Here is a 115,343-nt window from a genome sequence, read left to right as displayed (position 1 = left end):
GCACCGGGTAACAGGTCGCTGTTCTTCCTAGTATTTCCATCTTCTGATATCATCACCGGCTGCAGCGTTTTTACATCCACCTCATAAAACCCTTCTTCCATAGTGCCATAATATATCTTACCTGCCGGGTCCTGCAGATGACGTGCATTACCTGTATGACGGCCTGCCATGGCCGTATAGGGGATTACTCTTACACCACCTTTGCCGTCAATAGCATATGGCCCGATGAACAGCTGGTTACTTTCTTTATGGATCATCCTGTTGGCAGGTGTGCCGCCAATACTCTCCTCCCGGACTGTTTGTTTCAATGCAGGTGATATTTCATACAACTTGTCAGAGGACCCTTTGGGCAGATGCGGCCCATACGTTATCACCCATAAATTACCAGCCCAGGGTACCACTGCACCGGTACCGCATTCTCCTTCTTTATTATACATAGCCAGGTGCGGGTAGACCCCACTGAAAGCACGTTGCGCTTTCAGTGGGCCTGCCGCAAAACATAAACCTATCAATAGACCGTTGATTCCTTTTCTCATCATCTTAATAGTTAGGATTTTGTGTAAGATGGCTGATCAATACTTCTGTACTTGGTATCGGCCAGAGGTATTGGCGTGTAGCATCAAATTTCCGCACAGCCACCACCTTAATATAACCGGCATTATACATAGCGGAGAGATCTGCCACGCCATCTTCATCCACCGGGGCAGTTTGCGGGAAGAACCACAATCCGGGCTGCACTACTTTTGTACGGAGATCTGCAGGGTCCAGCATGCCATAGTTTGGCATGTTCAATACTTTGTCTGCTATTTTCCAGCGGATGATATCCATATAGCGGATACCTTCCCTTGCAAACTCCATGCGTCTTTCATTCCGCAGGGCTTTGCGCAGCACAGCCTGGTCATTGGATGTTACAGCGGGATATGCGGCAGTATTAGTATATGCTACACCATATGCCCTCGCACGCACCATATTGATGGCATCTCTTACGGACTGGTCTATTTCATTCAATTCAATCTTTGCTTCTGCATACATCAGCAATATATCTGCATAACGGATGATGATCTTATCCGGCTCTGTCTGCCATGAATTCAACAGCCAGTCTCCATCAATTCCTTTTTTCCAGTTCAATCCGTTGAAAGAAGCAAAGATGGCGATGGACCGGGTATCTTTGTTCTCCACATACTTCTGATCTGCATCCTTCCATACTTTTAATGTATCCGGGTGCGGCTGATAGGTATAGCCGAGATGAGAAGTTTGAAATTCTATGATAGTAGCAGCGCAGCGGGGATCACGGTTCAGAAAAGGTTTACGCGGATCGTAGAGCGGCGATTCATCTATTGGCAATCCATCTTTACAAAGGAATGCGCAAAGCAGATCCCAGGAAGGGTTTTTAGCTCCCCAACCACCGGCATTCCTGGGTACAAAATTCTGGCAATCCCCTAATGTAACTTTCAATGCTACCGATCTTGGCAGGCCAAAAATAGTTTCGATTGAATTCTTTGTTTTAGACAGGAATAAGTTCCCAAAATCAGTATGCAGCTTATAAACATTCTGGTCCATACAGGCCTTTGCAGCATCACGGGCTGTAGCCAGATCGCCCATGTGTAAGGCAATGCGGGCTTTCATGGCCAATGCAGCGCCAGAGGTAGCACGTTTCAGATCTGCTGCGCCATATGTTTTTGGTAAGTACAATGCGGCGGAATCAAAATCTGCATAGATGTTTTTTAGTACGGTAGCCGCATCTGTTTGTTTCAGACTCAGCGCCTGTTCTATATCCAGTGCGGATTCCGTGTATACAATATTCCCATAGTGAGAGAGCAGGCGTGAATATTGACAGGCACGTACAAAACGGGCTTCCCCGGAATAACGGCTGATCTGTGCCTGCGATAAATTTTTTGCAGCCCTGCCCACACTTATTATTACGTTATTGGCCCTTGCAATCGCTTTATAGGAATTCGTCCACCAGCTTTTCACAAAGTCCGTTTCACCATTGATAGTAGCACCTGTGATAGGTGTGGTGGCATCACGGTAAAGGAAATCGTCCGTCCACTCATCACTGTCCAGCATCCAGAATGCGTCCTTATACAATCCATTGAGGGACATATCAATTTCCTCCGGCGTAGAATTCCATGTTTCACCCGATCCGTCTGATAATGGATTCAGGTCCAGGCTGCCGCAGGAAGTGATAAAAATGATGCCGATACCGGCCATTAATATGTTGCGTTTCATAATAGTACTTTTTAAAACTTAACGGATGCACCAACTACATAAGATACAGTGATAGGATAACCCAGTCTGCTTGATTCCGGGTCCCAGCCTTTTGGATAATTATGTATAGAGAAAAGGTCTGAAACAGCACCATACACCCGTACATCCTGCAAATGTGCTTTCTCCGTCAGCCAGCGTGGAACCGAATAACTCAGGTTAATATTCTTCAGACGGAAATAACCACCGTTCATAAGCCAGTAATCAGACATGGTGTAATTATTACCTGCGGAAGTATTGGAATAACGGGGATATTTTACCTGTAAATTCTGCTCCGCAGTATTGTATTTACTCCAGCTGTTGCCATCCAGGATAGCAGGGAACGCTCCATAGTTCTCCTGCAAAGGCCGAACGATATCTGATGTTAGTCTTGAATTCTGATGCCCCACTCCCTGCAGCACCACACCCAGGGTCCAGTTCTTATATCCGCCCTGTAAATTGGCGCCATACATGTAACGCGGTAAAGAACCACCTAATAACACACGGTCATATTCCGGAGATATTTTCCCATCCGGCACACCAGCAGGACCACTGATATCACGATAGCGTATATCTCCTGGTTTAACATTGGCATTCAGTTTGGCAGATTTATCCACTTCATCCTGTGTCTGATACAAACCATCAGATATATATCCATACCATTCATCGAATTCACTGCCATATACCTTAATCTGGTCACCAATGAATTCTGTGCCGCCAAGATCTCCCATTTTTGACCGGAAGTCAGATACGTTAACGGTGGCACTGTAGGTAAAATCGCCCAGTTTATCATTCCATCCCAGCTGTAATTCCCAACCTGTTGTATACATTTTACCCGTGTTCTGATCAGGGTTGTCAAATCCTATGAAATCAGGAATTTCAAGTTCAAGCAACATATCCCTGGTTGTCTTTTTGAAATAATCACCAGTAAAGCGGAGCCTGTTATCGAAGAAATTAACATCCAGACCAAGATCGTAAGACTGCGTGGTTTCCCAGGAAATATCACGGATGGCATATTGCCATTGTGCTGCTGACTGCGCAGAAGTAACCGTATTGCCTCTGTAAAAGAGAGAATTGTTTTCGAAGGAAAGGATAGCCTGGTAAGGATAATTATTACCGATCCTTTCATTACCCAGCGATCCCCATGAAGCACGTACTTTCAGGAAGGACAGCCAATTGGAAGTGCTTTGCATGAAAGGCTCCTGGGACATTACCCATCCTGCGGAAACAGAAGGGAAAGCCCCCCAGCGGTAACCACGTGCAAAACGGGAAGAAGCATCGTAACGGATATTGGCCTGTAACAAGTATTTATCTTTGTAGTTATACATGATCCTTCCAAACCAGGAACGATATGCATTTTCAGAAGCGGTACCTGTGTTATCCCGGAATTCCAGCGGACCCAGGTTCAGGTAAGGATAAGAACCTAAGATATACTGGCCACGGTAGGCCATCAGGTCTTCATTAAAAGCATGGAAGTACTCATAACCTGCCAGCAGATTGATATTGTGCTTGCCCAACTGTTTGGAATAATTAGCAAGGAACTGCATGGTATACCGGTAGCTGTCGTCTCTGTTCTCTGTTAACTTAGTTTCTGTAGCCCCCTCTATATAACCTGAGATGGAATTGGGATTATTAAAGGAAGTATAAGGGATCTTCCTGTTGAACAATTTCTTCTTATTGTAATTCAGGAAAGGAGACACAATAGCAGAAAATTTCAATCCTTCAATCGGGGTAAGATCTACACTAACACGACCTCCTATCTGGTTATACCATTCATCTCTGAAACCACCATATTTCATCAGCGCGTAGATATTTGCGCCATCCTTACCGGCACCTACACGTCCGTCTGACCACATGGCTGCATATAGCGGCGGAACGATCCCCATTTTATACATAGGGTCTGTAACAGGCTGCTTCACGATAGAACGGCGGAAATTAATATCCACGCTGGAAGAAAGGTATTTATTGATAGTGATATCATTGTTGATCCTTGCCGTAAGCCTTTCGTAGGTACGGTTATCATACAATGCATCTGTTTTATCATAACCCAGTGAAACCCTCGACCGAACGGCTTTCCCGGCCCCGCTGATACTGAGGATATGGCTTTGCCTTGGTGCACTGTTATGCAGTATCATTCCCCGCCAGTCTGTATTAGGATATTCATCAGGGTTCTGTGCATGAAGGTTCAGGTAATTATCAACTGTAGCTTTGGGGTAAGTGGGATATTCATTGGCATTGTTTCCATTATCATTCCAACGCAATTCATTCGTCATCTGCATGTACCTTACCACATCAACATAACCCGGAAGTTTTGTAGGTTTTTCAATGCCATATTCAAATGCATAATCCATGCTCATGGCGTTTCCCTTGGACCTTTTGGAGGTAACCACAATTACTCCTGCCGCAGCGCGGGAACCATAGATGGAAGCAGAAGCTGCATCTTTCAGTACAGAAACACTTTCTACATCGTTAGGGTTAATGGAGTTGATATCATCCACCGGTACACCATCCAGGATGATCAATGGATCAGCTCCTGCACCTGAAATGGTAGTGATCCCCCTCACCCTGATCCTTGCTGTTGCTCCGGGCGCATTGTTATCACGCGTTACCATCACACCGGGCATGGAACCTTGCAGCGCCTGGGACAGTTGCGTGGTTTTACGTGCAGTGATATCTTCTCCCTGTACGGCAGAAACTGCACCTGTAAGGTCACTTTTCTTCATAGCACCATATCCTACCACTACAATCGCTTCAAGCGCAGTATTATCTGCCAGGGTAAGTTTCACCTGCAGACTGCGCTTCCCTTCCAGGCTAATCTCCTGCTTTTCAAAGCCTATATAGGTAAAAACAAGTGTGGCACGATCATCTACATGTGCAAACTTAAACTCTCCTTTTTCATCCGTTGTTGTTCCCGTCTGCGTACCTTTCACAAGAATGGTTACACCAGGGAGCGGTATCCCTTTATCATCCGTTACCCGCCCTGAAACAGCTGCCGGTGGAGGTTCTGCCGGAGGCTGAACAGGTAGTGGCTCCGGCTGTTTCCTGATGGAGATGGTTTTATCTGTTATGGAAAAGCTGAGGCCCTGACCTTTCAGCGTGGCCGACAGCAGTGTTTCTATGGACACGTGGTCCATGGCTATCGTAACCGGTTGTGCGCTTTTGATAAGGTTGTTATCATAAAATACTACATACCCTGTCTGCTTTCTGATAGCAGAAAAGACCGTTTTCAGTTTAGCATTCTTACCGGAGAAACTCACAGTCTGTGATACTGCAGTGGCACTTACATTCAGGCATATTACGGTTAGAAGCAGTGTTGTTAACTTCATCGCTAACAGAATTTTGGTTGAGCAACGAATCCGGCATCCGATATCCGGATCACCGGTGTGGAATTGTACAGCAAGCGCTATCCGCTTGCAAACAGCAATAAATTTTAATTGCATACATTTGCATTGTTTGGTTGAATAATCAGGCAGTCCTGGTCGATTGTTTTTTATCAACTGAGCGTCTGCCAGAGATGTTCCCGCATTTCTGGCTTTTTTTCAGCTGACCTATTTCATAACGGTTATATTTCTTCCTTCTATTTTAAAACGTACATTATTTTCCTCCAGGATGTCCAACACCTTGGATAAGGGTAAAGAACGCTGGATAGCACCACCAAAGCTCCTTTGCGGCACACGGCCCTCATAGGCCACAGTGATATCGTACCAGTTTTCAAGCTGCCGCATCACGGTAGGCATATCTGCATCATTGAACTGGAAAAACCCATTCTTCCAGGCCATCACTTCATCTGTTTCCACATCATCCTCTAACCGGAATTGACCATTGGTAGCCAGGCTGGCCTGCTGCCCTGGTTTCAGAACGGCATCCTGTATCCGCACAGCCCCTTCCAGCAGCGTGGTTTTGATAACCGGTTCTCCGGGATAGGCATTGATATTAAAATGTGTGCCCAGTACCTCTACTTTCATGTTGCCGGCCTGTACTTTAAAAGGCCTGGCAGCATCCTTCGCCACTTCAAAATAGGCCTCCCCGGTGATCTCTACAGACCGGGTATCTCCTGTGAATATATTAGGGTAGGTGATAGAAGAGGCTGCGTTCAACCATACTTTTGAGCCATCCGGCAATTGCAACCGGTATTCTCCCCCACGCGGTGTACGCATGGTATTGAACATCACCTCTCCGGAACCACTTTCATTCATTTCATAAGCCAGTTGCCCATTCGGCAATTTGACGATCCGGGCATTTCCCTGTTGCGTTAGCAGCCCATTGGCAGCGCTGTCCAGTTCAATAACAGTACCGTCTCCCAATATGAGCATAGCTTTATTCCCACCAGCCGGCACTTCGTTTTTATATCTGGTATGTTCTGCCATCCGGGTTTTTTGCTGAAGCTGGCCGGGCTTTTTAATAAAGAACAAACCTGCGCTCACGATCACCAATAAGGATGCCGCAGCCGCCATCCATTTCCTGGACCAGATAGGTCTTACTTTTCCCTCCACGGGCAATACTGCCGCCTGGATCCGTTCGGATACAGCAGCAGGCATGGTGTCTGTTGGCTGGAACCGTTCCCATGAATTCCCAACCAGCTGTTTTAACAGCTCATCATCTTTTAAGTCATTGATCCCGCGCGCCAGTTCCTGTTTCTCCTCTTCTGTACAGATACCTTGAAAATACCTGTCCAGCAGGTATTGCATTCGTTCTCGCAACATGATGGATAGTTTGTCTGATAAATAGACAATCGGGCGGAAGGATATACCTAGATTATTTTAAAAAAAATTTCAGGAAAGGAAAAGGAAGCAATAAGCCAATATGGTAAAGCTATCCGGTGTGGCCCGTAATTGCCTGCGGATAATGCGGAGGGCTTCTATCAGGTGGTTATTAACCGTGGAAGGGGAAATATTGAGGGATCTGGCTATCTCCTCGTGCCGGAGGCCTTTATCCCGGCTGAGGGTATATACCAGTTTCTGTTTGGGTGTAAGTTTATTCAGTGCAAAATGCAGGCTCCTGTTCGTTTCCTGCAGGGAGATGTGCTCTTCCACATCGGAGCAGGCATTTTCCAGCTTCCGGCTCAGCTCATGGATAATATGTGTTTCCGTGGCCATGCGCTTCAGGGAATTGATCACATGGTTCTGTGACATACGGTAAAGGTAACCGCCGAAATTCTCTATGTTCACCAGGCTGGCACGGTCTTTCCACAGTTTCAGGAATACGTCCTGGATAATGTCTTCCGTCATTTCAGGGGAACCGTTGGCCCGCAGGAGGAAATGATACAACTTATCCTTGTAGTTGGAAAAAAGCGTGGCGAATGCCGTGGAATTACCTTCTGCAGCATACCGTAACAGGTCCTTTTCATTGAATGGAGACTCCATGGAGCGGAATAGTGGAATTATTGTATCGTTTTAACGTAGACCTGATAAAAATAACGAATTACTTTGAAATCCATAATTTCCTATATTTATTTTCTCATGCATAATTATTATACCATCCTGGGAATAGCAGACTTTTCGGGGGCTGAAGAAATAAAAGCAGCCCACCGCAGGCTCTCCAAAAGATACCACCCGGATCTTAATAACGGCAATAAACTGTATGAGGAAAGGTTCAGGGAAATCCAGCATGCCTATGAGCAGCTGCGTGATCCATTAACAAAAGAAAGGCACGACAACCGGTTACGCTACTTTTACGCAGCAAAAAACACTTATACAACGCCCATCCCGGAAGTACCTGTGGTACAACCGGATGATCCTGTTATCTCCTGGCGGAGATCCCGCGGAGCAGTGATCGCTTTTTTTATTCTTGCATTCCTTTTCTCAGGTGTACTGTTTTCAAAACCCTGGGAAACAAATGCAGGCAAACAGGAAACATTCTCAATAGGTTCGGAAAGGGAAACAGTGCTCAATGCGCAAGGCAAACCTCATTGGACAACTAAACAGGGAAGTATTGAAATGTGGGCTTACGGCAAAAGCTTCGTGATCTTCCAGGATGGAACGGTCAGTAATTATCTTAACATTGACAGTAACCTGCACATTACAGCACCATTTTATGAATAAAACCACCCGGGGAATTATTACCATTGTTTTTGTGATGTTCATCTGGGGCAGCTCCTTCACGGTGACCAAAATGGTGGTAACGGAAGCACCGCCACTTATTTCAGCGACCATACGTAATATCATCGCCTGCTTAGTACTCCTTCCTTTTTATTTATCAAGAAGAAGAAAAGTACAGCAAACTTTACCTTACCCTAAACTGGCATTAATGGGCGTAGTAGGCACCACTGTCTATTATTTACTCTTTAATACCGGCATGAAATATATAGCTGCATCTACCGGCGCACTTATAGAAGGCCTTGTACCTGTTGCCATTGCAGTACCTGCTGCGTTTATTCTCAAAGAACAATTAAACAAAAGGATCATTGCCGGCATTTTGCTTTCTGTAACAGGCGTTATATTGGTTGGTTTTGTGGGTACCGCGCAAAAATCACCCAACGCATTATTGGGCAGCACAATGATCGTTGGCGCCGTTTGTTTATGGAGTACTTATACATTATTGTCCAGGAGTCTTAAAAATACGGATACAATACTCGTCACTACGGTTAGTATGTTTATCGGCACCGTTCTCTCTATACCACTTGCGTTGATAGAGATCAGCAATAATGGATGGCCGGATATTTCGCTCAAAGCCTGGCTGGGTATTATCTACCTCGGTGTTTTTGCTTCTGCTGTTGCCTACTTCCTCTATAACAGATCACTGGAAAGTTTGCCCGCAGCCCAGGTAGGCAACTTCCTGAACCTGATCCCTGTAATAGGCGCTGTTATTGCTTTTATCTTTCTGAAGGATACTTTCACCTGGCTGCAGCTGGCAGGTGGCATATTAGTTTTGGCAGGTATCTGGCTGAGCAGTAAACGAACTTAATCCCAGGTTTCGAGGAAAAAGAAAACCCAGTAGGTAATAAGGGCACCGGAAGGATGGTTGGCCAAAGTTTTGCGGAGCGTGGCAATGGCCTGCACGATATAACTTTTAATGGTGATCCGGGAAACCCCCATTGTTATAGCAATATCTTCATGCCGCATACCCTCGAAGCGGCTTAATTTAAAGGCTTTCTGCTGCTGGGGAGGTAATTGCTGTATGGCCTCCAGGATGGTAGACTCCAGTTCTTTAAACTCTGCTCTGCCATTAGCCCATGTTTCATCCTGCTCCCGGAAACAATTCAATATATGCTGCCTGTATGCATCTCCTGAAGCCAGTTTACGAAGACGGGTATAGATCATATTCCGTGCTGCTACAAACAGGAAACCTTCAAACTTCCCCACCGCAGCCATGCCGGAACGTTTTTCCCAAACCATGGTGAATATATCCTGCGCTATATCTTCGGCAAGATCAGGAGATTTGGTGAGCAATAATGCTGTGGAGTAAACAGGGTCCCAGTAATGTTCAAATATAGCCTTGTATGCATGCTGATCGCCGGAAGCGAGCATGCGTAACAATTCACTTTCATTATTTAGAACATGAGGCATATCCTGTGGAACTGGCGCTGGTCTTAACTTAAAAGTAATAAATGTTTCACAAACTTTCCGGCATTATATTAAATCATTAACAAAAAGAGACAGCCAGGTGGGCTGTCTCTTTTTGTTAATGAAATGATCAGATCGTTTATGGATAAGTGATAACTGTTCCCTTATTATCTGTATTTGCCGAATTATTTACGTAGTTATTTGTCCATCCACCCAATGCAGCGCCCTGCGTTGAAATGTATCCATATGCCGGCCCGGAATAGAACCTGTTGTTATCTATATAAATGTGATCACCATAATAGCGGGTAGGGCCTCCCTCAGGCGTATAGTTTCCTGCGGATATAACATATCCACCGCCGCCAAAAAGGTTACCACGCAACAGGATATTGTCAATAAAACCATACGTTGGTTGAATCATGAATGCACCGGTAGCGTTGTTGCCGGCACTACGCACATCAATGTGGCTGTCTATTACATTCAATTGAGCAGTTCCAATACGCCTTGTACCTCCGTCAACGTGATTGCCTTCTCCGCTGGGATCTCCACCATCCCCCGGCAGATTATTAATTAAACAATTTCTCACAATGGAAGCGCCGCCAAATGAAAATCCGCCTCCCTGGATCGATACTACTACTCTTAAAAAGGTCACGTCTTTATCCAGTGGCGTTTGCTGCGGATGTGCAGCATAGCTGCCAAGACCACCAGATCCTTCAATATGCGAATCTTTGATCAGCACTGCACCCTCCGTTGAACCAACAGGCCATCCATTACTGGCTGTAGAAACGATCCAGCATCTGTCAATAATAATATTACCCTCACTCACATCCAGGTCTACTATTTTCTTCATGCTGATGGTTGAACCTCTTGGTATACGCCCGCCGGTATACAGTGGAAGCGTTCCCTTATCTATACCCTTACCCGTTAATCCTGCATTGGTAGAATCGATCTGCCAGCCGCGCAAACCGCTGCTGGTTGATCCTGAAGTAATGTTGATCGCAGTACTTGCAACAGAAAGGTTACCTGCCGCATCTCTGGCTCTTACTTTGATACTATAGGGAGTGGACGGGGTCAATCCATAGATATTAGCCCAGGTACCGTAAACGGAAGCGAGTAATACCGTGTCGTTGTACACATTGTACCCGGTAACAATAACGTTATCCGTAGAAGGTTTCCAGCTCAGATCAAGACCATAGGCATAATTTTCAGTAACGGTAACAGAATCTGGAGTAGTTGGAGCGCTGATATCCGGGAGTACTTCAAAAGTAACATCACGGAAGTAATTGGTGCTATGATATGTGCCGGTAGGAAACGCTCCTAAGGTTGTGCCAAAAACACCATTGGCGCCAACAATCGTACTTAATGGTCCATTGGTCACAACGTTTTCCAACCCATTGCTGGTAGCGCCATATTCCGTGTTGGAGTTAACTGTTACTACATACACTGTGTTCACCGTAGTTTCATAGGGTGTGCTCAGCGTTGCAGTTTGCCAGCCTGAAGCTGTTTCTCCCGTAAAGGTTACACTGGCCAGCACTGTGCCTGCAGCAGACCATATGCGCCCGGTGTGGGTACCGGTTTCTCCGCTGGTCTTGTAATAACGGATCTGCGTGATCTGCCCAAGCTGGGTGGCCTTGAATTTCGTACCTAACTCATAGGGGCCGTCGGTACCTGATACGGCAGGCGTTTGCGTAGTGAATATGTTATAGAACTCATCTTCCTCATCCATGATGGCAAGAAGATCCGGCTTGACCTTTTCGCGGTCTTTCAGCTTGGTACAACTGGTTGTCAGGCAACCAGCCAATAAAAATAAAAACAGGACTCTCATGTTTTAAGGTTTTTTCAGGTTATTATAATTGACATCTGATTATGGATTACTGATGGCAGTTCCTTTATTATCTGCATTAGCAGGATTATTTACATAGTTATTGGTCCATACTCCAAATCCTGGTCCGCTTGGTGTCCCGGCGTAACCATAACCAGGTCCGGTATAGAATCTGTTATTATCCGCATAAAGGTGGGAGCCATATGTGTTACCACTGTGGTTTTCCGCGTATACAGTATATCCGCCGCCGCCAAAGAGGTTACCGCGCAAAAGGATATTGTCGATAAAGCCCCACAGTGGTTGAATAAAGAATGCAGAGGAACCATTGCTGCCGGCAGAACGGATATCAATCTGATTGTCTATTACATTCAATTGCGCAATGCCACTGCGCCTTGTTCCTCCGTCAACATGATTACCGGTATCAGTAGCAGGGTTACCATAACCGGGCAGATCATGAATATAACAGTTCCTGACAAGGCTCGCGCCATTCAGCAGAAATCCTCCTCCCTGGTCTGTTATTTCTGTTCTCAATATGGTCACCGCTTTATTGGTAGGTGCCTGGTACGGCGCCGTAAAATATTTGCCCCGGGTGCCGGTTCCCTCTATCCTCGAATCTTTAATCAATATCGCGCCATTATCAGAACCTACCGCCCAGGAACCACTTCCTGTGGTAACGATCCAGCATCTGTCAATAATAATATTACCCGCACTGAGGTTGGGGTCTACCAGTTTTTTCATGCTGATGGTGGAACCCGCTGCAATAGGACCACTATGCAGGGGCAGACTGTTTTTATTTACACCAACACCTGATAATCCGGAATTGGTGTTATCGATCTGCCAGCCACGCAAACCACTGCTGGCTGCACCTGTAGTGACGCTAAGAGCAGTGCTTGCAGCAGAAAGGTTGCCTGCTGCATCTTTTGCTTTTACTTTGATGCTGTAAGCAGTAGCCGGGGTCAATCCATAAAGATTAGCCCAGGCCCCCGTAACCGAAGCAATCAATACCGTGTCATTGTATACATTGTATCCTGTAACATTAACATTATCGGTGGAAGCCGTCCAGCTAAGGTCAACACCATATCCTGTAATATCTGAGGAAGCAACAGACGTGGGGGTAGTTGGAGCAGTAACATCCCCTGTTCCGGTTCCAACAAAAGTAATATCACGGAAGTAGTTAGAATTATTATATGAACTCGTAGGAAAAGCACCTAATGTTGTACCATAAACACCATTAGAACCAACAATCGTACTCAACGGGCCATTGGTAACAGCTGTTGCCAAACCTCCGGTGGTAGCGCCATATCTTGCATTGGAGTTAACCGTTACTACATAAGTAGTATTGGCAGAAATGGCATAAGGTGTGCTCAGTGTTGCTGTTTGCCAGCCGGAAGCCGTTTCTCCTGTAAAAGTTACACTTGTCAGTTGCGTGCCAGCGGCAGACCATAAACGGCCGGTATGTGCGCCATTTTCTCCGCTATATTTGTAATAACGGATCTGCGTAATGGTGCCGGATTGTGAGGACTGAAACTTCATACCCAGTTCGTAAGGCCCATCGGTATCTGTTGAGGAAGGGGTTTGCGTGGTGAACACGTTATATGGCCCCGTCTCATCATCCAATGTCGCAAGAACACCATCTGCCCTAACGGTATCACGGTCTTTCATTTTTGAACAACCCGCAGCCATGATTGCAGTCAGCAAAATTAAACTTAGGATTTTCATGTTGTAAGGTTTTAAACAATAAATAATCATTACCAGTTTACAAGTACAGGGGTAAATGGCTCATCATTATCATCCCAAACGTTGTTTGTCCATACTGCCGGATAAAACTCCCAATAACTTGCAGGTCCATAATCTCCGCCTAATGGATTCCTTGCACCAGGATCAGGTGGGTTACGTCTTACCCTGTTGCCTGTACAAATACCAGCTCCCAGGCCGGCACCATTATTAGGGAAATTCAGCCTGATGGCATAGGCACCGCCTGTCACTTTATTATTAGTGATCTTAACATTACGGGAAGCAGCTCCCTGCATGAAAATAGAAGCAGTATTGGATTCATCCAGGAGCTCTATGTTATTAGCGTTTACCGTTACATTATTGGAATTGCCCCAGATGAACACACCATCGTGATGTTTTGACTTATCCTGTGTCACCCATATTTCATGAATGAAATTGTTCTCCACCAGGGAATTGCTCATAGCATCAACACCTCTTACCACATCATGAATATTATTATTCCTGATGGTAGTATTCGTTGCGCAGCCCGCTATTCCGCAGTCCACATCATTGGGGTTAAAGCTTCCCACTTCAGGTCCGATATCGCAGTTCTCAATAAGGATAGCGGTTCTGTCGCCATCAACACCCGGCACACTTGGCTGGGCGGTGTTCTGGAACCATACTACTGTGCGGTCAAAACCGATCGTAGCATCTCCGCGAACGCGGCAGCGCCTGATAGTACAACGTTTCACAGACACAGGGATAGATATATACCCGGTAACAAGTACATCACTCAGTACTTCATTGTTACGCATGGTATAGTTAGCATACGTTCTTTTAGGTCTCCATCCTCTTGGGAGCCCGGTGTTGGTTGCATCAGGCCAGCTTCTGTCGCCACACCTGTTTTTTGAATAGGATAAAGCATCCTTAAGGGATACCTTATCCAGTGCCGCCTCTTTGGAGGAACATCCGGCGAATAAGATGCCGATAAAAAATAAGACTAGTTGCTGTTTCATCATTTGGTTGTTTAAATGGTTAAATGTTTATAATACTCTCAAGTAGCGGGGTCCAGTTCCTTTCATAATATGCCTTCATTAACGTGTTGATCCTATCCTTTTGGTTGTTCTTTTCAAAATGAGCCAGCAGATCATTGAAAATGTAGAATTGCAGCCAATACCCGTTGCTGTATTTCTCCCATTTGCTTTTAGGGCTTGTCAGGGAAGCATACCATTTATAATTGATCTTAAGAGCCTTCGCCACCTTAATAGATTGCAATGCATTGTTCCACATTTCATCTGCCAGCTTTTCAAACAGATCATGGTATTCCTTATAGGTAAATTTTCTGATATCGATTATTTCATGCCTGATATTAAAGCGCTTCAGATTAGTCACACGCTCAAAAGTGGTATCCCCGTCCAGATCATGTTTGATAAGATCAAAGAAACCATCCCCATCCATATCTTCATAAGCGATGGTGGGAAACTGTTTTGGCTCATCAGGAATGCGCTTATACCCGCCTTCATATAACCCACCCCAGCCCTGGTAACATGCAGCATTCTGGTCAATCCGCCAGCAACCTTTTTCCGCACCGTATAAATGGATCTTACCATCAAACCCGATATACAGTTTGCCCTTTCCGGAATTATCCTCATCCCATTCTCCCCTGTCTCCCGCAGCATCTGCCTGTGGGTTATGGTCAATTCCATTATTATTCTTTCCTATCCTGAAAAGGTTCTTCGGTTCATAAAATTCAACCCGCTCCCAGCGTTCACAATCATCGTCCTCATCAAAAACCATCCAGCACCGGTTCCATTCTCCTTTATTAAAAACCCTGTCCAATGCAACAGTCCTGGATGTATACACCAGTGAGTTTACTGCTCTCCATCTTTTATCATATAGCAGATCACTGATCCGCGCATCAATACCTGCATGATCATTATTGATCTTATGTACCTGGTCTTTATAAGAAAAACCCTTCCCTTCAAAGTACAGGCTGAAATCATAATCAAATTCATTTGAAGGCGCGTTATCATTATCCAGGTCTACAGATACAAAAGCCCGGTTTACCACTCCATTTAGCGAAACATCACCCGCTGAATCGAAACGGCCTTTATCTTCCAGCCTTACAGACATTTCCGTAAGCCCGTCATGATCCGCATCGTAAAATATAAATGGGTTCTCCCAATTGATCCCAAGGTCTTTGATCCGATAACTGGGAGCATGCGTTTTCAGGAAAAGTGTTTGCCCATGATAGTCTTCAAAGAAATTAGAAGCGCCGGCATGCGTCCAGCATCTTAACACCAGTTCTTTCCAGTTAATAAAATGAAACGCACCATCCTTTTCATCATCAATGATCCACATATAATTGCTGCTCCAATCCCATCCCTCAACGGACTTCAGATCACTGTTCTCTACCACCAGCTGCATATCAGCCTCTCCATCATGATCGTTGTCTATCCAGTCAATACTCAGGTCTCCGGGACCTGCAAATACGCCATCCCCATTCCTGTCAATCAATAAACAATCACTGTCAAGATCACCCTCTGTGTCGCTGTAACTCATATCATCATCATCGTCCAGCCATATAGCATTTGCACCATTGAATAATTTGATCTTTATCAGATCAGGATCATCGTCCCCATCTACATCTACATGCGCAGGTTTATCCATGTATCTGGGCCTGAATTCATTCAATAGTTGGGCAGAAGCACTACTTAAAAGCCCCATGCAAACAACCACCAGGATCAGTACTGCTTTCATTGCTTCCGGGCTTTTATCTGTGCTGTCTCAGAATCCTGTACATGCTGTTCAAATGTTCTGATATTGAATTCCTTTAAAACATCCTTTACCTTCACCTCAGGCGACAAACTTTCTATGATCGCCCATTCTTCCTCATGGAAAATGGTGATACGTATCTTACGGCCATATTTCTCCTTTATCTTTTCAAACTGGAATACATGCGGCCAAACGTGCACGAAAGCTTTCTCCAGGTTAATAGGCGCACATACCAGGTTTTTATTCCAGGTCCCCGTTTTTGCAATTTCCATCCCGGACATATCGCAGATCTTAGACGTGTCTTTCCGTGTACTGGACACTACATGGTATCTGTTCTGCCAGGCCCGGGTGTTCACCATCTGGCCACCGGCGAAAGCTGAGGGCCAAAAAACAATTTCAGCCCCGCTTTCTCTTAGTTTCCGCCAACAGTCTTCCCATAGAATATCAAAGCAGATCTGAATACCAATGATGCCAAAATCAGTTTTAAAAACGGGAGGTGATAGGGTACCGGGAGTAAGGCCAAATGATACCTCGTCTTCTACGATATGTGCTTTCCTGTATTCACCAAGCCTCTTCCCCTGCCTGTCAAATACCACGGCGGAATTATACACGCTCCCTGCTTCTTCCGTATACACCGGGCAGATAACATAACAACTATTTGTTTTAGCAAATGCTGCAAACTGCTTTAAGGTCTCTGCAGAAAAAGCCACTTCTTCTTTAAAAGTGTATTTCCGTTTTATATTGGAAGTATTAAATAGTTCCGGTAGGCAGATGATATCCGGTTTAAAAACAAGCGCCTCACGGAGTACTTCAAATATTTTCTCCACCATTAATGCCGGCGTTTCCGCTGTCATGTCCGTTTGAGAGACAGTGGCAATCCATACTTCCCTTGCAGCACTTTCAGTTACAGCACCTGGCAAAGCATTAGCCAATCCACCCGAAGCGATGGTTACCCCTCCTGCTGCCATAGCCGAAGCCGACAGGAACTTTCTGCGCGAAATCATATTTTTTCTCATCTCTGATATTTGGTTCATTTATGGACGTACAAGGCCACCCTGCAAATACTGCAAGCTTTTGGGGGAACAACCATTATTTTCAGTTTACCATCACCTCACCGATCTTGTACCAGCCGGAAACAGTCTCATGTTCTTTTTTAAGTGGTAATTCAATATTCCTGTTATGAAATCCGCAGTTATCCTGCATGTTTATCAACAGGTCATACTTACCCATGTCTAAGCTTTTGTTTATATCGATCTTATATTGTTCAGCTACTATTTCATCAGGCAGCCAAGTTCTGTTATCAGACTCCCGCAATTCCTGTATGAATGATCTGCCGGTTTTCTTATTGATCAGTTGCACAGAAAGTTTAAACCGGTGATACGCAGGTGCCACACCATGATTCTCCCAGGTCATCCTTAAATAGTTGCGGCTGGAATGAATGCGGAATGTATCCGGCATCATCGCAAACTTCGGGAAATACCAATACCCGCTCAGGTTAGCCAGTCTCCCTGCCAGTGCTGTGTTCTCCAGGAGCCATTCCCTGGGATAATGATGAAAGCCTATATAGGTGGCATGCGTTTCATGGATAGCTTTTTCAAACCCGGAACCATCCCTCCACATGCCATTTTGCACCGCATCACTGTAATGGTCAGATTCCAGTACTACCGGGATCTTCTTATACACTTTACTATACAACTCAGGGCTGCGTATACAGGAAGGCCCAAAGCCCAGCCGTTCGTACCACTTTACGTTACCACTATCATCGCGGAATCCGATCCCCTTTTGCAGGCAGTAATGATATATCTCGTAATCCGCGCCATCGTCTGTATCACGCTGTCCGATAAAGTCATCACTGATCAGCAGCACAGACTTTTTGTAACATCTTTTATACATATCCACATGCCGCTTAACAACTGCCACCGGCACATCTTCCCAACCTGAAAAAGCAGTATGCCCTTCTCCCCATTCGCCGATGCTCCCGATATCAATATATTCCACCCAGGGTTTACCATCATATCTTGCGGCGAAGGCTTTATGAAAATTCTCCAGTTTTTCAAGGAACACCGGATCTCCATAATCCGGTGCCCAGGCCTTACCACCCTGTATCATTTTTCCTTTTGCACCGGCCTTTTCCACCCATGCGGGTGTAGCATAAGGAGGGCCGGTTGTTTCTTTACAGGTGATGCGGAACGAAATAGTATGACCCCATCCTACCCACCTGTTGATAATAGAATCTATCAGTGTCCAATTGTACACACCTTCCTCCGGTTCCAGATAAGACCATGCCAGCCGCAGATAGATATCATTCAATCCGGGGAAATCCGGCAGGGAATCATTTACCGCCAGGCGGTCGCCATAATTGGAGATGCTGTTATCATAATAATGGATGAACCAGCCTTTATGTGGGTTGCTGCATACTTTTGCACTATCCCAGTAACGTTCCAGGTGAAAAAAAGTACGGTTCTTATAAACGCCCTTCCCATCCTGTGCCTGTGAACACAAACTAAAAAAGGTGAATAGCACAACTATCAAAAAACGCATCATTAATATCCGGGGTTTTGTACCATCTTTTTATTTGCATCCATTTCCGCTTGTGGTATGGGGAACAGGTACTTCCTTACAGGATTGAACGTGCGTGTTTCCAGTTTGATGTAGTTAACATCGTTCACATCATTTCCATTTCCTACCCAGGCGATACTGCCGTCTGCAAAGTTCATAGTACCTCTGCGGCTGCCGTATAAAGGTCCGTTCAATACCTGCGGGCCAAGGTCCCAGCGCATGATATCCAGGTACCTGAGTCCTTCGAAAGCCAGTTCCACCCTGCGTTCATTCCTCACCAATGCCTTTGTTAAAGTGGGAGCTGTTATATGCCCGCTCCTTGTTCTGATAGCATTGATATAATCCAGTGCGGCAGCAGTGTTTGTATTTGTTTCCACCGCAGCTTCTGCATAGGTGAGATACATTTCCGCCAGACGGATCACCATAATATCTCCGCCGAAGTTAGGAGGCCAGCCGCCGGGGCTATCAGCCAGACTGTTGATGTATTTGATAATGTTCATGCCAGACCGGGCAGCAGGTTCGTTCCTGTTGTAATCCGGATTAGGGCTGCCGTCTGCAAGGAACTGGTCCAGCGTATTATAGTAACGTCCTTTCCATAATTGCCCCGGATGCAGCATAGACATTTCCATCCTGGGATCGCGGTTTTTGAAAGGATTATTGATATCGTAACCAGAAGTAGGATCAGTGATGGCTTTACCGTTACTGCACTCATAAGCATCTGCCATGCTTTTGGTAGCATTCAAAGCAGACCAGCCGCCATCTCCGGCAGGGAGGCTTATCTGTGTAAGTGATTGCTCATAATCATTCACAATGTATTGCACATTTAAGATTGCCTCTTTATTGATCCCTTCACTTTTCTCCAGGAACAGGTCCCGGTAATTCGGGAACAGTTCATAACAAGGCATATCGATCACGGCTTTTGCATCGGCCATGGCAGCCGGATAGTTTCCCATCATCAAATGCAACCTTGCTCTCAATGCCAGTGCAGCACCTTTTGTAACATGCCCTTTTGAATCAATGGTATTCTGAACCGGCAATGCACCTTCTGTGATAACGGCAGTGAGCTCATCCAGTACAAACTGTTTTACTTTGGCAGCAGGGTCCCTTGGAAGTTCATCCGTTGCATTAAGCACTTTGGTAACCAACGGCACATCACCATGTAACATTACTTTCCAGAAGTAATCATACGCTCTGAGAAACCTTACTTCACTTTTGTACAGCGCCTTCTTAGCTTCACCCATCGGCACGCGGTCTATATTCGCAAGGAAATTATTGTACTTGCGGATACGTGTATAAGGATACCAGTTCGCTGATGCGGAAAAGTCGTTACCATTTTCAGTGCTAAAATGCATCCAATCGATCCAGCTGCCGAGCACATGGTAGTTCGCCGGTGTCAGCGTTCCATTACCCAGCACCTGGAAACCGAAATTGGATTTCTCATAAGCATTATCAGAGGCGCCGTCAAAAAGCGCAATATTGGCATAGGTTTCCCATAAACGGTAGCAACCGTTCAATGCTAATGTGGCATCCTGCTCTGTTTTCCAGAAGGAGGCATCTGTTAGTTCGTTACGGGGCTTCACATCAAGGAACTTATCCCCGCATGAATATATTACAACGATGTTAAGTGCAAGTATTGTAAGTAATAGTATCTTTTTCATCCCTGTACGTTTTAGAATGTTACATCAATTCCTACTGTATAAAATTTAACCTGTGGGTATGTACCGTTACCCGAGCCGGATAGAAGCTCCGGATCAAAACTGGAAGGGAATTTTGTAAATGTCAGCAGGTTCTGTCCGCTGGCATATACCCTGGCCCTGGTAATGGCCGCCTTCTTCAGCAAAGCCGTTGGGATGGTATATCCTATCTGTGCTGTTTTTAACCGCAGGTAGGAAGCATTCAGTACACTAAAAGAACTCAGATTCTCCTTGTTATGTTTTTCCGTGATCAGGATCCTTGGATAATATCCGTTCTTCACCACTTTCCCGTTTTCAACAATGGTCCTGTCCAGGTGCATACGCAATGCATTGTTGGGATCGAATGCCCAGAATGATTCAGCGCCTATCACACGGTTCACTTTGCTGGCTCCCTGGAAGAAGGCAGACAGGTCAAACCCTTTATATCCCAGATTGATATTAGCACCATAAGTGAACTTAGGTATGGTATTACCCAGCACAATCCTGTCGTCTCCATTGACCTTGCCATCTTTATTCTGGTCTTTAAAGATCAGGTCACCAGCCTTTACAGCTGCGCCTTCCACATGCGGGGAAGCAGCAGCTTCGGCATCTGTCTGATAAATACCTATCGCCTCAAAGCCATAATAAGAACCCCATGCTTCTCCTTCTGCATAGATCATGTCTCCTTTGGACGGGTTTTTATATCGCTCCACTTTATTCTCATTAAATGCACCATTCAGTGCCACGGAATACTGAAAAGCTCCTATTGCATGATTATGCTCAAGTAACAGTTCAACACCTTTATTCCTCATGGCACCGGCGTTTGTAATCGGAGCAGGCAATCCAAAGATCATGGAAACAGGAACAGAGGAAAGGATATCGTCTGTATAACGATCATAATAATCAGCAGATATGGAGAACAGTTTGTTCCGGAAAAGGTCCAGGTCAAAACCCAGGTCCAGTTCTGTGGTTTTCTCCCAGCTGATGATCGCGTTGCTGGCAAAGGCAGTAGCGGCGCCATCTGCAACAGCACCACCGAAATTATAGTTCTGCCCTAATTTTATTCTTTGGAAATAACTGTAGTCGCCAATATTATTGTTTCCCAGCTGGCCCCAGGAACCTCTCAGCTTCAGGTTATCGATCCAGCTAACACCCTGCATGAAATTCTCTTCTGTTACTCTCCAGCCTGCAGATAATGATGGGAACCATCCTACCCTGTAGCCACGGCTAAACCTGGAAGATGCATCCCTCCGCAGGTTCAGTTCCAATAAATACCTGTTATCAAATTCGTAATTAGCCCTTCCGAATATAGAACCCAGCCTGGATTCAATAGCATACCCTCCGTTTGTCATACCCTCTGTTGATCCGCCATTTAGCTGGTCCAGGTCGTTAGAGGGAAAGCCTTTCCTGAATGCTTCGTTCGTGAAAAACTGGTAGGCTTCACGGGAAGCACCCAGTAACCCTTTCACGGCATGTTTGCCAAACTTCCGGTTATAGTTCAGCAAACTTTGCAAAGTGATGGTTTGCTGACGGGTGATATTATCTGTTACGCTATTGGGGCCCTGCTCGGTATACACACCATTACTGTAGTAGTCGATCTTTTTCACATGCCTTTTGTTGTCGCCCAGGTCGTAGTTAACACCTGCAACACCTTTCAGGGTTAAACCTTTCAACAGCGTCAATTCTCCGAAAACACTTCCCAGCAAATGGGAGTTGGTACCATTCCTGAATCCGCCTGCATCTACCCAGGCAATAGGGTTCCCGTCTGTATAGCGGTTCCAGGTACCGTCCGCATTTTTATTGGATACCGTGGGCGGTATAAAGTTAATCTGTCTGAAAAACTCTTCTCCTCCGCTAAATGGGGAGATAGGATAGATCACGTTATTCCTCGACAGCGATATATTCGTACCCACGGTCAGCCACTCCTTTACCCGGCTATCCAGGTTGATCCTTGCATTGTAACGTTTGTGGGTGGAGCCTTTGATCAACCCTTTCTGATTGAAATACTCAAATGAAACCCTGTAGCTGGTGATATTATTACCACCGGAAAAAGAAAGGTTATGGTCCTGGGTAGCGCCTGATTCTGTTATCAGCAGGTCCTGCCAGTCTGTATTGGGAAAGTTATAAGGATCAACGCCGGATTTATACTTAGCAATATCGTCATTGCTATACCGTGGAGGTAATCCCTGGTTCCTGTTACCTTCATTGTATAATTCAGCATACTCATGGGATGGAAGATGATCCGGAAGATTAGTGGTTGCCTGCCATCCGGCAAAGCCCCTGTAATTAATTTCAGACACACCGTTTTTTCCGCGTTTGGTGGTGACCAGTATCACTCCATTAGCAGCCCTTGATCCATAGATAGCAGCAGAAGATGCATCCTTCAATACACTCACACTTTCAATATCGCCGGGCGAAACATTGTCCATTCTTGATTCCAGCCCGTCCACAAGGATCATGGGGCCGGCATAGTTCATAGTACCTATCCCCCTGATCAATATACTGACACCTTCATCACCCGGCTGGCCGGAAGGCTGTGTGATGGTAACACCAGGTAAACGGCCCTGCAATGCAGCTACAGTATTGGTTGGCACATTGGCGATAAGGTCTTTCCCGGAAACCGTTCCAACAGCGCCTGTGAGGTTCACTTTCTTTTGCGTGCCATAACCAATGGCCACTACTTCATCCAACCCAACTGTTGATCGCTGAAGTTTTATGTTCATCACGGCATTACCGCCTGCAACAAATTCCTGCGGCATCATCCCCACAAAAGTGAACAGGATCGTTCCGTTCCGGGGAACACCTGAAAGCTGATAATTACCACCGGCATCCGTAACAGTCCTTACAGTAGTGCCTTTTACTACAATAGATGCTCCAGGTAATGGCTCTCCGTTATCATCTGTTACTTTTCCACTGATCCGCCCTGCACTATCCTGATCCAATGATCTTGCCGGCAGATATACGGGAACTTCTTCCTTTTGTTTGATCACAATGTTTTTCCCTACGATGGAATAAGAAAGTGGCTGGTTCTTCAGAATAGATTCCAACGCTTTTTCCAGCGGAACATTTTTGAGGTCCACTGATAAACGGGGTGTTTTGTCGATCATCTTATGATCAAAGAAAAACACATACCCTGTTTGTTTTTCAATGTACCGGAACAGCTTCTCCATGGTAGTGTTTTTCTCAGAAATAGTTACATTCTGAGCGGAAACACCCGTGCTCACCAGAAGGCATAAGAATAAAAAAATACTAGCGAAAAGCTTCATAACATGTCGTTTAAAAATAGACCTACATTGCATTCGTAATTCTGGTTGTCGGGGCAAAACTATCCCCTTCGGCGTCTGGCCGTAATTTTTAAGTACTCGTAAAAACATTTGATTTGCCTGCGTGTATTAACTATGGTGTTACAACTATCTTTTTCCCTTCGATCCTGAAATGCACATTGCTCAGTTCAAGTATCTTCAATACATCCTGAATATCACTGCCTCTTGCTATTTTGCCGCCGAACTCCCTGTCAGGTACATTCCCCTCATACGTGATCTCAGCATCATACCAACGCCCTACCTGACGCATCACAGCCTCCAGTGATGCATGGTTAAAATGGAAATAGCCATTTTTCCAGGCAACCACGCCTTCCAAATCCACATCGTCGCTGACAGACATCCTGCCTGCTGTATTTAACGCTGCCTGCTGCCCCGGTTTCAACTGAACTGTCTGTGTGCCTTTATTTACCTTCACCGCACCTTGCAGCAGGGTAGTTTGTATATTCATTTCATCGTCATAGGCCATGATATTGAAATCAGTACCTAATACCTGTACCATCATCCCTTTCACAGCCACTTTAAACGGCTGGCCGGGATTTTGGGCTATTTCAAAATAGGCCTCTCCGGTTAACTGTACTTCTCTTTCCTTACCGATGAAAGCAGTAGGAAATCGCAAAGAAGAAGCTGCATTCAGCCATACTTTGGACCCATCGGGCAAAATAATCCTGAACTGCCCTCCTCTTGGAGTAGCCAGTGTATTATAACGTATCTCTCCTTCAGCTTTTTCCCGTGCAGCATTGTAAGCCAGCTGGCCACTATCCAGCTTAATCACCTGCACATTGCCCTGATGAGCAATGGCACCATTTTCCGTAGTGTCCAGCGTAATTTGCGAACCATCTGCCAGTGTGAGTACCGCTTTATTACCACCAGGCATTACCCGCTCATGTGCAGTTCCACTCAAAAGCTGCCCCCCCGGAGTAGCGGGTTTCAAAAAGTAGATCAGCCCGGTTACAGCAAAAGCAAGGAGTGCTGCCGCTGCTGCATATGGGAGTATCTTTCTGATGCCGGAAGGTTTCTTTGCCTGCTTGCCTGCCATAATAGATTGACGGACAGCTTCCATACGCGCAGGGTCAGAAAGGCCATGAACCGTTTTATTATGCAATAAAGTGCTGAGGGCAGCCTCCCATTGCTGCCGCATAGCATCATCCTGCAGGGAATCCAGCAACCGGGAGACTTCCTCCTGACTGAGGTCCTCGCTGAGGAACTTTTCCAGTAATGCGTTAAATGTTTTTTGGTCCATAACAATATAAAGACGCATAACTATTCCAATAGGAGGTGCCGGAATAAAAAAAATTACCGAATCTTTAGTATTTTACCCGTCAAGCTAAAGTAAATCTGATGGATAAATTAATCAAGAGAAGGGCGGCCATCCGCAATTTATTGATCATAGCGGGAGGGGCGATGGTACTTCCGGCCTGTTACAGGAACTCCGGGAAAGCCAGTATAGCCTTGCAGAACCTCACCATCAGCGAAGACGAGGAAAACCTGCTGGCTGAATTAACAGAAACACTTATTCCTGAAACAACCACCCCCGGTGCGAAGTCGCTCAAACTACACCTCTTTGTATTAAAGATGGTAGACGACTGCTACACGGCAGATAATCAAAAGCTGTTCGTGGAAGGACTGAAAGGATTTAACGACCACTTCTCAAAACAGGCCGGTACTTCCTTTGCCGATGCTTCCCCGGAAAAAAGGCAGGAAGTATTAAAGAGTATCCAGGACATTAAGCAAAAAGACGATCCCGTTAAAAAATTCTACGACATCACGAAAAGCAAAACCATACAGGGATACCTCAGTTCCAAATACGTGATGACCAATATTGTAAAATACGAATTAGTGCCCGGCAGGTATAACGGTTATTTCCCGGCATAAAAACAAATACAGTTATGGCAAACCTTACAATAGATAGTGTAAAAGAACGCACCTTTGATGTGATCGTTATCGGTTCCGGTGCCAGTGGCGGATGGGCAGCCAAAGAGTTTACGGAAAAAGGATTGAAAACACTGGTGCTGGAACGTGGCCGCCCGGTGGAACATGTGAAGGACTATCCCACTACCAACATGTTCCCCTACGAATTTGAACACCGTAATGAGATCCCGCGGAAAGAACAGGAGGAAAATCCTATCGTCAACCGCTGTTATGCTTATCATGAGGACACCCGGCATTTTTTTGTAAAAGATGCGGAACATCCCTACGTACAAGAGAAACCCTTCGACTGGATCAGGGGTTACCAGGTAGGTGGTAAATCACTGCTTTGGGCAAGGCAAACACAACGCTGGAGCGATTTTGATTTTGAAGGCCCTGCCCGCGATGAATTCGCAGTGGACTGGCCTATCCGTTATAAAGACATTGCACCCTGGTACAGTTATGTTGAACGTTTTGCCGGTATTTCCGGGAATAAAGACGGCCTGGCAGAACTACCGGATGGTGAATTCCTTCCCGCTTTTCCCCTCAATGCGGCAGAAGATCATTTCAAAAATGCACTGAAAGCAAAATTCCCCAACCGGTATTTGATCAGTGCCCGCTGTGCGCATCTTTCCAAACCCAACCAGATCCATTTTGATCAGGGACGGGTGCAATGCCAGAACCGGGTCCTTTGCCAGCGCGGCTGCCCCTTCGGTGGATATTTCAGCAGCAATGCCTCTACCCTTCCCTGGGCACAGAAAACAGGCAACCTTACTTTACGGCCTTTTTCTGTGGTACACTCCATTATATATGATGAAGGAAAAGGAAAGGCTACCGGCGTGAAAGTGATAGATACCAATACAAAAGAAGAAATAGACTTTTTTGCCAGAGTTGTTTTCGTGAATGCCTCGGCTCTCAATACCAATCTCATTCTGCTCAACTCTACATCCAACAGGTTCCCGCAGGGACTGGGTAATGATAACGGCTTAATGGGTAAGTATGTGGCCTTCCATAATTACAGCGCTACCATCAGCGCAGAATACAACGGACTGCTGGAATATAAAACTGACGGAAGGAATCCGGCGGGAGGTGGTTACATCCCCCGCTTCCGGAATGTATTCAAACAGGAAACAGATTTCCTGCGTGGTTATGCCGCCGCATTCAGCGCAAGGCGTGCAGAATCCCGCAATTCCAAAGGAGTAGGAGAAGAATTAAAGAACAGCCTCGTGAAACCAGAATTAGGACCATGGCAGGTAGGCTCACATATGATGGGCGAAACCATTCCTAAAGAAAATAATTATGTGCGGCTGGATAAAAGCCAGAAAGATGCATGGGGCGTACCCCTGATCAGTGTGAAGGTTGAGTATGATGAAAACGACCGGCAGATCAGAAAGGATTATTACGAACAGATGCGCGAAATGTTTGAAGCCGCCGGATTCACCAATATAAAAACACGCGATACAGATCGTAACCCCGGATTGGATATCCATGAAATGGGCGGCGTACGCATGGGCCACGATCCCAAAACATCTTTATTGAATGGCTGGCATCAGCTGCATGCCTGTAAGAATGTATTTGTGACAGATGGCGCCTGCATGACCTCAACAGGTACGCAGAACCCAACACTCACTTATATGGCTTTCACTGCCAGGGCTGCAGATTATGCGATGAACGAAATGAAAAAACAAAACCTATAAAACACTATAAAAAAAGCTGCCACCCGGCAGCTTTTTTATTTTTAGCCCTCACCCAACTTTTGCATGATCATGCCCCGTCTTATTGTAAGTATGATCATTGTAAAACTCATGGGCGGATTAGGCAACCAAATGTTCCAATACGCGCTGGGAAAAGCTTTGAGCCTGCATCACGAAACCACGCTCAAACTGGACCTCAGCTGGCTGCTGGATCATTCTGCCAAACGCGAAACCGGCTTTGTACATCGTAATTTTGACCTGGATATATTCCGTATACACGTTCCCGTTGCAGCACCGGAAGAAGTGAAACGGATCCGCAACGAGTGGCTGCCTGTTAAACGGGCAGACCTGCTGGTAAAAAAAATACTCAGCATCCCGCAAACCAATATCCGGGAACCTTATTTTCATTATACGCCGGCCGTATTTAATGCAGGCCCTGATGCTTACCTGGATGGGTTCTGGCAATCGGAAAAATATTTCAGGCAATACGCAGCTGTGATCCGTAAGGATTTCGATTTCGTGCATCCTATCGGCCCGCAAGCCATCCCGCTGATGGAAAGTATCCGGCTAAGTGAAGCAGTATGTGTAAACGTACGGCGAAAAGAATATGTGAACAATCCTTATCATGGTGCTATGGATGTGGATTATTACATGCGTGCAGAAAAATATATTCGGGAGAAAGTAAAAGACCCGCACTTATATATCTTCTCAGATGATATCACCTGGTGCGAAGCCAACCTGCATTTTCAATCTCCCGCCACTTTCGTTCCTTTAACATATGCCGGGGAAAAATACAGGGATATCTTCAGGATGATGATCACCTGCAAACACTTCATTATCCCTAACAGCAGCTTTGGCTGGTGGGCTGCATGGTTATCTCAGAACGAAGGCAAACAGGTAGTGGCGCCCTTACAATGGTTTGCCAGTTTAGGCCCTAAAGACACACAAGACCTGTTGCCCGAAAGCTGGGTACGTTTATGATACGGCGTTCTTTGCAATCACCGTCCAATCACTGTTACCGAAACCTTTTTCTATCCAGCGGTCCATCTCAGCTGCAATAGCAGGTATTACAGCCAATGTTCCATTGCTATTTTCCACCGTGTTCATAAACAGCTGCGTATCCTTCCTCGCCATGTTCAATTCCCAGGAAGCCTTATCATATTCTCCGCTGCTCATACGCTGAAGGCGGGTAGGCAACATTTGTGCAGGATTCCAGATATCAAACAGTGACCCGATATCCTGCGCGGAAATATGCAATGCTTTACCAAGAGATAAAGTATCCGCCAATCCTGCTGCAAAGGTTACGAGGAAACAATTACCAACTAATTTCATCCCTGCAGCCTTTCCTTCTTCGGACCCGAAATTGATCAGCTTCCCCGTCATCTTATCCAGTAATGGTTTTACTTTTTCAATCACTGCCTGATCTCCTGATACCAGCATGTAACCACTCCCTTCTCTTGCATTGGCAGGTCCCATAAATACGGGCGCATGCAGATAGGTAAATCCTTTTTCTTTCCATTCCTTTGTACGCTGTATAGCGCCCTCAGCAGAAGTAGTGGTATGATCAATGATCACTGCACCAGCTTTCAGACCCGGAACAGCTGCTGCCAATACCTGGTTTACACTGGTATCGTCCTTCACAGCAATATGTATATGATCTGCCCCTTTTACAGCATCTGCTGCTGCCGTAAATGCTTTGGCACCTGCTGCTTCCAGCGCTGTTGCTTTCTCCGGGCTCCTGTTCCATACCTGTACCTCCACACCTTTATCCAACAGGGCCTTCACGAAATTTGTTCCTAACAGTCCCATACCTAAAAATGCTCTTACCATATCTTTATTATTAAAGTTTAATTATACGATCACCTTTTGTGAAACGGGTATCCTTCACTGCAGCCGTTCCCTGGAAGCGGTATTGAAGTCCTACTATATCAGTGGGTTCCGCAGAAAAAGTAAGCGAGTACGCCTTTTCTCCATTCACGAAGAAATTCACCTGTTTATTTTTTGCTTCCACTTTAAGCTTTACCCACTGGCTCAGATCACAACCAAATCCGGAGAGGTTGGCATTACTGCTCTTCGCAACTGCCCCGGCAGCTACAAGCACAAGATCTCCTACACAACCTTTTGCACAAAGCGGGATCATGATCATATCATTTTTACAATGGATCAATACCTCTACCCGCTGGCAGGCAGCTGTTCCTCCACGATACGCGCTTTTTAAGCTTGTTTCAAGCGTGAAATTATCATTCTTTATGCCCAGGTCCTGTATGTTATAAATACGCAACGCAGGAGGGGAAGGTTGTAAAGGAAGATGATATGCGGCAAGCAATGCTTCGTCAACCACTATCGCGCTATCTTTTTCGCATTCTTCTTTTTTGAAGTAAACCGGCACACCACTTTCCTGTTCTGCCAATGCAAGCCAGCCATCCGAAGCCACCATCAGATCATGTTCTTTCACGATCTGCTCACCAATGATCAGTTTTGCCCGGAAATATCCGGGTGTATAATAAATAGTAGAATACTCTTTCTGATCAGCCGGTACGGTAACCTTCCGCCTGATGTCCCAGGACTGTGAAATGGATGCCTTTTCATTACCAGCGGCCGTAGCATCATAAGTAAAGATCACGGAGTTAGGCACCCCCTTGGTTACGGTTGTATTACTCCTGAATTGATAGTCCTCTTTATTAATGCGGATGGTAGTATTCGATAAGAATAAGAGATACAGTATAATCACCAATGGCAGCAATACCGCAAGCCCATACTCCCATTTCCGGCGGCGGGGTTTCTTTTTCTCAGATGTTCCGGCTGCTGCCGATGCAGTGCCTTCCGCTATCTCTGCCATTCCAGCTCCCGCTGCAACTTCCGGCCTTTCAGAAACCTCAGGAGCAACTGCTTTCTCCTGCCGCTTAAATTCCCGCCAATCCTCATACCCTGCAAACTGTGCCAGGGTATTCAAAGTTGTAGTAGCCGGGATATTATCATACTTCAGCTTACCCCACAATCTTTTCAATGTAGTCACACTGAGCGTTACACCCGTAGCCTCCCGGATGGTTTCACTGAGTTTTTCAAAATCATAACTTGTCCAGTCATGACTGTCTCCCCAGCCCAAACGAGCCTCGGCCAATGCCAGGCACTTTTTTATATAGTTTATCTCAAGACTGTTATTCATTTTAAATGAAGATGTTATGAGCTTGCAGCTACTTGCACGAACTTGGCGCTCCTTTGAATGACTATCAATTTACTTATTATTCACATTTGCTGTACCTATCCAGTTAAAATTTAAAAACAGGTCATGACAAAAACAGCAATTGTTCTCATCCCGGTTCTTTTTGCCTTTATGGCAACAGCCCAACAGAAAAAGAAACAACAGCAGGAGATCAAAGTTCCCCTCACTGCTGAAAACTGGGCATTCAAACCCGGCGCCGTTGAATTTACCACGCACAGATCAGTACCCGCCATGAAACTCCTGAGCGGCCAGGATTCAGTAATTCTGAAAACCATGGATTTCACGGATGGCACGATTGAATATGATATAGAACTGTTTGAGCAAAAGTTTACGTCTTTTTTCTTCAGGTGGAACAGTGCAAAGGAAACAGAATGTTTTTATTTCCGTCCCGCAAAATCAGGAAAAGGAGATGCTGTTCAATACGCTCCTTTTATAGATGGTGTTAACCTTTGGGATATGCTTTTCCATTACCAGGCGCCGGCCTCTTTTGAAACAGGGAAATGGAATCATGTAAAACTCGTGATCTCCGGCAAGCAGATGCGCGCTTATGTAAATAACGATAAATGGCCCTGCCTTTTAATACCAAGGCTTGAAGGCAACAGCCTGCATGGCACCCTGGCGTTCGATGGCCCGGCCGAGGTGATCATCTCCAACCTGGTCGTAAAACCCGGCCAAACGGAAGATCTTTCACCGGAGGAAGGACCAGACCTCACGGATCATGATACCCGTTATATCCGCAGATGGCAGATCAGCCCACCCGTTGCAGCACCCAAAAGGTTTGAATTCAATGACGAGTATTTTAAAAAGAAAGATGCCAGCAGCTGGGATACGATCTGGGCAGAACGCAGAGGCTTGGTCAATATCACCCGTAAATATGGCGGCCCTCCTTTTCTCTCCCGCAGGCTGGTTTGGCTCAAAACCAATGTACATTCAGCGACCGCACAAACCAGGAAACTGAACCTGGGTATAAGTGATGAGGTCTGGATCTTCGCAAACGGAAAATTCATTGGCACCGACCAGAACATCTATGGCCATCCCCTGATGAAACAACCACAGGGCCGCTGTGCCGTTGAAAATACCTCTATGCCCATCCCTTTGGTTCAGGGAGATAATGAAATAATGATCGCCGTAGCATGTGATTTCTATGGCTGGGGAATTATAGCCCAATGGGACAAAGATGAAGACCTGACCCTGAACAAGTAAAAACTCCTTCCGCCATGCATACACAAGGGCTGCCCGTGGGCAGCCCTTGACTTTATAGTAAGATTCCTGGCCCCATCCATGGGATTTCCTATATCATTCCTATATCCCAGTTCCAGCATTCCTATATCGTTCCTATAGCATTCCTATATCCAAACGATATAGGAATGCAGGTAGAATGATATAGGAATGAGCCTTCAGCGATATAGGGATATAGGAATATAGCGCCATCAAGCCAAAACAGAGGCCGTCTTCACAAGTAAAGGCGGTCTTTTCGTTTTGGTAAACCTGGCTTTCCAAACATTCCATTTTAAAGACTTAACAATTTCTTTTTATTGCATTTAATTACATTTATTATTACTTTTAGTTACGAAAGTGTATCAAATTAATGTTATCATTCCACTGAACAAGACAATTTCACGTTTCCGCTTTCTATTTTGTACCCTTTAATAATCCATTACTTTATGAGATCCTACTTAAAACTCTTGCTATTCCTGCTTTGCTTTGTGGCCCTCCGGTCGCAGGCGCAAACCACACAGGCTTCCATCTATGGGGTTGTTTCAGATGAAAACAAACAGCTCATCCCCGGCGCTTCTGTGATGGTAAAAAATCAATCCACCGGCTTTACTTCCCGCACTGTCACCAATTCAAAAGGGGAATACAATATCCGGGAATTGCCACTGGGTGGCCCTTATATTGTAACGGTAACTTATGTTGGTTATGCAGACCAGCAGGAAAAAGGCAGTTTTCTCAGCCAGGGGGATGCCACCCGTGTAAATGTGGTTATGAAAGTTTCCGCAGTGACCATGAATGAAGTAAAAGTGGTAGGCAATTCGCTCCGCAACAAAACGGAAAACTTTGGGGCCGCAACCACCGTTACTGCCCGAGACATTTCCAAACTGCCGGTAAATGGCCGGAACTTCACTACCCTGATAGACCTCTCCCCGCTTAGCCGTGGCAGCAATTTATCAGGCCAGCTGGCTTCTTCCACCAACTTCACTATTGATGGTACCACAGCCAGGAACCCTACTTCCGGTGGAGGTTCCAACAGCCGCACAGGTGCTCCGTATATCATATCCATGGAAGCCATCCGTGAATTTAAAGTGGTCACCAATCAATACGACGTAACCTATGGCCGCAGTGGCGGAGGTACCGTAAGCACCGTAACAAAAGCTGGTACCAATACTTTCACCGGCTCTGCTTTTATGTTCAGCCGGGCAGACTGGCTCTCCAGTCCTAATGATATCCGTGGGGTTAAAAGAACCAATGATTTCTCTACCAATCAATTTGGCTTCTCCCTGGGAGGCCCTATCATCAAAGATAAAGCGCACTTCTTCCTTACCTGGGACCGCCAGGCAGATGCACGTCCATTGCAATTAGCAGACATCCGCACGCCTGATGACGAAAAGCGCCTGAACATTACACAATCCACACTGGACCAGTTCCAGCAGATAGCCCGCAGTAAATATGGCGTATCTAATGCACCGCAGTTTGGTTCTTTTGACAAGAAAAGAAGTACGGATGCAGTGTTTGCCCGTATCGACTGGCAGCTGAATGAAAAGAACCTCCTCACGATCCGGAATAACTTTATCAATGACCGCAACTTCCAGGGCCGCGATGATAATACTGCCATCAATATGTACGAAGTATATGGCGATGCCAATACCTTTAATAATAGCCTCCTTGCCACCCTGCGTACCGTATTGAATCCCCGGGTGACCAATGAGCTGAAGCTGCAGCACCTTTATACTTTTGAAGAAAGTGTACCCAATAAACAATTGCCCAAACAAAACATCCCGCGTGCTATTGTTGAAAGGGTACAATCTACCATCAACAGCAACAATGTATTTACTTCTATTCAGTTAGGAGGGCAGCGTTATTCGCCGGAACACTTCTACAATAACATCGTGCAACTGGTAGATAACGTATACTTCAATACCAACAAAGCTAATTTCACCTTTGGTACAGACATCATGTACAGCCATTTGAATTCACTGTACGGCAGTGAAATGAATGGCCGTTTTTATTTCACCGGTATGACCAATTTCGATAACAAAACACCTTACCGTTATGCCCGTGAAATAGCTCTTGCTGAAGATCCCAGTCTTAATCAGAATATCCTGAACGCCGGCCTTTATGCGCAGATGCAAACCCGCCTTGGCCGTGGCCTGGAAATGATCCTTGGATTACGTGCGGATTATACCACTTACATGAACAAAGCCAATTTCAATCAAACTGTATATGATCAGTTAGGCGTACGCACAGATAATCCACTGAATACATTCCAGGTGCAACCACGTATACAGTTCAACTGGGATATCAATGAAAAACACACAGATTACCTTCGCCTCGGCGCAGGGATCTTTGGATCTGATATCAACAACTATGCAATGATCAATAACATGTTGTTTGATGGGACCAAAGTACTCTCTGTTGATATCACAGGAAACAATGTACCAGTACCGGATTTTGTTGAATACAGGAAAGATCCTTCTAAAGCTCCCGGTAAGGAATTGTTCGACCAGTTAGGTCTTGCACGCATCGGTACAATAAATACCAATGCAAAGGACGCGCGCATCCCGGTATTATATAAAGCCAACATTTCCTACAATCACCTCTTCTCCGATCGCCTGAAAGCAGGTATCACCTTCTTCACCAGCATTGCCCGGAATAACTATATGTATGTGGACAGAAATATGGTGGATCAGCCATACTTCCGCCTGCCCAATGAAGGAAACCGCGCAGTGTATGTTCCTGCCGCAACAATCAACCCCACCAATGGTGTGGCTGACTGGACGCAGGGAAGAAAAAGCACACAGGTAGGCCGGGTACTGGAATTGAATGCCGGTGGTAAAGTGAACCAGTATGCTTTTGTAGTGGATGCGAACTGGCGTTATTTCAGAGATGGTGAAGTCACCTTCAGCTATACCTGGAATGATGCAAAAGACAACACCTCTTATAATGGAGACGTTGCCAATACCGCCACCCTCTCACTCATGGTAAAAGAAGATCCCCGTAACCTGAGCCTCATGAGTTATTCAGATAACCAGTTCCGTCATAAAGTAGTGTTCTATGGTACACTGCCCAGCTGGAAAGGTTTCAGCGTTGGTGTAAGGTATTCCGGACTGGGTGGTACCCGCTACTCCCTGGCAGTGAATGGTAATGTGAATGGAGACTTTGTAAACTCCAACGATCTGGCTTATATATTTGATGTAAATAATCCGGCCGTAGCTGAAAAATACCGCACCGGTATTAACAACATCCTGAACAATCCCAGTGTAGATAACAGCCTGAAAGATTACATCCGAAAAAGCATGGGCACCGTTGCTGAACGGAATGCTGGTATCAATGGCTTCTATGGTATCTGGGACCTTCGGATCGGTAAAAAATTCAATATTTACAAAAGCCACAACATTGAGATCTCCGGCGATCTCTTTAACATAGCCAACCTCCTGAATAAGGGTTGGGGTACTAACAAATCCCTCGGAAAACAGAATATCTATTCACTCGGTGGATTCGATGCAGCCACCACCGCCTATAATTATAATGTGAATGTGAATACCGGCGTAGTAACGCCATCCGGTAATCCCTGGCAGATACAGTTTGGTATACGTTATGGATTTTAAAAATGAAAAAGGCTCCGCAAACCGGGGCCTTTTTTAATTCACAATTTTATAATATCACTCTGAACGCGGTTCACTGTAGTTTTACCCGCGAAATGGACACGCCATATTTTGGAGAATGTTTATCAGATCAGATCGATCTGAGTGGTTTTGATGCCTTATATCATCAATATCACCAGGCCGTGTATGCCAATATATGGAAGATCGTGAAACAGCGTGAAGCGGCTGAAGATATACTGCAGGAAGTTTTCCTGGCTCTCTGGGAAAACCGTGTAAAGCTGCAGCCCGCCAAAGTTGCCGGCTGGTTGTTTGTTACCAGTTTCAACAAATCCCTCAAATACCTTAAGCAAAAAGAAAGACAACAGGTACCCCTCAACACCACAGACATCTACCCTGAAGAACCCATCAGCGAAGAGTTATACACCTTCCGTTTATCCATCGTGGAAGAAGCAGTGAACCATCTGCCGGACCGGAAAAAAGAAGTGTTCAGGCTCTGCCGCTACGAAGGAAAATCATATGATGAAGTAGCAAACATCCTGGGTATTTCCGTTACTTCCGTAAAGGATTATCTCAAACAATCTACCCGTTTTATTAAAGATTATATCTCTCACCACCAGGCGGAAGTCCTTGCTACCGGCGCATCTCTGCTATTTTTCTATCTCAGCTGACGCACATAACAATTTCGTAACACCAAACGGCATCCCCTTTTCTGCAGTTCAGGGTATTTATCTCGAAACCACAGAACAGCATGGCATTAAAAAAGAACGAACGAAGGGAGAAAGCCCGCTTAAAGCAGGAATTTGAAGACTTCCTTCAATCCGGCGATCCTATGCTTCCTCCGGAAAAGTCAGCACTACTGCTGGAAAAACTGCATAATACTATCACTGAGAGAGAAAATACTTCCAGTCGTGTTTTTAAGATCTCAGCAAAATGGACAGCCGCCGCAGCCATGATACTATGTATTGGTGGTGCCATGTGGCTTCATTATAACACAGGTAAAAAAACCACACCGGTTATCGCCACTGTTGAAAAAAAGAAAGATCCGCTCATCGTTGAATCCAACAAGAGCGATAGTGTCCGGCGTCTTGTATTGTCAGACAGTTCCGTTGTAAAATTAGCACAGGGAAGCTCCATCAGCTATTACGCCTCATTTGATACCGGCAGGCGCGATATAAGGCTTTCAGGAAAGGCCATTTTTGAAGTAAAGAAAAATGCGGCGAGGCCCTTCACCGTATATGCAGGAAATATCAGTACCACTGTATTAGGTACCCGCTTTATGATGAATACATTGCTGCAGAATAAAGTAAGCGTAAGACTATTTGAAGGGAAAGTGGTGATCCGTTCCGCTGTAGGAAATTTCGGTATGAAGGATGTATACCTGAAGCCCGGAGAACAATTTGTGATGGACAACCGCTCCAGGCAGTTCACCGTGAAGTCTTTCAAAGAGATCAAAAATATTCCGTTGCCGGTTCAGGTAACAGACACCACCAGCATATCACTCGAATTCAATCAGGAGCCACTGGAAAAAGTATTGGCTAGCATAGGGAAACAATATAATGTAACATTCAAATTCAGCGATGACAGCGTTAACAACATGCTGATAACAGGTAAACTCCTGCCATCTGATTCATTAGACGTAGTGCTTTCAATGCTGGGGAACATCAATGGGCTGGCATTTAAAAAAGTGGACAACAATAAGATAGAAGTAACCAGGATTCAATAAGAAAAAAAATTAACCCCTTTAAAAAACATGCTCATTCGGAGCATGCGGGGAAACTATTGTCAAAACAGAAAAAACAATATGATGAAATTCAGATCTCTAACAATCAAATGGTGGCTATGCCTGGTAACATTTGCTTTTTCAATTTCATTGAAAGCACAGGAGAAACCACAACTTACCGGTATTGTGACATCCGAAAAAGGAGAAATACTGATAGGTGTTGGTGTAAGTATTGTTGCAACAGGTACTAACGAAAAACAAAATCTCTCTACCAATGAAAAAGGTGTATTTACAGTATCAGGCCTGAAGCCCGGTAATAAATACCAGCTTTCGTTTTCCTTCATGGGATATGAAAAGTATGTGATCAAAGATTTCGCTATCAAAGCCGGAGCTAACAATTCATTGATCGTACGCATGAAGGAAGCACCCGCTGACCTCAATGAAGTAGTAGTGATCGGGTATGGTTCTGTACTTAAAAAGGACCTGACCGGCGCCATCTCTACCATAAAATCAGAGAAAATAACAGAAGTAGCTGTAACCAATGTTACACAAGCCCTCCAGGGACGCGTAGCTGGTGTAATGGCACAAACAACTTCCTGGAAACCAGGTACCACTGCACAGGTAAGGATAAGGGGCGCACGTTCCATCACTGGCTCAAATGAAGTATTATATGTGGTAGATGGCATGCCCCTTACAGATGGTGCAGAGCAGATCAACCCAAACGACATTGAAACCATCAACGTATTAAAAGATGCGTCTGCTACTGCGATATATGGTAACAGGGGTGCAAATGGTGTGATCATCATTACAACAAAAAAAGGCAAACCGGGTATAACCACCGTAGAGTATAACGGTTACTATGGTGTACAAAAGAACCGCCCCATGCCTGAATTAATGAATGCCGCAGAGTTTGTAGAATATTCCCGCGAAGCGCAGCGTAATACACTGGGTGGCGCTTATGATCCTAAACCCAGCCGCGACCTTGACTTTAAGAATGATCAGCTGGTAGCCACTCCCTACATGTTGAAGAACATGGAAAATGCATGGGCAAGCGGCACTTACGATCCCTCCAAACTGGTGAGCACAGACTGGATGAGCTATGGCCTTCGGACCGGCAGCATGCAGGACCACCAGGTAAGCGTACGCGGCGGAACAGATAAAACCAAACTCCTCATATCCGCCGGTTATTTCAACAACGTGGGTGTGGTAAAAGATCAGGATTATACACGCTATAGCATTCGCGCCAATATCGATCACAGTATCAGGGACAACATCAAGGTAGGTACACAATCCCTGTTCACCAGTTCACAACTGAATGCCGGCTGGAATGAGATCTTTGACACGTATGGATTAAAAAGCTTCAATCCGCTCGCCTCTCCTTATGCAGCAGACGGAAAAACGCTGGCATTATACCCCACCAACAACACGCGTACACCTAACCCCATCACCAATTTTGGTAATACCAAACGCCTGGTGAAACAGGATCGTTATATCGGAAATTATTACCTGGATGTTTCTTTCCTGAACGGGTTTAACTTAAGGTCTAATGTGGGTCTTGATTACCGCGGCACACAAAACCTCAATTTCAACAAAGCCAATACTGCTTCCGCGGGTGGAGAAGCGCCATCCAGTACTTCTAATGGTGGTAATAAAAGATTCATGTACACCTGGGAAAACATCCTGAGCTATAATAAATCTATTGGCGACCATAATTTCTACGCAACCGTAGTACAATCCATACAATCTGAAACCACTGAAAGTTATGGTGTTTCCGTAAGAGACCTCCCTTATGATCAGCAGCTGTATTACAATGTGGGCAGTGCTTTAACGATAAGCGGCGTTTCCAGTGGTTACGTACGTTCCACGCTGGCTTCCTTTATGGGAAGGTTGAACTACAACTACAAGAACAAATATCTCGCTACCTTCTCTACCCGTTATGATGGCTCATCCGTATTGGCAGTAGGGCATAAATGGGTAGCATTCCCCTCTGTAGCCCTGGCATGGCGCCTGAAAGGGGAGAACTTCCTGAAAGATGTAAAAGCTGTCAATGATCTGAAACTCCGCTTAGGCTGGGGCAGAACAGGTAACTCCGGTGGTGTAACGCCTTATATTACCTGGGGCAGCCTCTCCACCGTAAGATATGTATATGGCGAAACTTCCAAACTGGGCTTTGCACCTACGGACATGATCAATCCTAATCTTAGCTGGGAAACTACCGGGCAGTATAACATCGGACTTGATTTCTCCCTGCTCAGGGGCCGTATTTCCGGTAGCATCGAAGCATATCAGCAAAACACCAGCGATCTCTTGCTCGATCAGCAATTGCCCACTGTGTCCGGCTTTGATAAGATCCTCGTGAACATTGGTAAAACAACCAATAAAGGATTTGAAGTAACCATCAACACCGTGAACGTGTCCACCAGCAAATTAAAGTGGAGCACAGACTGGATCTTCGCTACCAATAAACAACGGATCGTAGAACTCTACAATGGAAAAAATGATGACCTGGCATCCGGCTGGTTTATCGGCCAGCCTGTTAAAGTGATGTACGACCTGAGACCTAACGGCATCTGGCAGGATACGGATGCAGATAAAGCCGAGATGGCCAAATTTGCTGTTAATGGCGCAGTCTACAAACCAGGAGATATCAGGCCGCTGGACCTGAACAAAGATTATAAGATCGATGCGGCGGACAGGTCCATCTTTGGTCAGCAGGATCCGAAATGGACAGCCAGCCTGGGTAACAACATCCAGTATGGTAATTTTGATGCCTCTGTTTTCATCTATGCCAACGTAGGCCAGACCATTTATCATAATCTTGATATGCGTTTCGATGGCCGCTATAATCAACCTAAACTGGATTACTGGACGCCCACCAATCCAAGCAAAACCTATCCCCGTCCGTTCCTGGGGTCAGCTGGTTTAAACTACCTGGGCATCCTGAACTATTACGATGGTTCTTTCATGCGCGTGAAGAATATTTCCCTCGGTTATACACTCCCTGCACATGTTGTACAAAAAGCCCATTTACAGAAATTCAGGATCTATGGCAGTGTACAGAATCCTTTTGTTGTCACTAAATTCCCCGGCACTGATCCTGAAGGAGCTACCGGCTTTAATGAACCAAGCCTGACCATGTACCTGCTGGGTGTGAATGTGGGTTTCTAATATTTTCTTAATACTATAAACAGAGATAAATGAAAAAGATATATGCGTGCCTTGCGGCTGTTATGGCAATCACTTCTTTCTCCGGCTGTTCAAAATTCCTGGAAGAGAAAGTTATTTCCAAAGTCTCTTATCAGCTCTATGAAACGCCGGAAGGTGTGGAAGGGGCACTGACCGCAGCCTACAATAACTTAAGACTGGCAGTGAATGGCGAACGCGCTCTCACTTTCAGTGATGCCGGAACAGACCTGTTTACAGCAGGATCTGATGGTGACAGGTCTTTTAACCAATACCTCGCTACCCTGAGTTCTTTGAGCGGTGATGTATCTGATTACTGGGATTATCACTATTTCGGCATCTCCCAATGTAACGTAACATTGAATTATTTGCCTAAAGTAGCCATGGATGAAAACAGGAAGAAAATAGTGGAAGCAGAGGCTAAGTTCCTGCGTTCTTTCTATTACTTCGAACTCATCCAGCATTTTGGTAATGTGCCCCTGGTACTCACTGCCATCGATAAAGTGAAAACAGATTTCAAACGTGCGCCGGTGAAAGATATCTATGTTACCATTATTGCAGATATGGTAACGGCTGTTGCACAATTGCCGGTAACACCTGCAGAACAGGGCCGCGCTACAAAAGCTGCTGCTGCACATCTGCTGGCAAAGATCTATCTCGCAAGAGGAAGTGCTGTTTCTGCAGAACAAAAAACCATCCGCGGTTCAAAAGCAACTGATATTGACAGTGTTATTTTCTATGCCGGCCAGGTAGTGCGCCAGGAAATAGGTAAATATTCCCTGGTACCGGATTACACCCAGCTGTTCGATATTGCTAACCAGGTGAACCCTGAGGTGGTATTTGCCGTGCAGTTCACTACCAACACCCTGAACAATGGAAGCGGTAACAACCAGCACCTGTACCACGTTCCGCAGTACGATGCTGTGAACACTAAAATACTAACCCGTACCACAGAATATGGCCGCCCTTACCGCAGGGTCCGTCCTACTCCCTATGTGTACACAGGCCTGTTTGGTGCTACCCGTAAATATGATTCCCGTTTCGCGAAATCATTTGTATGGGCTTACATCGCCAACGTGGCAGCAACAGGTATTACCACTACTGCCGGAAATAAAATAGATGTAAAACCAGGTGATACCGCTATCTGGTTCACGCCAACACTTTATGCCACACAGGCAGAACAGGATGCTGCCACACAGGAAAATAAACGTTTCTCTTATTTCTTCCCCCTGAACTTCTACCTTCCTTTTTCCAGGAACAACATCTTCCCCGGCCTGAAGAAATGGCTGGATAAAACGCGTATCACCGCCAATGATACCAATGGTTCTAAAGACTGGATGGTATTCCGTTATGCGGAAACATTGTTACTACTCGCGGAAGCTTATGGCCGCAAAGGTGAATACGAGAACGCTGCCAAATATATCAATGAAGTAAGAACACGCGCTGCATACAAAGATGGTGAAATGAAAACCACCCAGTACTGGACGTTTGAAGGAGGAAGTTATGCAGACAGAACTGCCAGCACCATCCCGCAAATGCAGGTGACTGCCTTACAGATCAGCAATAATTTTATTGATTTCATACTGGAAGAAAGAGGCCGTGAAATGCTGGGCGAACTGAACAGGTGGGAAGATCTGGACCGTTGTGAAAAGCTGGTAGAGCGCGTGAAATTATATAACCCGGATGCACAGAATATCCGCGACTTCCATGTACTGCGCCCGATCCCGCAAACACATATCGACAGGCTGATCCCGAAAGGCCCGATCCAGGAAGAACAAAACATTGGTTATTACTAAACTAAAAATACACCCGTATGTTCAGAAAAGTTTTATTTGCAGCGTTATTGCAGGTGGCCGGTTCTTCCATAGTATGCGCACAGGAAACCGCGCGTTTTAAAGAGATAAATAAAGCGTTTTTGTCTCCTGACTCAAAGATCGTATTGATCGCATCACACAGGGGTACACATAATGATTTCCCGGAAAACTCCATGGCTTCATTCAAAAGAGGTATAGAATTAGGCATTGATATACTGGAACTGGATGTGCGCCATACCAAGGATGATTCCCTGGTAGTCATGCACGATGCTTCTGTTGACAGAACAACAAACGGTACAGGGAAAGTATCCGATCTTACTTTTGAAGAAGTAAGGAAACTGCGCCTGAAGTTCAATGGCCAGTTAACAGAAGAAAAGGTGCCCACACTGGAAGAAGCACTGAACCTCGCAAAAGGTAAAATACTGGTGGACCTTGATATTAAAACCAACCGTGTTCCCCAGATCATCAAAGTGGTAGACAGAACACAAACTGCCAGCACTACCATGTTCTTCTTAGGCCGTGGCATTTATGCGAAAATGGTGAAAGAGCAAAACCCCGGTTTCAGAACATTAGTGAGAACTCATCAGGCATCAGATATTGATTCACTCTTTGCGATCACTAAAACAGAAGCGGTTCACATTGATCCTTCTCACAACACAGTAGAAGTAACTGCCAAAATAAAGAAGAACGGTGGACGCGTTTGGATCAACGCACTCGGTGAAGTGGACAAAAGAGCTGCCGCCGGAGACCTGGAAGCTTATGGTGAATTGCTGAAAAATGGTGCGAATATGATACAAACAGATTACCCTGCTTTGCTGATGAAGTATCTGAAAAGTAAGAATCGCTATTATAATTAACACAACTGAAACACTGAAAGGCTCCGGAGATACCGGAGCCTTTCATTTATGGCATGGTTTTGAACCCGATATTCAAAAACGTGCATCATGGACAGTATTAACCGGCAACAGCCAGAAGACAATCATGAAGACCTGCAGGGCAACCCGGCTGTCAAAAAGCTGAAAGAACTTGCAGAGAAAGCGGAAAGCTGTTTCTTCTGTACACGTATAAAAACAGGAGAACAATTCTCTACCCGCCCAATGGCTACATTAAAAGTGGATGATAACGGAACCTGTTGGTTCCTGAGTCCTAAAGACAGCCATAAGAACGCTGAAATTGCAGTAGATCCTGCAGTACAACTGTTGTTTAAAGGAAGTACCCATTCAGATTTCATGACGCTGTACGGCAGGGCTTCCATCAATGACGATAAGGAAAAGATAAAAGAACTCTGGAACCCGCTCATCAAAACCTGGTTCACAGAAGGTATAGATGATCCCCGTATCTCCGTGATCCGGTTCATTCCTTTAGAAGGTTATTACTGGGATACCAAACATGGGCAGATTGTGGCATTTGCGAAACAGATCGTAGGAGCGCTCACCGGCAAAACACTGGACGATTCCATTGAAGGAAAAATAAAAGTATAAAAACATGTTGCATATCACGCAACAGCTCAAAGCAAAAGAGACAGCCAAACAGCTGTCTCTTTTTTTATTATCCGGCAGAACGCTACACTTTGTAGTACTGCTCCCAGCCCTTACGTGGCGGAGGCCCAACAAGTAAATCGTTTGCATGTTTATTATTAGTAACAATCTTCTTCTCCCTATCAAATTCAATTTTACTGCCTGTCCATTGCGCCATCACACCGAGGCAGAACATTTGGCTCAAAGGCCCTGCGATGGAGAATGGAGAACGGGTCTGCTCCTGTCCTTTACAAGCCAGCAGGAAGTTGGCAAAGTGATTGGAAGGACTTTTCGGTACTACCGGCAATTTGCTTTCCATCTCTTTTGCTTTCTCTTCAGGAATGATAGACAGTGTGCTGCCATGTGAACCTCCTTTAAAGGTTAGTTCCTTACTGTAAATGATCTTACCCGGATTGAGCTTAGCAGGTTTGATCGCTCCTGTACTTGGCGGCGGAATGTTTGGATCAAGGCCTGATACACCATATCCTGCAGGGATCGGCGGCAGGTTATCTACCCCATCATACCAACTCACTTCCAACGGTGGCATATCACCACGTTTAGGGAATTTGAAGGATAAGGTGGTGGAAGTTGGATAGAAGAAATTATTGTGGCCGGTTAATTTCACCGGGTTCACTTCGTAAGGCAGGCCCAGATCCAGGAACTGATGTACGGTATCCAGGGTGTGTGCACCCCAATCTCCCAAAGCACCCATACCAAAATCAAACCAGCAGCGCCATTGGCCATTCACAAAATCCTTGTTATAAGTATGCCCCTGTGTTTGCATCTGCCATACATTCCAGTCTAAGGTGTCCGGCGTAGGTTCTGTTGCAGGGAAGTTTTTAATATTGGTATCCCATCCATGCCAGCGGCGGGAGGAATTCATGTGTGCAGTAACAGCTGTTACATCTTTGATGATGCCCGCTTCTTTCCATGCTTTGAACTGGAAATAATTGGCTTCGGAATGCCCCTGGTTCCCCATTTGGGTGACCACTTTAGGATATTTCTTCGCCGCTTTCATCATCAGTTCCACCTCATTAAAAGTGCGTGCCATTGGCTTCTCAACATATACATGTATGCCAAGCCCCATGGCCATCATCGTAATAGGAAAGTGGGAAAAGTCGGGAACGCCAATAGATACCGCCTCGATCTTTTTGCCCATTTTATCAAACATCTGCCTGAAATCCTGGAACCTCGGCACGTCAGGGAATTGCTTCAATGTATCCAGTGTATGCGGTGCACCCATGTCCACATCACATAATGCCACAATATTAGCCAGACCGGTTTTATACAAAGCCTGTATAATTTCTGCGCCACGGTTACCAATACCAATGCAGGCCAGGTTCACTTTTTCACCCGCTTTCAGCGGTTTGCCGTTTGCCATCAATATGCCGGGAGCAGCAACTGCCGCAGACGCCAGCATAGCTTGTTTCAAGAACGACCGTCTTGAATATTCATTATTCATACGTGTAATTATTTATAGTATTAACATTCCAAAATACATAAATAATTTACAGAATCATATGAATTTTACTCCACTGTACTCAGCAGCCGGGCAATGTTGGTATAAAATGGTCTTACGGAGAAGAAATAACCGATGCCGATCACATCAAAATGGTCGTACCCGTTATATACACCCACATGGTTCCATACACCCTTTTCCAGTGGAACCGCAGCATCGTAGGGCCTGATAATACTACCCGCCGGGCCGCTCATCCCATAAGTATTGGCAGCACCATCATTGGGCCACCATTTGGAATCTATCACTATTTTACCGGGAACGTTGCGGGTGTAATTACCAATACCCATCAGTATCGGGGTAGGATAAGCAACCGGCATCAATACCGGGTTCATATCCAGGCGGGGATATTCCCAACCTGTGAGCAGCCCATGGAGAGAGGCTTTGGTGGTAATGGAGAAGTAGTACACATTCCTGGAATCCGGTTCTGCGGCTTGTGCTACTACAGCTGCTTCTGGTGTAACATCATGCCCGGAATAATCATCTGTGCTCCAGATGTCACTCTCCTCTACCCTTTGCGCATAGGCATTCCAGCTTTCGCCTGGTTGCTGCTCCAGGCCCCATTGTTCCAGGCTGAAATCGTAGATCTTTTCTATTCCCGGAACAATCCCCGCCAACGCAGCCACCCAGGTAACCATTTTACGTACAAACGGAATATTTCCATCCAGCAACACATAGGAAAGTGTGGCGCCATTATGTGGTGTGCTGATGGTAGTAACAGATCTTACCCAGCCGGTTTTATCTCCATTGAAAATAGCCGCGTGTTCTGGATCCGTTCTTTCTGCTGCATTTCCCTGTTCCAGCAATGCCACCAGTTTACGCACAGTAATGCCACCCATGCTATGCCCCAGCAAATGCACAGGATGTTCCGCATCCCATTCCGGATAAATACCGGGAAAATAACGCAGTCGTTTTTGCGCATGCCCAAAATGACTGCTGTGGAATTTCCCGTAATCCACATACCCTCCTTTAATATAATAATACAATTCTATAGCGCGGTCCCAGTTACTGCTTACAGGGCCTACTTTTGCTTCATATGCCGGATACCCGCTAGCAGTCAGGTATTGCGGAATATTGTCAATCCCTCCCCAATAATGATAAAGCCCGCCCATTTCTCCAGGCCCGAAGCCCCCGAGGCCATGTACCATAATAATAGGAATGTGCCCACCACTGCGATGCGTACCGGAATGGCCTGCTGGTAACGGAATAACCTTATCCAATGGAGTTACCGGCTCCATGGCCACTTCTTCTTTTTGTGTAGTAACAGCTGATTCTTTTTTACAGGCAATAGCTAACAGCAATAACAGGATGATGAGGTGGTTTTTCACAAGCATTTCTTAAAGATTTTTGGAGTAAGGCGGCAATATAGAGCATTTAGCCCCTGTGCCAAAGCTAATCAATTGTTAATGAGTGCAAATAAAAGGGCCGCTCCAAAAGGAACGGCCCTGAAAGATCATTAATGGATAGTTAATTATGCCTTCTTATTCAGGAGCAGGTTGATCATCATTTCCAGCTTATCTTCATTTTTTCCATCGATCCGGAAATCATTAAAGATCAGGCGCCCCTCTCCATCGATCAGGAAATTCACGGGAGCGGCTCTCCTGTTATCCATGTTTCCTTTTGCCCTTCCTTCTTCTTCTTCAAGTGGTGTAAAAGTGTATCCGCTACCTTTCATGAAAGGGATCACATAATCATTCTGTTCAGAAACGATATTGATCCCCACGTAATCAACAGGTTTGCCTTTGAATTTACGCAATGCGTTTTCAAAATGCGGAAACTCACCGCGGCAGGGGCCGCAGCCAGGGAACCAATAAGTGAGCAGCACTACTTTGCCCCTGTAATCAGATAAAGAAGCTTTGCCGGGTGTTAAATAACGTTTTAAAGTAAAAGGGGTAGCAGGTTGGGAAATGGCATCCAGTCTTTTCCAGATATCTGTTTCTACCTGTGCAGCATCTTTACCTAATTTAACGCCATAAACGCCGAGTGTTTCTTTCAATTTCACCTCAGGTGTTTTAGAGAAGTACACGATCAGGCTGTCGTAAGCTGCCTGGTTATTACCTGATACAGCAATACTCTCCGCTTTTAAAATGGCAAGGCTGGTGTTAAATCCAAAGTAACGAGGCAGTTTAATTTTATCGATCAATGCTAAAGCTTCTGCACCTTTTTTCTCCGAGATCAGTTTTTTCACTGCCACTACATTTTGTGCGATCGTCAACTGATTCTCCCATCCTTTCATTTCCTCCCCTTTAAACTTCACCATGTCTTCTGCCAATGTAACTGCTTTTGCCGGATCGGTATCCAGTAACAGATCATAGTAAGAACTCATTCCACTGCGGGACCAGCTGAATTTTGCAGGAGAGTAACTGCTTTTCAGCATTTCATAAATTTTCACTTTGTAGTCAATATCCTTGGAATCCGCTGCCAGCCAATACAACCCCTGTGCACCCCGCTCGTTGTCGGGGAAACGTTTTACCAGGTCAAAGATCATGGCTTCGCGTTTCGTATCATCATCCTTGAAAGAATTGGCATAATAAAAAGCATAGGATGCATTGGAACGATCTGATTCTGCTGCTTTCCGCAAATACTCCTTGCCGCCTTTGAAATCGCCCCAGCGTTGTGCATCCGTCCACAGATTACCCCATGCTTCTGTAAAGGCCGGGTCAATGGCTACTGCTTTCAGCAAATAAGGTTTTGCTTTGGGGTTCTCCCTGTTAACATACGCAAGCCCAATACCATAAGGCACCATAGCGGAACGCGGAAATTTCTTCATCCACTTTTCATATTGCGCCACCACCGCAGGTGTATTCACACCCGCTGCTTTTGTATAAGCTTCGTGTACTTTCAGGCTATCAGGTGTAGCTTCCACCGCCGCGATCAGTTTGGCCAGTTCTGCTTTGTCTGTAACAAGCGCTGGTTCTTTCATCTGTGCTACTGCAAGAAGAGGAAATAAGAGTACGAGAACGATTATTCTTTTCATAACAAATATTTTAATAAGGGTTTTGAGTAAGTTGTCCTTTACTGGCATCTATTTCAACACCATTGATCGGAAGAAGATAACGTTTGCTGTCCAGCGTATATGTTTTAGGTGTATTCACATCTATGCCGGTAATGCTTACATTAAAGAAATCACGTGTTACGGCAATATCATCTGCAGGATGATCATTTACGCTCAGGCGGCGGATATCATACCAGCGCATCGCAAAAGGCATTTCCCTTCTTCTTTCTTCCAATACCTTTTTTATGGCATCATTTTTATCAGCGGCCGTCAAAGCAATATAGGTGCTCATTCTTTTTAACCGCAGCATATTCACTGCATCCATGGCAGGGCCTGCCTCGTTCTTACGTGCCAGTGCTTCTGCCTTATTCAGCAACACTTCTGCTACCGTTGGGCCTGTTGGCGCATTCCTGCCATCGCTGAACATGGTATAACGGAAGGTAGCCGGCTCCACTACGCTAAACCTTCTGCCACCGTTCGGCATCATCAGGTTTTTATACCGCAGATCATTCGCCTGATCATAAGATGCCAGCAAAGCAGCACTGGGTATAAACCACTGTGAACCATTATAGATATACCGCGTATAATAAAACTCGGTCCAGTACAGGAATTTAGCTGCCACCCAATCATTCAGTTCATTGTAGTTTAGCGTAACAGCCGGGTTGGCATAAGTGGTAGCCCTGCCCGGGATCAATGTTTTATAATCCACCAGTTTGGCCGTTGTAGTGGCCAGTGCTTTATTCGCTTCCTCAATACTTTTATCATAATCTCCGGTGAACAGGTAGTACCGGCTCATAAATGCAGCAATCGCTTTTTGGCTGATCCGCCAGGCTCGGCGCGGATCAACATCATCGTATGCAGTTTTCTTTGCTTCTGCAATATTCTCGAGGATGAAATCATAAGTTTCCTTCAACGTGGCCCTTTTAAGGGAACCGGTATAATCAATGCTGTTTTTGATGGGCAATCCCATGCTGTTCATATTCGCTTCAAGATAAGGCGCACAGTAATGATTCACCAGTACCCAGTAAGAATATGCCCGTATAAAATAAGCATCGGCCCTTACCCGATCCCTCGTTGCCTGATCTCCTGTTACATTATCAATATTGGCAAGGATAAGGTTAGCAGTGAAGATCTTCTTGAATTCCGCATTCCATAATGCATCCGCAGCTGCACCTATCAATCCATCCACACTGAAAACATAATATTGCATATTATCAATAGTAAATGCACCAGGGTTCTTTTTATACAGGTCTTTTGTTATTTCATTATCATCAGTAGAGTATACTGAGGTAATATCCGCCTCTTCATAAAAAATTGGTGCATTATCCACCAAAGCTTCCAGCTGGGCTACTGTTTGAATGCTGGCCTGTTTCTTCGGTTCTTCTTCCAGGTATTTTTTACATCCGGCCAGCAGGATGATCCCTGTAATTATATATAGCTTCATAATTCTTAAAATTGAAGGTTTACACCAAATGTATAAGTCTGCACAGGCCTGTTTGTACCCGGCAGCCAATCTGGATTATAGCCTTTGCTATTGGCTGCCCATATCAGGCCCAGGTCCCTGCTTTGTGCAAAGATCTTCAGGTTATCTATCTGCATGGTGTTGATAAGTCTCCTGGGTAAATTGTATTCCAGCGTCAGCTCTTTACATTCTATATAAGAAGAACTTTCAACAAGGCTGCTCAATGCCGGCGCATAACGGTCCCACAGGTAAAGTTTGGTTTCATTGGGATTTGCAAAGCCCGGAATATCAGGGTTACCCGCTAATACATCATTCACATATTTATTCACAAATACTTTACCGCTACCCACAGTGGCCGCATAGTTAAAGCCGGGATTACGGTAAACCCCACCCATTTTGCCAACAAATATGGCGGTCAGCGTAAAGTTGTATGCCTGAATGGTATTCACCCAACCCAATGTATGCGGTGGGGTGGTGGTACCTTCATAATTCAGAAAAGGTAATCCCAGCCCACGGTTGTACAGGGCCACATCATTGAACGATTGTAAACTTCCTTTGGGGCCGGCCACTTGTGGTATACCATCCTTCATCCCTTTATAAGTAAAGGAATATACTGCATTCACCGGGCGGCCTTCCACAAACTCTCCACCTATCAGCTGGTATACATACAGGGAAGGGCTGTAAAGACTATTGATCCTGTTATGATTGTAGGCATAGTTAAAGGAAGTAGTGTAACGAACAGGTGTATTCGGTATATCAAGGTTAGCGCCTATGGTCAGTTCAATTCCTTTATTGGTGATCCCTGCATTATTGAATTTCTGAATAGTGGTACCGGAAGCTGCAGGCAAAGCAATATTACCGATGATGCCCTCTCCTTTTTTATTATAGATATCTATAGATCCAAAGAGTTTGTTCTTCAGCATCGCAAAATCCAATCCCAGGTTGGCACTGGTTGTTTTCTCCCAACGCAGGCCCGGATTACCATTATCTGCTATCGTAGCCGTGATGGTACCGGTATTTGCATTCAGGCTGCCGCCCACATTCAACAAGGCTTTGGTGGAAGTAGACCTTTCCACGTTCCCGTTCTTACCATAAGTAACACGGAGTTCCAGGCGGTCAAACAACTCCACATCCTTCATGAAATTCTCCTCCTTTGCATTCCATTTAAAACCTACAGACCATAATGGCGACCAGCGCAATGCCGGATCATCTGTAATAAAATTGGAAGCATCACTTCTCATGCTACCTGAGAGGGTATATTTGTGATCATAAGTATAAGAGGCATTACCATAAAAAGAAACAAACTTGTTCCGTTCCCAGGTGAATACTGTATTTCCGCCAGGAACGGTAGTAGTGGCACCCGTAAAATTCGTCAGCAGATCTAGCGAGCTGCCATAACCATATGGTGGTGCGGTAGTCTGGAGCTTATCAGAAAAATAACCATATACATAAGGGTTGGCCTGGCTGCTACTGGTAGCCTGAGACAACTCCATCCCGGCAATAACTGAAACGCCGTGTTTTCCCTCGAAGGTCCTGTCAAAACTAAGTTGATTGCGGATCAGGTAACTCTCCAGGTTGACATTACTCATATCAAACTGGCGGCCACTGGCATCTGTAAAAGTCCGTGGTTTTAAAATACCACCTTTGGGCAGGAAGGAACGCCCCACCGTTTTCGTATTATTATTATACTCCGTAAGCGTATTGTTTAAACTCCGGGCATAGAAAGTATTGTCACTATAAAAATCTGCATAATCTGTTTTGCCTCTTTCGTACTGGAATTTAGCATCAAAGCTGAGTCCTTTCATCAGTCTCACATTCAGGCCTGCCTGTATCCTGGCGTTTAGGGCCTCACTGCTTAGCTTTCTGCTGTTCACCTCACGCAGCAGGTTGTAAGACCAGTCTGAATAAGGGAATTTATTAAATGGGATCAGTGCCAGTTGTTCCCTGTTGTACGTTTTCAGGTTAGTACCATAACTACCGTCAGGGTTCAGCAACATTTCATAGGGAGACAGTTCCTGGATCTCTGTAATGGTAGCACCGCTGGTTTCACGTTTTCTGTATTGCAGGTTAGCGCCGATGTTAAAATTCAGGAACTTTGTAAGTTTAAAATCATTATTCAGATTGAGATTGAAACGATTGGAATTATTTCCCTTGTAAGCACCTTTTTCACTTTCATACATCACGGAAGCATATGTTTTAGCACGGTCCGTTCCTGTTTGCAGGCTTACATTATATTGGTTAAGGATGGCTCTTTGCATCAGCAGGTCCCTGATCTGGGAGCGGTTGCTCGTTTTGCTCAAAAGGTCCAGCCCTGCATTCATATCAGCAGTGCTGATCTTTCCATTCTTATTTGCAAATAAAAGTTCCTGCGCCAGTGTCAGTGAATTAGTAACATCCGTGAAACCGCCTGCGTATGGAAAAAAGAACCAGCCATTATCAAAAGCTTTCCGCTCATATGCCACCTGATCTCCTGAGTTGGCCTGTGTAAGTACCTGGTCAAGATCCACCATTTTGGAGATCCTGGTGAAGGCACTGGCGTTCACCTGTAATCTGCCGCCTGTTCTTGCTTTTTTGGAAACGATCACAATCACACCGTTTGCTGCACGCGCGCCCCATATGGAAGCTGCCGCAGCATCTTTTAATACAGTTACAGACTCTACATCGTTAGGATTAATATCAGAAAAGTCACTGCTTGCTATCGGGAAACCATCCACTACAATTAAAGGCCTTCTGTCTGCATACAAAGTGGTATTACCACGAATGAGGAAACTCATGCTGCCATCTTCGTTTTCTTTTGCCTGCATACCTGCCACCAGGCCTTGCAATGCAGTTGAAATATTAGATACCGGCCGCTTGCTCAACATCTCCTTACCTACAGTTGTGAAAGAACCCGTAGCCCTTTCCTTGGAAATGGTTTGATACCCCGTCACCATTACCTGTTGTAATGCTTCTGACGACAGTTCCAGTTGTATGTTCAGGGCACTGCCTTCCTCTGCATACACTTCCTTCGTTTTATAACCTATAAAAGAAACGATCAGTACCGCTTTACCCTGTAACCCTTTTACCTCAAACGTTCCATCCTGATTGGTAGAAACAGTGTTGCTGGTATTTTTAACCCGAACAGTGGCTCCCGGCAATGGTGTTCCTTTATCATCCGTTACCCTTCCACGCACATCTATCAATACCGCGCCTGAAGGTTTCCACAATGCAGGTTTGCGGGAAAGGATAATATCCTTCCCGTCAATCCGGAAATTCAGGGGCTGGTCCTGCAACACGATCTTCAGGAACCCCTCCAGCGGAAGGTCCCTGACCGTCAATGAAACAGGACGGGTATCTTCCAGCAGGTCGCGGTTATAAAAAACCACGTAGCCGGTTTGCTTTTTAATGGTAGCAAAAATGTTCTTCAGGGATACATCTTTCCCGGAAAGTGTAACAGATTGTCCCGATCCTTTAGCGTGTGCACTCAGAAAAACAACCGTAAGTAAAAAAGCGGTCAGTTTCATCACTAACAAGATTTTGGTTAAAGCCCGCGGGCCTGCAGACCGGCATTTCCCGGCCATAGCCCACCCGGGCCTGATAGCAGATTTTTGCATAAATTGCATTGTGTGGTTGATAAATAATTGACTTCTAACATGTGTCGATAGGGATCAGCCAGGCAATCCGGCCGGAGTGGTGCAAACACGCCGGCCTCTTTTTTTAATGGTTGATCTTATACAATAGATGGTTATAGCGGTACTTTAAGTACCACCGGCTCATGTAAATGTTCCATATATGATTAAGTGTATTTTCCCTATTTCCTTACGATCAGCTGCCTGCCTTTGATCTCAAAATGCACCTCGGCATCCCGCAGCGCTTCTATTAAGCCCGCTAAACTTTTATTCCTGCTCAATTCCCCGCCAAAGCGGATATCCGGCACACCACCTGCATACACCACTTCAATATCATACCAGCGCTCCAGCTCCTGCATCACTTCTTTGAAACTGGCACCCTCAAAATTGAAGAGGTCATTCTTCCAGGCCATTATTTTATCAATATCAGGATTGCTCACTACTTTAATACCATCAGATAATTGTGCCTGCTGCCCAGGTTGTAATACCACGTGATCTCCGCGGGACAAACTGCTCACCTTCACAGCGCCTTCCAATAACGTAGTGCTCAATCCATCATAAGCATTAACATTAAAATGCGTGCCCAGCACTTCCACTTTCATAGTCCCTGCCTGCACTGCAAAAGGTCTGGCCGCATCCTTCGCCACTTCAAAATATACTTCCCCCCTTACCTCCACTTTCCTTTCATGACCACTAAATGTAGTGGGATAACGTAATGAGGAAGCGGCATTCATCCATACCCTGGTACCATCGGATAATCTCACCTGGAACTGCCCGCCATTGGGTGTAGTGAGGGTATTAAAACTGATGACATCATCATTGCTCCCCCCATCGTATGTTAGCTGGCCACCGGTTTGCTTTACAGCTGTTCCGCCTTGTTGTATCACCTGGTTGCCCGTACTGTCCAACGTAACCACAGACCCGTCAGCCAGTGTAAGCATGGCTTTGTTACCTCCCGGCGCAACGTCCTGTACCGCCAATGTTTTCACAGCAGGAGATTGCCGGGAAAAACGGTAAAGCCCTCCTGTTACCACTACAACTATAATGGCTGCTGCAGCAGCAAATTTTATCCAGCCCAGGCGTACAGGCCTGCGTTTTGTGATATCGCTGAATATTGCATCCAGGTCATGTGTTGCATCACTGGCAGCATAAGCCCTGTTAGCCAGCGCCTCTCCCCACAAAGCTTCCGCCTCCTGCGCAGGATAATTGTTCCGGATAAATACTTCCAGTTGAGCAAACTCTTCCGGGCTGATGGTTTCATCCAGGTATTTCTGGAACAATGCTTTAAAATCGCTGTCTTGCATTTTGGTGGTATTACATATAATGACGGAGGAGCAGGAAAAAGGAGAACATTCTTTTCAAAAAAAATTATTCTTAATATGAAAGAAGCAGGAAACCAAACAGGAATATCAGTTTGTCCGCATGTTTTTCCAGGTATTTGCGGATGGCCATCAAAGCCCTCACCATATAAACTTTAGAGGAAAGCGGGGTGATCTTCAATTGCAGGGCAATCTCCTCATGTTTAAACCCTTTCAGGCGGCCCAATGTAAACACCTGTTTCAATTGCGGCTGCAAAGTGTCTACCGCCTCCTGCAAAAGCCGACCCAGCTCTTTGTTCTCCAGCAAACGCTGGGGAGTATTTTCGGTATAGGTAAAGTAAGCCTGCAGGAATTCCTGATTCGATTCCCTGAAAACTTTATTATGAAGATGATCGTGAATAAGATTGCGGCTGATGGTATATAAAAAGGCAGGGAAATTACGCACCTCCTCCATCTTCGTGCGGTTCAGCCACACCTTGAGGAAAATGTCCTGTGCCAGGTCCCTGGCCTGTTCCGGAGATTTTGTAAACCGGAGCGCGGCGCCATATACCTGGCTCCAGTAATGCCTGAAGAGTTGCTGAAATGCGTTTTCGTCTCCCTGTGCCAACAGCCGGAGCAAGTCCCTCTCGTTATCTAAATTTTCATACATCAGCCTGTCCCCCTGGCAGTAAATGGTTGATTCAGGCTTAAAAGTAGCAAAAAAAAAAGGTTACTCTATACAGAGTAACCCTTTTATGATGATAGATAGAGAAAATTATTGCTTCAGTACAAAGGCACCTACTCCTTCGATATCAGCGAGTGTGGACGTTTTTTCCAATGTAATATAGTTTTGCGTCCTGGCTTTTGTCCATTTTGCTAATGGTATGCTATACTCACCGCCCAGCAGGTAAAAATAACCCTGGTCTGCTGTAAGATAAGGAACGAACATGGTATTGGTACCTGCTCTGTAATAAGGCTGGTCTTCCAGCGTGATCGGGTTCTTAATATCATACCAGTCACTGTTTGGAATTCTATAACCTTGCGGAGTGGGTGTTGGCGTATATAAACTACCACCTCCATTCACAAACATGGCATCCACCGGTTTGGAATCAACGGTAACATTGATACCTTCAAAGATAGCCACGCCGGTAGCGTTGCCACTGTTGGCAAACAAACCACCCGTTTTAGTACCGAAGCCATCTCCGTCAGTAGTCGTATAATTGAGGCCCCTCACCCATTTAGTAGCAGGAATGGCAGTAGATCCTGAACCATTGATCATTCTGCCGGCGCCGCCTACATAGAAGAAAGCACCTTTAGCAACAGTACCTGTTGTGATATTGATCTTATATGTACGTTGCTGCCCGGTAGCCCATCCCTGGGCAGGATAACCTGTAGGGATAGCTGCATTGGGATTGGTGGTAGCCACCATGGCATAAGGCGTCAGGGCAAAGTTGATATCCTTTGTTGCCATAAACTGTACATACTCATAGTTACCGTCGCCGCCTTTCACATCCGTCATCAGACCTGTGATAACAACAGACGGAATGTCCACAACAGCGCTCAGTATTTTAACATCACCGGACCTGCGTATGCGGAAATCCACGCCAAGTGAGTCAGATTTAGGAGTAGGTTTCACATAAACGATCCCATAATAATTGGCCATGATGGGCAGGGAGGTATTTGCAAATTCGGCATCGGCATCTGATACCAGGGGAATATTAGCAAAACCGTCATTGAGCGTTTTCACACCTGAAAACACATCGCCTGGAACAGGTAAGGGATCAAAACCGCCCTTTACAATAACACCCAAAGTACTTTCATATTTCGCGGGGTTCGCCAATATTAAATGCGCTGGTACCCTTGGTGCAGGAATGGCATTTCCGGAAGATACTTTCCTGATATCTTTGGTTGTAACACCAGTGATCAGCATCCTGCCATCCACTTTCTTCAGCACTTTACCTTCCATTTCAATGATCAGGGAATCACCGGATGTATAATTAGCAGCATCCGCTCCCAACGGTATCGCAATCCCGCGTAATTCATTCAAACGGCGTTTGTCCTGTACTATCAGCAAACCTTCCACCATGTTGCCACCGGCAAAATCAGAAACCACCATGGCAGACAGCTTGGTAGATCCAAGCATATTCTCTTTAGTAAGGGTAAGGTCGGTGCCCTTGTACATACCTCTGATGTCGTAGATAGCTATATAAGGACTGATCTCCCCTCCCGGATAGTTGCCGTATTTCTCACATCCCAGGAACAGGCACAGAGACAGCAAAAAGAAGGAATATATTGTTATATTTTTCATCGTACTTTTTTTGATATTAACAACTATTACGGTTTTTGCCACCACACCTGTGTAGAGATCTGATCTGGCCCCTGTGCGGTTACAGCAAGTTTATAATTAGTAGGATTGGTGGATTGGATCAGCACAGGATAAGTCATCCTTGCCGGCATCACACCATTATTCCTTAAACCGGCGCCTTTAGGTAATACAGGGTGACCTGTACGGCGGTATTCAAACCATTGCTGCAGATCCGCGAGGAAAAGCGCATAGTATTTCTGCAAATGGATCCGCTCCATTTTTAAGTCATCTGTTAATCCCTCTTCCCATTCAATATCAGCCGCTGTCAGGAAGGCCTGGATATCCAGGTTCCAGTTAGGCAACCACATTTTAATGCTCTCACGGGCGCCCGCATTATAGAAGGTAGCAGCAGAACCGTTGATCCATTTCTTTAAAGCGGCCTCAGCAAGAATAAATTTCACCTCAGCTGTATTCATGATCTGCCCTGCCAATGGTTCTGTTTGCATAGAAACGGCAGAGGTATTGGACAAGAAATAGGATTTTTTAGGCGGATTCTCTCCTGCTGCATAACCGCTCGGAATTCCCAGGTATGCTCCGGAAGCCGGGGAAATACCCCATCTGTTAAAAGTTCCGTTACCCCAGGGAAGCGGTATGCTGATCCTTGGATCACTCCAGGCCACCAGGTTATCAATAAAGAAACTGGCCAGGCCTGGCGTTCTGAAATCCTGTTCCCTTACACCACCCACATATGGTGAAACAAGTAATCCTGCACCCGTCCATCTCAGAATAGCAGAATGGCTGCTGTCTGTCATGATAGGATAAGTACTGGCCCTGGTATCTACTATATCCTTGATCTTTGCAATGGCCATCGGAGCTATTTCTGCTTTACCGGAAACCCGCATCAGTAATCTTAATTGCAGGGAGTTGCAGAATCTGCGCCAAAGGCTGATATTCCCATTATAGACCGGGTCGGAGCTTCCATCGATAGCGGTACCGGTTGTCAGCAAAGTATTAGCTGTATCCAGCATCTTAAAGAGTCCCATGTAAATATCCTTCTGCGCATCAAACTTAGGTTCAGTGATACTATCTTCCTTTGCCCTGTTTGATTCGGAAAAAGGTACATCTCCATAAGTATCTGTGAGCATAGAATAGATCCATGCCTGGCAAACAAGGGAAATACCCGAGTAGGACCTGTTGTAATTCAAACCGGAGTCACTGGCAATCCTGTAGATCTCTTTAAAATTGGTCAGTTGGAGATACCAGCCATTATACAGGTAATCTGACCAGTTGGCGCGGTAATCATACCTGAAAACTTTTCCCTCTGCATCACTCGCATCTACTGTTACCTGCATCAACTCGTTATTAAAGTTACGGTTGCGCAACATATTAACGGTAAGGGTCTTTACCAGCGCTGGCCTCAAAAGCTGCGATGGCAATGCTTCCGGAGAAGCATTTGGATTGGTATTGATCTTCGTAAAATCTTTTGTACAAGACGTCACAAACAGACCGAGCATCAACACAACACCTGTGATCTTATATATAATCTTCATTGTTTTTCTGATTAGAAGCCAAGAACTAAGTTAAATCCGAATGAACGGGTAGATGGGAATTGAGCCGTCTCAAAACCTTGTACAATACCCGTATCGCTAATGGTACCGAATTCAGGGTCAAACATCGGCCATGGAGACCAGATGAATAAGTTACGACCATAGAACCCGAGTACTGCCTTTTGCAGACGCAGCTTTTTTATCAGCTTTGGCGAAAAACCATATTCTATACGCGCTTCCCTGAATTTGATAAAGTCTGTAGAGAAAGTACTTCCCTCTGCGTTATCTGCTCCATAATGTGAACGGTAATACTCATCTATATCTGTAGCGAGGGTTGTGTTTTTTACAAACTTCCCGCTTCCATCGTCCATAACACCATTACCGATCATACCACTATATCTGCCCGGAAGTGTGATCTTTGTTTTACCCTGTTCCGCGAGTTTATAGTTCATTAATGAATGTGCAACAGCACCGTACTGTCCATCAAACACGAAGGCAAAGCGGAATTGTTTGTAAGAGAATTCATTTGTCCAGCCCAGCTTCCATTTAGGTGCGGTATTTCCGAGATAAACTATACCTTCAGTGATCTTTGCAAAACCTGTTCTGGCATCGTAGATGATCTGGCCATCCGGAGCACGCTGATATCCTCTTCCATACATATCACCCATACTGCCGCCAACAGTTGCCACAATTGAACCACCGGCGATAGGGCCTGTTCTCAATACAATGAAACTATCCGGCAGGGATTTGATACGGTTCCGGTTAGCAGAGAATACCACATTCGTATTCCACTTAAAGTTTTTAGTTTGAACGGGGGTACCGTTTAAACCTAACTCTATACCCTTGTTATTCACCACACCTGCATTGATAACAGATTCGGCGTAACCGGAAGCCGGGTCCAGCTTACGTTTAATGATCTGGTTATGAGTATTACCTGAATAAACAGCCAGGTCTGCACCTAAACGGCCTTTAAACATTTTCAGCACAGCACCTGCTTCATACGTAACCGTTTTGAGCGGCACCAGGTTACCATTCGCCAATAAGGTGGGATTACTTAATTCTCCATCAGACCCTACTACAGGATCATAATAGTAGGAAGTAAAGTAGGGGGTTGTACCACCGCTACCAACACCTGATGCAGAGAACCGCAGTTTCGCAAAATCCACAGATGCAGGTAATTTTACTACTTCAGACACAATGAAACTCGCGCTGGCAGATGGATAGAAGAACCCTGAATTTTCTGTACGCTCTGGAGTTGCCAGTACGCTATTCCAGTCCTGACGGGCTGTAAGGTCTAAGTAAAGGAAGTTTTTATATCCGCCTGAGATCAAACCATAGAAACTGTTGATCGCATATTTACTTCTGTTGGGGATGGTGATCAACGGCCCGGCACTATTGGCAAATGAGTAGATACCTGGGATCACGAGAGAATCCGCACGCGTTTCATCTTTGTTATAATTATTGCGCAGTGCACTTCCACCTCCTGTAACAGAAAACTCAAAATCACCTACCTTCTTATTATATCTCAACAGGAAGTCTGTACTGCGTTCCATGGAGAAGATATTCTGCGTACGGTAACTACCAAAAGGAAGTTTAGCACCTGCGTCAAATGGACGGCTTTGTGAGCGTTGTTCATATCCAAAATCCACGGAAGTTCTTACCTGGAGGCTTAACTCTTTCGTAAAATTATAGGCTGCCTGCACATTACCAGTTAAACCATTCCGGTCTGAGGCATTGAGGAACTCATAAGAGATAGCATAAGGATTCTCAGGGAAAGTACTGAAAGGATATTTAATGGTTTTGCCTTCCGCTCCCTTTGCCCAATAATTCCTTAACCAATCCGGATCTGCATTGGGTTGCCAGAAGATGTACCAGTACATGATGGACTGGTTACCATATCCTGCTCCCGGCAGGTTATCACTGCTCTTATTGGTATAGTTTATCTTTGAAGAGATCTGGAGCTTATCATTCACTTTGGAATTCACAGACAGGGATACTGTATTACGGTCATAACCTGTATTAGGCAATATCCATTTGTTAGCTACATTGGTGAATGAAAAACGCGCAGTGGTCTTATCCGTACCACCATCTACGCTCACTGTATTGGTCAATGTTCCGGCAGTAGTAAAGAACTTGTTTATTTTATTGGTATAAGGTACCCAGGGTGTTCTTTCCTTACCCACCGTTTGTGTTACCGGATCATACTGGAAGAACTTGCGGTCTTTGTCAAACCTTGGTCCGTATGCAGAACTGGTACCACTGGTGCTGGCACCATCCGCTGTAGTTCCATAGGAATAATAATCCATCCCTTCTGTACCCTGCCCATATTCGTATTGCAGATCTGGCCAGCGGTTCACGGTTTCTAAAGAACCGTTGGAACTGAAGGTAACACCCAGTCCTTTTCTTTTGCTGCTACCTGATTTTGTAGTAATGATCAATGCACCATTTGCACCACGCTGACCATACAATGCAGCAGCACCGGGGCCTTTTAACACGGTGATGGATTCTATATCCTCAGGGTTAATGTCATTCAAACCACTACCATAATCCGCAGGCATGTTATCACTGCTGGTACCATAAGTAGATTCACCACCAATAGCAGTACGGCGACCGCTACCCTGGTTGATCACCACACCATCCACAACAATCAGCGCCTCATCATTACCATCCAGGTTGTTCTCTCCACGGAGCACGATCCTGTTGGAACCGGTAGGACCACTGTTAGACCTGATCAGGTTCACACCCGCGATCTTGCCGGACAATGCATCCGTCCAGTTATTAGATAATGCGTCTGTTAATTGCTCACCTTTTACAACGGTGGCAGAATAACCCAACGCTTTTTCATCACGTTTGATACCTAATGCCGTTACTACTACTTCACCCAATGATTTAGGATCCGGTAGTAATTGCACATTCAATACCTGTGTGGTTTTTACAGTAGCAACATGACTGATATAACCGATAAAAGAAAAAGTGATCTCGGTACCTGTGCCGGAAACAGTGAGGGTATAATTACCCTTTGCATCTGTAACAGTTCCTTTATAGCCGTCCTTTGGTTTAATATTAACGCCGATCAAAGCCTGTCCGTTTTCATCGGTTACCTTACCACGCACTACAATGTCCTCAGCAGGTTTTGCGGAAGACCGGAGTATAGGAGTGGTGGGGTCTTTTACTGTAGACTTGCCAATTGATGTGCCATAGACACACAATTGCAGGCCGGTGATAAGTAGGAAAAATTGTTTCATTCACAATGTGTTTAATGTAATTATAACCTTGCGTTTAGGTTGATATACAGGTTTCAGTTGATTACTTTTTTCTTGCGCAAAAGTAAATAAGCCTTACTTAACCCTATATTAAGCTTATATTATGTTTAAGATGCTTTCAGAGAATTAAGCGGCGCAATTCAAAACATGGAAAATCTGATAAATGATTGGAAAATAATGGTGCATGAACCTGCCGGCATTCATGGTGCTGCATAGCAACATCGTTTACACATGGAATTAATGATTTTGGTTATAGTTTAAAAAAATCCCGGCTGATTAAAATCCGATTCCGTGGAAATAAGGGACAGTGCTAATATAGAGATAAAACGAAATTAAACAAAATTAAATTAGAATTAATTAATCGTAACCATATATGAAACACAATGAAAGTAGCAAGTGAAACAGGCTAGTAGACAAACAAGTAATTGCATGTCAATACATTTATAAATGTAAAAAAGAAGAATTCCTCTCTGCTACCCCCTGAGGAGGGAAGGAAATGAAACTTATCTAATGGTGCAGCGATCAGAATATCCGCACCGTCTGCCACCTGGTATCATTTGTAATAGTCCATAATATATGATTACCGCTCAAGGCACTGATGCATACACAACCGTTCTGCCACTATATAACTCCCCCTTAGCTGGCTTCTTTTTTGTTATTAAAAAATAGTTTTTATACCCCTGACACAGGGCTGTCACAAGCCCCTTTTACCTTTGTTAAAACAATAAAACAAAAACATCATGGCAAACAAAAACCCTTTAAGAGGCTTCGCAACAGCAAATTATTATGCAGCAGACCATGCAGCAGCCATTCAGTGGTACAGTGAATTATTCGGCATGGCACCCTATTTCAATAAACCCGGTTATGCGGAATTCCGTGTAGGAGATTACCAGCATGAATTAGGTATCATAGATGCACAGTACAAACCAAAAGGTTCAGCCACCACACCAGGCGGAGAAGTCATCTACTGGCATGTAGACAATATCGAAGAATCACTGGACAGGTTACTGGAACTGGGTGCCACCGCATATGAACCTATCACCCAACGCGGCGGCGGATTTGTAACAGCTTCCGTACTGGACCCTTTCGGAAATATCCTCGGCATCATGTACAACCCTCATTACCTGGAAGTGCTCAACTCCATTAAAAAATAAAGACATGGAAAAAGTGAACGGCATACCTGCATTCCACGCCAAATCCGCCAGTGACTGGCGGAATTGGCTGGAAAAGCACGGCAGATCTGAAAAAGCAGTATGGCTGATCATCTATCACCAGAAAAGCAAAACACCCAGCGTACATTATGCAGAATCTATAGAGCATTCGCTTTGCTACGGCTGGATAGACAGCAAAGCCCTCAAAAGGGATGAAGAAAGTTTCTACTTAAGCTTCACTCCCCGCAAACCCAAAAGCAACTGGAGCAAAAAAAATCGTGAAAGAGTGGCCCATATGACGGAGCTGGGATTGATGCGGCCAGCCGGCCAGGCCATGATCGATCTGGCCAAAGCAACCGGCACCTGGGATGGATTAGCCGCGGCACAGGATAACATCCTGCCGGATGATCTGAAAAAGTTGTTTAATAAGAACAAGAAAGCCTTTAAAAACTTTGATGCATTTGCCCCTTCTTCCAAACGCGTGATACTGGAATGGATCTCCAAAGCGAAAAAACCGGAAACAAGGCAGCAGCGGGTATTACAAACAGTAGAACTGGCAGCAGAGAACGTGAAAGCGAATCATAAATAAATTACCTTTGCAAAGAGGGCTGCTTCAAAGCAGAGCGCTTTGTATATGCTATCTTCATTCTGCAAATATGCACCTCCACTGCCCCTTCGTATAGCAAAACAAACATCTTCTTAAATAGCTGATAACCAATACACCCAATTCTTCACATAGGCTTGACATAGGCTCAAGATAGGGTCCATGTTGTTCTCAGGTATCAATACCGAAGGAACATATGATGATTAGGATTAGCATGTGCAGGCGATATCTGAAAATCATAACTCCCTATCGGCTCAAACCCCGCCCTCATATAGAAATCAATCGCCCGGTGGTTTTCCTTCCATACAAATAACCACATCCCCGCCTGGTTACTCTTCCGGGACAGATCAACATTGAACTGGTATAATCCATACCCCAGCTTCAGGTTGTAAAAATCCTGCAACAGGTATAACCGCTCCAGTTTGGTGACATTCTTTAATTGAATAGCAGGATGCGAAGCATTGAGGATGATCTTTGAGTAACCCGCCGGCCGCTGATCATGATAAATGAGGTGAAAGATATTATTGGTATCGCTGAGTTCTGTTCTCAAAGTTTCCTCGCTGAACTTCTCCTCCACATACCGCGTTATATCTTCCGGCGGCGCGCTATGCCCATGAGATGCCAGGAACGTTCTTTTACCGATATCGGCTATTAACGCAAGGTCTTCCTTCGTTGCTTTAATGATTGAGGCCATTTGCTGTTAGGTTAAATGTATGCTTAATAAATATATCCCAATTCCCTTAAAAAAACGCCATTTTTCTTCTATCTTGTCCGCCATCATAATCTCCACGTCAGCAGCATTCATTGATCATAAAACTACACACGCATGAAATTGCTGTCTGCAAAGCCAATCTTTTTATTTATTGTATTATGTAATGCACTTCCCGCCAGTGCGCAAGACAGATGGGCCATCCAGGAAGACGGCAGCATCCGCTGGGAAGTGAAAGACCGCCTTCCACATACAGATCATATTGAAATGAGTGGTGAAAAAGTCTCCGTATGGGTAAGGTATGGTTTAGACAGCATCGGCAGATCAGATATTTTCCGCACCGTGGTGTTTCCCACCTTCCGATTATTACCTGACGGCACCCGTACGCACATCAGCTATTCCTTTTCAGACAGCGACCTGCCCAGGATATATGTGAACAACCGCCTTATCAACCTGCAACTGATCAAGAACGGCCCAGGCCGTGCGGGAGAACTTTCTTATAATATCAAAAGCTTCAGCCATAGAGGTATTATGAAGATCAGTGCACAGGCAGGAACACCTGCACTGGCAAATGTAGAACGTACCATATTCCCTTCGGTAGACAAACCCCTGGTGCTGGAAACATTTGTGATCAGGAACATCACAGACCAACCCATGAATGTTTACATGGAGTACCTCAGAAAGGAAGTAAGAACGGATGCAAAAAGAAGCAAAGGCTCGCAGCACAGTATGATGGCAGGCTCCGTAAATGATGGCACGCAAACGATAGCGCCGGGAGAATCCGCCAGCTTCAGTGTATTTTATCTTGCTTCAGACACGCCACAATCTCTCAGCACCATTCACCCGCAGCAGGAAGAAACTGCCCGTGCAGCAAGAGTTGCCAGCCTGGACGATAAACTCCGGCTCGAAACACCGGATAAAATATTAAACACCGCTTTCGCTTTTGCCAAACTGCGCGCCACTGAAAGCATCTTCAAAACCAAAGGCGGCTACATGCATGGCCCCGGTGGTTTAGCTTATTATGCTGCGATCTGGGCAAACGATCAGGCGGAATACATCAATCCTTTCTTTGCCTACCTGGGAGATGAAAGAGGAAATCTCTCTGCCATGAATGCCTATCGGCATTTTGCGGCATACATAAACCCTGCCTACAAACCCATCCCCAGCTCCATTGTTGCAGAAGGAGATGCCAACTGGCATGGTGCAAAAGACCGCGGGGACCAGGCCATGATTGCATATGGCGCATCGCGCTATGCCATGACCTTTGGCAATATTGATTCCGCAAAAGTATTATGGCCTTTGATAGAATGGTGCCTTGAATATAGCCGCCGTAAGATCAACGAACAGGGTGTGGTGAATTCAGATAGTGATGAACTGGAAAACCGTTTCTCCGCAGGCAAGGCAAACCTTTCCACGAATACATTATACTATGATGCCTTACGCTCTGCTGCTATGCTGGGCCGTCTCTTAGGTAAACCTGCTTCGCAAACGGAAGGTTATTTAAAACAAGCCGCAACATTACGCGGAAACATAGAAAAGTATTTCGGCGGCACCATTGAAGGTTTTGCCACCTACCGCTATCATGAAAATCTCGAAGTACTGAGGGCATGGATCTGCCTGCCTTTAACTGTTGGTATTATGGACAGGAAAGAAGGTACCATCAATGCCCTCTTCTCTCCAAGATTATGGACAGCGGATGGTTTAGCCACCGAAGCAGGAAAAGGAACTTTCTGGGACCGCTCTACCCTTTATGCTTTACGTGGCGTACTGCAAGCTGGCGAAACAGAAAAAGCGATGGACTTTATCCGCTACTATTCCCGCCGCCGCTTACTGGGAGAACATGTTCCCTATCCCGTAGAAGCCTATCCTGAAGGTAATCAACGTCACCTCTCTGCAGAAAGCGGATTGTATTGCCGGATCTATATAGAAGGGCTCTTTGGCATCCGCCCGACAGGATTCAATACATTTGAATGCACACCGCGTTTACCCAAAGACTGGAACAATATGGCGCTTCTTAAGATCAATGCTTTCGGAAATGTGTTTGATGTGGAAGTTGCAAGAGCAGGAGCTGGCAAACTTCTGATCACTGCAAAAGGAAAGAAATATACGATCAAAGAAGGAGCTACACAGGTGATAAAACTATAAAGAAAAAAGCCCGGAATATATTCCGGGCTTTTAAAAAATCATTTCCGCAGTACATTCCAGGCCGGCTTCCAACCACTCTTAGGTTCAAAATAATTCCACAGGTAAGCAGCGATCTTACGGATCATCACCACTGCTTCATTATCTGCTTCCCAACGCTGGTCTTTAATATTCTTTGTGCCTACATAGAATACATAATCTCCATGTGGCGCATTCACCAATACCACTTCAGAACGGGATTCATTTACAGAGCCGCTTTTTGCAGCCACCTGTATATAAGGCGGCACTTCTGAGATAGCCTGTTCATCATAATATCCTTTCGTCATTAACCGGTACATTCTTTCACTGGCAGCTTTACTGATCACTTCTCCGCGATGGATCTTTGCTACCAGGGCAGACATTTCCCTGGGTGTGGTTTGCCCCCAGCCATAGATCTTCCTTATTTCTTCCCGCCCCTTTGTGCGGGAATTCACACGGGTATCTTTTAAACCGTATTGTTCCATTAGTTTATTTACCTCTTCTCCGCCACCGGCCAGTTGCTGGTTCCAGAGGGAAGTGGTATTATCACTATAAGCCATCATTAATGCAGCCAGTACACTCACTTCCGTAGCAGCACTGTCTTTAAAAAACTGCATCAGTCCTGAGCCGCCGTATTTAGCAGAATCACGGTACACAAGTGCCTGGTGCCAGCCCAGTTCTCCCTTTTCAATTTTGCTGAACAGGCCTACCAGTAAAGGTACTTTTACAATACTGGCCGTGGGGAAAATGGTATCTCCGTTGAGCGAAGCATATTTGCCGGTTTTGAGATTGAGTACGTATACGCCGGCTGTACCGTTAAACCCTTTGGTTAGTTCCACCAGTGCTTTTTCAAGTTTATGGTCTACTTTACGCTCCTGGGAAAAACCGGCAATAGAAAAGAAGAAAAGGCAGTAAAATATCTTTTGCATACCCTTAAAATAGTAATTATTACTAAGCTATACAAGGAATATACACCTCAAACACAGCACCTTCATTCAGCTCGCCTTTAGCCTGAATAAAGCCCTGGTGGTTCTGGATGATCTTTTTGCAGATGGCCAGTCCAACACCTGAACCGCTGTAATCAGACTGGGTATGCAGCCGTTGAAAGAGATCGAATATTTTTACGCCATAAGAAGGGTCGAAGCCAATGCCATTATCCTCAAAGGATATTTTATAAAAGCAGGAATTTTTGTGTTCAGATGCCGAAAAAGACACTGACTGCAACTGCTCTGCACTGATCTTAATATGAGGAGCACGGTCCGGATGGCGGTACTTTAATGAATTATTGAGGAGGTTATCAAATAGCTGGACAAACTGGAAAGGAACTGCTTGTACAACAGGCAGCGAATCCACTTCTATCACCGCATTACAATTTTCGATGGTTTCCCGGTTGGTGGCAATCACTTCCTTCACAAGTTCATTGAGGTCTACTGCTTCCTGGTTCTGGGAAATGGAAGAAGCTTTTGAATAACTGAGCAGATCTTCTATCAGGCTCTTCATACGGGCAGCCGCCCGTATGGACCTTCCAAGATAATCTTTTATTTTCTCCGGTAACTGCCCGGAATGTTCATAAATATAATCGCTATAGAACTGGATCTTTCTTAAAGGCTCCTTCATATCATGCGCGGCGATATAAGCAAACTGTTCCAGCTCCCTGTTCTGAAACTCCAGTTCCTTTGCATACTGGTTGATCTTGTCTTCTGCACGTTTTTTATCCGTGAGGTCACGGGTTACTTTGGAGAAGCCGATCACATTATTATTTTTATCGTGCAACGCCGTGATCACAATACTTCCCCAGAAACGGGTACCATCTTTTCTTACCCGCCAGCCTTCCTGTAAAGCCTTTCCTGTTTGGTATGCTTCATTGATCAGTTTCTGCGGCAGGCCGCTTTCCCTGTCTTCCGGTAAATAGAACAACTGAAAACTCTTTCCTATTATTTCATAATCTTTATACCCCTTTATTTTTTCCGCACCGCGGTTCCAGTTCTGAATAATGCCGGACTTGTCCATCAGCAGGATGGCATAATCATCTACTTCCTCGATCATTTTATGATACCGCTCTTCACTCCTTTCCAGGTCTATCGCCCTTTTATCAGACTGCGCCTCGGTTACAGACATATACTTTTTCTCGCTTTCACGCAATGCAGTAATATCTATCGTAAAACAACGGGTATGAATAAATTCCCCGTTCACCCTGAAAACATTGGAATGAATATGCACCGTTTTTATCCCACCATCCTTATGCCGAAGCTGCGCTTCATACATATGTAATGTTTCATTCCTCGTCAACCGCTCCAGTACATCATTGATCACCTCCCTGCTCACATGGAACTCTGAAATATGATGGCCGATATATTCTTCCTTTTCATAACCCAACAGGTCCAGTTCCGCCTGGTTGGCCCACAGGATCATCCCGTTGGCATCCACCCAATGCAAACCAATGGCAGCATTCTCCACATAATCCTGTAACTCTTCCTTCCAGGGTATCTCCTGGTAAGAATTTACCATGCCATTAACGGCCCCCTGCTTATCTACGTTAGGGGCTATATTAATCCTGACCATAATCCGTTGTCCGTCAGGTCTTTCCATCACCAGGTCCCAGTCTTTCCTTGGCAATCCATCTATAAGGCACGAGGCCATAGGGGTTTCATCATGGGGATGGTATTTGCCATCCGGATAATAAAACCTATGGGCACCGCAGAACCGTTCCCCAGATTGTGGAATCCTTCCCCACAAACGGGTAGCCTGGCTATTATACTTCTTAATAATACCCTGGGCATCACAAACACAAACCCCCACAGGCAAAAGTTCAAGAAATTGCGTTGGAATGTTCTCTGTATCGGCCACTATGGTATCTAAAGGGACATTATTCGATTCCTGATCCATAAGCAGAAATTATGAAATATTCGGCTTCTACAACATGGTAGGAGCCTCCTTTTCCTTATGGTTGATCAAAGTATATGCCACTCGCCTGTTATTTCTTTTCCAGCGCCTTTACCCGCTCCTTTAAACCTTCTGTTTCTTTCTGTTGCTGGATGATATATAGGGTCAACTCCTCTACTTTCTTAAGCAGTTGTTTGTTCATTTCTCCAAGGTCCTGCCCGTTTTTCTCAATTTCTGCTGCCGAAGGGATCTCTGGTAAATGTTGATGTGTTGCAATATAGGCGGCTACTTCCTGCAGAGAAGGCAATACATATCCCTTGTGAAAAACATAATCCGGCCAGCTGGCAGCCGCTGCTGTTACTTTTACTTTTTGCGCTATCGCAGTACCAGCCACAGCGAGTTTGTAACCATTGGGGGCGCTGGTACCAATGCCCACATTACCATTTTGATCGATCCGCATGGTTTCTATTCCCACGTTTCGTACAAAAACAAGTGGTTTATTCAGGTAAGGGCCCATGTAAGTTGCTGTAGTGTTGGTATACACTTCAAAATCTGAAACGCCGGGATCATCAGCACTGACATAGAAATTAGGGATAGAAGCTGAGGTAACTGTACCCATTGGTGCACTGGACCATACCGGACCTTTCGTAATCAGTTTGTAATTTGGAACTGCCGCAGTACCCATACCCACATTACCTCCTGTAAAAGACACATTACCTCCTGTAAATGCAAAGTTACCTCCTGTAAAAGTATGACCACCTCCATTTGTAAAATACTCTATTGAACTACCTCTTAGCATCAGGGGCAAATAGGTAGCATTTCTGGGATTGAGTGCATCCAGGTATCCTTTATCACCAACGTAATACATACCTATTCCATTTACATCCTGATTGTATTTGGCAAACCCCGTTATCCAAATGGCATTGGAAGTGGTGTTAGCGGAATCGGTCACTGTTTGTAACGATTGACTCCTGGCATTAAAGGTCAACAGAAAAATAAAACCTGTGCTGGCTAAAAATTGTTTCATAGATAAACCGGGTTAAAGTTGATTAAAGCATGAAAATAAGGATTTTTATTTCCCCGCCCTCTCTATCACCCCCAGCAAGGACTTGTCCCCCTTTGCATCCTGTTTCAACTCCCATATCATCACGCCCCCTGCCTTTTGCTGTTTTGCAAACACCACTTTCTCCCGGATGGACGAAACACCATTATAATAGATCTTACCGCCACCATTCACACTTACACTATCTGAATTTTCCGCGCCGGGGTATTGGGCAATGATCTCACTGTAATGCATACTCTCCGGTGCATTACCGCCAAAACCATATCCATAAAATGGAAGGCCTACCAATAAACGCTCCGCAGGAATCCCTCGGGTGCTATGATAATAATTGAAATCGGCAATCGCCATGGAAACAGGGGAATGCGGACCGGGACGGGAAGGATTCCAGGGCCCTGTTTTGTCGTAAGACATAATGTTGATGAAGTCGAACTGCTGCAAGGTGGCATCGTTGATCTTATTGGAATTCCAGGAGGCCAGCGCAGCGGTCATCAGTTTTTTCTTTGGCTTTAGGGCAGCAGCCAGTTCACTGATAAAAGTGGCGTACTGTGCATTGATCAGATCATTTTCGAGGTCTACATCTACCCCATCGAAATTAAAGGTCTCTGCCAGTGTTACTAATTTAACGATCAGCATGGCACGTTTATCATCCTTTAAAAGCTCCCCAATATGCGCCGGGGCACCACCACCGCCAATAGAGAAGAATATGCGTACCTGCTGACTGTGTGCTTTGTCAATAGCCTTGCGCACGTTTTCATTTACGGAGAAATTGCCCGCCGCATCCGGGTTAAAAAAAGCCAGGTTCAGATCTGTGATCTTTGCCAGGTCAATTGTTTCAATAGCCGTATGCCAGTTATTGTTACTGTGCAGATAGCCCAGTACACGGAATTTCGGCTCCTGTGCCACCGCCTTCTTTTTGGTGCAGGACAACAGCATAACAGATAACAACAGGAAACAGTACAGGAATTTAAACCTCTTCATAGATTAAGAATTAAATGTAAATAAAGAGGTTAAGAGAGCAGGATAAAAATAATCTATCCCTCTTTCAATTCCAAATAGATGTATCAGATTCTTATCTGCAATTGTACATATACCAGGTTGCGGGAATAGTTAGTGGTAAGGGGGATATCTTTTTTGAACAGGTCGATGGTAACGCCTGTTTGCAATGCGGCATAGAAATTATCTGCAAAGATAAAGGAGACGTTGGGTACGATGGTCTGGCGGGGATTACTATTTTCATCAAAATATTCATACCGTGCAGAAAACTCCATGGCCCTTACACGCGGCCGGTGATATTCATACCGTAAAGTGGGGAAGAAATAAAAGCCCTTCATCCTGTATTGGCTGATAGCCGGCTTGGGCCTTACCGTATCTGCATTATAGGCAATGAAATCCGTACCCGATTTATACTCTCCCATCAGCAGCAGTTTCCATTTCCGCGATAAACTGATCCGCGTAGTGGCATCTATACCATATGCATTGCCAATGGCACTCTTACCCAGGCTGCCGGTTCCTGCATTCACACCTATCGTCAGATCATCCAGGGGCGAAGTTTCTATACGTGCATATAGATTTTTGGTATCATCATCATCCGTATTTTCATTCCTGTTATTTCCATTATATACGCCTGCATAATACCTTAGATTACCTTGTGCATTTATATCCCCAAAAACAGAAAGCCCTACCTGGAAGCTCTGCCAGCCGTTCTTTCCAAAAGCATAATACTGGTTGGAGAAATCCACCGTGCGGATGATGTCTACCGGCATAATATCTTCTATCCCCATAAAAGGCCGGAACTGCCCGGCCTGTACATTAAAGTGTTTGTTCAGGGAATATTTGATAAAAGCATTCTCCAGTACTTTATTGGCAGGGTTACCGGAAAAGTCTGCAAAGTTGGCCAGGATATTGGCAGAGAAGTGATCATTGATATTTGCTTTTACCATGATCCGGGCACGTTTTACAAGAAAAGAATTGCTGGTGCCTTTATCAACAGCGGGATCATAATGTTTGCCGTTCACATCCACATGCCGGGTAAGGGAAGCCACGTAACGCGTTTGCACTACACCGGCAAAACTCAGGGAACGTTTATAGGCAGAGAAGTTGGTGATGGTATCTCCTTCTGAAAGTGAGGTTTCATCCACCTGCTGTGCATAGGCGGGCAGGGAGCAGGCAATGGCGAGCAAAAGTAATAGCGGCTTCATACAGCAAAAAACAAATCCGGTGTAAATTTTGTTCTTTTGTACTTAGAATTAAATCAACAAACATGGAAAAGAGAACATTGGGTGGTACAGATATTCAGATAGCCCCACTCGTTTTTGGCGGTAATGTTTTTGGATGGACGGCTGATGAACCTACCTCCTTCCGCTTACTCGATGCATTTACGGATGCGGGGTTCAACGGCATCGATACATCAGATAATTACACGGCCTGGATACCCGGTAATACCGGCGGAGATTCTGAAAGAGTGATCGGCAAATGGCTGAAGCAAACCGGCAAGCGGGACAAAGTGGTCATTGCTACCAAAGTGGGTGGTAAGTTCAGCGAAGAAAAGAAAGGTCTGAAAAAAGCATATATCCTTCAATCCATAGAAGATTCCCTCACACGCCTGCAAACAGATCATATCGATCTGTACCAGACACATTACGATGACCTGGAAACACCCATAGAAGAAACCCTGGAAGCATATGCAGAAATCGTAAAGTCCGGGAAGGTGCGCGCCATTGGCACTTCCAATATGACGGTGGAGCGGTTGGCTAAATCCATCAATATCAGCAAACAGAAAGGTTTCCCTGCTTACCAATCTTTACAGCCGGAATACAACCTGATGGAAAGAGAAAAGTATGAAACACAATATGCACCTTTTGTAAAAGAACACAACATTGGCGTGATCCCTTACTTTGCACTCGCCAGTGGTTTTCTGACCGGCAAATACCGCTCAGAGAAAGATCTTGAAGGCAGCAGCCGTACAAAATACGTAGCGCGCTACCTGAATGAAAAAGGATTTAAGATCCTGAAAGCATTAGATGAAGTAGCCGCACAATACAACAGCAAACCTGGCACAATAGCCATTGCATGGGTAATGGCGCAACCGGGTATTACTGCACCTATCGCCAGTGCCAGTAATATGGCGCAGTTTGATCATCTTGTAGCTGCGGCTTCATTGAAGCTGGATGTAAAAGCTTTGGACTTATTGAATGCAGCCAGTGCTTATTAAAACATAAAGCGGTCAGATGATCTATCATCTGACCGCTACTTTTATGCCACTCCGGGCCTATCGTTTAATGTTCAGATTCTTAATCATCCTGTTACCGATAACATCCGTAATCTCCACAAAGTAAATTCCTGCACTCAAGCCGTTTATGTTCATGTCCACTTTGTTTACAGCACCCGGTATCCGATGCTTACGAAGTCTTCCTAACACATCAAATATCTTTATCTCCTTAATAAGATGCTCATTAGTAGTGATCGTTACATTACCCTTCGCAGGGTTAGGAAATAGCTGCACATTATTCGTAGCAGGTTCTCCTTCTTTTTCTTCCCCGGCAACACTAACATCTGATTCACCTGCTCTTCTGTCAAGAATAGGAGGACAAACAAAATTAGCATTGAACTTATGATAAGTAGTAAAACCACCACAGGCATTTGATCTCCTCAAAGTCCATGTAGCAGCGGCACCCTGTGGCTTTATACTCACCTGAACCTGTTGGTTATTAGGGCTTGGTGTTAACCCAACTGCTGAGTTAGCGGGCGTTTTGCTGATAAAGGTCCAGGTATAATTGGTGGCTACGGGATCGCTTACATTCACTGTACCAATATAATAATGAGGCTGACCTGGTTGTAAGAGCACGTTACAATATTCCAGCACCCTGTTAACCGTACTACCGCTGGTAAAGTTTTTATAGAAATGTTCATTCGGTGCACCTACTGTTACCACTCTTTCAATCGTTCTTGTCTGGCCACAGAAATTGGTAAGTACCACGCGTATTGTTTCAACACCCCTGCCAATATTTTTCACTGTGATCCTCGGTGTTCCCTGTCCACTGGTGATCTCAAGATATCCGTTAACGGGTGTCCAGACTATACTGAGTCCAGCGGTATTAAGCCCTGCCAATTCATATTCCGCCGTAGTGCACACCAGGTTTACACTACCGGAAATAGTATTAACAGGCTGGCATATACCCGGGCAAGTGTTCCAGGGCATCGCTTCAAGGATCTTCCGTTCCATGAACCGGGAAGCCTGCCAGGACATCCAGCCATTATGGTATTGATTCCAATTGCCGAAGCGCCGATCCAGGAAACCATTATTATCGATATCGTCATTATCACTTAAACAAAATACAGCAGCGCAATCTGATGTATAGGTCTGTACAAATTGAAAGGGAGAAAGTGAAGGGGTATTTAAATTATTGCCGGTTAAAGTTCCCGGGGCTGCAATATTTGCATCTATGTTAAAGAACATGTTATTGCTCTGCCATTTGTTGGCAGCACTATATCCCTGATTGCGAAGATCCAATGCGCTGGCTGTTGGGATAAAGTTATGGCCATGATGCCCCAGATTACTGGCAGGTGAAGCCAGCCCATTGTTATCACGGTCATTAAACCTCGCTACAAATTGCGATTGGGTAGTTTCATAACTTCCGGGGGCATCGTCATATGGAAAATGGCCGGTGTATTTGAAATTGCGCACCTTAATGCTCGGCAAAACACCTACAGGTATACCAAATATTCTCACCACTTTAAGTCCTACATACCTGTAACGACAGATATAATCATTCACCCCATTCTCCGGTACAGCATAAGCAGCGGCTGTTGCATTTACCAATACAAAAGTGATAGCTCCGTCAAAGATCTTCGAGCCCGGGCCAAAGCTACCGAACTGGGTACCATTCCCTGCATCCCGGGTACCGGATGTATTATTTCCCCTGCCAAAAGCAATACCATAACATACTGCCTGCTGCGGATAACCCAGGTTCTCCAGTTCCTCCGCAAATTTAGCACGTACCGGATCAATGGTAGAGAGGTTCGGGAACCAGTTAAACGCAGCCTCATCGTTAGCCCCTTTGGTAACCAGTAATTGCCTGGTAGCCGGGCTTTTACTTGTTTGCACCAGGTCAAAAAATGACTGGTCAAAACGAGTCCCTCCGCTAAAAGGTTTTTTCCATTTCAGGAATTCAAAGTCGCGGGACATTTCACCGAACAGGTATTGCAGGCCCAATGGAATATTGGCGCCCTGATGTGGTGCATCATAACTGAAATATTTTCCGATCTGATGATTGATACCCCTGTTCTCCATATCCCGGAGGCACCACCTGGCCACCAGCCCTCCCATGCTGAATCCTATAACAGTTCCCGGCGCAGTTCCGGATTTAAGAGCATTTACCCTGCCAATGATGTCCTCCAATACTTTTGCATTGTTCTGTATGAAATCCTGCGGCTTTTTCAAATTCACAAACACCAGATCGTGGCCGTTAGAAAGCATTTCATCAACAAAAGTACTTCCGGAGAACCTGCGTATCATTTCGTCTATGGTAAGACTATTATCCGTATCATACCCTTCCAGTATAATAACCGGTTTATCAAATACCCGGTCGCATCCCGTCATCACACTTACATCTGCTCCCGGATTAATATCACAATTAATGATGTCGAAAATGCTTCCTTCCTGCCCACAGATAGAAAGCATATCAGATGTACCCCTCGTCATACCCAGGTAATCATTGATACTTGTATATACCGGGGCAACAGAAATATTCCATGTAACATCCGGCTGAAAATAATATTGCGGTCTCTCATACCGGATACTTGCCACGGCTGTTCTGCTTCCATTTACCGTACTGATTGTAGCAGTAATGGTCTTAAGCCCCGTGGCACCATAATATACACTTACACTTCCTCCTTTTGCAACTGTTCTCGGACCAGCGCCATCACCAAAATCAATACTTACACTGGTAATGCCAGGCATCAGCCAGAACTCATCCGGCAATGTAAAACTGATAGCATTATATGCATTGATCTTTGTCTGCAAAGGAGCAAAGATGAAAATCTCCTTATTATCATAAGGAGAACTGGTACGCCCCGGCACATCCTGCAGCCGCAGGCTATCCGGAGTAATGGAGAAAAGATTGTTGCTTAAAGCGCTCTGATTAATTTTTTGATAAGCCTGCAACAGAAATAACAGTGGTATGTTACCTGTATTCCTTTTGTAGCGATGTGCATTTACAAAAAGATCCTGGGGAGGTATAAGCGCAGCATTCGTATTTACGCCACTTAAGGTAAGGATGTGATAAAAGCTAAAGAAATCACCACTGCTTTTTATAACAGAATCGGATCCCACACCATCATAGTCCCCGCTTTCAAATGCTGCCATTGAATAATCCAGCAGATAACCGGATGGTATCTGTGAGGCGGACCTGTTGATCAATCCAAAACAGGTATCACGCCATCGTTCAGGCGTAACTAATACGGTATCTTCTAATTGTATCTGTGCAAAAGCAATAGCGATCTGCATAATAGCGATCCAGGTAAGAAGGATTTTTTTCATATAGGTAGGTTTTGGGTTGCGGGTTAAAGGGCTTTCAGCGCATGGGTTCAACAGTTCATATAAGTTAGCAATAATTACCTGATCAGGCAATTATTTAACATAAAACCGGTCAGACAGCTAAGCCATCTGACCGGTTGTTAATAAGATCATCAAAAAATTATTTCTCACCGCGTTCTCTCCGCAGTACGCAACCGCTGTAATGCTGCAGCCATCTCTTTCACCTTCTCCGGATACTGCGCAGCAATATTGTTCTTCTCCCCGATATCTTTTCCGAGATCATACAACTGCGGCATTTCATCATTCCCCGATTCAATATTCACCAGTTCCATCAGCTTCTTTCCTTTAGATGGTGTGATGTATTTAAAATTCCCCTGTACTAAAGACAATGCTCCTCCCTGTAGCACTAACCAGGAACGTCCTTTGGGTGTACGCCCTAATAAAGCATCCAGCATATTGAAACTATCCGGTGCATCATCTTCACCAAGGGTTTGCCCCGTTAATTTTGCAAAAGAAGCAAACAGGTCTACCTGGCATATCAGCGCATCTGAAGTTTGCCCTGCTTTCACCGTACCCGGCCAGGAAACAATCCATGGCACGCGGGTACCTCCTTCAAAAGCACTGTACTTTCCTCCCCGCAATACTCCTGCAGGCTGATGGCCATTTTGCAAGGTCACCGCTTCATCCTGGTAACCATCATCCAGCACAGGACCATTATCACTGGAGAAAATGATCAGGGTATTTTTGTCTATTCCGAGCTCACGTAATTTCTGCGTGATACGGCCTACCGTCCAATCCATCTGCAAAATGGCATCTCCCCTGTAACCCAGCCCGCTCTTGCCTTTGAATACAGTAGCCGGCATACGGGGAACATGGATGTCGCTCAGCGCGAAATAGAGGAAGAAAGGTTTTTTCTGATTTTCTTCAATAAACCGTTCTGCTCTTTCCGTAAATGCATACGCCAGCTCCTCATCCGTCCAGCGGGCTTTGTTACCTCCTTTCATATAACCGATCCTGCCGATGCCGTTCACAATGGTATTGTCATGCCCATGATCGGCGGAAGATCTCATTTTCAGTAATTCAGGATGTTCTTTGCCCGTAGGGTCATCTCCCACTTTCTGTTTATAGTTCACTTCTATGGGATCGTTCTTATCCAGCCCAAGTACCGTATGGTTTTCTACAAAAATAGTGGGTACCCGGTCTGCCGTGGCAGGAAAACAAAAGGAATAATCAAAACCCACTTCATTGGGACCGGGTTTGATGGTGCCATTCCAGTCAATTTCATTTCCGTCTCCCAGGCCCAGGTGCCATTTTCCCACCAACGCGGTCTGGTAGCCGCCTTTTTTCATCACACTGGCCAGGGATGGTTTATCCGTAGGAATGATCATAATAGCATTGCCGGGTAAAACACCCGTTCCCGCTTTCCGCCAGGGATATTTACCAGTCATTAAGGCAAACCGGGAAGGTGTGCAGGTAGCAGAAGTGGTATGTCCATTCGTGAAACGAAGGCCTTCTTTGGCCAGCCGGTCAATGTTGGGGGTCTGTACTTTTGTAGCTCCGTAACAGCCAAGGTCCCCATACCCCAGATCGTCTGCATAAATAATGATCACATTGGGCATCTTTTGCGCAAACAGATACTGGCTGTTGATGGCAACCAGCGTCATAAAGAGTAACTTTTTCATTCGGTGAATATTTACAGCATTACAATCTTACGGCTAAAAAATTTATTTATTCTGCTAAAACTGCCGCAGGCTATTTTTTCTCCGGTTTTTTGTTTAAATTAACAGTAATGCGTTGCCCTCAATAAAAGCCCTTATAGACATATATTTATTTCGTAATGTTTCGCAAATTGAACTTTTCTGGTTTTAAAATTGTAGTTTCACTTGGCGATTGAATGACCTGATTTATGTTAAACACACCCACCATACTACTGATTGATGATGATATTGATGATCAGGAGATCTTCACATCCGCTCTTGCGTTCATCGATAATGCGATTGCTTGTACGATTGCACCCAATGGCTATGAAGGCATTATGCAGTTAAATGATTCTGACGTACTGCCGGACCTGATCTTCCTTGATCTTAATATGCCCGTGATGAACGGCATCCAGTTCCTTCGGGAAATAAAAGCAGCACATAAGGCAAAAGATGTACCCGTTATTATCTTCTCTACCGCTTCAGATATCAAAACAATTGAAGAAGCCAAACAACTGGGTGCACACGATTTTATCACAAAACCGGAAAAGTTTTCAGAACTGGTAGGCCTGTTGCATGGTTTATTATTTCCTGCTACCCGTTAAAGTATCCTGATCATGGCATCAACTCCAACGCAAGCTCCTTTCAAATTTATGGAAGGGGGCGGCGAATTAGGAGCTTTGATCCGTTCCTATAATTGGGCTTCCACTTCCATCGGCACACCAGATCAATGGCCGCAAAGTTTACGTACCACCCTGAGTATTGTACTGAATTCCCGTTTCCCCATGTTCCTCTGGTGGGGAAAAGATCTGATCCAGTTCTATAATGATGCTTACCGCCCCAGCCTTGGAAAAGAAGGAAAACATCCGCTTGCCGTAGGACAAAAGGGAGAAGAATGCTGGCCGGAAATATGGCACATCATCAAACCCCAGATAGACCAGGTATGGGCTGGCGGATCTACCTGGAACGAAGATCTGCTGGTACCCATTCACCGCAATGGTGAACTGGAAGATGTATACTGGACTTTCAGCTACAGCCCTGTGAAAGATGAAACCGGAAAAGTAGGCGGCATCCTGGTGGTTTGCCACGAAACCACGGAAAGAAGAAAAGCAGGGATGCAAATTGAAATTGCCGAATCAAGATACCGCCAGCTGATAGAAAGTTTACCCGTTGCTATTTTCACGATTGATGCCAACGGTTTCATTAACCTGTACAATAAGGCAGCCACAGAATTATGGGGAAGGGAACCGCATATCGGAAAAGATAAGTGGAATGGCGCACACAAAATATTTCTGACGGATGGTACACCTATTGCACATGAAAACGGCCCCATGGCAAAAGCGCTCCATGAAAACCGGGAGATCAGCCTGGAAATGCTGATACAACAGCCGGATGGGAAAATGAAACATGTGATCGCACACCCGGAACCGATGCATGATCACGAAGGGAATGTGACCGGGGCCATGAATGTATTAATAGACATCACCGGCCTGAAAGAAGCAGAACATGCATTACGCGCCAGTGAAGAATTGCTGGAAAAAAGAGTGAATGAAAGAACGGCAGAAATAAAAAGCGCCAACTTTAACCTGCAACGTACCAATGCAGAACTGGAGCAGTTTGCCTATATCACCAGTCATGATCTGCAGGAACCTTTACGTAAGATCAGGACCTTCACGGAAATGCTGGAAGCAAGCCTGGGTTCTATTTCCTCCAAATCAAAAGGTTACCTGGATAAGATCACCGCCTCCTCCACCCGTATGAGGAAACTGATCAAAGACGTGCTGCATTATTCCCGCTTAATCACGCCGGACCAGCTGTTCACAAGGGTAGATCTGCATGCCGTGATCTGGCAGGTGATAGATGATTTTGAACTGACCATCCGCGAAAAGAATGTAAAGATCAATGTAGAACAGCTCCCTGTTATAGAAGCAAATCCGCTGCAGATCAATCAACTCTTCAGTAACTTGCTCGGCAATGCGCTGAAGTTCAATACAAGTAAAGCACCGGAGATCACTATTTCCGCAACTTTATTAGATGCGGGCAACCAATCATTACCGGAAGGATTAAACCCTTCCCTCTCCTACTACCTGCTGGAGTTCAAAGACAATGGTATTGGATTTGACCAACAGTATGCTGAGCAGATCTTTACCATCTTTCAACGCCTGCATACCAAACAGGAATATGCAGGAACAGGTATCGGCCTCGCACTTTGTAAAAAAATAGTACTGAACCATCATGGCAGTATCACCGCTCATTCAGAAAATGGAGAGGGCGCTGTGTTCAGGATCATTCTGCCGGTGAAGCAACTGCAGTTATAGATAAGCATTGGTGAATTTCATACCCCGTTCGCCAACCGTTCCATATTTGGCGTACGGTAACGTTTATTCAGTTCCGTTAGTTGCGTCCAGAAAGGTTCACTCGTATCCTGCCAACCCATGTCATCAATCAGGAACATTACAATATTAGGAGGGTTCTGAGCCTTTGCCTGCAGGCCGAAAAACAGCACCAACAGGCTTACAATCCCTTTTTTTGCTTATCATACCAACAATATTTACAATTACACAATATAGAAATTTTATCCCTATCTGCTAGTAAGCAATCTAAATCACATTAAACATAAAAAGTATGTATCATATTCTTTTATAGGTGCTACCAGCGTATGTGAAGGAATCATACATTTACAATAGAACATCTGACCTAACTACGCTGCCAGAGCAACCGGAACGAGGGTAATTACGTAATATCCCTGGCTCAAATACATCTGCATGAGGCACATTTTGTTGCTTATTTCCCTGGGAGCATCGCTCACCCTGAAAGCCGACCACATTACCGGCGGGGAGATGTATTATACTTTCACCGGCATGTCCGGCAATCTTTATAATTACACCGTTACTTTAAAACAGTTCAGGAGTTGCGGAACGGCTAACCGCCAGTTCGCCAATCCTACTTACATAGGTATTTTCAACAGAGCAACAGGCGAGCGCATACAAGACCGGCAGGAACAGCTCTCCGGTGAAGAACAGATCAGTACTACCAGTAACGATCCCTGCATTACCCGCCCCCCGTTCATCTGTTATTATGTGGGTACCTGGACGTTCAATATTTCTTTACCTGCTTCCCCGGATGGTTATATCCTTACCTCACAGGTAACCAATCGTGTGGATGGCATCAACAATCTCTCTTTTGGTTATGGCAGGATCGGGGCAACTTACACTTGTGAAATTCCCGGTACTGCTTTCGCTAATAATAGCAGCGCTAAATTTGTGGGAGACGACCTGGTGACGATCTGCGCGGAGAACTCTTTCTCGTATAGTTTTGCAGCAACGGATGGAGATAGAGATCAGCTGCGTTATTTCTTCTGCGAAGCTTACCTCACTGCCGGTTACTCTGGCGGCGGAGGAGGCGGTGGTGGTGGTGGTGGACCCATTGGAGGAAATAACAGCCAGCCCCCTGTGCCCCCGCCTTATTACTCCGTTCCTTATGGCGATGGTTTTAGCGGCGGCAGCCCTTTAGGCAATCGTGTTTCTATTAATCCCAATACCGGTTTGATCACTGGTATTGCACCGGGTGTAGGGATCTATGTGGTTACAGTATGCGTGCAGGAAATACGTAATGGTGTGGCCATTGCTACACAGCGGAAAGACCTGCAGATAAATATAACGGGTTGTACGGTAGCTGCTGCATCACTTTTACCGGAATACATGTTATGCGGTAATAGCCAGCAACTAAGTGTTGCCAATCAATCTACCAGCCCGCTGATCGTATCCTGGTTCTGGGAATTTAAGAACAGTGCAGGTGCGGTGGTATATAACTCTACTAACAATATTGCAGATTATACATTTCCTGTTGCAGGTACTTACACTATCAAATTGGCTACCAACAGAGGTTTTCAATGTCCTGATTCCACAGATGCACAGGTATTTGTATACCCTGGATTTGAACCACGTTTTTCTGCAGCCGGCGCCTGCATCAACAAACCGGTTCTGTTCACGGACCAAACCACTTCCAGGTATGGTATCACTAATTTCTGGGATTGGGATTTCGGAGAACCTTCCGCACAAACGGATTTCTCCAACGACCGAAATCCTTCTTATACTTATTCCACTAATGGCCTCAAGAATGTCCGCCTCATTGTACATAATACTGTTGGCTGCAAGGACACACTCTATGATCCGATGGAGATCCTGGATAAACCGCCTATCGCACTTTCTTTCCGTGATACACTTATCTGCCCGCCTGATCAATTGCAATTACAGGCTATGGGTACCGGTGTTTTCACATGGTCGCCCACCACAAATATGACGGGTGCCAATACACCCATACCAAGAGTAAGCCCTGTCAGTGATACAAAATATTATGTAGACCTTGATCAGGACGGTTGCCTTAATCGTGATTCTGTGATGATACGCACAGTGGACCGTGTGAGCCTGAGTTTACCTGCAGACACCGTGATCTGCCAGGGAGACCCGATTGTGTTAAGACCACAATCCAATGGCCTGCGTTACACCTGGACGCCCGCACTGAATCTGAATGATGCCACTATCAAAAACCCTTTGGCTACAACTACCAATAATACCATTTATAGTGTTACCGCTACGATCAGCGGCTGTACAGCCACTGATCAGATATTAGTATCCACAGTACCCTATCCGCGTGCGTTTGCAGGAGCAGATACCATTATCTGCTTTGATACCTTCGCGCAATTGCATGCATCAACGGACGGCACTTTTTATACCTGGCAAACTACAGATGCAGGCGGTGTTCCATTGTCCCTTGATCCAGCTGTAAAGCCTAAATTAACGGCTGCTTATGTTTTCTCTGCATTTGATACCAGGGGCTGTCCTAAACCCACAAAGGATACAGTAGTAGTAACGGTATTACCTAAGATCAATGCATTTGCGGGAAGGGATACCGCAGTTGTATTAGGCCAGCCTTTACAATTAAATGCTTCGGGCGGGGTGCAGTACACCTGGTCTCCGGCAACAGGATTATCTTCCACCACTATCCCCGACCCGCTGGCATTATACAACAGGCCGGTAACAGGATTACGGTATAAAGTACTGGTACAGGATATTGCCGGATGTGCTGACTCTGCTTTCATGAATGTGAAAGTATACAATACCATGCCGCAGGTTTTTGTACCTACTGCTTTCACTCCAAACGGAGATGGCGTGAATGATCAGTTGCGCCCCATTGCAGCTGGTATCAGGAATATTGAATACTTTATGGTCTATACCCGCTGGGGCGAGCTTGTATATCGCGGATCACAAAGTGGCAAAGGATGGGATGGCCGCATCAATGGCAAAATACAATCATCCGGCGTATATGTATGGCAGGTAAAAGCAGTGGATTACCTGGGCCTGGATTTCTTCCTCACCGGTACGGCCACCTTGTTACGATAGCCCTTTTTGCTACCTTTAGCATATGGAAGACCAACAGAAAAGAATGGCATTGAGCCTGCTTGCATATGCTGCACAAAGAGATGTGCAACCGCAGCAACTTTGCAAACTGGCAGGTATTCAGCTGGAAGAATTAAAGAAACCATCAGGAGAAAGTCTTAGTGCCGCACAGATGAATAATCTATGGACCAATGCGGGGCAGCTTACCAATGATCCCCTCTTTGGTTTGCACTTTGGAGAATCTGTACAGATAGCTGCACTTGGTATGGTGGGGGAGATCATCAAAAGCAGCAGCACAGTAGGAGAAGCTATCACACATGCCGCAGCCCTTTCGCATCTTGTTACGGATATTTTCAGAATGGAAGTAACACCTCCCGGCAAAACATTCACTATTACTTATATTCCGCTTACTACTGATACAACCCCTTCTTTTTCATTCCTGCAGCTGATGGATTTTTTCATGGTTTTCACCGTGCATGAACTGGATGGACTCCTGTTGCAAAAGATCCAGCCCAAAGCCGTACGTTTCCCTTATGTGGTATCCAACCTCGCAGAATACGAAAGAGTACTGCGCTGCAGGCCTGTAAAACGAACAGGTGAATATGCACTGGAGTTTGATAAAAAATACTGGGATGAACCCATCCTCTCAGCAAATTATGAACTGCAAAGCCTGTTGCTGAAAAAAGTACAGGCCTTACCGGAACAGGCAACAGCTACACAATCGTTACAGGCAAGGATCTATAATTACCTGCTCACAAATGCTTATCTCGGTATTATTTCACTGGAGCAGATGGCCGCGAATTTCAATATCAGCCCCCGCAGCCTGCAACGTAAGCTAAAAGAAGAAGGCGTGAAGTACCAGGACATTGCAGATGCCGTACGGAAATCCCTCGCCATGCATTACATGGCTTCCGGCAATTACCCGCTGAAAGAGGTTTCGTATATGCTGGGATATAATGAATTGAGTGCATTTACACGTGCCTTTAAAAGATGGACAGGAGACACGCCGGGTAGTTATCAGCACAATTAATGGTTATTGGTAGGTCGGAACAGGGTTTGTATCCGCAGGAACCGTAAGGCGCTGCTTTTTTGTTATATTTGGATACAAACCTGGCTTATATGCGTATCCTGACCCTTTTCAGTGTTTGCCTCCTGTTGGCAACCGCCACTTATGCCCAAAGCTCCTTCCGCCTCAGCCCAAATTTAAATATCAGGGATACCGCCGCAGTCCGGGAAGAATTATACCGCCTGGCAGACAGCGTATTTGCATTCTGCCAGGCTAAAAAATACCCCATAGGTCTTGCTCTCAGTGCTTCACTCGTTAAACATCGTTATGCAGAAGCACAACAATCTTTGAAAACACTTCCTCAATTGCCCAAAGATCCTAAATCATTGTCTGCCCTCAATGTGCTGCAGGAACTGGCAGCCTGGCCGGGTAAAGAAAAAGAGAAATTACAGGAGCGCATCAAAACCGTGCAGAAAGATTTCAGGCCGGATGTGATCAGCAGCCTGAAAGGAGCCTTCCAGCCCGGATATGCCAGCGTGCTCCGGCATAATATTTTCCTCAGCCTGCAAATGGCACAGCAATACAAACAGAACCTCAGCTTCACTAAAGTAACAGACCTGTTGCAATACCAGGCCATCCAGGATTTCCTGGATAAACACCATCCTGTTCTCCAGGAAACTTTACACCAACTGGAACCTACCCAATTTAAAAAGATAGTGGCCCGCATCCCCATGCGCGATGGTGTTCACCTGAATGCTTTCATCTTTCAGAACGCAGATGCCATGGAAAGACAACCTGCTATTATCAGTCTCAGTCCTTACCCATATGGTAGAGAAGCAGAAAGGGGAAATATATGGGCATTACATGGGTATAATTATGTGTATGTAGATAATCGTGGCAGGCGTACTTCCGAAGGAGAAAATTTCCCTTATGAAAAAGATGCACAGGATTATTATGATATTATAGACTGGGTTAGCCAGCAACGCTGGTGTAATGGAAAAGTAGGCACCACAGGTGGCTCTTACCTTGGATTTGCACAATGGCAAAGTATTCGTAAAGCATACCGCCATCCTGCCCTGAAAGCAGTGAACCCTGCAGTAGCCGTAGGTTTTGGTGTTGACTTTCCCCGTAATGCCAATATGTTCACGCCCTATATGCTGCGCTGGGCAGAGTTTGTAAGCGGCACGGAGAGTAACAGCCCAAAGTTCATGGATGAAAATTTCTGGTATGCAAAAGAAATGGAAATGTACCGCCGCCATGTTCCATTTACACAATTTGATTCCCTCGCCGGCCTGCCTAATCCCTTCTTCCGTAAATGGGTGTCTCATCCTGACTATGATGATTACTGGCAGGGTATTATGCCCAATGAAGAAGATTACGCCACACTGGATATTCCCATCCTCACCGTAACAGGTTATTATGACGATGATCAGAATGGCGCCATGTTCTATTACAATAACCATCACCGTTATGGAGGAGCCGCTGCTCAGCAAAACCATCAACTGCTCATTGGCCCTTTTGATCATGCCGGTTCCCAATGGATGGCCAATCCCATGCAATCCGCAAGAGCCATCGAAAAAGAAGCACAGATAGCACCTTACCGGTACATGATATCCTGGTTCAACTGGGTGCTGAAAGGGCAATCCAAACCTTCCTGGATGAAGAACAAGATCACTTATTTTGCCACTGGTACCGGCCAATGGAAAGGCACCAGCTCTTTTGCCGATCTTACAAAAGACAGTCTCCGGTTCTACCTCACCAGCACTAAAAAACTAGAGGCGCAAATACCGGATACCCAACAGGTACTCACTTACCGGCACGACATTACTTCCCTGCTGGATTCCGGTAAAGCGTATCAAAGTATTTTGCCAGACAGAAAAGATCAGAACAATCTCTATTCCCCGCACACCATCCTCTTTGAAACAGCACCTTTTCCACGCGATATCCAGTTAGCAGACAGGATCAGTGCAGAACTATACATCCGCCTGAACGTACCGGATGCTGATTTCTCCATTAATTTTTTTGAGATAACCAAAGATAATATGCGGGTATACCTGGGCACTTCAGCTATCCGCTGCCGCTATCGCTTTGGTGGAGACCAGCCCAAACTGATGCCCCTGAACAGCATTGAAAAACTGGCCTTTAACAATGCTTACATCTATCTGAAAAAGATCCGGAAAGGCAGCAGGGTACGTGTAGAGTTTGGCAGCTCCAACAGCCCCTCTATAGAAAAGAATTACGGGTTTGGCGGAATTGTGGCACAGGAATCCACCCAGGCGCCACGTTTTATTGAAGCCACTATTATTACAGATAAAGACCATCCCAGCAGTATCAAAATCCCCATTGCCGACTAAGAACTTCCACATACATGTTTGCGCATAACATTCTCATTTTGAGGGCATAACCTGATTCCCTATTTTTACGTATATTATATAAGAGTCGCGCCCCGTAGTACACCAAAATATACGTCTATTGAAACTATATCCTCCTATAGCTTACCTCATCCATTTAGGTACTGCAGACCAGGACGAAAGGAAACAGCGCTGGATACGCATTATTAACTCCCTCAGTCTGGTGACTGCTGTACTGGCATTCATTATGGGGATCGTATTCTATTTCCTGGACAGGAAACCACAGATCATCATTCCGGCCATGATAGAAACAGCCGGTTTCATGGGTATCCTCTGGCTGAATAAAAAAGGCCGGTCTGAAACCGCCGGTATTTCCATGATGGTATTGCAGGCCATGGGCTTCGTATACTTCGGTATCCTGTTAGGCACTGCTGTTGAAGCTATCCTGATCCTACTGTTCCTGGTGAATGCAACTTACCTGTTATACGAGAAAGGTACAGAAAGGACCATCTGTTTAATTGCCATAGCAGGCGGCCTGATCACCACAGAATTTTTCTACTATACAGAACTGGTTGAACCCATTACTTTTGCGCATACCACTACTTTCATACTACGCTGGTTATGCATCCTGTTCATTCTTACCATGAATACCCTGGTGATCCGTTTTTATAAAGAAGACAGGAATGTACTTATGAAGGCCCTCGAGGAACAAAAAGAAGAACTGCTAAGGTCCAACAAATCGAGGAAAGTGTTTTTACAGGAAACAAGCCATGAGATCCGCAATCCGCTCAATGCCATTTTCGGGATCGTGCAGTTAATGCGTATGGACATGAAGAAAGCAGCCAATCCTGATACTTTACCGAAACTGGTGGACGACCTATATGTGGCCAGTTTCAATATAAAAGACATCATCAATAATATCCTTGAACTATCCCGCATTGAATCCGGCCACCTGGATGAGGTGAAACGAAAAGAGATCTACATCCGCACAACTATCCGTAATACCGCAAATATTTATGAATATGTGGCCAATACAAAAGGTGTACACATACAGCAGAAATTTGACGAGGCCCTGCCGAACAACATCTTTACGGATGAAACCAAACTTTCGCAGATCATCAATAACCTGCTGACGAATGCCATTAAATTCACCCGTCATAACAGCAACATCACCATCCATACCGGCGTAAAGGAAAAGAGCTGGTTTGTTAGTATCACAGACCAGGGAGGTGGTATTGAAAAGGATAAACTTGAAAAGATCTTTGAACCCTTTGTAACGGAGAAAAGCAGTTTTATTGAAGGTACCGGGCTGGGCTTATATATCTCAAAACATTTTGCGGTATTGCTGAATGGTAATATCACGGTAGAATGTGTACAAGGCACCAGCACTACTTTTACCCTATCTCTTCCATTATCAGACTTCAGGCGCTCAACTGTTCTTTCTGCGAAAGAAGATTCACCGCCGATCCGCTTTGATAATAAAACAATACTGGTCATAGAGGATGACAGAATGAGCCAGGCCCTGCTCAAAAATTACCTGGCGGGTTTAGGTGTCAACGTTATCACAGCCAATAACGGGCTGGAAGGTCTTGCCGCTGCCCGTCAGCAAACGCCTGACCTGATCCTGCTCGATTCTCATATGCCTAAAATGAATGGGAAAGAAACACTGCAGCGTTTAAAAGAAGATCCTGCCCTCCTACACATCCCTGTGGTGGTTGCTTCCGGGGATGCGTTTACAGAAGCCATGGATGTATTCATGAAAGCAGGCGCTAATGATTATGTGATCAAGCCGATTGTATTGGCTACCCTGCCACCCATATTGGAACGTCATCTGCATAAATAAGGAGGGGATGTATCATACTTTTGATACATCCCTTTCTTGTTTTATACTATCGTAAGGGTTCTCTTTCTTCTTTGAAAGGACTATTTTTTTGATGCAGCCTCATTCTTCTTTTCTTCCACCCACCACCTGTTGATGGTATTCTCCTTTCCTTCCAGTACTACTTTATAAATATCTGAAGGCGCATCCCCTACAGGTATACTGATATGCTCTTTACCAACCGGCACTTCGCCGATCAGCTTATAGGTATCTTCTCCTCCTGTTTTATAGTTATTCGTGCTCGCCAGCCATACTTTCACCGTGCCTTGTTCATCCATGGCTTTCCAGGTAACATCCAGTTTATCCTGGATCTTTAACACTGTTGGGTTAGCTACAGATACTTTACCGATCAGGGAAATACCATCCGATTCACGGCTAACAGACAGCGGCAGCGGGAGTTGCAGGAAACGGGCTACAGTAGGCATGATATCTACCACACCGGGGTAATAATACTTAGCATAGTTATTTACCTGTGGCTGGTTAGTAAGGATCCAGCTGGAACGCTGACGTGGAGATTGCCCGCCATGATGTTTACCTGTTTTTTCATCCCGGCCATGATCTGTTGTAATGATCACCAGCCAGTTTTCTTTAAATTGTTTCTGACGGTATTGAATAGCATCGTAGATCTTACCCACTTTTTCATCCATCTTCTGAATACCACGGGTAAACTCAGGGCTGTCTCCGTACATATGCCCCATATCATCTGTATACTCAAGATATACCCAAGAAAGGTCCGGTGCATTTTTGCGGATGCAGTTAGCGGCTTCGTCTGCAACATGTGCATCTATCCTTTCCATAAAATCCCTGCCTTTATCATGCGGGAATTTTACGGTATCCAGTTCATATCCGTCAAACTTATAATCAAGGGTGATATTACCTGCCTCCGGCATACCCTCTGCAACCAGTTTGGTACGGTTATCCAGCCAGCTGCTGAAGATGGCGGTTTTCCGTTGCGGGTATTTCTCTTTAAAGATGCGGAAGATGTTCTGGTAATTGTAGTTCGGCGCTGCAATATCATTGTCCCATACATTGTGTTTATTCACCCAGGTACCGGTTAACACACTGTTGTAACCTACTGCAGAGATGGTAGGTGTTTGGGAGTATCCGCCTTTTTCTCCCCCAACAAATGCACGCATGTATTTACCGTCTTTGGCAATACGTTGCAGGTTGGGTGTGTTCAATGCTTCAATAACATCAGCAGAAATACCGTCTACAATAATAAATACCGCTTTGCGGGTCTGTGCAGAAACGCCTGCACTGGCTGTTAGAAACAATAGGGCTGCGAACCACTTTTTCATACAAAAGTTTAATGTTTTAAAAAGAATGCGGATAGTAATTATTCTCCACAGATCCGTCTGCATATAATTTCAGGATGGCAAAACCCGGAGGTGTTTCTTTGTAGTAACCTTCGCCGATAGAGTCTTTATCTCCCTTGCCCCACCAGAAACCACTCATGGCGCCGTTGCAGCAATACCAGACATTGTTATAGAAAGTTTTGTCGAACAGATGATTATGCCCGCTGAGCATGATCTTCACTTTATCTTTGTGTTTGTAAAAAAGGTCTTTCAGTTTTTTGTTATCTGAATGATTACCACCTTCCAGAACTGGTGTGGCTCCAAATACCGGGAAGTGGCTCATGAGCAATACCGGGGTATTGGGTGCTAATTTCTCCAGGTCATCCACCAGCCATTTGTACTGTATTTCATCCAGGGAGATCTTATCGTTATTTCCGTCCAGGATAATAAAGTGCCAGCCGTTCTTTGAAAAACTATAATACCGGTGCGGGATCTTCAGTCTTTTTACCACGTAATCCTTTCCATACATTTCATCTTCTTTGGAAGGAGCTGCCCACCAGTTATCATGGTTACCGATACAGCTGTGTACTTCATAATCTTTCAGTACACTCATACAATCATCCCATGCAGCCCATTGGCTGGTTACTTTTTCCCGCACCACATCATTGTAAGAAGCATCCATAATGGAATCTCCTCCGTTCAGGAAAAAATCCACCTTATGTGCTTTCACGGCATCCAGGCATTTTTTAAAGCGGGCGGCAACAATGGGATCGGCCGGTAAATGTACATCAGTAATATGCGCTACGGTGAGTATCGCCTTTTTCCCCTTTTCAGGCTGAAGAGCAGCCACTGCGTTACCACCCAATGCGGAGGCGGCTAACAGCAGGCTGCTCTTCTTAATAAGATCTCTTCTATTCATTGTTTTTCTATTGCCAGTTGAATAATTGCGGCGCCAGTTTAGGATTGATCAACACTTCATTGAATGGTACCGGACGGTAATAATACTGCGGTTCTTTGAAATTACGCAATCTGGTTTCTGTAACAATGGGGCCACCTGAATTACCATTTTTAAGATAAACCGTTACGTCTTCACCAATCAGGCCTGCTTTGTAATACACCAGCTTAACGCCAAGGGAATTGGTTTCCTGGGAACCGGAAGGAGGTACGGCAGTACCTTTATCTATCAGGATGATATCTTCAATGCCATCGCCGGTAAGATCATATTTACCAAGGCCGGGGAAATACATGCCTTCAGGTATTTTCTCCAGTTGTTTTCCTGCATGCCAACGGTTGATATCATCAAAACGGAATCCTTCCATGGCAAGCTCTACCCTTCTTTCCCTGCGGATCTCCAGAATTACACCTTTGTTAGCACCACTCACATCAGGATATTTGGCTGCCAGCACCGGATCGATATCCGCATTCGCAGCTGCAAGTGTCATAATGGGCATATTCACTCTTTTGCGTAAGAGATTCACAGAGTTATCCAGGTCTGATTGTGTGAGTGTACCCAGTTCGGCTTTTGCCTCTGCGAGGATCAGTAATACCTCAGCATAACGGTATGCCGGAAAATCCACACCATCCAGTATTTTGGAATCAGTGCTATTGATATAGCCTTTCAGCTGGTGGTATCCGGAAAAGTTCTTATTCAAACGCACAACATAAGGCACTGCTACGTTCGGAGGATTCACCGCCAATTTTAAACCAGGGTAGAACATCGTTTGAGATAATCTCGGGTCCCTGCCGGTGAATTCCTGTACAAACTGCATCGTCTGGTAATTCGGTTTATCCGTAAAACGTGTACCGTCTGCCATCAGGTATGTTTGCACCAGGTCGCGGGAAGGGGATTGCTCGTAATTGATAACGTTGCCGTTATTGTTACCGGTCTTCTTCAGGTCCTGGTCATATATATTCACCAGCATCACTTCTTTATTACCCGTGAGGCTGGCACTACTAAACAGTGCAGCATAGTCCGCTGAGAGATCATATTTTTTGGAAACCCTGATCTCTTCAGAGATCTTTGCGGCTGTATCCAGGAATGCGGTAGCCGTAGCTTTCAGATTTAATTCCGGATGATACAAGCGGTAAGTACCTTCATACAAAGCCACGCGTGCCTGCATCAGTTTCACTACCCATTTACCCGGTGTTCCAACAGGTACATTTTCTCTTACATTGGCACCAGCAAATGCCAGGTCAGCCATCACACTGTCCATAACCAGTTTACGGGGATCACGGGGTTTGTATAAACTTACGCTGTCGCTGGGATTGAGGGCTGTTGAGTACCAGGGCACATCGGAGAAACGCTTCACCTTGTCCATATAAAACATAGCCCTGTAATACCTTGCGAGGCCCGCATAATGATTTTTCACTTCCTGGTTCACATTGGCTCTCGCATAATTATCCATGAAGTAATTGATATTGCGCAAACGCCCCCAGGCCCAGCCAGCTGTAACGTTTTGAGAAGTAGGCGTACCATTCATCATGGTCTTTATTTCCATGGCACCGGTGGTTGCTTTATCATCCGTATCCTGATCACTGATATAACTACCCCGGTCTTTCATTGTTAACAGACCGGTGATATACAGATTAAGGTCTTCTTCTGATTTAAAGAATAATTCAGGTGGAATGGCTGTTTGCGGATAACGTTCCAGGAATCCTTTTTGACAGGATGTACCCATCAGCACAATGGCGGCAACCAGGAATATCGGGAGATGTAATAACTTTTTCAACTGATAATAGTTTTATCTTAAAAATCAAGATTAATACCCATGGCATACTTACGCTGGAAAGGATAAGCCCAGCCATAACCATCTTCGATGGACTCAGGATCGTAGTATTTCTTAATAGAAGAGAACTCAAAGAGATTTTCCCCTGTAGCAAAGATCCTTAAGCGGCTCACTTTATATTTCTTTGTGAGTGTTGCAGGTAAAGTGTAACCGAGTGTCACATTCTTAATCCGCAGGTATGCGCCATTCAACAGGTATTTGGTTTGAGGAATATCCAGTCCGCCCTGTCCGCCACCGTTATAGTTAGCATCTGCCATCCATGATTGCAGTACGGGGAAATAGGACTCGGTATTCTTATCTGCCAGGCCTGCGGCGATATAGGAAGCAGAATGCCTGTCCCTGGCTACGCCGGTTTCAGATGCGCCTCTGTAGAAATCAAGGTTCCAGGGATAAACACCTGCATAAGGTTGTTGATAAGGCCCCCAGAAGAGATAGTGTCTTGGATAGAAATCTCTTTTACCTACGCCTTGTAAGAATACATTAAGATCAATACCATTCCACTGCATATCCAGGGTAAAACCAAAACGGTAACGGGTGCTGTTATTGCCTATTACTTTATAATCACCCGGATCATTAATGGTACCATTTCCTTTATTGATCTTACCATCTTTGTTCTGATCTACATACTTAGGCCAGCCTGGTACTATTTCCAAAGCTCCCCAGGGCACAATGGCAGATTGGTCCAGCGCTTTGATCTCGTCCGCGTTCTTAAAATAACCGTTGCTCTCAAGCCCCCATATTTCACCTGTATAACGGCCGGCAATGTAATTATTCAAAGAGCCCAGTTTATTCTGGTTATACCTGGTGATTTTGGTACGGGAATCAGAAATGATAAATCTTGTGCTGAACGTAAATGTTTTTTTAGCCACTATAAATTCATTGCGGTAACCTGCGGACAGTTCCCATCCTGTAGTGTTCAGGTCAGCAGAGTTTGTTGGAGGTGGCTGCACACCCATTACAGCCGGCGCAGTTGCATCAAAGGTGAGCATCCCTAAAGTTTTACGGGAGTAGGCATCAAACCCGAACAGTATCCTGTCATTGAAGAAACCGATGTCTGTACCTACGTTAAAGGTGTTCACTTTTTCCCAGGTATAAGATTGCGGATCTACCGGCAGCAGTGCAGCTCCGGTTGCAATAGATGGGAAAGTATTATTGATCAGATAACCGGATGTGCCAATTGGTATAGTAGCAACACGGCGGAAATCTGAAGTCCACTGATTACCCAGCGCACCATAAGAAGCTCTGAACTTCAGGGTGGAAAGTGATTTACCCAAAGCTTGCATGAAAGGTTCTTCCGTTGCGATCCATGCGCCGGAAACAGAAGGGAAGAATCCCCAGCGGTTAGAAGGAAGGAAGCGGGATGAACCATCATAACGGCCATTCAACTCCAGGATATAACGGTTTTTATAAGAATAATTCAAACGCCCGAAATATCCGCGTATTGCATATGAAGTATATTCAGCACCTACGGTTTGTGTACCAGTTGCCAGCCCTAGGTAAGGCAGGGAAGAAGTGATCAATCCATCCCTGGCAGCCTGCTCCGAAGACCAGGTGTTTTCTTCCTGGTTAAAACCAACCAGTAATCCAAGCTGATGATTAACCCCTAATTTTTTGTTATAGTTAGCATAGAGATCATACACATCATGCTTCACTATACCATTCCGGACAGATATTGATCCAACCCCACCTTCCTCCCTCACATCATTCGGGCCAAACCCTATGCGGTATTTCCTGGAATCTGTATTGTATTTCCACATTTCCCTTTTAAAGCTGGCATTGGCGGTAAGCTGCAGATCTCCATCCAGGAAAGTAGCCACGCCTCTCACTACATCCTGGAAACCAAATCTTGTTTGCACATTGCGGCCGCCATCCTGTAATTGAGCTGCTAACCTTCCTGCAGCATTATTTGCCCAGGTACCATCAGGATTCTTGGCAACCTGTGTAGGCATGAGGTAATAGAGGTCTGTAATGGGCTTACTCGGAGCGTCTGCTTTGATCTGGTAAATATTCAGGTTATTGTCCACTTTCAGCCAGCTTAAAGGCATAAAGTTCACACGCGCCCTCAATCCATAACGGCTCCAATCATCTTTGGCCAACCTGTTCAAACCATTCTCTTTCGTATAATCACCAGATAAATAATAACCAATTGGCCTGCCTTTACCTGTTTCTGAACTTCCGCTTAATGTAATGCTATGGGTAGAGGAACTGCTGGATTTATTGAAGAAGTAATCATTCCAGTTATTGTTGCCCATATAGATCCATTTGGTAGGATCATTAGGATCCGTACGGATATCTTCTACCGCAGGATTATCCGAACGTTCTTTTGCCCATTGGTAATAATAATCATTGTAGTTCACATAGTCCCATGGCGTATTGTCTGTAGCGGTTTCCAGTACCCTGGAGAAAATATAAGGGTCTGTCACCTGATCAGGCAGTACGGTAGGCCTTGAGGAAGCGAAATAGTTATTATAACTGATCTTTTGCCTGCCACCTGATGTACCTTGTTTGGTAGTGATCAGCACAACACCGAATGCAGCACGCGCACCATAGATAGCAGCGGAAGCTGCATCTCTCAGGATAGTGACACTGCCAATATCATTAGGGTTCAAACGTTGGAAATCTTCTGTTGCAGCCGTGATACCATCAATGATGATCAGGGGTGTAGTATTGGAACCGGATACGATAGAACCCACACCACGGATATTGATACTGGGTGTGGTACCTGGCGCACCTCCCCTGTAGTTAATATTCAAACCGGGGCTTGCACCCTGCAATCCCTGGAAGATATTGGCAATAGGGCGTTCGGCCAGCTGTTTACCGGCTACCTGGTCAACGGCACCGGTGGTATTCATTTTCCGTTGTACACCATATCCCACTACTACTACTTCTTCCATAGAATTAGCAGATGGTTCCAATACAACGTTCATGGTAGCACTGGGATTCACTGCCAGTTCCTGTGTTACATATCCCACGTAAGAAAACACCAGCATCCCTTCTTCAGGCACCTTTAATTCAAACTCTCCTTTCTCATTGGTGAACACACCAATAGTGGTATTCTTTAACCGTACGCTCACCATATGCAACAACTCGCCGGAAGGGCTTACGATCTTCCCTTTTACCACCAGGTCCTTTGTAACCGTAGCCGCAGGCGCAATAACAATGAGGTTATTGGGCATCATGCGGAAGGTAAGGTCCGTATTTGCCAGCATCTGTTCCAGTACCTTTTTTATCGGCCATTCAGTTGCATCGATGCTCACTTTATGCCATCCGGGCAGCTTATCATTATTGTACACAAAACGGTAAGCAGACTGCAATTCAATAAGTGAAAATGCCTTTTCAAGATTAGTACGGGATAGTTTTACTGAGACAGTAGACTGTGATCGCACTTCGGCGCTCACCTGCATACATACAACAAACATTAAAATCGCGGAGAGCTTCATAAAAATTAACAGTTTTTTGAGGCTTCGCCCAGGTGGAAGCCAACTCACCACTGTACTTTTTTTCATACCTTTGAGTGTTGGTTAATTGATAATTGGTTACATGTTTACGCATAGCAATGTCACTAACCGATATTCAGCGGGAAATGGTGCGAACATTTCCCGTTTTTATTTCGGTTCATTGCCAAATATTATATGTCTATTGCTTGTTTATTCGATCCAGATAATTCCCTCTTTATCTGTTTTAAAATGAAATGATCCCCCGGTTAGTTCAAGGGCTTTTAATACTTCTTCCAGGCTCTCGTCCTGGAATACGCCTGTTAGGTATTCCTGTCTTTTGTTACTGTTCTTAAATCGTATTTCCACGCCAAACCACTGTTCCAGCATCACTGCCACCTTTTCCAGCGGCATGCGTTTAAAGGCCAGCTTGTTCTCCACCCAGGCCGTTTCTGTTACCACGCTATCCCTCACTACAGTGAGCGGGGATTTGATCAGCCTGATCACAACGGGCTCCACATGTTCCACAGAATCTTCTTCTATCAGCTGGATAGTGGGGATGGATAATTTTTCATTTGGTTTTAATCTGACCACCTGGTTCTTTTTTTCATCCAGCACTACTTCCACCACACCTGTCACCAAAGAGGTGACTGCACTGTCTTCCTGCGGATAGGCCCTTACGTTGAATTCAGTTCCCAATACACGGATGCTGAAGGTTTTTGTGCGTACCATAAAGGGCCGTTGTGCATCTTTCGTTACCGTAAAGAATGCCTCCCCTTCCAGTATCACTTCCCGGCGTTTGCCTGTGAATTGTTTGGGATAATCCAGCTTACTGCCTGCATTGAGCCATACGGTTGTTCCGTCCGGCAGTTTTACCTGGGAGCGGGAACCTTTATGGGTAACCAGTTGCTGGCGGTTCTCATCCATTTTAGGCTGGCTCCACCATTTACGGCCCATAAAGAATGCCATCAGCAAGGCTGCTGCCACTCCGGCTATGCGTACCGTCATCCTGCGGATGTTGCCACGGCGGTTGGAATAAACAGGGATCTCTTCCACCTCCACAGCCGATTCCAGCCTGCGTTTGTGCTTCTCCAGTGCTATCTCCGTATCCCCGGAGCTAAGCGGCTTTTGCTTATCCTTCCAGCCCTGGGTAAGTATTTCTTTGGTATAAGAAGCATCCGGATGCTGCTGTAACAAGCGCGCCAGCTCCTTTTCTTCCTCGGGGAGCAGCTCGTTTGCCACCTTTTTGGCAAGCAGGTTCCAGATTTGATCATCCATCATATCAGAAGGACAGTTTAAAAGTTAAAAGTTCCCTAAAGAGAAAGAAAAAAATTTATTGACGCAATAAATAGGACTGGGCTAACTCAGCAGACATATCCAGGCGGATAGCCTCTGCTACTTTTTTAACGGCTATAGTGAGCTGTGCATCAACGGTTTTGGGGGAAATTTCCAATAATTCGCCTACCTCTTTATATTTCAATCCGTCCTGTTTTACCAGCCTGAAGATCAGCTGGCAACGGGCAGGCAGGCTGCGGATGGCAGATTCTATTTTCTGGGCCACTTCCGCGGAGATCATATTATGTTCCTGGTCGGGGCTCATGGCAATGGCATCCGTATCCAGGTTCTCAAGGCTGGCATACTGATGTTTGCGCTGTTGCTGAAGGGTATTATAAGAAAGGTTACGGGTGCAGATATATAAATAAACAACGGGGTTTTCTACAGAAATAAGCTGGGAACGTTTCTGCCAGACCATAATGAACACATCTGAAACAATCTCTTCCGCCAGGTGAAATGAGCCGACCACTGCAGCAGAGAAATGGATGAGCCTGCTGTAGAGTGATTTGTATAACTCGTCATAGGCTTGCATATCCCCTGCTTCACATACGCTTCGGAAGTTGCGTCTGATCAGATCATCATTAGTCATGCCCAAAAATATATAAATGTTGTTTCGCGATTATTAACGCAATGTTATATCCTCGATAATTTGAATCCCGGTTGATTAACGTGGATGCCGTGCAATTTAAAAATCCGTTCACTGTATTATAGGCAAAGTACAAAAATTCTTCATCCAGCCAAGATTTATTAAATTTAATACCTAATCTTTCACCAGTTATGAAACCAAAAGCGACTATCCTTTGCCTGCTCATGGCAGCAGTTCCCTTCGTGCGTGTATCCGCCCAGGCCAGTTTAGAGAAAAAATGGACCTCAGACACTACTTTAAAAGTACCTGAATCTGTTTACTTTGATGCCAAAAGGAACACCCTTTACGTCACCAATATTGATGGTGCCCCCTGGGCTAATGATGGCAAGGGGTCCATTTCGAAACTTTCCCCGGACGGAAAGATCACTACCCTCAACTGGGTAGAAGGCCTCAGCGCCCCTAAAGGCATGGCTGTTGTTGGCAACCAGCTCTTTGTAGCAGATATGGGTACGCTCGTTATCATCGACATTGCAAAAGGAGCCATCACCAAACGCGAATCCATTGAAGGTGCCCTCAACCTGAACGATGTAACTGCTTCCCCCAATGGCGTAGTATACGTTTCAGACTCTAAAAAGAAGACGGTTCACACTTATCAGAACGGAAAAGCCACCCTCCTGCTGGACAGTGCCAATAGCGGCCTGAGAGGCCCAAATGGCCTGCTCTATATGCCCGATGGCTTGCTGGTATTGGATAATGGCGCACTTTACAGGGCCGGGAAAGACAATAAACTCACCCAACTGGCTAAAATTGCCGGGGGAACGGATGGAATTGAACACGTAAAAGGCGGGGAATTCGTAGTTTCGTGCTGGGGAGGACAAGTATTTTATGTGGATGCCAAATCCGGCACAGTTACCAAAATGCTGGATACTCAGGCTGAAAAACTGCAAACAGCAGACATTGGATATGATGCCAAAAAGAGAATTGTTTACATCCCTACCTTTTTTGGAAATAAAGTTTCCGCATACCAGTTAAATGTAAAATAATCTAATGACCGGCCCAAGGTCCGGAACCCGGGATTCGGTTTCCGGTTCCGGACCCAGCCAGGTTCATACATCGGGAATTCAGTTTGTCTAAGATTTTCATTTTTGTTGCAGCAATCTTCTTATTACACCTGCCTGCTTTTGCACAGGGGCAGCATAATGCCTATACGTTCCAGCATCTCTGTATCGAAGACGGACTTTCCGGCAACCACGTTTCCGCTATCCTGCAGGACAGGAAAGGGTTTATCTGGATTGCCAGCACCTCACTGCAACGCTACGATGGTAAACACCTCGTCACCATTTCCAATTTCGACCGCCTTCCCGGATCTATCTATTACGAGAACATTGCTTTATATGAAGATCGTGCCAGCCGCATCTGGATGGGCACACCTGATAATATCCGTGTGTATGACCCCCTCACCGCCAAAGTAAAGATCATCCCGCTGGAAGCGGGCCTTGCGGTTCCGGGCAATCTCAGCTGCCATGATATTACGCAGGACCATCATGGTGTTATCTGGGCCACTACTGCACTGGGTTTGTTACAACTGGATGAGCAAAGCAACAAATTCAGAGTCCCCCCGGGTATGCCTGACAGTATCCGCACGCAACTGAGAGGTGCATTACTGGAAGATTCTTTCGGCCGTTTATGGGCCAGCGGGAAATATGGATTGTATATCCTCAGCAACAACCGCAAAGAAATATACAGTACGCATAACAATCCCCTGAAAATTGCCGCATTGTCCATTGGCGCCAGCTCCAAAAGATTATTTGAAGACAGTAAGAAAAGGATGTGGATAGCCACACGCGGCTATAATTACCTGTATGCCTATAATGCAGATTCCAATTCCTTAAAACAATACCAGTTCCCGCTCACTACGAAAGTAGAAGAAGATCCTTTCGACCAGGTATACGATATGGCATCTGATATGATGGGCAATATCTGGGTAGCCCTTGAACATGAGGGGTTGTACCGTTACAACGAAAAGCTGGACAGTTTTAATCTGCATATCGCCGGTAATAAACAGGATGAACTGGGCCTGCATTACAATTATGAAACCAACTGCCTGCTCAATGACCGGGATGGTCATTTGTGGATAGGTACGGACCGCGGGATCAATATCATGAGCCTGCATAAAGAAAATTTCACCCGCTATGATCACCGGAACCAATTTGCCGGCAGCGCTTTGAAACTACCTTATTCAGAAGTGACGGGCACTTTCACAGCCTCCAACGGAGATGTTTACATTGGTTACTGGGGAAAGGGATTCGCATGGCTGGATGATAAATTGCAACTGAAAGCACATTACGATTATGATCCCAAAGGGAATGGCATTTCAGATGATCATGGCCTTGTTTGGGGCTTTTCGGAAATGCCCAACGGCCACATCCTCATAGGGCAGGAAAATGGTTACGTTTCTCAGTTTGATCCTGTCCATAAAAAATTCATCCACCATCATCCCCGGGACTTTCAGGATGAAGCAATACTCACCATGCTGCCGGAAAATGATACAACTATATGGACAGGTTTGTACCTGCATGGCATCGTCCGCTGGAATCCGAAGCAGGATAAAGTGACCCGCTATCCACAACTCTTAAATGTTACCCGCCGTTTTAATGCCGTGATGGCTATTGTACCACAGGGAAAAGAAACGCTCTGGCTAGCCAGCACCTATGGCGGGATCCTGCGCTTTAATAAAAATTCCGGCCTTGTGGAAAAACAGATCATGTTCCGTAATAATGGAGATACCGTGCGCAATATCACTTCTCTCCTGCGTTATAACGACAGTATCCTGCTGGCCGGAACAGATCATGGTCTTTACTTTTATAACCATCTCCGCGATACCTGGACGGCACAAATGCTTAACACCATCCATTTTGATGAATGGATCCTGAGCATGCAACCTGCAGAAGAAGGCAATGTATGGTTCACTACGCCCTATGGTTTTTACCGGCTCAATGCCGCCACTCGCACACTCTCTGCCTTTATTCAGAATGATGATATTATAGATAATCCCCGCCGTGTACGCAGGCATATTACAAAACTGAAGAATGGGCATTTGCTCGTAGGCGCTTCTGATCACTTCGTTTCGTTTTCTGTTGATCACCTGCAGGTAAAATCCCCGCCACCGGATGTAACGATCGTAGATTTCCGCGTGCTGGACAGTCCTATCATTGTAGATTCCGTGGTAGGCACACAATTCCCGCTGGTGCTTACGCACGATCAGAACTTTATTAGTATTGAATTCAAATCCCTTCAATATCACACTTCAAAAACGCGCTACTATTATCTGCTGGAAGGTGTGGACGCAGATTGGGTGCCTGCTGAAAACCTGCTGGTGGCACGTTACACCAAACTTCCTCCCGGCGATTATGTTTTCCATGTAAAAAGTATGGACATGGCCGGCATGTTCTCCCGCAACACCACTTCACTGCGCATCAGTGTATTACCTGCATTCTGGCAAACCTGGTGGTTCAGGGGTTTAGGCATACTTGCAGTGCTGGCAATGATCTACGGATATTTCCGTTTCAGGTTATACCGGGTGAAGAAAGAAGCCAAAAACAAGGCCGCTTTCAGAGAAGAACTGGCACAACTGGAAATGAAAGCATTACGAGCGCAAATGAACCCGCACTTCATCTTTAATTCACTGAATTCTATTCAGACCTTTATGATGAAGAATGAAACGGAGCAGGCGCTCTCTTATCTCAGCCGCTTTGCACGCCTGATCCGTAATGTGCTGGACCACTCGCAACTGAATAATGTAACCATTCTGCGGGAAACGGAAATGCTGGAGAACTACCTGGAACTGGAGCGTTTACGGCTCAATGATCACTTTGATTATAAGATAGTGATAGATCCTTCCCTGGATAAAGACTTCCTGGAAATACCGGCCATGGTGATCCAGCCTTTTGTAGAAAACGCTATCTGGCACGGGCTGCTGCATAAAAAGGAAAAAGGGTTATTGACCATCTCATTCACGCGCAGGGAAGACAGGATCCATTGTATCATTGAAGATAATGGTGTTGGCCGGGAAGCGGCTGGCGTATTCAAACAACAAAGCCATCCCACCCATATTTCACGGGGTGTGCAGATAACAAAAGATCGGCTGCAGATCTACAACAGCCGGTACAATATGGATGCGTTCTTTGATATAGAAGACCTGAAAGATGCAACAGGTCAGGCAACGGGTACCCGGATCAATTTATGGTTCCCCTTGCTGGAAGATTAAAAGAGGGCGTTTATTTATTGTATGAAATCCCAATCTCCGGAAGATTAAAAGAGCAACATTCATCACCCCAGCCCAATTTCCGTATGCCGCTCAGGAATTTCAATATCCAAAAATCCTTTCTTCAGTAACCATTCCTTGAACACCGTTTGCACTTCATACTCTCCATGCACCAGGAATAATTTCTTCACTCCTCCCGGCATCTGGCATGCCAGCCATTGGCTCATATCTTCATAATCTCCGTGTGCACTCATAGAACGGATCACCCCAACAGCTGCACGTACCTCATGTTTATCTCCATAGATATGCACTTCTTTGGCGCCCCGCATCAGTCTTCCGCCAAGGGATTGCGGTTCACAATATCCTACAATGAGGATGGTGTTTTTCGGATCATCAATATTATTAGCAATGTGATGTTTCACACGCCCGCCTTCCGCCATGCCGGATGCAGAGATGATCACACAAGGCTCTTTCCGTAAGTTGAGCGCTTTGGATTCATCTATTGTTTTGATATAATGCAGTCCGGGGAAATCAAACGGATCATCATCTATCTCCAGCATCTTAGCCACCGTTTTATTAAAACATTCCGGATGAGATTTTGTGACCTCTGTGGCTTCCAGTGAAAGCGGGCTGTCTACAAACAGCTCTACACGCGGCAATTTACCGGCTAACTGTGCACGGTTCAATGCATACAATATTTCCTGTGTACGCCCTACGCTGAATGCAGGTATGATCAGTTTTCCTCTTTTACCTACACAGGTTTCCTGGATGTGACGCAGCAAGGCTTCATCTCCAGGCGCAATATCTTCATGCAGCGTACTGCCGTAAGTAGATTCCATGATGATGTAATCTGCCTGTGGAAATACTTCAGGAGATTTGAGGATAGGATCACCATAACGGCCAATGTCTCCGCTGAAAGTGATCTGGCGTACCTGCCCGTCCTCTTTGATACGGAGATGCACACAGGCACTGCCGATGATATGGCCAGCATCTGTGAACAGCACTTCCACATCCGGGTCTATACGGAACCATTCTCCGTAATTAACACCACGGAATTGTTTTACTGCGCGTTTCGCATCATCCAGCGTGTAAAGTGGTTCAATGGCCGGTTTACCTTCCCGTTTGTTCTTTTTGTTCACGTATTTGATATCATCTTCCTGGATCTCTGCAGAATCCAGCAACAATATCTCTGTAAGGTCTTTGGATGCACGCGTGCAAAAGATATCTCCGGTATAACCGAGTTTGTTTAAACGGGGTATTAAACCGGAGTGATCGATGTGTGCATGCGAAAGGATCATGATATCCACTTCCTTCGGGTCAAATCCAAAATCCTGGTTCAGGGCCACTGTTTCTCTGCCCATACCCTGGAACATACCGCAATCCAACAGTATCTTCTTTCCGTTCTTTAGCGTGATCAGGTGCTTGGAACCTGTAACTGTCCTTGCTGCCCCATGAAATGCAATCTTCATAATACTCTCTTTTTATGTCTTGGATGTACTTTTAAAACTCCAGGTAACTTTGAATTGTGCGATCTCCGTGCCATCCGCAGATCTGCCGGTAATACCAATTGTGATAGCAGAAGAATTACCGGATGCTATTGCCTGCATGATAGCATTGCGAATAGCATCTCCCTGCTCACAGGTAAAATAAGTACGGCTTTTGGCTTTCTTGAGAAAGATACCTTCCATCCCTGTAACTAACATGGATACACGGGAAGAGGTTCCGCTTGTATGTGCCATGGCCAGCACACCTGTGCTCATTTCCGCCGCCATAGCCAGGCAGGCGAAGTAGGTAGAGCCGAAAGGGTTTTGTGATAACCAGCGGTAAGGTACTACCGTGGTACAGCTATGTGCATCCATTTTATGGATCCTCACGCCGGACAGCCAGGCGCTGGGTAACTTAAACAGCAGGAACAAAGAAAACTTGAAACGGTTATTCACCAGTTTAACAAAGTGATCAGTCGAAGTTGCATTGACCATACTATTAAGCATTACAGGTGATGCACATAATCATAAATGCCTTTTTGCGCATTTACGTCCGGCTCGCCGGCTACCTTAGGTACCGGTATTGCCTTCATTTCAGCATCCAATATTACGGCATTTGTGTTATCTGCCAGTTGCAAAGCAAGAATATCTTTCAACTGCTGCGCATATACGGGATCATAAATGGGAAAACATACTTCTATCCTGCGATGCAGGTTACGGTTCATCCAGTCTGCAGAACCCATATACACTTCTTCCGCGCCATTGTTATGGAAAACAAATACACGGGCATGCTCCAGGTAACGGTCTACAATACGGTGAATACTGATGCCTTTCCTTGGCACAATACAACAGATACTCCTGATGATCAGCTTCACTTCCACACCAGCCTCTGCAGCAGCGTATAGTTCAGCGATCATTTGTTTTTCCTGCAGGTTGTTCAGTTTAATAGTAATGCGTGCCGGTAACCCTGCACGTGCATGGTCCACCTCGCGCCTGATCATTTCCGTAAAACGGTTCACCAGGTTGAACTGTGCCACCAGTAAATGATTAAACGGCAGGAAATGATATTTGGCAGGTGCAATACCCGTTTGCATATAAATGAACAAGAGTTCCAGTTCCTGCGTCATGCCGGCATGTGCGGTCAGCAGTACATGATCTGTATAGAACCGTGCAGTACTTTCATTGAAATTACCGGTGGCATATAACCCGATGTGGTCCCAGTTGTAGCCACGTTTGCGTTTTACCAATGCCACTTTCGCATGCACTTTCAGGTTAGGGATGCTGTATAATATTTTCACCCCTGCTTCTTTCATGCGTTTAGCCCAGCGCACGTTATTGGCTTCATCAAACCTTGCTTTCAATTCCACCATCACCGTTACCTGTTTGCCATTCCTCGCTGCGCTGATCAAAGCATTTACGATCTGTGAACCGGAGGCTACGCGGTAAAGTGTTACATAGATCTCCTGCACATCAGGGTCTGTAGCTGCTTCATTAAAAAAGCGGAGGATATAATCGTAATTCTGATAAGGCACGTGTAATAACACATCCTTTTGCAGAATGGTGTTCAGTAATGTTTCTTCTGTTTCCAGTGCTTTTACACGGGCGGAAGGTAAACGCGGGTAGTTCAGAGCAGGGTCTTTTACCGGCAGGTCTGCCAGGTCGCGGAGATGATGATATCTTCCGCCGCTGGTCATTTCCTGCGGGGCTATACGAAAATAAGCCGCCAGGTTATGCTGCATGTCTTCCGGCATTTTGCTGTCGTACAGGAAGCGGGTGGGTAAACCCAGCGCTCTTTTCACCAGCATGCTTTCCACCTTTTGCAGTAAATGCCCGCTGAATTCATCCACATCTATTTCAGCATCACGCGTGAGCTTGATGCTGTAACAGCCTTTTACCTGCTGGCCCGGAAAGAGGAAGTGCAGGTGCTCCCGGATCACATCGTCCAGGAAAACAATATGCTGGTCCGGCAGGCTCAGGAAGCGGGGCAGGTGACTGGAGGGAATGTTCACCAATGCATATCCGTTGTTATCAAAACAAACAACGAGATACAAGGCATTATTCTCCAGGAACACTTCTACCGGATGTTCCATCACTATTTTTTGCGGTTGCAGGAAACCCAGCACGGTATTAAAGAAATAATCTTTAATGGCAGGCTGGTGTGCTGCCTGGATCACATCTCCATAATAAAGATGTACCCCATGGCGATGCAGCCCCGGCAATACTTCTGTGGTGAGGATCCTGCCGAATTCCTGTAACTGGCGGCCGGTTACCTGCTGAACAGCAAATAGCAAACCTTCCTGTGATACCTGTAATTGCTGCAGGGCCAGGATGGCCGGCATGCGTACCCGGAAAAATTCATCGAGGTTGGAAGAAAAGATGGATAGGAATCGCACCCGTTCAAAGATCGGCACCTGCTCATTGGCCGCCATTAATAACACCTGGTTATTAAAAGAGAGCCAGCTAAGGTCGCGATCGTATAGTGTAATGTCAGTTTCTGTGTGCAAGACTATCCTTTTACCGGGAAAAACAATGCTGCGATCGTAAATGCCAGAACGGAGGCAATGATCCCATACATAAATATATTATACGCGATCCGTAGCATGCGGTATTTACGACCCAATACAACACCCAGGTTATAGATGTCGTGGATCATATTGCTATAGAGGTAATCGTTCTTCTTCATAATGGTTTCCATACCATCTTCATACTCTTTATAGCTCATCTGGTGGAAGTTCCCGAAGAACAGGAGGTTTGATTTTTTATTTTGTATATCCAGGAGTGTGAACCGGCCGGAGGTAACATTCGGGCGGGTAGCCAGGATAGAAAATACAATAGTGGTAACGCTGGTGGTTAAAAAGATAATGGAAGGGAGGATGAAGTTGGGATAATCTTCCAGTTTGCGCAACAGCACACTGAGTAATACGGAAATAATAATGGCGTTCACAGAGATCATAATGTTGGCCTTCGAATCCGCCATGGAACTTAACCGTATATGGTTGGTGCTGGTGGTACGGAACATGGTTTCCACACCTCTTCCCGGCTTGGGTTCTTTTACTTTTTCAGCACCAGGTTCTCCCGGTTTACCTTCCTCTTCTTCTTTTTTCTTTTCCAGTTTGGCTGCTTTCTTCTCCAGTTTTTTCTGCTCTGCGGCAGCCTCCTGTATAGCTTCTCCCTGTTTCTTTTCCAGTTTGGCTTTCAGGCGCTCCAGGTTCTCTTCTTTCTGTTGCTTTAAAAGCGTTTGGCTGTAGGCTGTATGATATTTATGTGCTTCCAGGAAACTGATGGTGGTAACGGTCCATTCCAGGCCGGAGATATCCTGCTTGCCGGCCAGCTCTGCTTCTGCCCTGAGCAGTTTATTCCGCTTATTGAACTCTTTGGAACCCAGGTGAAAAAGGTCTGCATCACAAACGATCTGCTCCAGCAGGTTATTAGGCATCTGGGGGATCTTTGTAGCCAGGATACAACCTTCCACAGCCTGCGCCACACTCTCCGGCAATTGCTGCAGTCCTATAAATTCCCTTGCTGCATTGGCGCCTGCCTGTTCATGATCCGCACGTACACCCAGCACATAACCGAGATCATGGAACCATGCTGCCAGCAATACCACCAGCTGGTCCGCATCCGTTAAGCGGTAATACGCAGCTATCTGCTCAGCCGCCTGCACTACCTGCTGCGTATGTGCTATGTTGTGATATACCAGTACAGGGTTAGCCCGTTGCTCAAATTGCTGGGTAACATAAACCTTCGCCGCAGCGATCACTGAACTTATTTCCATCGGAACTTGTATTAACAGAGAGAATTCAATTCCAAATTACGGCATTTTTTGCGTTAATTTTACTTCTCAAAGTTAAGGCTTATGAAGATGATCATACTCTATTGCCTGCTCATAGCCATCATATCCTGCCAGGGGAGTCAGCAAAAAGACATCAGTTCTCCTAAAGGATACAAGATGGAGACCCCCGAAAGGTTCAAGGTAAGGGAGTCTTTACAGGAGATCTCAGGTATTGTATATTATAAGGATGAAGAACATTTCATGTCCATCAACGATGAACAGGGCAAGGTGTTCCAGGTGGGCCTTCGTACCAAACAACCCTACCCTTTCTGGAAGTTCGGCAAGAGCGGGGATTATGAAGAGATCCTTACCACCGGTAAGCAGTGGATTGTACTGAAAAGTAACGGCAGCCTGCATTTCGTGAATAACCTGTTCACAGACACTACTTCTTCTTCCATTTATCATTTCCCTAAAACAGGTACTGGTACCAAAGAATTTGAAGCGGCCTATTACGATCCTACCCGCAATAGTACCATCGTTATCTGTAAGAACTGTGAGGAAGATAAAAAGAAGAAAGCCACCAGCGTGTATGCTTTTTCCATGGATTCCCTGCAATTCTCCCCGGTGCCGGTTTTCAGCTATCCGTATGCTGACATTCCAAAGCTCAGCGGATCACCGTCCAAACACTTCAGGCCATCTGCCGCTGCTGTACATCCCATAGAAAACAAGGTATATATCGTGGCTTCTATCAACAGACTGCTGGTAATTACCGATCTTTCCGGTAAAGTACTGGAAGCACACCGCCTGTCGTCCAGGCACTTTAACCAGCCGGAAGGCATCACCTTTGCCCCGAATGGCGATATGTATATCTCTAATGAAGGGGATGAAGAACATACGGCAGACATCCTTAAATATAAATATCATCCACAGCCATAACTATATGCGTTCAAAGTTATACTTACTTGTCATCACCTTATTCATATCGTCTTTTTGTTTTGCACAATCAGACAGTATCAAGCAACGGATCATCCTCATCGGGGATGCCGGGGAAATGCACAATGGCACCAACCCCACCATCGATGCCGTACGCAGAACAATAGACCTGAATAAGGGAAAGAACACGGTACTCTTCCTGGGAGATAACGTATATCCGCTGGGGTTACCTAACGTGAACGCACGTAACTATAACGAAGCGAAAGAAATCCTGGATTACCAGATCAACCTGCTGAAAGGCACCAAAGCGGAAGGAATCTTTATTCCGGGTAATCACGACTGGGCCCGCCATAAACCGGATGGATGGCAAACCATCCGTAACCAGCAGTTATATGTGGATTCATTTGGCCTGGCCAATGTGCAGTTCCTGCCTAAAGGAGGATGCCCCGGCCCTGTTGCAGTGCCTTTAGGAAAAGATGCTGTGCTGATTGTATTTGACAGCGAGTGGTGGTTATACCCCGGCAAAAAACCCGGTCTCGAATCCGGCTGTGACTGCAAAACGGAAGATGAGGTACTGGCTGCCATCAATGATATTGCAGCCCTTAACCCCGGTAAACTAATGGTATTTGCCACCCACCATCCTTTACGCAGTTATGGTATTCATGGGGGTTATTACACCATCAAGCAACACATTTTCCCTTTAACAGATGCCAAACCCGGCCTCTATATTCCGCTGCCTGTAATAGGCTCCATCTATCCTTTGGTAAGAGGGGTATTTGGCACAACGGAAGATCTGCCGCATCCTTTATATAAAAGAATGATCAAAGGCATTGAAGAGGCCCTGCCGGAAGATGCCCAGGTAGTATTTGTTTCCGGGCACGATCACACTCTTCAACTGATCAAAGATAAAGGCAGGAGTTATATTGTCAGTGGCTCCGGCGCAAAAGATAACCGGGTTAAAAAGGGCAAACTCTCTGAATTTGCCAGCCGCCTCAATGGTTTCAGCGTAATAGAGGTAATGAGCAATGGCAATGTGCGGGTGAACTTTTACAACGATGGGGATATCAAACCCATGTTCAGCCAGAACCTCTATAACCTCAGCACTTACCGCGGAAGGGCGGAGAACTATCCCAGCCGCAAAGATGCACCCGCCACGGTTACCCTGGCGCCTGATGCCCAATATGAAAAAGCCGGTGGCTTTCACCGTTTTATACTGGGCGACAATTACCGCAAAGTATGGGCTACCCCGCTTACTTTCCCCGTAGTAAACCTGGATACAGTGAAAGGCGGCCTGAAGATCCTCAAAAGAGGTGGTGGTAAACAAACCCGCTCCCTGCGCCTGGAAGACAAAAATGGCAATGAATGGGTAATGCGCTCCCTGCGCAAATGGCCTACTTCCGCCCTGCCGGAACAATTGCGGGAAACCATTGCAAGGGAAGTAGTGCAGGACCAGATCTCGGCTGCCAACCCTTACGCACCACTGGCTGTAAGGCCTTTGGCTAAAGCTGCCGGTGTGCCTCATACAAACCCTGAATTCGTATACCTCGCAGATGATACCGCACTGGGTATTTACAGGAAAGATTTTGCCAATGGCGTATACCTGCTGGAAGAAAGGGAGCCTGTAAGCACCAATAAAACCTATAACTCTGAAAAGCTGATGGAGAACCTGCTGGAAGATAATGACAACAGCATGAACCAGCCCGCTTACCTGCAGGCCCGTTTGCTGGATATGTTCATTGCTGACTGGGACAGGCATGAAGATCAATGGCGCTGGTATGCAGAAAAAGATAAAAAGAAAAAGGTCTTCTATCCTATTCCGAGAGACCGTGACCAGGCCTTTTTTGTGAACGAAGGTGTACTGCCCAGGCTGGTGAGCCGCCCCTGGTTATTACCAGCCATTCAAGGTTTCAGAAAGAAATTCCCTTATATACAGGGCTTCAACTTCAGCGCCCGTTACCTGGACCGTAATTTTATGAGTGAGCTGGACGAAGCTGCATGGCAGAAACAAAGTACTGCTTTTGCCGGGTTAATGACGGATCAGCTGATAGATGAAGCCGTTACACAATTCCCGGACACTATCAATAAACAGGTGAGTGAAATGATGCGCAGCACGCTGAAAGTAAGGAGGGATAAACTTCCTGTGCAGGCTATGAAATATTATCACTTCCTTGCAAAAGGTGTTGATGTGACGGGTTCATTTAAAAATGAGCAATTCACCGTTACCCGTTTACCGGAAGGAAAAGTACAGGTGCAATCTCAAAAGATCAGCAAAAGCGGAGACCTGGAACAAACACTCTATAACAGAACATTTGATCCTGCACATACCAAAGAGGTAATGCTGTACGGCTTAGGTGGCGAAGATAAATTCATTATTAAAGGAGATGGCAGATCGCCTATCCGCATCCGTATCATAGGAGGCAAAGAGAAAGATACATATATAGACAGCAGCGAAAGCAGTGGCAAACGCATTTTCATTTACGACCTCAAACACCGCAACGACAGCTTTGCCGTAACCCGCAGAGAAAGATTACGCCTCTCTTCTAAACCGGAAGTGATCCGTTACGACAGAAGGGCTTTCCAGTACAATAAGGTAATGCCCTTACTGGCTGCAGGTTATAACCTGGATGATGGTATCTCCCTGGGCCTTGGTATCCAATACATCGGCCATGGTTTCCGTAAAGATTCCTTTGCCGTAAAACATACTTTCACCGGCACCCATGCTGTAGCTACACAGGCTTACCAGTTCCGCTACCAGGGACAGTTCAATGATATCATCGGAAAAACAGATCTCATCGTCAATGCTACTGCCAAAGCACCGCATAACACGGTTAACTTCTTTGGCTTTGGTAACGAAACCGTATATAAAGACACATCAAAACCAAGGATCCGGTATTACCGCAGTCGTTTTAATGTGTATTCCGTATCCGCTGCTTTACGCACTAACCTTACACAGAACGTAACGTTCTTTGCAGGCCCCACCGTTTCTGCCAACACACTGGAAGCAGAAGATAATGAAGGCCGCTTCCTCACTAACTACAAAGAAAATAAACTGGACTCTGCTAACCTGTTCAAAAACAAATACTATGCAGGTTTGAGCACAGGTTTCAACATCGATACCCGTGATAATAACCTGAACCCTACACGCGGATTATTATGGTCTGTTACTTACCAGGCTAATACCGGGCTGAACAAAGAGAGCAACAGTTTTTCCACGCTCCGTACGGACATGAGTATCTACGCCTCCCTTGGATTACCGGCTACCGTTACACTGGTATCCCGCTTTGGTGGAGGTGTTACCTGGGGCCGGCCGGAATTCTTCCAGGCCATGACATTAGGTGGTACTGCTAACCTGCGTGGTTACAGGAATAACCGTTTTTCGGGAAGGGCCATGGTGTATAACAACATGGAGTTGCGGGTGAAATTATTTGACTTCACTTCTTATATCCTGCCCGGATCTGTTGGGCTGCTTGCTTTCAATGATGTGGGAAGAGTATGGGAAGATGGGGAAAAATCACATGTATGGCATGACGGCTTCGGAGGCGGTATTTACTTCTCTCCTATAAATATGCTGATCATTACCGCAGTGGTAGGGCATTCCAAAGAGGAAACCCTACCCTACGTAACGTTTGGATTTAAGTTTTAACAATCCCTTCAAAATTCACACTTAAACGGATGGCTTTTAAACCGCTGATACCTTGCAGTTCTTCCAGGTCAAGCATTTCCACTTCAGGTAAGAGGATGTTCTTGTTCTGTAAGAACTCAATGTATTTGCGGTATTCCTCTGCCTCACGGCCATAAGAATATACAATGGCTATTTTACCAGGCTGTGTAAGCCTTTCCTTTGTAGCCTGTACCCGCACTTTATCGATCCGTTTCTTCATGATCTCATAACGGATATTATAAGCTCCCTCTACATCAAAGCGCCGCTCATCTTTACGGAAACTGATATCGATAGGGTTATTATGTGCCAGGATCAATTGTGTGGTCTGTAACGGAATTTTCAGCTTAGGCTCCAGTTCATGCGTGATGCGTGCAATGGTTGCCATAGACGTAAGCTGCCACAGGCGCAGATTACGGAGGTACATATTATCAAACTTCCTGTCCGGCGCAATGGACTGGCCAATGTAGATATTATATTCCACCCCGTCCGTTCTGTACTTTTCAAAATAGCAGGGATACGATTTCTGCAATTCATCCTTCTCTTTCTCATAGTATTTATTCACCGCAGAATTGATCTTTTGCAGGCTCTCTTCATACTCACGGCGGTGATGATATACATGGCCCGTGTTCTTGTCTATCTTCTCAAAATAATGATGCAGCAAAGGTTTCAACTCGCTTTCACTATCATACAGATGACGGAAGATAGGCGCAATCTCATGGTCCAGGAATTCGTTGATCTTCACTTCATCTTCTGCGAAGAGAGAATCCTGCATGCTGTTGAGCATACGGTTATTCTTGAACTGTAACTCTTCCAGTAAAGGCAGGTTAAGATCTCCGTTGATCTGGCGGAAAGTGTTCTGAATGAGCTGTAATTGTTCCCGGAGGTCGTCCCGGATGGCGGAACCTCTTTCTACAGAGGAGTTGCGGATATCTACCGCGCCATATAAAGGATATACGCCTTCAAACAATATATTGCCAATATCTTTCTGCTGTTCTTTAGGTGTATGCAGGTACTCCCATGCAGCTTCCGTGAACTTCCATTCCACCGCAGGCTGCAAGGCCGTATACTGTTCTTTGATCACTTCATTGATCCTTTCACTGGCCAGCTCCATACTTCTGCGTAACAGTAAGGTGCCTACTGCATAACTCGGTTGCAGGCGGGCCAGCATTTCCCAGTCCAGCACCTCATCTGTAGTAGAAGCAATTTCCAGCATACCCAGCAAAGTATTTTCATGCTGAATAGGGCAAAGGATGAAACTCTTGATACCCTGTAAAGGCAGATACCTTAAGAAAGGATATAACTCTACCGTTTGCCGGTTGACCTCTGTCAACACCAGTGGCTGTGGATTGCTATCGAGGAATTCCAGTAACTGCTCGTTAAGACTGTTACGCTCCGCATCGTTCCGCGCATTAGCGAAGATGATGCTTTGGGCAACATAAGCATTGTCCAGCACGGACTTGTTGTTCACCTTGATGAAAGGGATCATGTGCAAACTGATGTCTGGCCGGCCTACCATGGTTTTCAGGTAGTCACGTGCTTTCACATAAGTTTTCAGCTCATTGTCTTTACCGATGTTCAGCACCAGGTTCTTCATGCCGTTCACCACATGTTCCTGTGTAACATCCTTGATGGTCCAGATGGCGAAGCCCTCCAGGGAGAAACTATCCAATGGTATCAGCCTTTCCAGGTCGCCGAGGTCCTGCAGTTTGAAATCTCCGGTGCAGATACGGTCACAATCCAGTTTCGGAAGCTCACCTTTCACTTTTACATCTATAAAGCGGGGATCAATCACCAGCTTAATATAGCGCTGAACACCAGTTTCCGGATGTATAATGCTGTGGGTAAGTTCGTTATCATAATTGATCGGGAGGCCATACCAGCGTTCCAGGATGAGCTTATACATCCAGGCCTTTTTATCCTTTTTCGCTTTTTCTTCCGAAACACCTTTGGGGATAGCCATCAGTTCATGCCCGTTATCAGTAAAGAGCTGGCGGAACTGTTCAGAATAATAGAAGATGGCAAAACGGAAAGGTGCCCCGATGCCATAAATGTCTTTTGTATCATCTATGGTTACCGGGAAAACGGTAGCGGTAATAAGGTCCAGGTATTCCTGGTATCTGGAAATATCGGTGTCCTTCTCTAATGGTTGCAATAATGCAGGATCACTTTCAAAGTGGCGTACGATCTCTGAGAAGTAGCTGGCACGTGCTCCTGTGGTCCGGGCGGCCTTCTCTTTTATGTAGCGGATGTAAGGACCGAATGAAATGTGACTGTCAATCAATTCATCCTCCTTAAACAGACGCGGGTGTGCAGTTAAAATTTTCATATTCAAACGTCAAAAAATCATCATTTACAGCGCTAAGCCAGTTGACAGTGCAGGATAACAGAATTGTTGCTTGGGGAAGGTGACACAAAGTTACGGGTTTTCTACATCCGAAGTATTATTTGCCGGATAAACCGGGGAATTCGTGTCCTGAATGGCATAAAAATAAGATGTACCGGTATTGGCATCGTCAAAACTGACGGGGTTTTGATGCCTGTATATATAAAAATATCCACATAAGCCAAAATCTCCGGCGCAGCAAAGGGTATGGAAGGTATACAATCCTAAAAGCAGGGCTTTCCCTTCTACGGGTACAAAGAAAAAAGCAACTGCACACAGGCCGGAAATGATCACAAAAGGGGCCATGGCAATGTAACGGAACTGCCGGTAATTGATCACAAAAGCATGGGCTACAGCGTAGAACATCAGGTAACGCCAGATCACACCATAACGTACGTCCCTGGCTCCATACCAGCGAAACATCCAGCCATGGATCATTTCATGCAGGGGAACCAGTAAAAAAGTAGAAGGGATGCCCAGCAGCAGCCATCC

At 45.4% G+C, this 115,343-nt stretch carries 75 protein-coding genes (2 of these 75 running past the window's edge); 27 read left to right on the top strand and 48 right to left on the bottom strand.

All coding sequences use genetic code 11. The features are described 5' to 3' along the window. The 5 genes from AAHN97_RS28320 to AAHN97_RS28300 all read right to left on the bottom strand — a co-directional run. Positions 1-536 carry the 5' end (the start) of a hypothetical protein gene (locus tag AAHN97_RS28320; protein WP_343305428.1) on the bottom strand. Its footprint begins 1,855 nt before the window's first position, so the window shows 536 of its 2,391 coding nt (coding positions 1-536); its start codon is at positions 534-536; its stop codon lies off the left edge, out of view. Positions 537-540: 4 nt separating this feature from the next. After that, positions 541-2,229 carry a RagB/SusD family nutrient uptake outer membrane protein gene (locus AAHN97_RS28315; RefSeq protein ID WP_343305427.1) on the bottom strand — a complete coding sequence of 563 codons (1,689 nt, stop codon included), beginning with the start codon at positions 2,227-2,229 and terminating at the stop codon, positions 541-543. 11 nt (positions 2,230-2,240) lie between these two features. Then, positions 2,241-5,570, bottom strand: coding sequence for a TonB-dependent receptor (locus tag AAHN97_RS28310; protein WP_343305426.1), 3,330 nt, complete (start codon positions 5,568-5,570; stop codon positions 2,241-2,243). Positions 5,571-5,792: 222 nt separating this feature from the next. Continuing rightward, positions 5,793-6,947 carry a FecR family protein gene (locus AAHN97_RS28305; protein WP_343305425.1) on the bottom strand — a complete coding sequence of 385 codons (1,155 nt, stop codon included), beginning with the start codon at positions 6,945-6,947 and terminating at the stop codon, positions 5,793-5,795. A gap of 69 nt (positions 6,948-7,016) precedes the next feature. Then, entirely contained in the window at positions 7,017-7,607 is a 591-nt protein-coding gene (locus AAHN97_RS28300; protein ID WP_343305424.1) for an RNA polymerase sigma factor, read from the bottom strand. Between the two features lie 96 nt (positions 7,608-7,703). On the opposite strand from AAHN97_RS28300, the gene AAHN97_RS28295 reads away from it, so the two are divergent. Continuing rightward, positions 7,704-8,285, top strand: a complete 582-nt coding sequence (locus AAHN97_RS28295) for a J domain-containing protein (RefSeq protein WP_343305423.1) — start codon at positions 7,704-7,706, stop codon at positions 8,283-8,285. Continuing rightward, the gene (locus tag AAHN97_RS28290; protein WP_343305422.1) at positions 8,278-9,147 is read left to right on the top strand and encodes a DMT family transporter; all 870 of its coding nucleotides are present in this window, start codon (positions 8,278-8,280) and stop codon (positions 9,145-9,147) included. The genes AAHN97_RS28295 and AAHN97_RS28290 overlap by 8 nt, the downstream gene beginning before the upstream one ends. Here the strand turns inward: AAHN97_RS28290 and AAHN97_RS28285 are convergent. From AAHN97_RS28285 to AAHN97_RS28240, 10 genes are all read right to left on the bottom strand, one after another. Further along, complete coding sequence (locus AAHN97_RS28285; protein ID WP_343305421.1) at positions 9,144-9,749, bottom strand: RNA polymerase sigma factor; 606 nt, start codon at positions 9,747-9,749, stop codon at positions 9,144-9,146. The two genes, AAHN97_RS28290 and AAHN97_RS28285, sit on opposite strands and share 4 nt — an antisense overlap. A 136-nt stretch (positions 9,750-9,885) precedes the next feature. Further along, positions 9,886-11,568: a DUF4082 domain-containing protein gene (locus AAHN97_RS28280; protein WP_343305420.1), complete on the bottom strand. Its 1,683-nt coding sequence runs from the start codon at positions 11,566-11,568 to the stop codon at positions 9,886-9,888. 39 nt (positions 11,569-11,607) lie between these two features. After that, complete coding sequence (locus AAHN97_RS28275; RefSeq protein WP_343305419.1) at positions 11,608-13,284, bottom strand: DUF4082 domain-containing protein; 1,677 nt, start codon at positions 13,282-13,284, stop codon at positions 11,608-11,610. Between the two features lie 29 nt (positions 13,285-13,313). Next, the gene (locus AAHN97_RS28270) at positions 13,314-14,294 is read right to left on the bottom strand and encodes a hypothetical protein (RefSeq protein WP_343305418.1); all 981 of its coding nucleotides are present in this window, start codon (positions 14,292-14,294) and stop codon (positions 13,314-13,316) included. Positions 14,295-14,313: 19 nt separating this feature from the next. Continuing rightward, a complete protein-coding gene (locus AAHN97_RS28265; protein ID WP_343305417.1) occupies positions 14,314-16,038 on the bottom strand; it encodes a hypothetical protein in 1,725 nt (574 codons plus the stop codon). Continuing rightward, on the bottom strand, positions 16,035-17,069 hold the full coding sequence (locus tag AAHN97_RS28260) for a carbon-nitrogen hydrolase family protein (RefSeq protein WP_343305416.1): 1,035 nt from the start codon (positions 17,067-17,069) through the stop codon (positions 16,035-16,037). Before AAHN97_RS28260 ends, AAHN97_RS28265 begins: the two co-directional genes overlap by 4 nt. A 79-nt stretch (positions 17,070-17,148) precedes the next feature. After that, positions 17,149-18,597 carry a DUF4832 domain-containing protein gene (locus AAHN97_RS28255; protein WP_343305415.1) on the bottom strand — a complete coding sequence of 483 codons (1,449 nt, stop codon included), beginning with the start codon at positions 18,595-18,597 and terminating at the stop codon, positions 17,149-17,151. Beyond that, on the bottom strand, positions 18,597-20,270 hold the full coding sequence (locus AAHN97_RS28250) for a RagB/SusD family nutrient uptake outer membrane protein (RefSeq protein WP_343305414.1): 1,674 nt from the start codon (positions 20,268-20,270) through the stop codon (positions 18,597-18,599). The genes AAHN97_RS28255 and AAHN97_RS28250 overlap by 1 nt, the downstream gene beginning before the upstream one ends. A gap of 11 nt (positions 20,271-20,281) precedes the next feature. Then, positions 20,282-23,551, bottom strand: coding sequence for a TonB-dependent receptor (locus tag AAHN97_RS28245; RefSeq protein WP_343305413.1), 3,270 nt, complete (start codon positions 23,549-23,551; stop codon positions 20,282-20,284). Positions 23,552-23,681: 130 nt separating this feature from the next. Beyond that, entirely contained in the window at positions 23,682-24,848 is a 1,167-nt protein-coding gene (locus AAHN97_RS28240; protein WP_343305412.1) for a FecR family protein, read from the bottom strand. Between the two features lie 98 nt (positions 24,849-24,946). Here AAHN97_RS28240 and AAHN97_RS28235 point away from each other — a divergent pair, with 98 nt between their 5' ends. The 3 genes from AAHN97_RS28235 (at position 24,947) to AAHN97_RS28225 (ending at position 28,188) form a co-directional block, all read left to right on the top strand. Beyond that, positions 24,947-25,480, top strand: coding sequence for a gluconate 2-dehydrogenase subunit 3 family protein (locus tag AAHN97_RS28235; protein ID WP_343305411.1), 534 nt, complete (start codon positions 24,947-24,949; stop codon positions 25,478-25,480). A 14-nt stretch (positions 25,481-25,494) separates the two neighbouring features. After that, positions 25,495-27,210, top strand: coding sequence for a GMC family oxidoreductase (locus AAHN97_RS28230; RefSeq protein WP_343305410.1), 1,716 nt, complete (start codon positions 25,495-25,497; stop codon positions 27,208-27,210). Positions 27,211-27,279: 69 nt separating this feature from the next. Further along, a complete protein-coding gene (locus tag AAHN97_RS28225; protein ID WP_343305409.1) occupies positions 27,280-28,188 on the top strand; it encodes an alpha-1,2-fucosyltransferase in 909 nt (302 codons plus the stop codon). Here AAHN97_RS28225 and AAHN97_RS28220 read toward each other — a convergent pair. Next, complete coding sequence (locus AAHN97_RS28220) at positions 28,183-29,037, bottom strand: NAD(P)-dependent oxidoreductase (protein WP_343305408.1); 855 nt, start codon at positions 29,035-29,037, stop codon at positions 28,183-28,185. The genes AAHN97_RS28225 and AAHN97_RS28220 overlap by 6 nt on opposite strands. A gap of 10 nt (positions 29,038-29,047) precedes the next feature. Continuing rightward, positions 29,048-30,373: a hypothetical protein gene (locus AAHN97_RS28215; protein ID WP_343305407.1), complete on the bottom strand. Its 1,326-nt coding sequence runs from the start codon at positions 30,371-30,373 to the stop codon at positions 29,048-29,050. A gap of 123 nt (positions 30,374-30,496) precedes the next feature. Between AAHN97_RS28215 and AAHN97_RS28210 the strand changes: the two genes are divergently transcribed. The 8 genes from AAHN97_RS28210 (at position 30,497) to AAHN97_RS28175 (ending at position 43,451) form a co-directional block, all read left to right on the top strand. Further along, on the top strand, positions 30,497-31,633 hold the full coding sequence (locus AAHN97_RS28210) for a hypothetical protein (RefSeq protein ID WP_343305406.1): 1,137 nt from the start codon (positions 30,497-30,499) through the stop codon (positions 31,631-31,633). A 461-nt stretch (positions 31,634-32,094) separates the two neighbouring features. Continuing rightward, the gene (locus AAHN97_RS28205; protein ID WP_343305405.1) at positions 32,095-35,256 is read left to right on the top strand and encodes a TonB-dependent receptor; all 3,162 of its coding nucleotides are present in this window, start codon (positions 32,095-32,097) and stop codon (positions 35,254-35,256) included. 92 nt (positions 35,257-35,348) lie between these two features. Then, positions 35,349-35,921, top strand: coding sequence for an RNA polymerase sigma factor (locus AAHN97_RS28200; protein ID WP_343305404.1), 573 nt, complete (start codon positions 35,349-35,351; stop codon positions 35,919-35,921). Between the two features lie 80 nt (positions 35,922-36,001). Continuing rightward, on the top strand, positions 36,002-36,976 hold the full coding sequence (locus AAHN97_RS28195; RefSeq protein WP_343305402.1) for a FecR family protein: 975 nt from the start codon (positions 36,002-36,004) through the stop codon (positions 36,974-36,976). Between the two features lie 78 nt (positions 36,977-37,054). Beyond that, positions 37,055-40,141 carry a SusC/RagA family TonB-linked outer membrane protein gene (locus tag AAHN97_RS28190; protein ID WP_343305401.1) on the top strand — a complete coding sequence of 1,029 codons (3,087 nt, stop codon included), beginning with the start codon at positions 37,055-37,057 and terminating at the stop codon, positions 40,139-40,141. Between the two features lie 29 nt (positions 40,142-40,170). After that, positions 40,171-41,952: a RagB/SusD family nutrient uptake outer membrane protein gene (locus tag AAHN97_RS28185; RefSeq protein WP_343305400.1), complete on the top strand. Its 1,782-nt coding sequence runs from the start codon at positions 40,171-40,173 to the stop codon at positions 41,950-41,952. Between the two features lie 17 nt (positions 41,953-41,969). Next, complete coding sequence (locus tag AAHN97_RS28180) at positions 41,970-42,827, top strand: glycerophosphodiester phosphodiesterase family protein (RefSeq protein WP_343305399.1); 858 nt, start codon at positions 41,970-41,972, stop codon at positions 42,825-42,827. Between the two features lie 87 nt (positions 42,828-42,914). Then, positions 42,915-43,451: a pyridoxamine 5'-phosphate oxidase family protein gene (locus tag AAHN97_RS28175; protein ID WP_343305398.1), complete on the top strand. Its 537-nt coding sequence runs from the start codon at positions 42,915-42,917 to the stop codon at positions 43,449-43,451. Between the two features lie 82 nt (positions 43,452-43,533). Here AAHN97_RS28175 and AAHN97_RS28170 read toward each other — a convergent pair whose 3' ends face one another. The 10 genes from AAHN97_RS28170 to AAHN97_RS28125 form a co-directional block, all read right to left on the bottom strand. Then, positions 43,534-44,919, bottom strand: coding sequence for a Gfo/Idh/MocA family protein (locus AAHN97_RS28170; protein WP_343305397.1), 1,386 nt, complete (start codon positions 44,917-44,919; stop codon positions 43,534-43,536). 95 nt (positions 44,920-45,014) lie between these two features. After that, positions 45,015-46,337, bottom strand: coding sequence for an esterase/lipase family protein (locus AAHN97_RS28165; protein WP_343305396.1), 1,323 nt, complete (start codon positions 46,335-46,337; stop codon positions 45,015-45,017). 137 nt (positions 46,338-46,474) lie between these two features. Further along, a complete protein-coding gene (locus tag AAHN97_RS28160; RefSeq protein ID WP_343305395.1) occupies positions 46,475-47,980 on the bottom strand; it encodes a redoxin domain-containing protein in 1,506 nt (501 codons plus the stop codon). Between the two features lie 10 nt (positions 47,981-47,990). Continuing rightward, positions 47,991-49,442: a RagB/SusD family nutrient uptake outer membrane protein gene (locus AAHN97_RS28155; protein WP_343305394.1), complete on the bottom strand. Its 1,452-nt coding sequence runs from the start codon at positions 49,440-49,442 to the stop codon at positions 47,991-47,993. Positions 49,443-49,447: 5 nt separating this feature from the next. Then, positions 49,448-52,963, bottom strand: a complete 3,516-nt coding sequence (locus AAHN97_RS28150; protein ID WP_343305393.1) for a SusC/RagA family TonB-linked outer membrane protein — start codon at positions 52,961-52,963, stop codon at positions 49,448-49,450. Positions 52,964-53,250: 287 nt separating this feature from the next. Further along, positions 53,251-54,372 carry a FecR family protein gene (locus AAHN97_RS28145; RefSeq protein ID WP_343305392.1) on the bottom strand — a complete coding sequence of 374 codons (1,122 nt, stop codon included), beginning with the start codon at positions 54,370-54,372 and terminating at the stop codon, positions 53,251-53,253. 70 nt (positions 54,373-54,442) lie between these two features. After that, positions 54,443-55,006 carry an RNA polymerase sigma factor gene (locus tag AAHN97_RS28140; RefSeq protein WP_343305391.1) on the bottom strand — a complete coding sequence of 188 codons (564 nt, stop codon included), beginning with the start codon at positions 55,004-55,006 and terminating at the stop codon, positions 54,443-54,445. 135 nt (positions 55,007-55,141) lie between these two features. Next, positions 55,142-56,674 (bottom strand): DUF5689 domain-containing protein, encoded by a 1,533-nt coding sequence (locus AAHN97_RS28135; RefSeq protein ID WP_343305390.1) that lies wholly within the window; start codon positions 56,672-56,674, stop codon positions 55,142-55,144. Between the two features lie 26 nt (positions 56,675-56,700). Then, complete coding sequence (locus tag AAHN97_RS28130) at positions 56,701-58,221, bottom strand: SusD/RagB family nutrient-binding outer membrane lipoprotein (protein WP_343305389.1); 1,521 nt, start codon at positions 58,219-58,221, stop codon at positions 56,701-56,703. Positions 58,222-58,232: 11 nt separating this feature from the next. Next, a complete protein-coding gene (locus AAHN97_RS28125) occupies positions 58,233-61,463 on the bottom strand; it encodes a SusC/RagA family TonB-linked outer membrane protein (RefSeq protein ID WP_343305388.1) in 3,231 nt (1,076 codons plus the stop codon). Positions 61,464-62,221: 758 nt separating this feature from the next. Here AAHN97_RS28125 and AAHN97_RS28120 point away from each other — a divergent pair. Next, complete coding sequence (locus tag AAHN97_RS28120) at positions 62,222-62,635, top strand: VOC family protein (RefSeq protein ID WP_343305387.1); 414 nt, start codon at positions 62,222-62,224, stop codon at positions 62,633-62,635. Positions 62,636-62,639: 4 nt separating this feature from the next. Then, on the top strand, positions 62,640-63,221 hold the full coding sequence (locus AAHN97_RS28115) for a YdeI/OmpD-associated family protein (protein WP_343305386.1): 582 nt from the start codon (positions 62,640-62,642) through the stop codon (positions 63,219-63,221). A 193-nt stretch (positions 63,222-63,414) separates the two neighbouring features. On the opposite strand, the gene AAHN97_RS28110 is transcribed toward AAHN97_RS28115, so the two are convergent. Continuing rightward, positions 63,415-63,930 (bottom strand): GNAT family N-acetyltransferase, encoded by a 516-nt coding sequence (locus tag AAHN97_RS28110; protein ID WP_343305385.1) that lies wholly within the window; start codon positions 63,928-63,930, stop codon positions 63,415-63,417. A gap of 132 nt (positions 63,931-64,062) precedes the next feature. Here AAHN97_RS28110 and AAHN97_RS28105 point away from each other — a divergent pair, with 132 nt between their 5' ends. Beyond that, a complete protein-coding gene (locus AAHN97_RS28105; protein ID WP_343305384.1) occupies positions 64,063-66,090 on the top strand; it encodes a hypothetical protein in 2,028 nt (675 codons plus the stop codon). Positions 66,091-66,128: 38 nt separating this feature from the next. Here the strand turns inward: AAHN97_RS28105 and AAHN97_RS28100 are convergent, their stop codons facing one another. The 5 genes from AAHN97_RS28100 to AAHN97_RS28080 all read right to left on the bottom strand — a co-directional run bounded on the left by AAHN97_RS28100 (position 66,129) and on the right by AAHN97_RS28080 (position 72,249). Then, on the bottom strand, positions 66,129-67,034 hold the full coding sequence (locus AAHN97_RS28100) for a serine hydrolase (protein WP_343305383.1): 906 nt from the start codon (positions 67,032-67,034) through the stop codon (positions 66,129-66,131). 22 nt (positions 67,035-67,056) lie between these two features. Continuing rightward, positions 67,057-68,991: a PAS domain S-box protein gene (locus AAHN97_RS28095; protein ID WP_343305382.1), complete on the bottom strand. Its 1,935-nt coding sequence runs from the start codon at positions 68,989-68,991 to the stop codon at positions 67,057-67,059. Between the two features lie 88 nt (positions 68,992-69,079). After that, a complete protein-coding gene (locus AAHN97_RS28090) occupies positions 69,080-70,015 on the bottom strand; it encodes a hypothetical protein (RefSeq protein ID WP_343305381.1) in 936 nt (311 codons plus the stop codon). A 45-nt stretch (positions 70,016-70,060) separates the two neighbouring features. Next, positions 70,061-71,029, bottom strand: coding sequence for a glycosyl hydrolase family 18 protein (locus AAHN97_RS28085; RefSeq protein WP_343305380.1), 969 nt, complete (start codon positions 71,027-71,029; stop codon positions 70,061-70,063). Between the two features lie 83 nt (positions 71,030-71,112). Further along, positions 71,113-72,249, bottom strand: a complete 1,137-nt coding sequence (locus AAHN97_RS28080) for a porin (protein ID WP_343305379.1) — start codon at positions 72,247-72,249, stop codon at positions 71,113-71,115. Between the two features lie 62 nt (positions 72,250-72,311). On the opposite strand from AAHN97_RS28080, the gene AAHN97_RS28075 reads away from it, so the two are divergent. Further along, complete coding sequence (locus tag AAHN97_RS28075) at positions 72,312-73,262, top strand: aldo/keto reductase (RefSeq protein WP_343305378.1); 951 nt, start codon at positions 72,312-72,314, stop codon at positions 73,260-73,262. A gap of 57 nt (positions 73,263-73,319) precedes the next feature. Here AAHN97_RS28075 and AAHN97_RS28070 read toward each other — a convergent pair whose 3' ends face one another. Next, positions 73,320-76,589 (bottom strand): T9SS type A sorting domain-containing protein, encoded by a 3,270-nt coding sequence (locus AAHN97_RS28070; protein ID WP_343305377.1) that lies wholly within the window; start codon positions 76,587-76,589, stop codon positions 73,320-73,322. 164 nt (positions 76,590-76,753) lie between these two features. Then, positions 76,754-78,268: a sulfatase family protein gene (locus AAHN97_RS28065; RefSeq protein WP_343305376.1), complete on the bottom strand. Its 1,515-nt coding sequence runs from the start codon at positions 78,266-78,268 to the stop codon at positions 76,754-76,756. A gap of 224 nt (positions 78,269-78,492) precedes the next feature. Between AAHN97_RS28065 and AAHN97_RS28060 the strand changes: the two genes are divergently transcribed. Together AAHN97_RS28060 and AAHN97_RS28055 are read left to right on the top strand one after the other, a co-directional pair. Further along, complete coding sequence (locus AAHN97_RS28060) at positions 78,493-78,888, top strand: response regulator (protein ID WP_343305375.1); 396 nt, start codon at positions 78,493-78,495, stop codon at positions 78,886-78,888. A 12-nt stretch (positions 78,889-78,900) separates the two neighbouring features. Then, positions 78,901-80,601: an ATP-binding protein gene (locus tag AAHN97_RS28055; RefSeq protein WP_343305374.1), complete on the top strand. Its 1,701-nt coding sequence runs from the start codon at positions 78,901-78,903 to the stop codon at positions 80,599-80,601. 17 nt (positions 80,602-80,618) lie between these two features. Here the strand turns inward: AAHN97_RS28055 and AAHN97_RS28050 are convergent, their stop codons facing one another. Continuing rightward, positions 80,619-80,792 carry a hypothetical protein gene (locus AAHN97_RS28050; RefSeq protein ID WP_343305373.1) on the bottom strand — a complete coding sequence of 58 codons (174 nt, stop codon included), beginning with the start codon at positions 80,790-80,792 and terminating at the stop codon, positions 80,619-80,621. A gap of 256 nt (positions 80,793-81,048) precedes the next feature. On the opposite strand from AAHN97_RS28050, the gene AAHN97_RS28045 reads away from it, so the two are divergent. From AAHN97_RS28045 to AAHN97_RS28030, 4 genes are all read left to right on the top strand, one after another. Continuing rightward, entirely contained in the window at positions 81,049-83,685 is a 2,637-nt protein-coding gene (locus AAHN97_RS28045; RefSeq protein ID WP_343305372.1) for a T9SS type B sorting domain-containing protein, read from the top strand. Between the two features lie 22 nt (positions 83,686-83,707). Continuing rightward, positions 83,708-84,712, top strand: coding sequence for an AraC family transcriptional regulator (locus AAHN97_RS28040; protein WP_343305371.1), 1,005 nt, complete (start codon positions 83,708-83,710; stop codon positions 84,710-84,712). Between the two features lie 89 nt (positions 84,713-84,801). Then, positions 84,802-87,042, top strand: a complete 2,241-nt coding sequence (locus AAHN97_RS28035) for a CocE/NonD family hydrolase (protein WP_343305370.1) — start codon at positions 84,802-84,804, stop codon at positions 87,040-87,042. Positions 87,043-87,160: 118 nt separating this feature from the next. Next, positions 87,161-88,882, top strand: coding sequence for an ATP-binding response regulator (locus AAHN97_RS28030; RefSeq protein WP_343305369.1), 1,722 nt, complete (start codon positions 87,161-87,163; stop codon positions 88,880-88,882). Positions 88,883-88,962: 80 nt separating this feature from the next. Here the strand turns inward: AAHN97_RS28030 and AAHN97_RS28025 are convergent, their stop codons facing one another. The 6 genes from AAHN97_RS28025 to AAHN97_RS28000 form a co-directional block, all read right to left on the bottom strand. Then, entirely contained in the window at positions 88,963-90,216 is a 1,254-nt protein-coding gene (locus tag AAHN97_RS28025) for an alkaline phosphatase family protein (protein ID WP_343305368.1), read from the bottom strand. A 16-nt stretch (positions 90,217-90,232) separates the two neighbouring features. After that, positions 90,233-91,132, bottom strand: coding sequence for a metallophosphoesterase family protein (locus AAHN97_RS28020; protein ID WP_343305367.1), 900 nt, complete (start codon positions 91,130-91,132; stop codon positions 90,233-90,235). A 7-nt stretch (positions 91,133-91,139) separates the two neighbouring features. Further along, on the bottom strand, positions 91,140-92,942 hold the full coding sequence (locus AAHN97_RS28015; RefSeq protein WP_343305366.1) for a RagB/SusD family nutrient uptake outer membrane protein: 1,803 nt from the start codon (positions 92,940-92,942) through the stop codon (positions 91,140-91,142). A 17-nt stretch (positions 92,943-92,959) separates the two neighbouring features. After that, on the bottom strand, positions 92,960-96,439 hold the full coding sequence (locus AAHN97_RS28010) for a SusC/RagA family TonB-linked outer membrane protein (RefSeq protein ID WP_343305365.1): 3,480 nt from the start codon (positions 96,437-96,439) through the stop codon (positions 92,960-92,962). 207 nt (positions 96,440-96,646) lie between these two features. Beyond that, the gene (locus tag AAHN97_RS28005; RefSeq protein WP_343305364.1) at positions 96,647-97,714 is read right to left on the bottom strand and encodes a FecR family protein; all 1,068 of its coding nucleotides are present in this window, start codon (positions 97,712-97,714) and stop codon (positions 96,647-96,649) included. Positions 97,715-97,766: 52 nt separating this feature from the next. Next, positions 97,767-98,357 carry an RNA polymerase sigma-70 factor gene (locus AAHN97_RS28000; RefSeq protein WP_343305363.1) on the bottom strand — a complete coding sequence of 197 codons (591 nt, stop codon included), beginning with the start codon at positions 98,355-98,357 and terminating at the stop codon, positions 97,767-97,769. A 188-nt stretch (positions 98,358-98,545) separates the two neighbouring features. On the opposite strand from AAHN97_RS28000, the gene AAHN97_RS27995 reads away from it, so the two are divergent. Together AAHN97_RS27995 and AAHN97_RS27990 are read left to right on the top strand one after the other, a co-directional pair. Next, positions 98,546-99,397 (top strand): SMP-30/gluconolactonase/LRE family protein, encoded by an 852-nt coding sequence (locus tag AAHN97_RS27995; protein ID WP_343305362.1) that lies wholly within the window; start codon positions 98,546-98,548, stop codon positions 99,395-99,397. Between the two features lie 83 nt (positions 99,398-99,480). Beyond that, positions 99,481-102,621 carry a ligand-binding sensor domain-containing protein gene (locus AAHN97_RS27990; protein WP_343305361.1) on the top strand — a complete coding sequence of 1,047 codons (3,141 nt, stop codon included), beginning with the start codon at positions 99,481-99,483 and terminating at the stop codon, positions 102,619-102,621. A 62-nt stretch (positions 102,622-102,683) separates the two neighbouring features. Here AAHN97_RS27990 and AAHN97_RS27985 read toward each other — a convergent pair whose 3' ends face one another. Genes AAHN97_RS27985 through AAHN97_RS27970 form a run of 4 tightly spaced genes read right to left on the bottom strand, consistent with a single transcriptional unit; the run spans position 102,684 to position 107,877 of the window. Beyond that, positions 102,684-104,087 (bottom strand): MBL fold metallo-hydrolase, encoded by a 1,404-nt coding sequence (locus AAHN97_RS27985; protein ID WP_343305360.1) that lies wholly within the window; start codon positions 104,085-104,087, stop codon positions 102,684-102,686. 12 nt (positions 104,088-104,099) lie between these two features. Continuing rightward, positions 104,100-104,597, bottom strand: coding sequence for a DUF4442 domain-containing protein (locus AAHN97_RS27980; protein WP_343305359.1), 498 nt, complete (start codon positions 104,595-104,597; stop codon positions 104,100-104,102). Between the two features lie 11 nt (positions 104,598-104,608). Beyond that, on the bottom strand, positions 104,609-106,606 hold the full coding sequence (gene ppk1, locus AAHN97_RS27975) for a polyphosphate kinase 1 (RefSeq protein WP_343305358.1): 1,998 nt from the start codon (positions 106,604-106,606) through the stop codon (positions 104,609-104,611). A 2-nt stretch (positions 106,607-106,608) separates the two neighbouring features. Continuing rightward, positions 106,609-107,877, bottom strand: a complete 1,269-nt coding sequence (locus AAHN97_RS27970) for a Pycsar system effector family protein (RefSeq protein WP_343305357.1) — start codon at positions 107,875-107,877, stop codon at positions 106,609-106,611. An 81-nt stretch (positions 107,878-107,958) separates the two neighbouring features. On the opposite strand from AAHN97_RS27970, the gene AAHN97_RS27965 reads away from it, so the two are divergent. Continuing rightward, positions 107,959-108,810: a hypothetical protein gene (locus AAHN97_RS27965; RefSeq protein WP_343305356.1), complete on the top strand. Its 852-nt coding sequence runs from the start codon at positions 107,959-107,961 to the stop codon at positions 108,808-108,810. Positions 108,811-108,814: 4 nt separating this feature from the next. After that, on the top strand, positions 108,815-112,450 hold the full coding sequence (locus tag AAHN97_RS27960; RefSeq protein WP_343305355.1) for a BamA/TamA family outer membrane protein: 3,636 nt from the start codon (positions 108,815-108,817) through the stop codon (positions 112,448-112,450). Here AAHN97_RS27960 and AAHN97_RS27955 read toward each other — a convergent pair. Beyond that, a complete protein-coding gene (locus AAHN97_RS27955; RefSeq protein WP_343305354.1) occupies positions 112,440-114,794 on the bottom strand; it encodes a hypothetical protein in 2,355 nt (784 codons plus the stop codon). The genes AAHN97_RS27960 and AAHN97_RS27955 overlap by 11 nt on opposite strands. A gap of 90 nt (positions 114,795-114,884) precedes the next feature. Continuing rightward, on the bottom strand, positions 114,885-115,343 hold the 3' portion of the coding sequence (locus AAHN97_RS27950; protein WP_343305353.1) for a DUF3267 domain-containing protein. The gene runs 216 nt beyond the window's last position; only the last 459 of its 675 coding nucleotides appear in the window; its start codon lies off the right edge, out of view — the gene reads right to left on this strand; its stop codon occupies positions 114,885-114,887.

The organism is Chitinophaga niabensis (genome assembly GCF_039545795.1).
In the GTDB taxonomy this organism is placed as follows: Bacteria; Bacteroidota; Bacteroidia; order Chitinophagales; family Chitinophagaceae; genus Chitinophaga; species Chitinophaga niabensis_B.
The sequence above is the reverse complement of the archived record's forward strand: the minus strand, read 5'-3'. Positions and strand labels throughout refer to the sequence as shown.

Coding starts and splice junctions, on each gene's coding strand:
- AAHN97_RS28305 (WP_343305425.1), bottom strand. CDS start 6,947: ATGTTGCGAGAACGAATGCAATACCTGCTGGACAGGTATTTTCAAGGT.
- AAHN97_RS28310 (WP_343305426.1), bottom strand. CDS start 5,570: ATGAAGTTAACAACACTGCTTCTAACCGTAATATGCCTGAATGTAAGT.
- AAHN97_RS28225 (WP_343305409.1), top strand. CDS start 27,280: ATGCCCCGTCTTATTGTAAGTATGATCATTGTAAAACTCATGGGCGGA.
- AAHN97_RS27955 (WP_343305354.1), bottom strand. CDS start 114,794: ATGAAAATTTTAACTGCACACCCGCGTCTGTTTAAGGAGGATGAATTG.
- AAHN97_RS28245 (WP_343305413.1), bottom strand. CDS start 23,551: ATGAAGCTTTTCGCTAGTATTTTTTTATTCTTATGCCTTCTGGTGAGC.
- AAHN97_RS28060 (WP_343305375.1), top strand. CDS start 78,493: ATGTTAAACACACCCACCATACTACTGATTGATGATGATATTGATGAT.
- AAHN97_RS28295 (WP_343305423.1), top strand. CDS start 7,704: ATGCATAATTATTATACCATCCTGGGAATAGCAGACTTTTCGGGGGCT.
- AAHN97_RS27960 (WP_343305355.1), top strand. CDS start 108,815: ATGCGTTCAAAGTTATACTTACTTGTCATCACCTTATTCATATCGTCT.
- AAHN97_RS28100 (WP_343305383.1), bottom strand. CDS start 67,034: ATGCAAAAGATATTTTACTGCCTTTTCTTCTTTTCTATTGCCGGTTTT.
- AAHN97_RS28250 (WP_343305414.1), bottom strand. CDS start 20,270: ATGAAAAAGATACTATTACTTACAATACTTGCACTTAACATCGTTGTA.
- AAHN97_RS28085 (WP_343305380.1), bottom strand. CDS start 71,029: ATGAAGAGGTTTAAATTCCTGTACTGTTTCCTGTTGTTATCTGTTATG.
- AAHN97_RS28095 (WP_343305382.1), bottom strand. CDS start 68,991: ATGGATCAGGAATCGAATAATGTCCCTTTAGATACCATAGTGGCCGAT.
- AAHN97_RS28195 (WP_343305402.1), top strand. CDS start 36,002: ATGGCATTAAAAAAGAACGAACGAAGGGAGAAAGCCCGCTTAAAGCAG.
- AAHN97_RS28035 (WP_343305370.1), top strand. CDS start 84,802: ATGCGTATCCTGACCCTTTTCAGTGTTTGCCTCCTGTTGGCAACCGCC.
- AAHN97_RS28120 (WP_343305387.1), top strand. CDS start 62,222: ATGGCAAACAAAAACCCTTTAAGAGGCTTCGCAACAGCAAATTATTAT.
- AAHN97_RS28020 (WP_343305367.1), bottom strand. CDS start 91,132: ATGAATAGAAGAGATCTTATTAAGAAGAGCAGCCTGCTGTTAGCCGCC.
- AAHN97_RS28190 (WP_343305401.1), top strand. CDS start 37,055: ATGATGAAATTCAGATCTCTAACAATCAAATGGTGGCTATGCCTGGTA.
- AAHN97_RS28040 (WP_343305371.1), top strand. CDS start 83,708: ATGGAAGACCAACAGAAAAGAATGGCATTGAGCCTGCTTGCATATGCT.
- AAHN97_RS28075 (WP_343305378.1), top strand. CDS start 72,312: ATGGAAAAGAGAACATTGGGTGGTACAGATATTCAGATAGCCCCACTC.
- AAHN97_RS28215 (WP_343305407.1), bottom strand. CDS start 30,373: ATGAATAACAGTCTTGAGATAAACTATATAAAAAAGTGCCTGGCATTG.
- AAHN97_RS28290 (WP_343305422.1), top strand. CDS start 8,278: ATGAATAAAACCACCCGGGGAATTATTACCATTGTTTTTGTGATGTTC.
- AAHN97_RS28260 (WP_343305416.1), bottom strand. CDS start 17,069: ATGAGAAAAAATATGATTTCGCGCAGAAAGTTCCTGTCGGCTTCGGCT.
- AAHN97_RS28275 (WP_343305419.1), bottom strand. CDS start 13,284: ATGAAAATCCTAAGTTTAATTTTGCTGACTGCAATCATGGCTGCGGGT.
- AAHN97_RS28185 (WP_343305400.1), top strand. CDS start 40,171: ATGAAAAAGATATATGCGTGCCTTGCGGCTGTTATGGCAATCACTTCT.
- AAHN97_RS28125 (WP_343305388.1), bottom strand. CDS start 61,463: ATGAAACAATTTTTCCTACTTATCACCGGCCTGCAATTGTGTGTCTAT.
- AAHN97_RS28000 (WP_343305363.1), bottom strand. CDS start 98,357: ATGACTAATGATGATCTGATCAGACGCAACTTCCGAAGCGTATGTGAA.
- AAHN97_RS28220 (WP_343305408.1), bottom strand. CDS start 29,037: ATGGTAAGAGCATTTTTAGGTATGGGACTGTTAGGAACAAATTTCGTG.
- AAHN97_RS28240 (WP_343305412.1), bottom strand. CDS start 24,848: ATGGACCAAAAAACATTTAACGCATTACTGGAAAAGTTCCTCAGCGAG.
- AAHN97_RS28150 (WP_343305393.1), bottom strand. CDS start 52,963: ATGAAACTGACCGCTTTTTTACTTACGGTTGTTTTTCTGAGTGCACAC.
- AAHN97_RS28090 (WP_343305381.1), bottom strand. CDS start 70,015: ATGAAACAATTTTTAGCCAGCACAGGTTTTATTTTTCTGTTGACCTTT.
- AAHN97_RS27985 (WP_343305360.1), bottom strand. CDS start 104,087: ATGAAGATTGCATTTCATGGGGCAGCAAGGACAGTTACAGGTTCCAAG.
- AAHN97_RS28230 (WP_343305410.1), top strand. CDS start 25,495: ATGGCAAACCTTACAATAGATAGTGTAAAAGAACGCACCTTTGATGTG.
- AAHN97_RS28180 (WP_343305399.1), top strand. CDS start 41,970: ATGTTCAGAAAAGTTTTATTTGCAGCGTTATTGCAGGTGGCCGGTTCT.
- AAHN97_RS28155 (WP_343305394.1), bottom strand. CDS start 49,442: ATGAAGCTATATATAATTACAGGGATCATCCTGCTGGCCGGATGTAAA.
- AAHN97_RS28005 (WP_343305364.1), bottom strand. CDS start 97,714: ATGATGGATGATCAAATCTGGAACCTGCTTGCCAAAAAGGTGGCAAAC.
- AAHN97_RS28070 (WP_343305377.1), bottom strand. CDS start 76,589: ATGAAAAAAATCCTTCTTACCTGGATCGCTATTATGCAGATCGCTATT.
- AAHN97_RS28055 (WP_343305374.1), top strand. CDS start 78,901: ATGGCATCAACTCCAACGCAAGCTCCTTTCAAATTTATGGAAGGGGGC.
- AAHN97_RS28025 (WP_343305368.1), bottom strand. CDS start 90,216: ATGAAAAAGTGGTTCGCAGCCCTATTGTTTCTAACAGCCAGTGCAGGC.
- AAHN97_RS28315 (WP_343305427.1), bottom strand. CDS start 2,229: ATGAAACGCAACATATTAATGGCCGGTATCGGCATCATTTTTATCACT.
- AAHN97_RS28200 (WP_343305404.1), top strand. CDS start 35,349: ATGGACACGCCATATTTTGGAGAATGTTTATCAGATCAGATCGATCTG.
- AAHN97_RS28235 (WP_343305411.1), top strand. CDS start 24,947: ATGGATAAATTAATCAAGAGAAGGGCGGCCATCCGCAATTTATTGATC.
- AAHN97_RS28255 (WP_343305415.1), bottom strand. CDS start 18,597: ATGATGCGTTTTTTGATAGTTGTGCTATTCACCTTTTTTAGTTTGTGT.
- AAHN97_RS28010 (WP_343305365.1), bottom strand. CDS start 96,439: ATGAAGCTCTCCGCGATTTTAATGTTTGTTGTATGTATGCAGGTGAGC.
- AAHN97_RS28285 (WP_343305421.1), bottom strand. CDS start 9,749: ATGCCTCATGTTCTAAATAATGAAAGTGAATTGTTACGCATGCTCGCT.
- AAHN97_RS28165 (WP_343305396.1), bottom strand. CDS start 46,337: ATGCTTGTGAAAAACCACCTCATCATCCTGTTATTGCTGTTAGCTATT.
- AAHN97_RS28145 (WP_343305392.1), bottom strand. CDS start 54,372: ATGCAAGACAGCGATTTTAAAGCATTGTTCCAGAAATACCTGGATGAA.
- AAHN97_RS27965 (WP_343305356.1), top strand. CDS start 107,959: ATGAAGATGATCATACTCTATTGCCTGCTCATAGCCATCATATCCTGC.
- AAHN97_RS28135 (WP_343305390.1), bottom strand. CDS start 56,674: ATGAAAAATATAACAATATATTCCTTCTTTTTGCTGTCTCTGTGCCTG.
- AAHN97_RS28130 (WP_343305389.1), bottom strand. CDS start 58,221: ATGAAGATTATATATAAGATCACAGGTGTTGTGTTGATGCTCGGTCTG.
- AAHN97_RS28105 (WP_343305384.1), top strand. CDS start 64,063: ATGAAATTGCTGTCTGCAAAGCCAATCTTTTTATTTATTGTATTATGT.
- AAHN97_RS28045 (WP_343305372.1), top strand. CDS start 81,049: ATGAGGCACATTTTGTTGCTTATTTCCCTGGGAGCATCGCTCACCCTG.
- AAHN97_RS27995 (WP_343305362.1), top strand. CDS start 98,546: ATGAAACCAAAAGCGACTATCCTTTGCCTGCTCATGGCAGCAGTTCCC.
- AAHN97_RS28175 (WP_343305398.1), top strand. CDS start 42,915: ATGGACAGTATTAACCGGCAACAGCCAGAAGACAATCATGAAGACCTG.
- AAHN97_RS28270 (WP_343305418.1), bottom strand. CDS start 14,294: ATGAAACAGCAACTAGTCTTATTTTTTATCGGCATCTTATTCGCCGGA.
- AAHN97_RS28065 (WP_343305376.1), bottom strand. CDS start 78,268: ATGAAAAAGTTACTCTTTATGACGCTGGTTGCCATCAACAGCCAGTAT.
- AAHN97_RS28265 (WP_343305417.1), bottom strand. CDS start 16,038: ATGAAAGCAGTACTGATCCTGGTGGTTGTTTGCATGGGGCTTTTAAGT.
- AAHN97_RS28205 (WP_343305405.1), top strand. CDS start 32,095: ATGAGATCCTACTTAAAACTCTTGCTATTCCTGCTTTGCTTTGTGGCC.
- AAHN97_RS27970 (WP_343305357.1), bottom strand. CDS start 107,877: ATGGAAATAAGTTCAGTGATCGCTGCGGCGAAGGTTTATGTTACCCAG.
- AAHN97_RS28115 (WP_343305386.1), top strand. CDS start 62,640: ATGGAAAAAGTGAACGGCATACCTGCATTCCACGCCAAATCCGCCAGT.
- AAHN97_RS28080 (WP_343305379.1), bottom strand. CDS start 72,249: ATGAAGCCGCTATTACTTTTGCTCGCCATTGCCTGCTCCCTGCCCGCC.
- AAHN97_RS28210 (WP_343305406.1), top strand. CDS start 30,497: ATGACAAAAACAGCAATTGTTCTCATCCCGGTTCTTTTTGCCTTTATG.
- AAHN97_RS28300 (WP_343305424.1), bottom strand. CDS start 7,607: ATGGAGTCTCCATTCAATGAAAAGGACCTGTTACGGTATGCTGCAGAA.
- AAHN97_RS28280 (WP_343305420.1), bottom strand. CDS start 11,568: ATGAGAGTCCTGTTTTTATTTTTATTGGCTGGTTGCCTGACAACCAGT.
- AAHN97_RS27980 (WP_343305359.1), bottom strand. CDS start 104,597: ATGGTCAATGCAACTTCGACTGATCACTTTGTTAAACTGGTGAATAAC.
- AAHN97_RS28160 (WP_343305395.1), bottom strand. CDS start 47,980: ATGAAAAGAATAATCGTTCTCGTACTCTTATTTCCTCTTCTTGCAGTA.
- AAHN97_RS28110 (WP_343305385.1), bottom strand. CDS start 63,930: ATGGCCTCAATCATTAAAGCAACGAAGGAAGACCTTGCGTTAATAGCC.